Source organism: Acinetobacter sp. 102 (assembly GCF_037028485.1).
In the GTDB taxonomy this organism is placed as follows: domain Bacteria; phylum Pseudomonadota; class Gammaproteobacteria; order Pseudomonadales; family Moraxellaceae; genus Acinetobacter; species Acinetobacter higginsii.
Map to the genome: position 1 here is coordinate 57,672 of NZ_JAZEZK010000004.1, position 115,343 is coordinate 173,014.

At 39.4% G+C, this 115,343-nt stretch carries 104 protein-coding genes and 6 pseudogenes (2 of these 110 cut by a window edge); 77 read left to right on the forward strand and 33 right to left on the reverse strand.

What is annotated here, in order from left to right; genetic code table 11:
* The 5 genes from WA352_RS05140 to WA352_RS05160 form a co-directional block, all read left to right on the forward strand.
* Positions 1 to 4,722, forward strand: partial view of an ESPR-type extended signal peptide-containing protein gene (locus tag WA352_RS05140; protein ID WP_336141445.1) — the 3' portion only. It extends 2,493 nt beyond the left edge of the window; only the last 4,722 of its 7,215 coding nucleotides appear in the window; its start codon lies off the left edge, out of view; the stop codon is at positions 4,720 to 4,722.
* Positions 4,682 to 5,200 (forward strand): YadA-like family protein, encoded by a 519-nt coding sequence (locus WA352_RS05145; protein WP_050511468.1) that lies wholly within the window; start codon positions 4,682 to 4,684, stop codon positions 5,198 to 5,200. The genes WA352_RS05140 and WA352_RS05145 overlap by 41 nt, the downstream gene beginning before the upstream one ends.
* Positions 5,201 to 5,270: 70 nt before the next feature.
* On the forward strand, positions 5,271 to 5,660 hold the full coding sequence (locus WA352_RS05150; protein ID WP_005312102.1) for an outer membrane protein assembly factor BamE: 390 nt from the start codon (positions 5,271 to 5,273) through the stop codon (positions 5,658 to 5,660).
* Positions 5,661 to 5,852: 192 nt separating this feature from the next.
* Positions 5,853 to 6,578, forward strand: coding sequence for a helix-turn-helix domain-containing protein (locus WA352_RS05155; protein WP_033133783.1), 726 nt, complete (start codon positions 5,853 to 5,855; stop codon positions 6,576 to 6,578).
* 21 nt (positions 6,579 to 6,599) lie between these two features.
* On the forward strand, positions 6,600 to 7,484 hold the full coding sequence (locus WA352_RS05160) for a LysR family transcriptional regulator (protein ID WP_005312104.1): 885 nt from the start codon (positions 6,600 to 6,602) through the stop codon (positions 7,482 to 7,484).
* A gap of 17 nt (positions 7,485 to 7,501) precedes the next feature.
* Here WA352_RS05160 and WA352_RS05165 read toward each other — a convergent pair whose 3' ends face one another.
* Positions 7,502 to 8,413, reverse strand: a complete 912-nt coding sequence (locus WA352_RS05165) for a LysR substrate-binding domain-containing protein (protein WP_033133784.1) — start codon at positions 8,411 to 8,413, stop codon at positions 7,502 to 7,504.
* Between the two features lie 157 nt (positions 8,414 to 8,570).
* Here WA352_RS05165 and WA352_RS05170 point away from each other — a divergent pair, with 157 nt between their 5' ends.
* The 3 genes from WA352_RS05170 to WA352_RS05180 are packed head-to-tail and all read left to right on the forward strand — an operon-like array spanning position 8,571 to position 10,867.
* Positions 8,571 to 9,581 (forward strand): aldo/keto reductase, encoded by a 1,011-nt coding sequence (locus WA352_RS05170; protein ID WP_005205364.1) that lies wholly within the window; start codon positions 8,571 to 8,573, stop codon positions 9,579 to 9,581.
* A gap of 42 nt (positions 9,582 to 9,623) precedes the next feature.
* On the forward strand, positions 9,624 to 10,418 hold the full coding sequence (locus WA352_RS05175) for an SDR family NAD(P)-dependent oxidoreductase (protein ID WP_033133785.1): 795 nt from the start codon (positions 9,624 to 9,626) through the stop codon (positions 10,416 to 10,418).
* A gap of 38 nt (positions 10,419 to 10,456) precedes the next feature.
* Positions 10,457 to 10,867 carry an SRPBCC family protein gene (locus WA352_RS05180; RefSeq protein ID WP_033133786.1) on the forward strand — a complete coding sequence of 137 codons (411 nt, stop codon included), beginning with the start codon at positions 10,457 to 10,459 and terminating at the stop codon, positions 10,865 to 10,867.
* 123 nt (positions 10,868 to 10,990) lie between these two features.
* Here WA352_RS05180 and WA352_RS05185 read toward each other — a convergent pair whose 3' ends face one another.
* Complete coding sequence (locus WA352_RS05185; protein WP_336141447.1) at positions 10,991 to 11,374, reverse strand: carboxymuconolactone decarboxylase family protein; 384 nt, start codon at positions 11,372 to 11,374, stop codon at positions 10,991 to 10,993.
* Positions 11,375 to 11,862: 488 nt separating this feature from the next.
* Here WA352_RS05185 and WA352_RS05190 point away from each other — a divergent pair, with 488 nt between their 5' ends.
* Entirely contained in the window at positions 11,863 to 12,687 is an 825-nt protein-coding gene (locus WA352_RS05190; protein ID WP_033133788.1) for a hypothetical protein, read from the forward strand.
* Between the two features lie 23 nt (positions 12,688 to 12,710).
* Here WA352_RS05190 and WA352_RS05195 read toward each other — a convergent pair whose 3' ends face one another.
* Positions 12,711 to 13,064, reverse strand: coding sequence for a transposase (locus WA352_RS05195; protein ID WP_033133789.1), 354 nt, complete (start codon positions 13,062 to 13,064; stop codon positions 12,711 to 12,713).
* A gap of 421 nt (positions 13,065 to 13,485) precedes the next feature.
* On the opposite strand from WA352_RS05195, the gene WA352_RS05200 reads away from it, so the two are divergent.
* The 5 genes and pseudogenes from WA352_RS05200 (at position 13,486) to WA352_RS05215 (ending at position 20,023) form a co-directional block, all read left to right on the forward strand.
* The gene (locus WA352_RS05200; RefSeq protein ID WP_033133790.1) at positions 13,486 to 15,219 is read left to right on the forward strand and encodes a YadA-like family protein; all 1,734 of its coding nucleotides are present in this window, start codon (positions 13,486 to 13,488) and stop codon (positions 15,217 to 15,219) included.
* Positions 15,220 to 15,275: 56 nt separating this feature from the next.
* The gene (locus tag WA352_RS05205) at positions 15,276 to 17,129 is read left to right on the forward strand and encodes a YadA-like family protein (protein ID WP_033133791.1); all 1,854 of its coding nucleotides are present in this window, start codon (positions 15,276 to 15,278) and stop codon (positions 17,127 to 17,129) included.
* Between the two features lie 298 nt (positions 17,130 to 17,427).
* Complete coding sequence (locus WA352_RS05210) at positions 17,428 to 18,300, forward strand: hypothetical protein (protein WP_033133792.1); 873 nt, start codon at positions 17,428 to 17,430, stop codon at positions 18,298 to 18,300.
* Positions 18,301 to 18,534: 234 nt separating this feature from the next.
* Positions 18,535 to 18,603, forward strand: a pseudogene (locus WA352_RS21830) (hypothetical protein); the annotation flags it as partial.
* Positions 18,604 to 18,823: 220 nt separating this feature from the next.
* Positions 18,824 to 20,023: a tyrosine-type recombinase/integrase gene (locus tag WA352_RS05215; protein ID WP_004890115.1), complete on the forward strand. Its 1,200-nt coding sequence runs from the start codon at positions 18,824 to 18,826 to the stop codon at positions 20,021 to 20,023.
* Here the strand turns inward: WA352_RS05215 and WA352_RS05220 are convergent.
* On the reverse strand, positions 20,016 to 20,237 hold the full coding sequence (locus WA352_RS05220) for a hypothetical protein (RefSeq protein WP_005206861.1): 222 nt from the start codon (positions 20,235 to 20,237) through the stop codon (positions 20,016 to 20,018). The two genes, WA352_RS05215 and WA352_RS05220, sit on opposite strands and share 8 nt — an antisense overlap.
* 214 nt (positions 20,238 to 20,451) lie before the next feature.
* On the opposite strand from WA352_RS05220, the gene WA352_RS05225 reads away from it, so the two are divergent.
* From WA352_RS05225 to WA352_RS05245, 5 genes and pseudogenes are all read left to right on the forward strand, one after another.
* A complete protein-coding gene (locus WA352_RS05225; RefSeq protein ID WP_033133793.1) occupies positions 20,452 to 21,348 on the forward strand; it encodes a hypothetical protein in 897 nt (298 codons plus the stop codon).
* Positions 21,349 to 21,671: 323 nt separating this feature from the next.
* Positions 21,672 to 24,116 carry a hypothetical protein gene (locus WA352_RS05230; RefSeq protein WP_033133794.1) on the forward strand — a complete coding sequence of 815 codons (2,445 nt, stop codon included), beginning with the start codon at positions 21,672 to 21,674 and terminating at the stop codon, positions 24,114 to 24,116.
* A gap of 383 nt (positions 24,117 to 24,499) precedes the next feature.
* Complete coding sequence (locus WA352_RS05235; protein ID WP_033133795.1) at positions 24,500 to 25,444, forward strand: YagK/YfjJ domain-containing protein; 945 nt, start codon at positions 24,500 to 24,502, stop codon at positions 25,442 to 25,444.
* A gap of 299 nt (positions 25,445 to 25,743) precedes the next feature.
* Positions 25,744 to 25,926 (forward strand): annotated as a pseudogene (locus tag WA352_RS05240) (DUF6508 domain-containing protein); the annotation flags it as partial.
* A gap of 33 nt (positions 25,927 to 25,959) precedes the next feature.
* A complete protein-coding gene (locus WA352_RS05245) occupies positions 25,960 to 26,763 on the forward strand; it encodes a GIY-YIG nuclease family protein (RefSeq protein ID WP_032811740.1) in 804 nt (267 codons plus the stop codon).
* 83 nt (positions 26,764 to 26,846) lie between these two features.
* On the opposite strand, the gene WA352_RS05250 is transcribed toward WA352_RS05245, so the two are convergent.
* The 8 genes from WA352_RS05250 to WA352_RS05285 form a co-directional block, all read right to left on the reverse strand.
* A complete protein-coding gene (locus tag WA352_RS05250) occupies positions 26,847 to 27,515 on the reverse strand; it encodes a hypothetical protein (protein WP_005206876.1) in 669 nt (222 codons plus the stop codon).
* Between the two features lie 12 nt (positions 27,516 to 27,527).
* Positions 27,528 to 27,755: a hypothetical protein gene (locus WA352_RS05255; RefSeq protein WP_336141454.1), complete on the reverse strand. Its 228-nt coding sequence runs from the start codon at positions 27,753 to 27,755 to the stop codon at positions 27,528 to 27,530.
* Entirely contained in the window at positions 27,756 to 27,884 is a 129-nt protein-coding gene (locus tag WA352_RS05260; protein WP_005206880.1) for a hypothetical protein, read from the reverse strand.
* A gap of 2 nt (positions 27,885 to 27,886) precedes the next feature.
* A complete protein-coding gene (locus tag WA352_RS05265) occupies positions 27,887 to 28,141 on the reverse strand; it encodes a hypothetical protein (RefSeq protein WP_017402032.1) in 255 nt (84 codons plus the stop codon).
* Between the two features lie 556 nt (positions 28,142 to 28,697).
* Positions 28,698 to 29,159 carry a hypothetical protein gene (locus WA352_RS05270; protein WP_005206884.1) on the reverse strand — a complete coding sequence of 154 codons (462 nt, stop codon included), beginning with the start codon at positions 29,157 to 29,159 and terminating at the stop codon, positions 28,698 to 28,700.
* A 186-nt stretch (positions 29,160 to 29,345) separates the two neighbouring features.
* A complete protein-coding gene (locus tag WA352_RS05275) occupies positions 29,346 to 31,550 on the reverse strand; it encodes an ankyrin repeat domain-containing protein (protein WP_016653071.1) in 2,205 nt (734 codons plus the stop codon).
* A gap of 1 nt (position 31,551) precedes the next feature.
* Positions 31,552 to 31,770 carry a hypothetical protein gene (locus WA352_RS05280; RefSeq protein WP_225761790.1) on the reverse strand — a complete coding sequence of 73 codons (219 nt, stop codon included), beginning with the start codon at positions 31,768 to 31,770 and terminating at the stop codon, positions 31,552 to 31,554.
* A complete protein-coding gene (locus WA352_RS05285) occupies positions 31,754 to 31,906 on the reverse strand; it encodes a hypothetical protein (protein ID WP_005206888.1) in 153 nt (50 codons plus the stop codon). Before WA352_RS05285 ends, WA352_RS05280 begins: the two co-directional genes overlap by 17 nt.
* Before the next feature lie 244 nt (positions 31,907 to 32,150).
* Between WA352_RS05285 and WA352_RS05290 the strand changes: the two genes are divergently transcribed.
* The 10 genes and pseudogenes from WA352_RS05290 to WA352_RS05340 all read left to right on the forward strand — a co-directional run.
* A complete protein-coding gene (locus WA352_RS05290) occupies positions 32,151 to 32,438 on the forward strand; it encodes a hypothetical protein (RefSeq protein ID WP_081400810.1) in 288 nt (95 codons plus the stop codon).
* 59 nt (positions 32,439 to 32,497) lie between these two features.
* Positions 32,498 to 33,541 (forward strand): DUF932 domain-containing protein, encoded by a 1,044-nt coding sequence (locus tag WA352_RS05295; protein WP_005206890.1) that lies wholly within the window; start codon positions 32,498 to 32,500, stop codon positions 33,539 to 33,541.
* Between the two features lie 177 nt (positions 33,542 to 33,718).
* A complete protein-coding gene (locus WA352_RS05300; protein WP_005206891.1) occupies positions 33,719 to 34,759 on the forward strand; it encodes a YqaJ viral recombinase family nuclease in 1,041 nt (346 codons plus the stop codon).
* Positions 34,760 to 34,941: 182 nt separating this feature from the next.
* On the forward strand, positions 34,942 to 35,844 hold the full coding sequence (locus WA352_RS05305) for a recombination directionality factor (protein ID WP_005206892.1): 903 nt from the start codon (positions 34,942 to 34,944) through the stop codon (positions 35,842 to 35,844).
* A 187-nt stretch (positions 35,845 to 36,031) separates the two neighbouring features.
* Entirely contained in the window at positions 36,032 to 37,585 is a 1,554-nt protein-coding gene (locus tag WA352_RS05310) for a type I restriction-modification system subunit M (RefSeq protein ID WP_005206893.1), read from the forward strand.
* Positions 37,582 to 38,963: pseudogene (locus WA352_RS21835) on the forward strand (restriction endonuclease subunit S). Before WA352_RS05310 ends, WA352_RS21835 begins: the two are co-directional and overlap by 4 nt.
* An 18-nt stretch (positions 38,964 to 38,981) precedes the next feature.
* Positions 38,982 to 39,542: a hypothetical protein gene (locus WA352_RS05325; protein WP_005206896.1), complete on the forward strand. Its 561-nt coding sequence runs from the start codon at positions 38,982 to 38,984 to the stop codon at positions 39,540 to 39,542.
* Between the two features lie 60 nt (positions 39,543 to 39,602).
* Positions 39,603 to 42,701 carry an HsdR family type I site-specific deoxyribonuclease gene (locus WA352_RS05330; RefSeq protein ID WP_005312113.1) on the forward strand — a complete coding sequence of 1,033 codons (3,099 nt, stop codon included), beginning with the start codon at positions 39,603 to 39,605 and terminating at the stop codon, positions 42,699 to 42,701.
* 1 nt (position 42,702) lies between these two features.
* Positions 42,703 to 43,731, forward strand: a complete 1,029-nt coding sequence (locus tag WA352_RS05335; RefSeq protein WP_005312115.1) for a Fic family protein — start codon at positions 42,703 to 42,705, stop codon at positions 43,729 to 43,731.
* A gap of 25 nt (positions 43,732 to 43,756) precedes the next feature.
* Positions 43,757 to 44,059: pseudogene (locus tag WA352_RS05340) on the forward strand (recombination directionality factor); the annotation flags it as partial.
* Here the strand turns inward: WA352_RS05340 and WA352_RS05345 are convergent.
* The 3 genes from WA352_RS05345 to WA352_RS05355 all read right to left on the reverse strand — a co-directional run bounded on the left by WA352_RS05345 (position 44,049) and on the right by WA352_RS05355 (position 46,165).
* A complete protein-coding gene (locus WA352_RS05345; protein WP_005206902.1) occupies positions 44,049 to 44,333 on the reverse strand; it encodes a putative quinol monooxygenase in 285 nt (94 codons plus the stop codon). The pseudogene WA352_RS05340 and the gene WA352_RS05345 overlap by 11 nt on opposite strands.
* A 20-nt stretch (positions 44,334 to 44,353) precedes the next feature.
* Positions 44,354 to 45,352: a zinc-binding alcohol dehydrogenase family protein gene (locus WA352_RS05350; RefSeq protein ID WP_005206904.1), complete on the reverse strand. Its 999-nt coding sequence runs from the start codon at positions 45,350 to 45,352 to the stop codon at positions 44,354 to 44,356.
* A gap of 72 nt (positions 45,353 to 45,424) precedes the next feature.
* Positions 45,425 to 46,165, reverse strand: coding sequence for an SDR family oxidoreductase (locus WA352_RS05355; protein WP_005228682.1), 741 nt, complete (start codon positions 46,163 to 46,165; stop codon positions 45,425 to 45,427).
* Positions 46,166 to 46,300: 135 nt separating this feature from the next.
* Here WA352_RS05355 and WA352_RS05360 point away from each other — a divergent pair, with 135 nt between their 5' ends.
* A complete protein-coding gene (locus tag WA352_RS05360) occupies positions 46,301 to 47,200 on the forward strand; it encodes a LysR family transcriptional regulator (protein WP_005206908.1) in 900 nt (299 codons plus the stop codon).
* 50 nt (positions 47,201 to 47,250) lie between these two features.
* Here WA352_RS05360 and WA352_RS05365 read toward each other — a convergent pair whose 3' ends face one another.
* The gene (locus WA352_RS05365; protein WP_005312118.1) at positions 47,251 to 48,267 is read right to left on the reverse strand and encodes a zinc-dependent alcohol dehydrogenase family protein; all 1,017 of its coding nucleotides are present in this window, start codon (positions 48,265 to 48,267) and stop codon (positions 47,251 to 47,253) included.
* Positions 48,257 to 49,252 (reverse strand): zinc-dependent alcohol dehydrogenase family protein, encoded by a 996-nt coding sequence (locus tag WA352_RS05370; protein WP_005206914.1) that lies wholly within the window; start codon positions 49,250 to 49,252, stop codon positions 48,257 to 48,259. The genes WA352_RS05365 and WA352_RS05370 overlap by 11 nt, the downstream gene beginning before the upstream one ends.
* A 467-nt stretch (positions 49,253 to 49,719) precedes the next feature.
* Between WA352_RS05370 and WA352_RS05375 the strand changes: the two genes are divergently transcribed.
* From WA352_RS05375 to WA352_RS05410, 7 genes are all read left to right on the forward strand, one after another.
* Positions 49,720 to 49,995, forward strand: coding sequence for a metal/formaldehyde-sensitive transcriptional repressor (locus WA352_RS05375; RefSeq protein WP_001133624.1), 276 nt, complete (start codon positions 49,720 to 49,722; stop codon positions 49,993 to 49,995).
* A gap of 21 nt (positions 49,996 to 50,016) precedes the next feature.
* Positions 50,017 to 51,129 carry an S-(hydroxymethyl)glutathione dehydrogenase/class III alcohol dehydrogenase gene (locus WA352_RS05380; protein ID WP_000842149.1) on the forward strand — a complete coding sequence of 371 codons (1,113 nt, stop codon included), beginning with the start codon at positions 50,017 to 50,019 and terminating at the stop codon, positions 51,127 to 51,129.
* A 228-nt stretch (positions 51,130 to 51,357) separates the two neighbouring features.
* Positions 51,358 to 52,188 carry an S-formylglutathione hydrolase gene (gene fghA, locus WA352_RS05385; RefSeq protein ID WP_005312120.1) on the forward strand — a complete coding sequence of 277 codons (831 nt, stop codon included), beginning with the start codon at positions 51,358 to 51,360 and terminating at the stop codon, positions 52,186 to 52,188.
* Positions 52,189 to 52,427: 239 nt separating this feature from the next.
* The gene (locus WA352_RS05390; RefSeq protein WP_000920558.1) at positions 52,428 to 52,730 is read left to right on the forward strand and encodes a putative quinol monooxygenase; all 303 of its coding nucleotides are present in this window, start codon (positions 52,428 to 52,430) and stop codon (positions 52,728 to 52,730) included.
* 598 nt (positions 52,731 to 53,328) lie between these two features.
* Positions 53,329 to 54,486, forward strand: a complete 1,158-nt coding sequence (locus tag WA352_RS05400) for an iron-containing alcohol dehydrogenase (RefSeq protein ID WP_005206919.1) — start codon at positions 53,329 to 53,331, stop codon at positions 54,484 to 54,486.
* Between the two features lie 85 nt (positions 54,487 to 54,571).
* Positions 54,572 to 55,249: a type 1 glutamine amidotransferase domain-containing protein gene (locus WA352_RS05405; RefSeq protein WP_005206921.1), complete on the forward strand. Its 678-nt coding sequence runs from the start codon at positions 54,572 to 54,574 to the stop codon at positions 55,247 to 55,249.
* 202 nt (positions 55,250 to 55,451) lie between these two features.
* A complete protein-coding gene (locus WA352_RS05410) occupies positions 55,452 to 56,579 on the forward strand; it encodes an alkene reductase (RefSeq protein ID WP_005206923.1) in 1,128 nt (375 codons plus the stop codon).
* An 83-nt stretch (positions 56,580 to 56,662) separates the two neighbouring features.
* Here WA352_RS05410 and WA352_RS05415 read toward each other — a convergent pair whose 3' ends face one another.
* Together WA352_RS05415 and WA352_RS05420 are read right to left on the reverse strand one after the other, a co-directional pair.
* Positions 56,663 to 56,893 (reverse strand): hypothetical protein, encoded by a 231-nt coding sequence (locus tag WA352_RS05415; protein ID WP_005206927.1) that lies wholly within the window; start codon positions 56,891 to 56,893, stop codon positions 56,663 to 56,665.
* Positions 56,894 to 56,997: 104 nt separating this feature from the next.
* Positions 56,998 to 57,606 (reverse strand): TetR/AcrR family transcriptional regulator, encoded by a 609-nt coding sequence (locus tag WA352_RS05420; RefSeq protein ID WP_005093648.1) that lies wholly within the window; start codon positions 57,604 to 57,606, stop codon positions 56,998 to 57,000.
* Between the two features lie 143 nt (positions 57,607 to 57,749).
* On the opposite strand from WA352_RS05420, the gene WA352_RS05425 reads away from it, so the two are divergent.
* Together WA352_RS05425 and WA352_RS05430 are read left to right on the forward strand one after the other, a co-directional pair.
* On the forward strand, positions 57,750 to 58,769 hold the full coding sequence (locus WA352_RS05425) for an NADP-dependent oxidoreductase (protein ID WP_005206929.1): 1,020 nt from the start codon (positions 57,750 to 57,752) through the stop codon (positions 58,767 to 58,769).
* A gap of 16 nt (positions 58,770 to 58,785) precedes the next feature.
* Positions 58,786 to 59,424 carry a glutathione S-transferase family protein gene (locus tag WA352_RS05430; protein WP_005206931.1) on the forward strand — a complete coding sequence of 213 codons (639 nt, stop codon included), beginning with the start codon at positions 58,786 to 58,788 and terminating at the stop codon, positions 59,422 to 59,424.
* Between the two features lie 412 nt (positions 59,425 to 59,836).
* Here the strand turns inward: WA352_RS05430 and WA352_RS05435 are convergent.
* Positions 59,837 to 60,016, reverse strand: a pseudogene (locus WA352_RS05435) (hypothetical protein); the annotation flags it as partial.
* Here WA352_RS05435 and WA352_RS05440 point away from each other — a divergent pair.
* The 9 genes and pseudogenes from WA352_RS05440 to WA352_RS05480 form a co-directional block, all read left to right on the forward strand.
* Positions 60,002 to 60,175 (forward strand): annotated as a pseudogene (locus tag WA352_RS05440) (DDE-type integrase/transposase/recombinase); the annotation flags it as partial. The pseudogenes WA352_RS05435 and WA352_RS05440 sit on opposite strands and share 15 nt — an antisense overlap.
* 296 nt (positions 60,176 to 60,471) lie before the next feature.
* Complete coding sequence (locus tag WA352_RS05445) at positions 60,472 to 62,061, forward strand: peptide chain release factor 3 (RefSeq protein WP_005312123.1); 1,590 nt, start codon at positions 60,472 to 60,474, stop codon at positions 62,059 to 62,061.
* A gap of 69 nt (positions 62,062 to 62,130) precedes the next feature.
* A complete protein-coding gene (locus WA352_RS05450) occupies positions 62,131 to 62,958 on the forward strand; it encodes a hypothetical protein (RefSeq protein ID WP_033133799.1) in 828 nt (275 codons plus the stop codon).
* A gap of 119 nt (positions 62,959 to 63,077) precedes the next feature.
* Entirely contained in the window at positions 63,078 to 63,992 is a 915-nt protein-coding gene (locus WA352_RS05455) for an RsiV family protein (protein WP_033133800.1), read from the forward strand.
* Positions 63,992 to 64,807, forward strand: a complete 816-nt coding sequence (locus tag WA352_RS05460; protein WP_033133801.1) for a TatD family hydrolase — start codon at positions 63,992 to 63,994, stop codon at positions 64,805 to 64,807. The genes WA352_RS05455 and WA352_RS05460 overlap by 1 nt, the downstream gene beginning before the upstream one ends.
* Positions 64,808 to 64,933: 126 nt before the next feature.
* Positions 64,934 to 67,690 carry an aconitate hydratase AcnA gene (acnA, locus tag WA352_RS05465; protein ID WP_033133802.1) on the forward strand — a complete coding sequence of 919 codons (2,757 nt, stop codon included), beginning with the start codon at positions 64,934 to 64,936 and terminating at the stop codon, positions 67,688 to 67,690.
* Positions 67,691 to 67,800: 110 nt separating this feature from the next.
* Positions 67,801 to 68,988, forward strand: coding sequence for an MFS transporter (locus WA352_RS05470; protein ID WP_033133803.1), 1,188 nt, complete (start codon positions 67,801 to 67,803; stop codon positions 68,986 to 68,988).
* A gap of 61 nt (positions 68,989 to 69,049) precedes the next feature.
* Positions 69,050 to 69,820 (forward strand): tRNA threonylcarbamoyladenosine dehydratase, encoded by a 771-nt coding sequence (locus tag WA352_RS05475; RefSeq protein ID WP_033133804.1) that lies wholly within the window; start codon positions 69,050 to 69,052, stop codon positions 69,818 to 69,820.
* Positions 69,821 to 69,919: 99 nt separating this feature from the next.
* A complete protein-coding gene (locus WA352_RS05480; RefSeq protein WP_005312136.1) occupies positions 69,920 to 71,026 on the forward strand; it encodes a DUF695 domain-containing protein in 1,107 nt (368 codons plus the stop codon).
* Positions 71,027 to 71,192: 166 nt separating this feature from the next.
* Here the strand turns inward: WA352_RS05480 and WA352_RS05485 are convergent, their stop codons facing one another.
* On the reverse strand, positions 71,193 to 71,672 hold the full coding sequence (locus WA352_RS05485) for a CHAP domain-containing protein (RefSeq protein ID WP_005184842.1): 480 nt from the start codon (positions 71,670 to 71,672) through the stop codon (positions 71,193 to 71,195).
* A 670-nt stretch (positions 71,673 to 72,342) separates the two neighbouring features.
* Here WA352_RS05485 and WA352_RS05490 point away from each other — a divergent pair.
* On the forward strand, positions 72,343 to 72,822 hold the full coding sequence (locus WA352_RS05490) for a copper resistance protein NlpE N-terminal domain-containing protein (RefSeq protein ID WP_033133805.1): 480 nt from the start codon (positions 72,343 to 72,345) through the stop codon (positions 72,820 to 72,822).
* A gap of 268 nt (positions 72,823 to 73,090) precedes the next feature.
* Here WA352_RS05490 and dusA read toward each other — a convergent pair whose 3' ends face one another.
* Entirely contained in the window at positions 73,091 to 74,107 is a 1,017-nt protein-coding gene (gene dusA / locus WA352_RS05495) for a tRNA dihydrouridine(20/20a) synthase DusA (protein WP_336141481.1), read from the reverse strand.
* A 133-nt stretch (positions 74,108 to 74,240) separates the two neighbouring features.
* On the opposite strand from dusA, the gene WA352_RS05500 reads away from it, so the two are divergent.
* The gene (locus WA352_RS05500; RefSeq protein WP_075316188.1) at positions 74,241 to 75,389 is read left to right on the forward strand and encodes a tyrosine-type recombinase/integrase; all 1,149 of its coding nucleotides are present in this window, start codon (positions 74,241 to 74,243) and stop codon (positions 75,387 to 75,389) included.
* Here the strand turns inward: WA352_RS05500 and WA352_RS05505 are convergent.
* The 5 genes from WA352_RS05505 to WA352_RS05525 form a co-directional block, all read right to left on the reverse strand.
* Positions 75,373 to 75,645 carry a pyocin activator PrtN family protein gene (locus tag WA352_RS05505; protein WP_075316187.1) on the reverse strand — a complete coding sequence of 91 codons (273 nt, stop codon included), beginning with the start codon at positions 75,643 to 75,645 and terminating at the stop codon, positions 75,373 to 75,375. The genes WA352_RS05500 and WA352_RS05505 overlap by 17 nt on opposite strands.
* A gap of 16 nt (positions 75,646 to 75,661) precedes the next feature.
* Positions 75,662 to 76,621 (reverse strand): hypothetical protein, encoded by a 960-nt coding sequence (locus WA352_RS05510; protein WP_075316186.1) that lies wholly within the window; start codon positions 76,619 to 76,621, stop codon positions 75,662 to 75,664.
* Position 76,622: 1 nt separating this feature from the next.
* Positions 76,623 to 77,342 carry an inovirus-type Gp2 protein gene (locus tag WA352_RS05515; RefSeq protein WP_151769074.1) on the reverse strand — a complete coding sequence of 240 codons (720 nt, stop codon included), beginning with the start codon at positions 77,340 to 77,342 and terminating at the stop codon, positions 76,623 to 76,625.
* 268 nt (positions 77,343 to 77,610) lie between these two features.
* Positions 77,611 to 77,934: a hypothetical protein gene (locus tag WA352_RS05520; protein WP_075316184.1), complete on the reverse strand. Its 324-nt coding sequence runs from the start codon at positions 77,932 to 77,934 to the stop codon at positions 77,611 to 77,613.
* 427 nt (positions 77,935 to 78,361) lie between these two features.
* Entirely contained in the window at positions 78,362 to 79,603 is a 1,242-nt protein-coding gene (locus WA352_RS05525; protein ID WP_075316181.1) for a hypothetical protein, read from the reverse strand.
* A gap of 817 nt (positions 79,604 to 80,420) precedes the next feature.
* On the opposite strand from WA352_RS05525, the gene WA352_RS05530 reads away from it, so the two are divergent.
* The 6 genes from WA352_RS05530 to WA352_RS05555 all read left to right on the forward strand — a co-directional run bounded on the left by WA352_RS05530 (position 80,421) and on the right by WA352_RS05555 (position 85,990).
* Entirely contained in the window at positions 80,421 to 81,587 is a 1,167-nt protein-coding gene (locus tag WA352_RS05530) for a hypothetical protein (protein ID WP_075316180.1), read from the forward strand.
* Between the two features lie 165 nt (positions 81,588 to 81,752).
* Positions 81,753 to 82,130, forward strand: a complete 378-nt coding sequence (locus tag WA352_RS05535) for a hypothetical protein (protein WP_005147529.1) — start codon at positions 81,753 to 81,755, stop codon at positions 82,128 to 82,130.
* A 101-nt stretch (positions 82,131 to 82,231) separates the two neighbouring features.
* Complete coding sequence (locus WA352_RS05540; protein WP_119055355.1) at positions 82,232 to 82,531, forward strand: hypothetical protein; 300 nt, start codon at positions 82,232 to 82,234, stop codon at positions 82,529 to 82,531.
* 54 nt (positions 82,532 to 82,585) lie between these two features.
* Positions 82,586 to 83,647: a DUF932 domain-containing protein gene (locus WA352_RS05545; protein WP_336141486.1), complete on the forward strand. Its 1,062-nt coding sequence runs from the start codon at positions 82,586 to 82,588 to the stop codon at positions 83,645 to 83,647.
* 175 nt (positions 83,648 to 83,822) lie between these two features.
* A complete protein-coding gene (locus WA352_RS05550) occupies positions 83,823 to 84,950 on the forward strand; it encodes a YqaJ viral recombinase family nuclease (protein WP_075316177.1) in 1,128 nt (375 codons plus the stop codon).
* 143 nt (positions 84,951 to 85,093) lie between these two features.
* Entirely contained in the window at positions 85,094 to 85,990 is an 897-nt protein-coding gene (locus tag WA352_RS05555; protein ID WP_075316176.1) for a recombination directionality factor, read from the forward strand.
* A gap of 105 nt (positions 85,991 to 86,095) precedes the next feature.
* On the opposite strand, the gene WA352_RS05560 is transcribed toward WA352_RS05555, so the two are convergent.
* The 3 genes from WA352_RS05560 to WA352_RS05570 all read right to left on the reverse strand — a co-directional run bounded on the left by WA352_RS05560 (position 86,096) and on the right by WA352_RS05570 (position 87,712).
* Positions 86,096 to 86,368, reverse strand: a complete 273-nt coding sequence (locus tag WA352_RS05560) for a hypothetical protein (RefSeq protein WP_075316175.1) — start codon at positions 86,366 to 86,368, stop codon at positions 86,096 to 86,098.
* Between the two features lie 14 nt (positions 86,369 to 86,382).
* A complete protein-coding gene (locus tag WA352_RS05565; protein WP_075316174.1) occupies positions 86,383 to 87,264 on the reverse strand; it encodes a copper resistance D family protein in 882 nt (293 codons plus the stop codon).
* A 67-nt stretch (positions 87,265 to 87,331) separates the two neighbouring features.
* The gene (locus WA352_RS05570; protein WP_004823034.1) at positions 87,332 to 87,712 is read right to left on the reverse strand and encodes a copper resistance CopC family protein; all 381 of its coding nucleotides are present in this window, start codon (positions 87,710 to 87,712) and stop codon (positions 87,332 to 87,334) included.
* Between the two features lie 280 nt (positions 87,713 to 87,992).
* Between WA352_RS05570 and WA352_RS05575 the strand changes: the two genes are divergently transcribed.
* Entirely contained in the window at positions 87,993 to 90,353 is a 2,361-nt protein-coding gene (locus WA352_RS05575; protein ID WP_151765960.1) for a heavy metal translocating P-type ATPase, read from the forward strand.
* A 78-nt stretch (positions 90,354 to 90,431) separates the two neighbouring features.
* Here WA352_RS05575 and WA352_RS05580 read toward each other — a convergent pair whose 3' ends face one another.
* Entirely contained in the window at positions 90,432 to 91,808 is a 1,377-nt protein-coding gene (locus tag WA352_RS05580) for a heavy metal sensor histidine kinase (protein WP_119054920.1), read from the reverse strand.
* On the reverse strand, positions 91,798 to 92,481 hold the full coding sequence (locus WA352_RS05585) for a heavy metal response regulator transcription factor (protein ID WP_119054922.1): 684 nt from the start codon (positions 92,479 to 92,481) through the stop codon (positions 91,798 to 91,800). The genes WA352_RS05580 and WA352_RS05585 overlap by 11 nt, the downstream gene beginning before the upstream one ends.
* Positions 92,482 to 92,631: 150 nt before the next feature.
* Between WA352_RS05585 and WA352_RS05590 the strand changes: the two genes are divergently transcribed.
* From WA352_RS05590 to WA352_RS05600, 3 genes are all read left to right on the forward strand, one after another.
* On the forward strand, positions 92,632 to 92,982 hold the full coding sequence (locus tag WA352_RS05590) for a hypothetical protein (protein WP_002058521.1): 351 nt from the start codon (positions 92,632 to 92,634) through the stop codon (positions 92,980 to 92,982).
* Between the two features lie 88 nt (positions 92,983 to 93,070).
* Positions 93,071 to 95,020: a multicopper oxidase domain-containing protein gene (locus WA352_RS05595; protein ID WP_127472501.1), complete on the forward strand. Its 1,950-nt coding sequence runs from the start codon at positions 93,071 to 93,073 to the stop codon at positions 95,018 to 95,020.
* On the forward strand, positions 95,007 to 95,900 hold the full coding sequence (locus tag WA352_RS05600) for a copper resistance protein B (protein WP_125318919.1): 894 nt from the start codon (positions 95,007 to 95,009) through the stop codon (positions 95,898 to 95,900). Before WA352_RS05595 ends, WA352_RS05600 begins: the two co-directional genes overlap by 14 nt.
* 49 nt (positions 95,901 to 95,949) lie before the next feature.
* On the opposite strand, the gene cadR is transcribed toward WA352_RS05600, so the two are convergent.
* Positions 95,950 to 96,354, reverse strand: coding sequence for a Cd(II)/Pb(II)-responsive transcriptional regulator (gene cadR, locus WA352_RS05605; RefSeq protein WP_004699715.1), 405 nt, complete (start codon positions 96,352 to 96,354; stop codon positions 95,950 to 95,952).
* Between the two features lie 84 nt (positions 96,355 to 96,438).
* On the opposite strand from cadR, the gene WA352_RS05610 reads away from it, so the two are divergent.
* The 17 genes from WA352_RS05610 to WA352_RS05690 all read left to right on the forward strand — a co-directional run.
* Positions 96,439 to 97,734: a cation transporter gene (locus WA352_RS05610; RefSeq protein ID WP_127472504.1), complete on the forward strand. Its 1,296-nt coding sequence runs from the start codon at positions 96,439 to 96,441 to the stop codon at positions 97,732 to 97,734.
* A gap of 10 nt (positions 97,735 to 97,744) precedes the next feature.
* A complete protein-coding gene (locus WA352_RS05615; protein ID WP_004722330.1) occupies positions 97,745 to 98,002 on the forward strand; it encodes a FeoA family protein in 258 nt (85 codons plus the stop codon).
* Positions 97,992 to 99,821: a ferrous iron transporter B gene (gene feoB / locus WA352_RS05620; RefSeq protein WP_127472502.1), complete on the forward strand. Its 1,830-nt coding sequence runs from the start codon at positions 97,992 to 97,994 to the stop codon at positions 99,819 to 99,821. The genes WA352_RS05615 and feoB overlap by 11 nt, the downstream gene beginning before the upstream one ends.
* Positions 99,822 to 99,946: 125 nt before the next feature.
* The gene (locus tag WA352_RS05625) at positions 99,947 to 100,351 is read left to right on the forward strand and encodes a hypothetical protein (protein WP_004699723.1); all 405 of its coding nucleotides are present in this window, start codon (positions 99,947 to 99,949) and stop codon (positions 100,349 to 100,351) included.
* A gap of 80 nt (positions 100,352 to 100,431) precedes the next feature.
* Complete coding sequence (locus WA352_RS05630; RefSeq protein ID WP_004699724.1) at positions 100,432 to 101,736, forward strand: TolC family protein; 1,305 nt, start codon at positions 100,432 to 100,434, stop codon at positions 101,734 to 101,736.
* Positions 101,736 to 103,226: an efflux RND transporter periplasmic adaptor subunit gene (locus WA352_RS05635; RefSeq protein ID WP_004699726.1), complete on the forward strand. Its 1,491-nt coding sequence runs from the start codon at positions 101,736 to 101,738 to the stop codon at positions 103,224 to 103,226. The genes WA352_RS05630 and WA352_RS05635 overlap by 1 nt, the downstream gene beginning before the upstream one ends.
* Positions 103,227 to 103,240: 14 nt before the next feature.
* Positions 103,241 to 106,375, forward strand: coding sequence for an efflux RND transporter permease subunit (locus WA352_RS05640; RefSeq protein WP_004699728.1), 3,135 nt, complete (start codon positions 103,241 to 103,243; stop codon positions 106,373 to 106,375).
* A gap of 33 nt (positions 106,376 to 106,408) precedes the next feature.
* Complete coding sequence (locus WA352_RS05645; protein ID WP_004699729.1) at positions 106,409 to 106,771, forward strand: copper-binding protein; 363 nt, start codon at positions 106,409 to 106,411, stop codon at positions 106,769 to 106,771.
* Positions 106,772 to 106,917: 146 nt separating this feature from the next.
* Positions 106,918 to 107,352, forward strand: coding sequence for an arsenate reductase (glutaredoxin) (gene arsC / locus WA352_RS05650; protein WP_004699732.1), 435 nt, complete (start codon positions 106,918 to 106,920; stop codon positions 107,350 to 107,352).
* A gap of 59 nt (positions 107,353 to 107,411) precedes the next feature.
* Entirely contained in the window at positions 107,412 to 107,732 is a 321-nt protein-coding gene (locus tag WA352_RS05655; protein ID WP_005206992.1) for a metalloregulator ArsR/SmtB family transcription factor, read from the forward strand.
* A 6-nt stretch (positions 107,733 to 107,738) separates the two neighbouring features.
* Entirely contained in the window at positions 107,739 to 108,212 is a 474-nt protein-coding gene (locus WA352_RS05660; protein WP_005206993.1) for an arsenate reductase ArsC, read from the forward strand.
* A gap of 7 nt (positions 108,213 to 108,219) precedes the next feature.
* Positions 108,220 to 109,263, forward strand: a complete 1,044-nt coding sequence (gene arsB, locus WA352_RS05665) for an ACR3 family arsenite efflux transporter (RefSeq protein WP_005206994.1) — start codon at positions 108,220 to 108,222, stop codon at positions 109,261 to 109,263.
* A 5-nt stretch (positions 109,264 to 109,268) separates the two neighbouring features.
* Positions 109,269 to 109,973, forward strand: coding sequence for an arsenical resistance protein ArsH (gene arsH / locus WA352_RS05670; protein ID WP_000174605.1), 705 nt, complete (start codon positions 109,269 to 109,271; stop codon positions 109,971 to 109,973).
* Positions 109,974 to 109,990: 17 nt separating this feature from the next.
* Complete coding sequence (gene trxB, locus WA352_RS05675) at positions 109,991 to 110,944, forward strand: thioredoxin-disulfide reductase (RefSeq protein WP_119055347.1); 954 nt, start codon at positions 109,991 to 109,993, stop codon at positions 110,942 to 110,944.
* A gap of 101 nt (positions 110,945 to 111,045) precedes the next feature.
* A complete protein-coding gene (locus WA352_RS05680; RefSeq protein WP_151716547.1) occupies positions 111,046 to 112,113 on the forward strand; it encodes an ArsO family NAD(P)H-dependent flavin-containing monooxygenase in 1,068 nt (355 codons plus the stop codon).
* Positions 112,114 to 112,189: 76 nt separating this feature from the next.
* Positions 112,190 to 113,365: an MFS transporter gene (locus tag WA352_RS05685; RefSeq protein ID WP_119055238.1), complete on the forward strand. Its 1,176-nt coding sequence runs from the start codon at positions 112,190 to 112,192 to the stop codon at positions 113,363 to 113,365.
* Between the two features lie 158 nt (positions 113,366 to 113,523).
* A protein-coding gene (locus WA352_RS05690; RefSeq protein WP_127472503.1) for an ATP-dependent nuclease crosses the window boundary here: on the forward strand, positions 113,524 to 115,343 show its 5' portion. It continues 289 nt past the right edge of the window; only the first 1,820 of its 2,109 coding nucleotides appear in the window; it begins with the start codon at positions 113,524 to 113,526; the stop codon falls past the right edge of the window.

The following is a 115,343-nucleotide window of genomic DNA, read 5'->3' on the forward strand; positions in this document are numbered from 1 at the left end:
GCAGGCGATACCTTAATCAATGATAATGGTGTGACCATTGCGAATGGCCCAAGTATCACCAAGTCAGGCATCAATGCTGCAGGTAATCCAATTAGCAATGTTGGTGCAGGTGTTAAGGACACTGATGCAGTCAACAAAGGTCAATTAGACAAAGCCGCTGCTGCAGCCAAAACCGAAGTCACCCAAGGTAAGAACATCACCGTTTCTAAAACCACAGGAGCAGATGGACAAGATATCTATAACGTGGCAACGGCTGATAATGTTGACTTTAGCAATGTGACTGTTGGTGGTGCTAATGGTGTGAACATTGATGGCACCACAGGCAAGATCAGTGGTGTAACTGCGGGCGAAGTCAGTGCAACTTCCGATGAAGCCATTAATGGTAGCCAATTGGCAGGAACAGCCAAGAGCGTATCCGATGCTTTAGGTGGTGGCTCAGTGGTTAATCCAGATGGCACCGTCAGCGCACCAAGCTATACCGTGAATGGTGTAGAAAGCAACAACGTTGGCGCAGCGATTTCAGAACTGGACAAAGGCTGGAATCTGCAAAGTAATGGCACTAACGGAACACCAATCAAAGCAGGTGATACGGTTGATATCGGTACGGTTGCAGGCGAAGAAAATCTGACGGTGACCAAAGATGGTAACAATATCAAATATGGTCTAAACCGTGATCTGAAGGTAGACAGCGTTCGTGCGGGCGATACCTTAATCAATGACAATGGTGTGACCATTGCGAATGGCCCAAGTATCACCAAGTCAGGCATCAATGCTGCGGGTAATCCAATTAGCAATGTTGGTGCAGGTGTTGACGACACTGATGCAGTCAACAAAGGGCAGTTAGACAAGGCGGCCGCGGCAGCGAAAACTGAAGTCACTCAAGGTAAGAACATCACCATTTCTAAAACCACAGGAGCAGATGGACAAGATATCTATAACGTTGCAACGGCAGATAATGTTGACTTTAACAATGTCACAGTAGGTGGTGCTAATGGTGTGAGCATTGATGGTACAACAGGCAAGATTAGTGGTGTAACTGCGGGCGAAGTCAGTACAACCTCGGATGAAGCGATTAATGGTAGCCAGTTGGCAGGTACAGCGAAAAGTGTATCGGATGCTTTAGGTGGCGGTTCAACCGTAAACCCTGATGGTACCGTGACTGCGCCAAGCTATACCGTGAATGGCAATAATGTCACTAATGTTGGTGCAGCCATTTCTGAACTAGACAAAGGTTGGAACCTACAAACAAATGGTGCCAATGCAGGTGCAGTCAAAGCAGGCGATACAGTTGATATTGGTACAGTTGCAGGTGAAGAAAATCTGACGGTGACCAAAGATGGTAACAATATCAAATATGGCCTAAACCGTGATCTGAAGGTAGACAGCGTTCGTGCGGGCGATACCTTAATCAATGACAATGGTGTGACCATTGTGAATGGCCCAAGTATTACCAAGTCTGGTATCAATGCTGCAGGTAATCCAATTAGCAATGTCGGTGCAGGTGTTGACGATACTGATGCAGTCAACAAAGGTCAGTTAGACAAAGCCGCTGCTGCATCGAAAACTGAAGTCACTCAAGGTAAGAACATCACCGTGACTAAAACCACGGGATTAGATGGACAAGACATCTATAACGTTGCAACGGCTGACAATGTTGACTTTAACAATGTCACAGTAGGTGGTGCTAATGGTGTGAGCATTGATGGCACTACAGGCAAGATCAGTGGTGTAACTGCGGGCGAAGTCAGCGCGACTTCGGATGAAGCGATTAATGGTAGCCAGTTAGCAGGCACAGCGAAGAGCGTATCGGACGCTTTAGGTGGCGGTTCAACCGTAAACCCTGATGGCACCGTGACTGCACCAAGCTATACCGTGAATGGCAATAATGTCAGCAATGTTGGTGCAGCCATTTCAGAACTAGACAAAGGCTGGAATCTACAAAGTAACGGGGCCAAAGCGGGTGCAGTAAAAGCAGGTGACACGGTTGATATCGGTACAGTTGCAGGCGAAGAAAATCTGACGGTGACCAAAGATGGTAACAATATCAAATATGGCCTAAACCGTGATCTGAAGGTAGACAGCGTTCGTGCGGGCGATACCTTAATCAATGACAATGGTGTGACCATTGCGAATGGCCCAAGTATTACCAAGTCAGGTATCAATGCAGCGGGTAACCCAATTAGCAATGTCGGTGCAGGTGTTGACGACACTGATGCAGTCAACAAGGGTCAATTAGACAAAGCCGCTGCTGCATCGAAAACTGAAGTCACCCAAGGTAAGAACATTACTGTTTCTAAAACCAAGGGAGCAGATGGACAAGACATCTATAACGTTGCAACGGCTGACGATGTCTCATTTGATTCTGTTCAAGTGGGTGATGTGAACATTGATGGCACTACAGGAAAAATCAGTGGCGTTGCAGATGGCACGATTGCCGCAGGTTCTAAAGATGCTGTGAATGGTAGTCAACTGAATGACAGCGTTGCGTCTACAGGCGATATCTTGGGTGGTGGTGTGACCAATGAAGGCGGTAAGTTGAATGGTCCATTTACGGTGAGTGGTAAAGGCTACGATACGGTTGCCGATGCGATTCAAGGCGAAGCAGCGGCAGCGAAAACTGAGGTTGAAGCGGGCAAGAACATGACCGTTGAAAGCCGTACAGGTGCAGATGGACAAACCATCTATGAAGTAGCGACCGCAGACGATGTGTTATTTGATTCAGTACAAGTCGGTGATGTCAACATTGATGGAACCACAGGTAAGATCAGTGGCGTTGCAGATGGCACAGTTGCAGCAGGCTCTAAAGATGCAGTCAATGGTGGTCAACTGAATGATAGCGTTGCCTCTACAGGCGATATCTTAGGCGGTGGTGTGACCAATGAAGGCGGTAAGCTGAATGGTCCATTTACAGTGAATGGTAAAGGCTACGATACGGTTGCCGATGCGATTCAAGGTGAAGCTGCAGCTGCGAAAACCGAGGTGACAGAAGGTAAGAACGTCACGGTGACTAAAACCACAGGTGCTGATGGTCAAGATATCTACAACGTTGCGACTAAAGATGATGTGTCATTTGATTCGGTGCAAGTAGGTGACGTCAATATTGATGGCACGACAGGCAAGATCAGTGGCGTTACAGACGGCACGATTGCAGCAGGCTCTAAAGATGCGGTCAATGGTGGGCAACTGCATGGTGTTGCAGACAGTGTTCGTAACTCAATTGGTGGCGAAACAACGCTGAATCCTGATGGTTCAATCACAACTGCCAACGTGGGGAACACAGGTCAAAACAATATCCATGATGCGATTGACTCAGTTCGTGGTCAGGCCGTTGCAGCGAAAACCGAAGTTGAAGCGGGCAAGAACATGACTGTTGAAAGCCGCACAGGTGCAGATGGGCAAACCATCTACGAAGTTGCGACAGCGGATGATGTGTCATTTGATTCGGTGCAAGTGGGTGATGTCAACATTGATGGTGCAACAGGCAAAATCAGTGGTGTAGCAGATGGCACGATTGCAGCAGGTTCAAAAGATGCAATTAATGGTGGTCAGCTCAATGACAGCCTCACGTCTACAGGCGATATCTTGGGTGGTGGCGTGACCAATGAAGGCGGTAAGCTGAATGGTCCATTTACCGTGAGTGGTAAAGGCTACGATACCGTTGCCGATGCGATTCAAGGTGAAGCTGCAGCTGCGAAAACCGAGGTGACAGAAGGTAAGAACGTCACGGTGACTAAAACCACAGGTGCCGATGGTCAAGACATCTACAACGTTGCGACCAAAGATGATGTGTCATTTGATTCGGTACAAGTGGGTGACGTCAATATTGATGGCACGACAGGCAAGATCAGTGGTGTAGCCGATGGCACGATTGCAGCGGGTTCTAAAGATGCGGTCAATGGTGGTCAAATCCATGGTATTGCAGACAGTGTTAAAAACTCAATTGGTGGTGAAACGACGCTGAATCCAGATGGTTCAATTACTACGGGCAATGTAGGGAACACAGGTCAAAACAATATCCATGATGCGATTGACTCGGTTCGTGGTCAGGCAGTTGCAGCCAAAACCACGGTCACCGAAGGCGACAATATGGTGGTGACGCAAACCAAGAACGCTGATGGCAGTACCAACTATGAAGTTGCCACAGCACGTGATGTAGACTTTGATTCAGTCCAAGTCGGTGACGTCAATATTGATGCAGCAACAGGCAAGATCAGTGGTGTTGCAGATGGCACGATTGCAGCAGGTTCTAAAGATGCTGTGAATGGTGGCCAGCTGAATGACAGCATTGCTTCTACAGGCGATATCTTGGGCGGTGGTGTGACCAATGAAGGCGGTAAGCTGAATGGTCCATTTACAGTGAGTGGTAAAGGCTACGATACAGTTGCCGATGCGATCCAAGGAGAAGCAGCAGCCTCTAAAACCGAAGTGACAGAAGGCAAGAATGTTACTGTGACTAAAACCACAGGTGCTGATGGGCAAGACATCTACAATGTAGCGACCAAAGATGATGTGTCTTTTGATTCAGTACAAGTGGGTGACGTCAATATTGATGCAGCAACAGGCAAGATCAGCGGTGTAGCCGATGGCACGATTGCAGCAGGCTCAAAAGATGCAATCAATGGTGGTCAGCTCAATGACAGCATTGCCTCTACAGGCGATATCTTGGGTGGTGGCGTGACCAATGAAGGCGGTAATTGCAGCAGATTCAAAAGATGCAATTAACGGTAGCCAATTGCATAAATCTTATGAAAATGTAGCCAAGGCCTTAGGTGGCGGAGCGGGTTATGATCCAAGTGCAGGTTGGACAGCACCGAGTTACGAGGTTGCGGGTGGAAAACATGACAATGTCGGTGATGCACTCAATGCACTTAACAATGCCGATCAGGCATTAGGTGATCGAATCACAAACCTTGGCGATCAAATGCAACAGGCCTTCTACGACACCAATCAACGGATTGACGATGTCAAAAAAATGGCCAATGCAGGGGTCGCAGCAGCAATGGCACTGGAAACCGCGCCGTATATTTCAGGTAAATATACCTATGCCGTTGGGGCTGCTTACCATGGTGGTGAAAATGCCGTGGGTCTAACACTGCGTAAGACCGCAGATAACGGCCGATGGTCACTCACAACTGGTGTTGCAGCAGCTTCTCAGGGCGATCCAAGCTTCCGAGTCGGTCTAAGCGGTGTATTTGACTGATTATTTATTTAACTTTGGGAGAGCCGTTTAGGGTTCTGCCTGACTTAAACAATAATAAGTGAGAATCGAGATGAAAAAGATGAAAGCCTTAATGATGATTAGCTTATTGGGTGCTGTATTGCCGAGCCAAGCACATAGCAAAACAGATGCCATGCATGCACAGGATGTTACTTTTCCGGAAGTCGATAAAAGTTATCTGAAATTGGTTAAACGTTATGAAATGAATGACGTTGCGCGTTTAGGTGTGGGAATGAATAAAGATCAGCTTCGCCACATTTTAGGAAATCCACATTTCAATGAAGGATTGATGCTAGTCAAAACGTGGAACTATGTATTAGATATTCGCGTACCCAATACACAGGACTACAAACGTTGCCAGTTACGTATTGATTTTGATCAGAAATATAAAGTAGAGCGTTTATCATGGAAAGGAGATGAGTGTCAGAACACTATCGTTTAAAGATAAGAGACAATCATGTGATTATTTATTTGTAACTAGCAAGTTTAGATCAAAAATTAAATTAAACAAACAGGAGAAGAAAGACCTGTTTGTTTAATTTTCCTAAAATGATTATTTATAGGATATAAAGTGTCAAAAAAATAAGACCAAGGTTTGATAAGCTCTTAAGAGTTGAAATATGAGATGGAGAATATGTTTCATACTTTTTCACATTGTGAAAAAAATATAAGACTGCATATTATTGAAGTCGGAAATAAAGATCTAAAGCATGCAGTAATTTTTTTTCTCTTGGAGATAGATAAGTTTTTTTCTTTAATTAATAGTTTGTCTTTGGATCATTTTCGCATTGTTTTAATTTATCGCTGTGAAATATTAAATCAGAATTTTATTGGGCAAGACCTGTTAGATGGGTTTAAATGTTTAACAGATCGTTTAGTTGTTGAGAATACTCACTTTATATTTGAACCAGACTTGGATGATTCCTATAAATATGCCTTATATACCAGTGATTTATTTGACTCAGTTACGATTTGCAAAAAGTTCGATGAACTATGTATGCAGGCTTTCTTTGCATCTTGTCCACTTAAAAGTGAGGATAAGATAGATTTTATTGGTAGAGTGAATATTCAAATCAGCAATATTTTATCGGAAGGAGAACCTTATCTTATTAAAGTAGCAAAAAAAATGAGATTAACACCGCGGGTGTTATCTAAAAGAATAAGAAGTGAAGGCGAAGAATTTAAATTATTAGTTAAACAAAAAAGACATGAAAAAGCCTTGTTTTTATTAAAAAATGAAAATGTGAGTTTGTCTGATATCGCATATACATTGGGTTATACGGAGCACAGTGCTTTTACACGCGCATTTAGAGGATGGACTGGATGTTCGCCTTGCCAGTTTAGAAAGTATTTAAAGTAATTCGATCTGAGGTATAAAGTTTTGGATATTAGGGATTTAAAAACTTTTATATATGTAGCTGATCATCAGTCTATTACCGTCGCTTCCGAGAAATTAGGCGTCAATCAGTCGACGGTGACAAAACGCATTTTTAATATGGAAGAGATTGTTAAAGGTGTTTTGTTCAATCGAGGTACACGACCATTACAATTAACCCAGTTAGGAAAAAAGGTTTATTTTAAAAGTTGCTTTATATTGCGACAGTTTGAGTCACTCAAAAATTTTCATACTGAAAGTAGTGAAATTATTAAAAAAAATATAAAGATTGGTATTGCACAAGTATTGATTGATGATCTGTTGGACTTAGTCATGAGTGAATCCAACAAAATTAATCCATATTACGACATTGATATTTATAGCGGATGGGGGAGTGGTCTTATTCAGCAAGTTCATGCGGGTGAAATTGATTTAGCGGTGTTGATGCTACCACCTACCCTGAGCTTAGCTGCTTCAGTTTCTTTTGTTGACGTTGGTACGCTTCCCTTAGTTATCGTTGCTCGAAAAGGAGACTGTTATAAATATAATAGTTTAGAAAAATGTAGTAAGCGTGGATGGGTACTCCACCCTGAAAATTGCTGTTTTAGAGAAAGCTTAGCCAAACTTTTATATGAAAGAAAGTTAGGTTTTTATATCAATAAAGAAATTTATGGAGTTGAGTTGCAATTACAAAGTATTTTGAATGGTGATGGCTTCGGTATTTATCCAAAAGCTTTATTTGATAAATTTATAGTTAATCATGATGGGTTGGAGATCATTGAATTAAATGATTTCTCTCTCGATTTGCATGTAGGTGTAGTCAAATCCCAACATATTGATCATGAGGAAGCAAATGCTTTTATCGAGATCGTGAAAAATCATTATTTTTAGCAAAGCTACCATTAATGTTAATGTTCTTCTTCAGGAACAATGAATTTTTCGGTCAGCATTTGGCGGAAATAAACCACCAATGGACGTAAATTAGCTTTATGCCAAACTGCCCAAAGTTGAGTGTTGTAGGACATCCATGGGAGTTCACGAAGTACCACACCATCAGGAACGTGATTTCTCAAGCTGTGCTGAATTAAGGTGAGTCCTAAACCTGCTGCAACTAGACCTAAAGCAGTTAAAGGTGCCCCCGCTTCAAGTTTAATGTCTGGGGTAAAGCCAGCTTTGGCACAAGCACTAATAAAGTCATCACGTGAATGGGCATCTTCTTCATGAATGACAGAAATCCATGCAATACCATCAAGGTCACTTGCTTCCAGCTCAGTTTTATTTACTAACGGATGCTGTTCGGGTAAAGCAAGCAACATGCGATCATCTAAAACTTGGGTATAGCATAAATCTACATCAAGTTGGTCAGGTGGGTAATTAACCATCGCAATATCCAAACTACGTTGCTTTAATCCTTCAAACTGAGTTGAGCTGGTTTGATTATAGAGTGCAATATGTATATCAGGTCGAGAATCACGTAATGATTTCAAGGTATTTGACAGCACACCGGCATACATCGCATTTTCAATATAACCAATGCACAAACCCCCATCTTCACCACAACCTAAACGCCGCCCCAAGGATTCTAAGCGCTTGGCATGTGCTAATAGCGCACGAGCTTCATCCAAGAAAATTTGTCCATCAGAAGTTAAACGAATACGCTGCTGATTTCGTTCAAATAGCATAAGCCCAAGCTTTTCTTCTAACTGAGAAATCTGACGGCTCAGTGGGGACTGGGAGATGTACAAGCGCTCAGCAGCACGGCCAACGTGTTCTTCTTCGGCAACCACCACAAAATACTTCAATTGGCGTAAATCAATCATGTAAGACCTTAAGGGACTCAAGTTAGTCGAATTATGTCCTATCATGTCAGAAGTGATCAAGTTATATTTTCCTCATCGCAAAGGCAGTCCGAAAAACTGCCACAGTTATTCGCTTAAGAACACTGTTCGAGAGCATAGATAAATTGAGGAAAATATCATGGCAATTAAACACTTACTTCCAGGAAAAATCGGGTTCGGTGGTGCACCACTAGGTAACATGTTCCGTAATATTCCTGAAGAAGAAGCTCAAGCAACAGTTCACGCCGCTTGGGACTTAGGTGTACGTTATTTTGATACCGCACCACTTTATGGTTCAGGTCTTTCAGAAATTCGTATGGGTGAAGCGCTATCTCAATACTCACGTGATGACTATGTACTGAGTACCAAGGTCGGCCGCATCATGTTGGATGAAGAAGAAGATACGGCATCACGTGACTTAGGCGATAAAGGTGGGATTTTTGAACATGGTTTAAAAAATAAAATCCTGAATGATTATTCAGCCGATGCAACTTACCGTTCAATTGAAGATAGCTTGAAGCGCTTAAAAACAGACCGTATTGATATTGTCTGGATTCATGATATCGCTCAAGACTTCTATGGTGATAGCTGGCTAGAACAATTCAACATTGCTCGTACTGGTGCTTTCCGAGTTCTAACCCGTTTACGCGAAGAAGGCGTCATCAAAGCATGGGGTTTAGGTGTTAACCGTGTTGAACCATGTGAATTGACTCTGGATTTAGCTGAAGCGCAACCGGATGCATTCTTATTGGCAGGTCGTTATAGCTTGCTTGACCATGATCGTGCCTTACAACGTTTGATGCCAGAAGCATTTCACCAAAATGTAGATATTGTGGTTGGTGGTCCTTATAGCTCAGGTGTGTTGGCGGGTGGTGAACATTTTGAATATCAAAAAGCTTCATCAGAAATTTTGGATAAAGTTGCCAAGATTAACCAGATTGCACAACGTTATGGTGTAGATGTTAAAGCTGCTGCACTCCAGTTCTCTTTGGCAAACCCGGCTGTTGCTGCTGTGATTCCAGGTTCAAGCCGTCCAGGACGTATGGCAGAAGATTTAGCTGCGTTAGATCTACTTATTCCTGCTGCATTCTGGGATGAAATGCGTCGCCAAGGCCTTGTATCTGAATTTGCACCTTTACCTATCCGTTAATTTATCAAGGAGGGCGATAGCCCTCCACAGCGAGTCTTTATCATGAAATTAGATCTTCAAAATAAGGTCGCCGTAGTAAGTGGTTCAACTTCAGGGATTGGTCTAGGTATTGCCAAAGGTCTAGCTTCTGCGGGTGCTACGGTGGTTATTGTTGGCCGTAAACAAGCTGGTGTAGATGAAGCAATTGCACATATTCGTCAAAGTATTCCAGAGGCAAGTCTACGCGGAGTTGAAGCTGACTTGACCACTGAACAGGGCGCAGCCGTCTTATTTGCAGCTGCACCTCAGGCCGACATCGTAGTAAATAATCTGGGAATCTTTAATGATATTGATTTCTTTGAGGTGCCTGATGATGAGTGGATGCGCTTTTACCAAGTCAATGTCTTGTCTGGTGTACGCCTAGCCCGACATTATGCTTCATCAATGGTGAAGCAAGGTTGGGGCAGAATCATCTTTATTTCATCTGAGTCTGGTGTAGCCATACCGGGTGACATGATTAATTACGGTGTGACTAAAAGTGCCAATCTAGCAGTTTCACATGGCCTGGCTAAGCGTTTAGCAGGTACGGGAGTAACTGTAAATGCCATTTTGCCTGGGCCAACTTTTACTGATGGTCTAGAAAATATGCTGGCGGATGCCGCAGAAAAGGCAGGGCGTAGTACACGTGAACAAGCTGATGAGTTTGTTAAACAGTCTCGTCCAAGTTCAATTATTCAACGTGCAGCGGAAGTGGATGAAGTCGCCAACATGGTGGTCTATATCGCCTCACCACTTTCCTCTGCAACCTCGGGTGCCGCGTTACGCGTTGATGGCGGTGTGGTCGATACACTTGTTTAAGTTAACTAACTAATTTACTGAATATACGGAGAAAACTCATGGCTCATGCTGTAGCTACTTTAGAAATCCCTGCTTCACCCGAACAAGTTTGGCAACTAATAGGTGGTTTTGACAGCTTACCAGACTGGCTTCCATTTGTTGCAAAAAGCGAATTAAGCGAAGGCGCTCGTGTTCGTAGCTTGATTTTGGCAGATGGCGGCAACGTGGTTGAGCGTTTAGAAGCTTTTGATCAGCAACAACGTACTTATAGTTACTCAATTATCAAGGCACCATTCCCGATCGTTGATTATCTGTCTACGATTACCGTGTTGGAAACAGATAAACCGAATGTTTCAATTGTGGAATGGAAAGGGCGTTTTACCCCTGTAAATGTCAGTGATGAAGAGGTGATTTCATTATTTACTGGGATCTATGTAGATGGCTTGAAAGATTTAAGCAATAATTTTTAAATTTCAAGTTATTGTTTAAATGAATGAGTCCAAAGCATGTCTTCTATGCTTTGGACTTTTTTCAAGAATGAAATTCTTACCAACGATGAGGTCTTTTTAATCGTGATTCTATTTAGTCACAGCTTATTGCATCTGATATTCATTGATAACTTCTAGCGCTGCTCGGAAAGCCTCCTGTGTTGCAGGTGCGCCACAATATGGCAAGCTATGCAATAACACTTCTTGGATTTCCTCAACCGTTGCGCCATTGTTCAATGCACCACGAATATGCCCTTTCAGCTCGGTTGGACTTTTCAGTGCCGTTAAGAAAGCGATGGTTACAAGAGAGCGATATTTACGCGGTAAAACACCTTCACGTTGCCATGTTGAACCCCAAGCATGTTCATTGATCCAGTCTTGTAATGCTTGCGTAAAAGGTACGGTATTATCCTGTGCGCGTTTGACAAAGGATTCGCCCATCACTTCAGTACGAACTTTTAATCCATTTTCATAATCTTGTTGTGACATATTTTTACTCTTTTGGCGGTGAGAAAAGATGAGATAGTTTCTTAAATTGTCCACATAGTAACTAAATAATGACCTAAGCTAAAGCCGTTGATTCTGATATTGAAATTTTGAATTAAGCGCTTACATGTTGCAGTGATGAGATTGGTATCCAGCATATTTTTGCTTTAGAAGATATCAATACACCGTGCTCATAATGGAAATGGATCACAAGGCAGCTTCAATGTTATTGGATATTCTATGCTGGATGATTTTTGATCTTGTTTCTGTGTTGAAGGTAACTGTAAATTATTTTTCTGTAATTATAATCTTCTGATAAATAAATATAAGTTTTTATGTATTTTACTACCGAGTAAAAAGTTGAAAAATTTTTTTAAAAAAAAGGCTACAATTTTGATCCTCTATATTGATGAATTCAGCTAGAATAAAAATACGGATCAATCTCATTTGTAACGATAAGTCTGTCTGTCGTGCTTAATATTGGAGTTTACATGGGGAAAGACGCATTGGTTCTAACCGTTTCAGAAGACATGTTGTTGTCTCACGATACTGAAACGACACTAGAGCATGTTGTCAGTATTATGCCTCAGTTGATTCATTGGCTGATTAAGTCTGGGATTGGTTATAGCGAATTTAGTATTGCATTAAAAGCACTGTTTTATAATGAAGCGATCAAAGAATTAGATGCAATCAAGCAAAAGAAAACAGATTCTGCCATTAGTTTATTATCTGGGTTAAATCGCCGTGATGTGCGTAGCTTTTGCCAGACGCATGGTGAATATGCTCCAGTAGATCAATTCAACTTACAATTACCCATCAGCGTGCCTGCACGTGTTGTCGGAATGTGGCTTAACCAGAAGCTGCCTTTGAAAATTCCATTTCAGGGTGAGGAAAATAGTTTTGAAAGTATCGTCAAACAAATTTCTTCAGAAAAACATCCGAAATCTATTTTATTGGAATTAAAGCGTTTAGGGATTGTTGCTGAAGAACATGATCAGGTCATTCTACAAAATTCAAGTTTTACACCAAATCCGCAAGCTGATGAAAGTAAACAATTATTTACGCAGAATATTTCAGATCATCTTGCTGCAGGTATTGGTAATTTAACCAAGAATAAAAACTTTCTTGAGCAGGCAATTTTTGCGGACGAATTAACGCAAGAATCTGTTGAGAAATTAAATCAATTGAGTGTTGATTTATGGAATATGATGTCCAAGGCAATCGTCTCAGCTGCGATAGACCATTGTAAGAATGATGAACAGTCTTCGGATGCAAATAAGAGATTCCGCCTTGGAATTTATCAGTACGATGAATAAAAATAGATCAAATAGAATGTTCTTTATTGCTTCTTCTCTTTTTTAATACAGCCTATTTTTTTCAGTCCTCTCCAGAGGACTGAATAGGAAATCTTATAACCAAATCTTTGTTCAAAAGGGTCAATCAGATCACGAATCTGATTAAACTTTGTCGTTCTTACAAACTCCTCAAAACTCTTCATATCCTTGATCGAAAAGGGACGCCCGTGGCGAATCGCAGGTAAGGGAGTTAATGCCTGCGTTTTTTCTTCAAGCATGATCCATTTATCTAAAGTTGATCTTGCAATATCAAATTGTTTACAGATATTGGACTTATGCTCTGTTTGGCGATAAGCAGCCATCACTTTTTCACGAAGATCTAATGAATATGCTCGCATGAATCTATCGAAAGCTCCTTTACTATTTTATGGGACCTTGAGTCGGTGTACTTAGAAAGAGGTATTCATGTCGGCTAGCGTAGTAAAGATCATTGTGCTGAGAAATTTACCATTAAAAATAAAATATGTACATATTGAACATATTTTTTATAAAAATTTTATTTCACTCTTCTTTAAAGCATCTTAATTAATTTATTTTATTTATTTAAATCATAGTTTTGTGTTGATTTTCTCACTAATTTTAATAAATTGGTCAACTCTTGCGCATCTCTGTAGTCTATGTTAGCTTTTTAAATATGTGCATATTACACATATAAATTGATTTTATTGAATTGCTTTGCTTAACTGTGAGTTTAAATAAAATCTTTATTAAAATTTAAACTTATCAATAAGATAGATATTATTTAGAAGGGAACGTGTAATGAAAAAAACTTTTCAATTATCGGTAATAGCAGCTTCATTATTGGCCGCGAATGTCTACGCAGCCCAAACAAACATCGGGACAGGAAATACGGCGACTGGACCAGATACAACGGTTGTCGGTACAAATAATGCGGCGGCGAATACAACTGTAGTGGGTACAGACAATACTGGAACAGGTAATGAAGGTTTCACTGGTGGTACAGGAAACACAGTAAACGGACATTGGTCCGCTGTTATCGGAAATGGCAACAGTACAACTGGCATTCGCTCTACTGTACTCGGAAGTGGCAACACCACAGATAAAGACTATGCTACGGCAGTCGGTAGTGATCTTACTGTAAATGGACAAGCCTCACAGGCGGTTGGAAATAAAATCACCATTGCAGATAATAATGCTACGGCAGTCGGTGGCAATATTGATGTCAAAGGCAATCAGGCTAGTGCATTTGGTGACTCTGTCATTGTTGATGGTGAAGGTGCGACTGCCCTAGGCTCGACATCACAAGCGATTGGAAAAAAAGCCACTGCTTTAGGCTATGGGGCACAAGCGACCGCAGAAAATGCCATTGCAACAGGTAGTGGTGCAGCAGCGAGCGGTATTAATTCGATTGCGATTGGTAATGCCACAGAAGCCAGTGCTGAAGGGGCGATTGCACTAGGGAATGGTGCAAAAGCAACGGCAATGGGTGCAGTCGCTATCGGTGCAAATACGGTCAATAATGAAGCAAATACCGTTGCACTTGGGAATCGTCGAATGACTTGGATGGCTGATGGTATTGGCGATAATGATGCTGTAAACGTTCAACAGTTAAAATCAGAGCTTGCCAAAATTAATAATGCGCCAGCACAAGCAGACTTAGATGCGATTAATACCAAGATCGATACTGAAAAAGCTGACCGTATCGCAGGTGATACGCTTTTAGATGGCAAAATTGCACAAGAAGCAGCGGACCGTACTACAGCAGTGAACAATGAAAAAGCAGCTCGTATTGCAGGTGATGATGCTTTACAAGTGAAGATTGATAATGAAGCAACCTTACGTGCCGATGCGGATAGCGTAGAGAAAAATGCCCGTATTGCAGGGGATGCAGCCGAAAAAGCAGAACGTACAGCAGCGATTAATACTGAAAGAGATGCCCGTATCTTAGCAATCAATAATGAAGCAACTCTACGTGCCAATGCAGATGCACAAGAAACAGCAGACCGTATTGCAGGGGATACTGCTGAGAAAAATGCTCGTATTGCAGCGATTAATAATGAAGCAACCTTACGTGCGAATGCAGATGCAACTGAAAAAGCAGCTCGTATTGCAGGGGATGCAGCCGAAAAAGCAGAACGTATTGCAGCGATTAATACTGAGAAAACTGAACGTATTGCAGGTGATGCGGCATTGGGTAATCGTATTGATGTCGAAACGGCAACCCGTGTCACAGAAGTCAAACGCCTAGATGGTCGTGTGGATCAGTTAAATACACGTTTAGATCATGTTGAAACTACAGCAAACCGTGGTATTGCCATTTCATTGGCCGCTTCACAAGCAATTCCAAGCCTTCAACCAGGTCAAGTTGCCGTGTTTGGTGGTGTTGGTTATTACGAGGGGGAAGCAGCAGGTGCATTGGGTGCTGTGACTTCATTTAGTGACCGTTTCTCAGGCAGTGGTGCATTTGGGGTTGCTGATGGTGGAAAAGTGGGTGGTCGTGCTGGCGTAGCGTATGTCATCGGAGGGAACTAAGTCGTACTTGGTGATACAGACTGGGTGAGATTTAGTCATAATAAAAGGATGATGTAATGAAAAAAACTTTTCAATTATCAATAATAGCTGCTGCCTTGATGGTAAGCCATACTTATGCAGCACCCGTATGGGAAGGGCCAACAGGAACAGGCTCTGGTTTGAGTAATGCAATGGGTGGGCAAACGAATTATGCCAATGTTCCATCTACAGCCAACGGTATTATCTTGGGTCAACTCAATGACGTAGATAACACCAGTATTGGGATTGGTTATAACAGTAATGCCATGGGGCAAAATAGTTTTGCTGCGGGTACAAACAATGAAGCTACAGGTGATTCTTCTATCGCCATAAGTGCTGAGGCCCATGCCAGAGGTGAGAGCAGTATTGCAGTAGGTTCATGGATCAATGCAAATGATACTAATAGTACAGCTGTTGGCACGGGAATTAATGTAAACAAAGCAAATAGCGTTGCTGTAGGTAATAGCCAGAATGTCTATGATGAAAATGCGACTGCGGTTGGTGGGCATAGTGAAGTCCGTGGTAACCAATCGAGTTCTTTGGGTGATTGGGCATGGGCTAGTGGTGGTAATGGAGCAACTGCGGTTGGTAGCCAAACATGGGCAAATGCTGAAAATGCAACCACAATTGGTTATAACGCAGAGACAGGTGGTCAAAATGCGGTACGTATGGGGGCTGAATCTGCGGGTTCTGGCTTAAATTCTGTGGTGATTGGCAGTCATGCGACAGGGAATGTTGAGAATGCCGTGCAGTTGGGTTCGGGCAGTGGCGGCGCAGTTGGTGCGACAGCAGGTGTTCCCGGAACTTCGATTGCAGATGATAAAAACTCTGTTGCGATTGGGTATGGCTCTGATACACAAGGCCAAGGCGCAAGTGGTGAGAATACGGTCAGTGTTGGCGGTTTATTAGGTGGTGCGATTCGCCGTATTACCCAAGTGGCGGATGGGGTAGACAATCTGGATGCGATTAACGTCTCACAGCTTAACCGTGAAATCGCTAAAATTGGCGCAGGCGCACAACTGATAGATCATGCAGATACTTTGCTGACGACTGAAAAAACTGAACGTATCGCAGGCGATAAAGATTTAGCCAATAAACTTGCGGTCGAGGTTGTAGCACGTCAGAAAGCAGTTGATGATGAAGCTAAAGAACGTGCTAATGCGGATATTGCCCTTTCAACAGCAATTGGCAATGAAGCAAAACTTCGTGCAGCAGCAGATGATGCCGAAAAAGATGCACGTATTGCAGGTGATGCAGCGACCAAAGCAGAGCGTATTGCAGTCGTGAATGCTGAACGAGATGCACGTATCGCAGCCGTTGACAATGAAGCAAAACTTCGTGTAGCAGCAGATGCGGCAGAAAAACAAGCTCGTATTGCAGGGGATGCAGCAGAGAGAGATGCTCGGATCATCGCGATTGACAATGAAGCCGTACTTCGTGCCAATGCAGATGCACAAGAAACGGTAGATCGTATTGCAGGCGATGTAACTACCAAAGCTGAACGTATCACAGCAGTCAATGCTGAACGAGATGCACGTATTGCTGGTGATACCGCATTAGGTCAACGTATTGATGCAGAAGCAGCAGCGCGTACAGCAGAAGTCAACCGTCTGGATGGTCGTATCAATCAAGCAACTCGTCGTTTGGATGATATTGAGAAAAGTGCTTATCGTGGTGTAGCGATTGCATTAGCTGCGCAACAAGCAGTTCCGAATATTCGCTCTGGTCAAGTTGCATTGTTTGCGGGTGTGGGGCATTTCGAGGGTGAAACTGCGGGCTCTGTTGGTTTGGTCACTTCATTTTTTGCAAATCGTGTTTCACTGAGTGGTTCTGTTGGCTATGCGGGTGGAAATGAGGTCGGTAGTCGTATTGGTCTGAGCTATGCCTTCTAACTGATCACTATAGATAACATGGTAGACGAATAAAAATAATAAAGTAAAGAGAAGCTAAGTTTTATTGATTGGCAAAACTTCAACTTAGATTCTCTTGAACAGATGTTCCTCTTGGGTTGTTCTTTATCAGCATGAAGACAGCCCCTTTTTTTATGAAAATCACTTAAATAATAGAGGTTTGGCGTAATTAAAATGTATTATCTATTTGGGTATCTGTTAAAATATCAGTGCGACAAGAAAACAGATAATAGGATGTTATTTGTCAAATATTGATAATAAATTTTAATGAGAAAATTTTATGGGACACCTAAATTTAAAACCTTCCTTTATCTTGGTTGGGGTTTTGATTTTAACTGGCTGCAAAGATGAAAATGGTAATTTTAGTGTAGGGGTGAGTCTGGGGGGGACTGGAACTGGGGCAGGAGGTGTTTCTGTTGGAACCGAGAGTCCTGTACCCAAACCTCAATCAGATGTTAAACCCGATCGTATGGAAGAAGATGCAGAATATGCGGTTGCCTATCCAAATCCCATTACACAGAATTGTGGTGGTGTGGAAAGGACGATTCAATTTGTGCGTCATTATGCTCCATTTCCCCCTATGGTGATGGGCGATAGAATGGATCTCTTAAGTATTCATAATGATTTAAGAGTGAGATATAAAATACAAGTTGTGGTTAAAAATAAGACATCAGCCCCAATTTATGAATATATCAATAGTTGCGAAGCTGCTTTTCAATTAACGGGTAGCAAAACATCGAAAAAGACGCAAACCGATTATTGCTTAAATGATGAGACGGTGAATACCTATCAACCGAATGAGTCTAGAACCTATTATTATTCATTTAATTTACCCAACATTTTACAAAATTGGACGGCAAGCTATCAGGCACAATATGCTAAACAATTGTATCCAACAAATTATGATGATGAAAATGTAAGTACACGGACACAGTGTGCAGCCTTAAGTACAATTTTGTTATTAGATGAATATCCCTCAACCAGAGATGGTGCTCCACCTAGTTCAAATCATGGAGCTGAGAATGGTTCGGATTCAGGGCAGACAGAAACAGCATCATCTGAGCCACCGATTTTTGGAGGGTTTGATTTGGGAGAGGAAACGGATACAGAGTCTCCCTTATTTGGGGGCTTTGGTTTAGGGGATGAGCTCTAAACGCATTGAGATAAAAAACCATCTGAGGATGGTTTTTTATTGAGTAGCTTAATGAGAGCTAAAGTTGTGGGGATTAATAGGTGAGGCGTCAAGGAAAATGAAGACATATCAACAATCGAAAAATATATTTTAGAAATCTGCTACAATTGCGCCAATTTTAAATTCTTTCGTACGCCATCTGTTCTTGCCATCATTTGCAGATACACATGGGTGCACAAATTGTAGATTTTTAGCATGTTTAAAGATGAATTAGCGGCACAAGTTGCCCAACGTCGCACCTTTGCGATCATTTCCCACCCAAATATTTGATATCTATTCAAGCCCATTCAACCTATTTCAAATATGATAATAAAAGCATTGTAAGTACTGTAAAAATATAAAAATATTGATATTCTTTATCTTGTATATCTTTCAACCCCATTCAATAGATTTCAAGTCTAGTCAGTATGTTTGTGTACATATGTGTGTACACACTTTCTAGAATTTTCTATTTGAAAAAAAATATGTACACAGGTGGAGTAAAATGCCTTTAACAGATACGTGGCTTAAGAAGAATCTAGATCGTGAACGTTCAGCTATACATACAGAGTCTGATCAAGATGGATTGAGCGTTCGTGTATCGCAAAAAGGAAAACTCACTTTTCAGATGCGTTTTCGATATAACGATAAGCAAGCTCGTTTAGACTTGGGAACCTACCCAAATATGAGCCTTAAAGAGGCTCGTATTGAATTGCAGAAAATGAAAGCAATTTTAGAAAAGGGACATGACCCACGTATTCATAAAAAAGTAGAGCTTCACAAGATCACAGAGGCTATAACTTTTGAAGCGTTATTTCGCGAGTGGCATGCGAAATATAGTATTCCTAATAAAAAGAATGCAGATCAATATTTGAGATCATTTGAACTTTATGTTTTCCCAAAGTTAGGTAGCATACCTGCTGAGCAAATCACATTACATATGTGGTTAGATTTACTAGAAGAGCAATTTAAACAGTCGCCATCGATAACTGATCGCATTCTTACTAATACAAAGCAGTGTTTGGATTGGGGGATTAATCGAAAATTAATTGAGCAAAATCCCATAAGACATATCACTGGAAAGCGTGACTTGAATATTAAGAAAAATAAAACTGTTCGAGTATTACAAGATGATGAGTTGTCTTTAATTTTTAAAATTTGTGATGAGTCTAGAACATCATTAAGGAATGTTTTATTTCTCAAGTTATGTTTGTTTTATGGTAATCGATATAGTGAGTTGAGGCTTGCACGGAAATCAGATTTTGATTTTAGTAAAAATACATGGACAGTACCGTATGAAAATCATAAGACAGGAGAAAGTAAAGGGGACATTGTTCGACCTATTATTGATGAGATCAAACCGTGGCTTCAGTCTGCAATGGATTTGAGTAATTCTGAATACATTTTCCCACATGAAAATGGCAAAGAGCCAATGGGGCGTAGTGGGCCAACAGATACCCCTTATAACTTCATGCAATTTGCAAGGAAGAATTATAAAATTGAAATGGATCATTGGTCTATGCATGATTTACGGCGTACAGCAAGGACAAATTTCAGTGCGTTTACAAGTAGGGATGTTGCGGAACTGATGGTTGGTCATGTGATGCCTGGGGAACAGGGGACATATGACTATTATGATTATCAAAAAGAGATGTCGAAGGCTTATAAAAAATGGTGGAAAAAATTAAGTAATCTGTCTAGCTAGACAGATTACTCATTTGGTTATTATTGAAATATTTGATTAGCCATTCGTTAAACGTTTCTTCATCCCAAAGGCTAGTAGAGCCAGCGCATTTCTTAATAGGTTGAGGCATTGGTTGCTCGAACATTTTTTGATTAGGTTGTTGGTAACGCCATAAAGTCGATGTAGAGCAATTTTTGAGTTTGTGGCGAATTTCTTTAGATGTTAAGTAGCCCATATCTTTGATCCTTTTGTGATTATCGCAATTAGATAAAAGAACTAATTTTTTAACCTTAAATATTGGCTGGAAATCAACCTATAATATTAAAACTATTAGTTCAGTTCATTGATGGGATAACTATAAAATTTAGAAAATGTTTAAAATAGAGCAGTACGCATATCTAGAAATATAGTAGTATTATGCTATACAATTATCTGTATTTTAATAAATTATGATTGATAAAAAAATATCAAGCTTAGAGCAGCTTGAGCAAAATATATGGTTAAACTTTTGTTACTACTATCAGTGTGAATTGGATGATGAGTTAATAGCAACGGAGAATCAATCATATATTGATCAAAAAGAAAAAATCATAAAAAGAATGCAGCAGAATGATTTTTCAGTTAATGAGGAGAGAATTTCTTTTGCTGAAATGATGGGAAGTGATTTGAATATTCCCTTCAAACCATCTCAGCTCGCTGAACTTTTAATACAGATTAGTCAGTTAAGAGCTGATGTGGGCATATTACCTACCAAAATATTTCAAAGACAATATTCAGATGTTTTAATTGCCTATGTGCAAATGCTTGGCGGATTGGAGTTTATTAAGAACCATATACTTGCCAAAAGTGCAAAGGCAATCATTGCAGTCAAAGCTCGTTACGACAAGCATTTATATCCAAGACGTGAAATTATATATCGCATTTTACGGGAGCAAGTGGCACGTCGCGGTACATGGAAGAACTTGAATCAGGCAGTTAATTTTATTCTTAATGATTTACTCAAAGCCTTCAAGGTCTATGACATTCAGTGGCTTAAGGAGGAGCTTGCAGAGAAGCAAAAAATGCTCGGGTTGCTTGAGCAGGAGTGGCAGTCAGCTAAACAAGCCTCTGCTGATTCTAGGGGTGTGCGAAGAAAGCCAGCATCAATAATTAAAAAAATAGAAAAATTAAAACTGGAACTGAAAAGCATCAATCAAATTCTCAAGTCAAAATATCCTTCTAGAGAGATGGAAAAATTCGGCTATAAAATGCCTTACAGTGGTGGCTACATTGCCGAAACTATTATTCATGAATTGAGAACTCAGCCTGAGATATTGCGAGAAATTCTTCATAAAGATATTTGCTGATATTTTTTATAGTTTAGCTACCTTTGATTTGGATGGTTTCGCCCAGCATATCCACCACACATTTTGTTATGTATGTGTATTTGTAGGAATGTGATTTTTAGTGAATTGAGTCTAAAAGATATTTTTAGTTTTAAGGCAGAAGTAGAAACTTTTGTTTTTTTTTGTGGCTTCTATTCATTAAATAATAAAATTGAAAATCACTTTATTGAAAACAATACAAAGGATTGTTGTCTATAGAATATGAAATAATGTTTTATAGATATTTTTTTTTAACTTTCCTATGCGCTATAATTTAAATAATACATGTAATAATACATTTTAAGATGATGAAAGAATCAAGATATATAGGCATTTTAGACGATTTTAGTCTGAATAATTCAAAAATTAATGTTACAGATATATTTCATATTTTGAAATTTAAAAAATTAAAAATGATAGTTTCTTATGGAGACGATGCGAGTGGTTTTGATCATACTCAACAGCTGATTGATGAGTTGGAAAAGTTGCAGTATTTGTGGTGTTTGGTTGAGCAAAACTCTTCTTTGACTCTGGATCGGTTTAAGTACAATTTAATGCACAGTACGGCAACGAATTGGTTGCTTAAAAGACAAGAAATTGAACGGTTTAGTTGTGATCAGAATTTAAGGTTTTTCCCATATCTTAAAATAGGCGATGGACTTTATTTAGTTTGGAATATGCTGAATTTTCTGAAACAATCGTCATCAAATTTAAATCATCATCTGTACTTGTATCCACATTTAAACGGAAATGCGAATACAGTGTTGCCATCAGGTGTAGGTAATGGAAAACATCTTCAGCCTCATTTGTATTTTGATGTTTTGTTTAGGTTGAAACAGTATTTAAGTACAACCAACTATCAGCCAAATTATGTAATTCCTGACTTGGTACATCAAGTCACGAGTGAGCAACTTCTTGATACCCTATTGGAAAGATATCAATCACTTTATTGCCTGTCTCTAAATATTCAGATTCCGTTCAAGTTCAGTGGAATGGATGACTATCATTCGTTTATTCAAGATCGATTGATACGAATCCCACAGTTACAGCAGATGATGCAGGGGATTGCAGGATTATTCTTTATGATGACCAAGGTGGAACACGATCTTGTATCAGGATTAAATCTCAACGTTTTATTGATATTGAACAATAAAAAAGAACAAGTAGCAGCCAAGATAATTAAAAGACTTGAATCTGAGTTTAAAAAGATTCTAATTGATCGAGCTTTTCATATTCATCATTGGGGGGAGCAACTTGCTCAAGAGTTGAAAAAAAATGCAATCGATGGGGAGATCAAGTTAACGGATGAACGAAAAGTAAAAGATTTTAAATATTGGATTCTGAATTTTTTTCAGCATGTGGATGGTGTCATTCAGTTTCTATATACCCCCAATAACCAAATTTACCCGATCAATCAAGTTTGGTATTCCTCTGAACTTTTAGATGAACGTAATTTTCCTGTCGATCTAACGATGATGGCGCGAAAATCTTTTCAGGATTTAGTGCAATATGAGGATGATAAAATATGGGCGATCCGCCATCTACCTATCATCGCAAAAAATAGATTGAAGATTTCACAAATTTTCAATCGTGAGCTAGTACTTGAGTTAAGCGATTTTCCAGATTTTATAGAACTCATTCAGAATATTGAAATATTTATGGCGACAGTAATGGATACCACAGTTGGTGCATTTGATCTGCCTATTAGAATGGGGAATGTTGAGTTGAGTGCTGAAGAAATTGAGCATTCAATCACGCGTATAGGTCATCAACTGTTATGGATACTCAGTCATTTGCCTGACTTGCAACTGTTGATAATAAGCCCTTACTTGTATCGGCTAAATATTAATGTGCAGTTCTTTTTAATGAATATAAATCTTTGGCAGGTTGAGCAACAATTAGCTGCGAAAACCAGCAAACAAGGTGCCGAACGATTCAATGCATTGGTCAAGCAGCTTCGATTGGATTATCACTCGAATATCAGACAGTCTAAGTTAGATGTTAAAATCTGGAAACAAGTGCAGCATTCAGGAGCAGTGGATTTAGACGAAACTACAATTGAAAACAATGAAACGATCGCTGAAGTCATTGAATATGTAGACTATGTCCAAGCAGTAGGTGTTAGTGATGAGGATATTTCTACAAATGATCATATTGAAGCGAGTTATAAAAAGTGTGGACTGAGGTTGAATAGTTTGCAGAAATATTTAAAAAGCTTGCTTAAAAAGGAATGTATTTTTTATCGAGTTCGCTTTGGTTTGGAGTCAAATGAGGCTGAAGTCAATCAGCAGATTTTCTCAAAAAATATCACTGAAATGTTTTTACGTAATCGTAGTAGGGAACCAATATCCAGTATGACAGGCTATTTTGGAGCATGGCGTGAATATGCTGGACAGTATGCTTATCTTGATCTGATTTTGGTTTTTGATGCGAGAAAGTACGAGGAACTAAAAGGTAAGGATGATTTGTTTGGGGAAATGTGGAAAAACCAAATGAATACTGTTCAACAGGATGGATTTAAAACATTATTCGATACGGTTCCTTTGATGCCATCAGTTCCTGAGTTGAATCAGCAATCATTGTTACTTGAAATTGGTGACCAATCTAGACGAAAGCAGGTCTTTGAAGTATTGGTAAATTACTACAGCTTCCTTGAGCTGTATGAGCGACAAGCGACTGTCCGAGTCCCTAAAGTTTTAGTAAAAGGCAGTGTGATTAAATCTAAAGTTAAAACCAAATCTAAGGCGTAACTTTAGCCTAAGCTAATTTCGATATATTGGTGATCAGCATCTTGTGGATCAATGATTTTACCTAAACAACAGCTCAGAAGGCTTAACAGGTATCTTATATTATTAACTATAAGTAATATATTAATAATATAAACAATAGTTTATCCAGTAAGTGAGTGTAGTGATTTACTCAGTACAGTATAGTCCATACTTTAATGGGCTATAGACAACGTATCAATATCACAATGCTAAAGACATTGTGAATTATCCCTATAGTATGTTCCAAAGTCTTTAAGCATATTCAGTAGAGCAGGATGACCACAACATCCTGCTACAGAATCCTGATCAGTAAAATTTTACATCTCTCACTTACATATGAACCTTATGTTTCAGTGAGAACCTAAATGTACCAAAATGTTCAATATGATCAGCTTTACCATGAAGCAGAAGTGCTGGCAGGAGTAGATCATTTCATTCAAGAAGTATGCTTAGGTAGTTATGATCTATATCATCAAAACCTAATGATAGACCTACAAAAATTAGTTCAGTCATTTAAGCCAATCTATAACGCTCATTTATTCTATTGCAATACAGTACTGATATTCATTGAGATTGTGAAGACAGTTGATTACACACTGAGCCAAATGCCACAGGCAGATTATGAATCTATTAAGTATTTTGATGAAATGACTGTATGGCATATTCTGACTTATATTCAATCATTATCAGGTTGTATAAAACAGCAACTAATTGAACATCAACAACGTGAATTGAAGAATCAACAAAGCCTTTTTGATTATGCATCCACACTCATTCATCATTATGCGAGAACGTTAGTTGTTCGGGTGGATCTATCTATTAAGAAAGAATATCAAGCCTTATACAACATTCAGGCATTTAACCAAGCCTTAGAAGTCTTGCGTCGGCGTATCGCAGATCAGGATTCTTGCTTTAGTGGTTTGCAAGGTTATGCTTGGGCATTGGAGCATGGGGTAAGCAAAGGCTACCATTGTCATCTCCTGCTTATGTACGATGGAAATATACATCAAGAAGGTTTTATGATGGGGCAGTGGGTCGGTGAGTGCTGGAAGCAGATTACTCATGGATATGGTTATATTTTTAACTGTAACCATCCCGACTATATGGCGATCTATGAAGCGATGGGGACATTAGGGATTGGTATGATTCATCGTCATGATGAAAATAAACTTAATAATTTTCTGAATTACGTTGTCCCTTATCTGGTGAATGCTGAAAAAGAGCAACAACATCCAAGGGTCAAGGATACGTCAAATATGCGTAGTTTTGGTAAAGGTGTGATCGATTCGAAAAACCGAAGAGGTTTATAAATATTGAATTTTTAATAGAGAACACATCTAATGTATTGTGTTCTCTATATTGTGTAATCTAGATACTAATGAGCGACGCAATATGACGTTTAGGATTGATGAAGATTAATTTTTGGACAGATAAAACTATATTTTTATTGTAAATTATTGGTTTAAATTTACTATATTTTTAATAAAAATTTATGAACTTAAATCATTCACTTTTAGAAATTATTCCGAGTTTAGAGAATTTAAAGTTACATCCTGACTTGGCTATAAATGATATTGAAGATAATCTGATTAAAGCTATGGCTAATGAGATGGTTTTGAATTATCAGGAAGTATTGTCGGTATATGCCGATATAGATGAGAACATAATTCTTCAGTTTGATAAAAATACGACACTAGCCTTCTTAACAGCAGTCATTCGCATGGAGCGTTTTGTAGAAGGTACGCTTCCTCATACTATTCGCTCAGGCCTAGTTTTAAAAGCAATAGAGCATCTGTCTATTTTAGCTGAGGCTCATCATAAGGTCATGCTCAATGATCTTTTGCAAATTCAAGATTTAGATAATACAAAAATTAGACTGAATGTCATGTTTGGTGGAAATTGGAACCCGATTGAAGTATTTAAAAATGGGAATATTGACGAAATTCTTAAAGGGCACTATTGGAATTATAATTCCAAGAAATCTTATAGAGAAGGCCAGTTCACTATTGGGCTCATCAGAATAAAACCAAATGAAGACTTATGGCTATTGGTTCATGTCGGAAGAGTGACTAAGGATCTTAATAAATTTAATGATGTTGGATATGAGTTTGAGGCTTTGGAACAATACCGTAAGTTCTTTGGTCGCTTAGTTGTGAAATATAAAAATTCATCTCAAACCTTAATTCGTTGGGCAAATACAATTATTGATGAATGCGAAGTACATCAACTTCTTCCCGATATTTTTGACAATGATATTTTCCCAGGATATGAAAATGTAAATATATCATGGCAGGAGTTAACACGAGTTATTGAAAAAGAATCATGGAAGACAGCTTTGCAAAATCAAAAAGCAGTATATTTGATTACGGATACATCTAATGGGAAACAATATGTTGGATCTGCATATGCTGAAAATATGTTGTTAAATCGATGGCAGAATTATGTGAAAAGTCGACATGGTGGGAATGTTCAGCTTAAACAACTTTCGAAAGAGCATATTGAAAACCATTTTAGATATTCAATTCTCGATATTTTTAAATCGACAACGGATGACAAAGTCATATTGAGTAGAGAAAGTTGGTGGAAAGATACTTTAATGACAAGAAAGTTTGGCTATAACTCGAATTAAACCAGCTCAGAATTTTTATTCTGAGATGAAATTGAAAAGCTCGGCAAGCTGCCGAGCTTTTCAATATGTACGATTCAATATTATTAAAATGTAATATTGAAATTACCTTGATCTGTAATGATTTCAGCTTCAAGGACTTGATCACCCTTACATTTCAGTAAATATTTCACTGTACCGCTATAATTTAAAGTCACAGGCATTTTGCTATAAAAATCACCTGTACTAAAGCCACAGCGACCACGGTTAATCTTTAAACCTTGTAAGGTAAACGGCTGTTCATTGGTTGATTGGATTTCAAGGAAGTAATCTATTGCACCAGGCACATTGAATGCAGATTGAGACTCCTGAGCGGTAATACGACCACGGGCACTGATTGAGGCAACATCATCAATAGCAGCCTCTTCCTCGTCAAGCGGGATATCGGCAACTTCCTGTGTATCGGTTGGATCAAGCTCAGACTCCATCATAGCTTTTAGCATATCAGGGTAGGTCTGCCACTTATCCAAGTAAGACTGCGCTTCCTTCTCATATGCAGGTAAATATAAATGACCTGAATCAACAATCGCTCGCATATCATTCAATCTGGCTTTGACTGCTTCCTCGGTATAGGGTGCATAAATAGATTCAGGCTTGGTATGCTTTGCAACAGCACTGGCAGACTCACCCGAAGTATCAGTCTTTGCAGATTGATTACCTTGACTACATGCCATCAATAGGGAACACAGGGCAATGGTGGAAAGTAAAGATTTCATGATTGCACTCCCTTATATTTTTGGACGAATAACAACGAACCAGATAAATAACAGGGTCAGAATACCCCCTACAATTTTACCAACAACAGGAAACATCACCGCAGGCCAAACAAAGCCCTGTCCAATATTGTAGGCAAAAGACTTGTAGTTATACTGCCCCCAAAAGTGTTGATAGACTGCAAAGAAAAAGCCGATTACTAGATAGATGCTAATCAGACCTGTTTTAATATTTGAATTCATTTACTTTCCCCCAGTTGCAAATTTTGCCAATGCAATAAAAATTCCCATCACGATCATGAAACCAATGAAGGGTAGACCCAGTACACAAATCACAGCTATGACGCAGATAATGCCTGCAAGTGTTCGCATAGCTACTCCTTCATGCACTGATAGGACACATTGATCATATCTGTCTGGAAAGATTCAGTTTGCTGTAAGGTATAGATATTTTCTTTCAGTCCATCCTCACCATATTTGTTTTCAAGTTTGTCGTAGATACATGAACAGGTACTGCCATCAATGCCTCCTGTTTTACAACCACTGATAAACTGACGTTCTGTTTTACTGGCACAGCCTGCTGTCATCATGACTAGTGAGATGAGTGCAAGCGAAGTTAGCATTTTCATCGATTCCCCGAATTTTTTATTGTGTTATCAATTTTGCTCAACTCACTGAATCATGGGTGAGACAAAGCTTTCTAAGGCTAAATCGCTTTTAGATTAGTTCAATCAGCAAAATTTTATGGGTGCTATTAGGGTAACAAGGAAATTGAAAATCGTTTTAGGGAAAACAATAAAGATAAAAAATGCTTAGTCATGGGTATGACTCCTTTGGCTAGAAAGAAGTTTCACCGCATTACTGCTAAATAATGGTGGCGAAACGAAAAGGGGTTAGCAGACTGATAGCCAAAGGATCAGCACACCCGAAGGTGTCCCCCTCCCGTTCCGCCGCAGAGGGGGCACGCAGGGTCGCCCACCAAAAAGATAAACTTTTTAGTGTGCTTTGGCTGAACGGTCTGCTAAAACCGACTGACGATGTAGGTCAGCAATGGAATGATAAATTTAAGGTCTCGCTGAGTCAATCAAGCTGTAGTGAAAAAGAAATTAAAATCAAAGATCGATGATATGGATTGTTGCAAATGTCCAACAGTGCTAGGCATTTTGATTGAATACAGATCAAGTTCTATTGTTCTTTGTCAGGTAGGCTAGAAGTAAACGCTTCTGGAGGAATTGGTACTTTACGGGCTTTGAAGATTCTTTCGGATTCAGGCGTTTGTTGTATTTGATCTTTCATCCACTCTTGAGAAAAAGTGGGCTGATCACTTAATTTTTTTATCGTTTCAGGGTGAAGTGGAATTTTCGCTATTTGTGGTGGAAATATGCCTAATTTATTTAACTCAGTTTCATAATAGTTTTTTAGATCAAGTGCATTGTGTAATTGTTTTTTTAATTCAGTAATTTCATTTTGCAGTGTGATTAGACCAATATTTTTAGGTTGGATACTTTCTAGAACTTGTAATGCTTCTTCTTCATTGAGCACACCTTTCTCAATTCTTCCAAGTTTACCTGAGCGAGTCGCATGTCTAATTTGATGTTCGGTAAATCCATATTTTTCACAAAATTCGGCAATTCTAATTTGGGTCATAATTCTTAAGTCATTGGTGATTTTTGGATTTATCTTACTGATTTTATTTTGATAATCAACTTGTGAGATACTGTATTTAATAAATTTTTAAATGTGTGTAAAGAAATGTGGGATTATTCGGTAAATATCTAGAAAAAATCTTACTGACATACAGTAAGATTTTAACAGTGATATAAGTTGGTTCTATTAATGAATCAGTTGTTTGCACTGTGTTGATTTAAAGTGATTTATAATGTCTGTCGGAAAGACCAACTGACCATTACGTGGGTTAACATAAGAACCATTCATATCCGCCTTACACTGCTCTAACATATATTGAGCAATTTCATACTCATCACTTTCTAAAGCGAGCATAAATGGTGTGTAGCCTGAAATAGGTAACTTGGCTGGCTGATTCACATTTGCACCAGCATTAAGTAGGATAAATACGATTTTGTTAAGCTGTTCAACAGATGCTTTGGATTTCATTGCTTCAAACACTTCTTTACCAATCATCCTGCCCGTAGGCGTATCCAGATTTTTCAAAACATCATTTAACTTGAGTTTTCCTGCTGAATGTTGATATAAGCTGTACTTGCTTTGCTCGGGATGTAATAAGGTTCGCTGAATCATGTCCTCAAAATGAAATGATCTTTTTACACAGTGAAGCATTTTTAAAGCGAGGTGTAATGGAGTGTGGTGATCAATATCCGCAAGTAAGTTGACATTTGTACCCATATCCACCAGTGTTTTTACTAAATTAACATCCCCAAGTTGAATGGCAAGGTGCAATGCGCTTAAACGTATTTTTGTTGAGACTGCATTTAATGTTACAGGTAAAAACGTATGCTTTAATAGTATAGCTAATATTTGCTGCTGTTCATCAGATAACTCCATAATATGATCATATAAGCACATCGTGAGCGAAGAATCATAGCTAGAACTTAATTTATTTATATCTGCGCCAGCATCAAGTAATGCTTTCACAGTTTTAACATCACGTAATTGAATAGCATATAAAAGTTGAGGCATTTTCACTGTTTTTTGTTCATCAATTTTGATGACCTTATTCGGCTGGCTTAGATCAATTCTTATCTTGTTTTTCAAAGTCAAAAACTTTTGATTTGGTAGATCATTTAAAAAAGAACATTCATCTCTAATGAATAACTGTTTATCAAAAATATCACATACTTTAGTTTTTAAAGCCTTTAGTTCCCATGGTTCAAACACATTTTCCAATTTAAACTTTTGCGGAAGGTTGTCGAAATCTAAATCAACTTTAGAGAAACGTAAATGATAGCGAATGGCGATATTGGCGAATTTTCTGATTGAATGATTGTCAGGCGAGTTTTGTAATGAACAAGCCGTCAAAGCCTCAGTTAAAATTTGCTCAAGATTACGTCCATCATATTGAATGCAACTTTCTACGCATTTCGTATAGGGTTGAATTGCATCTTCAAGTTTCCCAGTAAATAAGTAGTAACGAGCCTTAGCCCAATAACCACTAAAGCGAAGGCTTTCAAACTCTGGATATTGATCAATGGTCTCCATAAATAAGTTGATATTTGTGAGACTAAATTCCAGTTGATTGGATTGATTCTGAATACGCTTATATAGGAGGGATAGAGTACCTTCTGCATTATCTGTATATTTATCTAAAATGATATTTTCTTTTGGAAGTTTCAACAAAGATGAAAAAATAAACTCATTCAATGACAAATGCATATATGCCGATTCATTTTCTGAGTTAAGCATTTGCTGAATAAAAGGCGCAAACTCTTGATCTGAAATGTCTTTCTCTGTTATGCCATTTTTATAAAGACTATCTAAAGCTCTAGCAGTTAAAAGAGCGGAGAGAACATCTGCTTGATTAGTGAAATGTACATGACTTTTAACAATAAGGTGTAAGTTTTGCGGATCAGGTAACTCCTCTAAATTTCCCCATACTCTGAATCGATCTTGTAGCTCTTTATCGAGTTTTTTTACGTTAAAACTTTGTTTTAAAAGTTCACATAAAAAATGAGATTTTTGGTTTTTGGCTACGAGGCCAAGTGAAACTAAATGTTGCTTTAGAATAGGAATAAATTTTACTGAGATCATCAGATTCAAGAAATCATTTGTGGTCTTTTGCTGAGCATCACCATTCAAGCTAAATAGTAATTGAAAATCATAAAATTCCTGCATTGCTTTTCTAAATGCATGAATCATTTTACTTTGAATTTTTGCTGAAAAATATTTGGTACTAAAAAGTGCTTTGATAAAGCTCTCTTCAAAATAATGCGGATAGTGAATATTATTCGTATATTCATCTATTTGCTTTGCTAGACCTGTATGATTCTTTAAGCCAAAATGGTTGGTGATTTCTCTGAGCAGTACCGCGCCTGTGGGAAATACTAATGATGGTGTTTGCATGTTAATTTCTTCTTAAAAATCGGTTTATATCGTGTTTAAATTGTTGAAAGCTTCTAAAATCACTTGGCGTAGATGGAATGGCTAACTTCCTATTGTTAATCATTAAAAAATTATGCTTTTTCCCTTTAGATAAATAGATAGATTCTTGCCTTAAAAGTTTAACAATGAATTGATGAATGTCTTTGTTGTTTGAAAACTTCATATCAATCATCATCGTCATAAAAATCATCATCTTGCTCAGCTTGACATGAAGAGCATAGTTCACCGTTCACGATAGAATTATAATATTCACCTTCTGGTAAAGCATCGCCATAGAGTGTTGTGTAACATTCTGCACATTGATATAAATTAGCCATGATTATCTCCTTTACAGCATGGAGGTAATATAAAATTTGTTAAATAAAATCACAGCAAAGCTGTTGGCGGAAAAATATCAAAAAAATGCAAATAGCGAAGTAGACTGAATAACATTCTAAATTATTTCAAATACATAACATCCTAATGAGAATCATGAAGCTTTTTCGAGCCATTCATGAATATATGAAAACAAAGCCTGCCACCCCGCAGGTTTTTTTATGCCCAAAATTAAGGAGTAGAGCTATGAGCTTGAGCTGTCCCTTTTGCCATTCAACGAATGTGATGTTGGTTGAAGCAAGTACGCAACAATCCAATACAACCTTATCTAGTCTGGTTACCCCAACCACATTGGGAGTATTAGGAACAACAGTCGCAAAGACATTCAATCTACCACCAATTATTGGTGGAATCGCAGGAACGGTTTTGGGAAGTGTATTGAATTCATTCACAGAATCAAGCACACCATCACAGCAAAATTTATGCTTCTGCCATAACTGCTACCAAAAGTTTCCAACACATCTTCTGTACTAAAGATTGATTCGTATCAACACAGATTCAAATTTCAATTTCAAATTAAAAGGAATAAAACGATGTCACATCAAATTGAACAAATGGCGTATGTCGGAGAAACCCCTTGGCATGGGCTCGGCAACCAACTCACCCAAAACCAACCGATAGAAGTCTGGGCACAACAAGCAGGCATGGACTGGCGCATTGAATCCTCCAATGTCAGTTATATGGCTCAAAATGAACGAGGGCAAAGTATCATCATGCCCTATGAAGAACAACGAGTCCTTTATCGTTCTGATACCCATGCTCCACTGTCAGTCGTCAGTCAACGCTTTCAGGAAGTTCAACCCAGAGAGATTTTAGAATTTTATCGCAACCTCACTGAGCAATCAGGCTTTGAGCTTGAAACCGCAGGTGTATTGAAAGGTGGAAAGAAATTCTGGGCATTGGCACGTACTGGACAAACCTCTATGTTAAAGGGTAAAGATGTCAGTAATGGCTATATGCTTTTAGCAACCGCATGTGATGGAACCCTTGCCACCACCGCACAATTTACCTCGATCCGTGTGGTCTGTAACAACACTTTATCCATTGCCTTAAAAGGACAAAATAGCAGTGCAGGTGTGGTCAAAGTTCCACACAGTACTAAATTTGATGCAGATAAGGTCAAACAGCAATTGGGTATTTCAGTACGTGCATGGGATGAACACATGTATGAAATGAAGCAACTGACACAGCGTAAGGTTAGTCAGATGGAAGCCTCTGCTTATTTTGATGCAGTATTCAATAACAACACCATGAACAACGTATTAGATCAGGAGGACAACATCATTCAGTTCTACCGTGATGTAGCCTTGCAAGCCCAAGCCAATAGCAAGGAAAAATCTGAACCGAATGCCAAATCGATGAGTAAAGCGATGGAGATGTTTAACGGTCAGGGGCGTGGTGCAGAGCTGAGCTCTTCCAAAGGAACAGCCTATGGATTACTGTGTTCCATCACAGAATTTATTGACCATGAACGCAGAGCTATGAGTACTGATCACCGTCTCGATTCAGCTTGGTTTGGTGCTGGTGCATCGATCAAACAACGAGGATTGGAGCAGGCACTCAATATGCTTGCATAGTGAGACAAATACATTTTTCAGTCATGGAAATTTAGACCTATATTCTTATTTTAAAACGGAATATTAAATTTTAAGAATAATCAAACCATAGCTTCGGCTGTGGTTTTTTTATGCCCGAAATTTGTCATTTCGATCAAAACGACTTCATAACGCTCAATTAAAAATCAGGAATTCAACATGAATACAGCAATATTAAATCCTTCCATTCAACAAGCAAGTACACCTTTTATTGCCCCAAAATTGTTTACAGCCAAACGCCTAGTGAATACCAAAAATATGACACAGGCAGAATGGCTTGAAGTAAGACGCAAGGGAATCGGCAGTAGTGACTGTGCATCCGCATGTGGGCTGAATCCCTATATGTCGATGCTTGAACTGTGGATGATCAAAACAGGGCGAGTTAAACAATCCATCGAAGATGAAAGTTCAGGACATGCACCTTTATATTGGGGCAAGCAACTTGAACCTTTGGTCGCTGAATACTACAGCATGCACACCAACAACAAAGTCCGTCGTATCAATGCTGTACTGCAACATCCCGAAGCGGATAAGCATTTCATGCTAGCTAATTTGGATTACTCCGTGGTGGGCAGTGATGAAGTACAAATTTTAGAATGTAAAACCGCAGGAGAATATGGTGCCAAACTTTGGCGAGATGGTGTGCCTTTATATGTCCTGTGTCAGGTACAACATCAATTGGCGGTGACAGGTAAAAAAGCAGCACATATTTGCGTACTGATCTGTGGGCATGAAACTCGTATTTTCAAAGTGACACGCTCGGAATCAGTGATTGAGCATATCGTCAATGCTGAACGCTACTTTTGGGAATGTGTGGAAAATGATACACCACCTGATGTGGATGCCAGTGAATCGGCAGCCAAAGCCATACAGCAGCTCTATCCACAACATATTCCGTTGACTGTTGAAGACTTGAGTCATAACGAACAAGCCAATCAATTGTTTGCTCAACTGATTCAAGAAAAGCATCACATTGAAAAACATCAAAACAATTTTGATGAAACTAAGCATCAAATTCAGATGTTGATGAGGGATGCTGAACGAGCAACCTTTGTCAGTGGTTCAGTGACATGGAAGAAATCCAAAGATTCAATCAGTTTAGACAGCAAAGCCTTACTCAAATTTCACCCAGAAATGCTTGAGCAGTTTCCGCAAAGCAAAACAGGTACACGACGTTTTCAGATCTACACAGATGACTGAATTCATCGCATCGATATTTCTAATCTTCCAAAAAGCGCAAAAAACCACCCCGATCCACCGACTCCCGAAGGAGCGGTGGACTAATAATGGCGGTCTTTGCATTTCATCTGATCTTTAAATGGTTTTGTATTTGTTTACATAACAAAGGGTCAGCAGTAAAAAAATATTAGGAGTTACAAACCATGATTAAAGGTTTAGCGATTACACCACCGGCTCTGGGACGTATCAGTATTGGCCGTATGGTAGAAAAGAATGGCAAACGTCTACCTGAAAAAGATGATCAGTTCACCATTACTTCCCAGATTCAAAGTAAAGAGAGTGGCTGGATAAAACATCCATTAGATGAACAACTTCGGGCGCAGGCACCCAATCAAAAACTTAGAACCATTCCAGTTAGAATGATCTTTAATGATCCTGATTTAAACTTACGTGCGGAGTACAGCCTATTCGATCGGCAGACCGGTCGACCTGTTTGTGTAGGTAATGGTGAAACCTGCCAACGTTTAACCAATCAAGGGGTCGAGCAACATCCCTGTCCATCACCTGATTTATGTCCATTGGCTCAAGGAGGGAATTGCAAGCCTTATGGACGTTTGCATGTGAATTTGGATGACTCGGATGAGTTTGGAACATTTATCTTTAGAACCACAGGCTTTAACAGTATTCGGACTTTGGCAGCACGCTTGAGTTACTACAGTGCAGCTTCAGGAGGCTTACTGTCGTGCCTACCATTGCAACTCACTTTAAGAGGGAAAAGTACCACACAAAGCTATCGCCAGCCGGTGTACTACGTGGATCTAACTTTACGAGAGGGTATTAGCCTGAATGATGCCATTACTCAAGCCAAGCAAATTGATGAACAGAGCAAGCAGGCAGGGTTTTATCAGGAGGCACTGGATCATATTGCCAGACGAGGTTTTGCCAATGCACGGTTTGAGATGGATATACAAGAAGGGTTAGACGTGCTGGAGGAGTACTTTCCTGAACAAGAGCAGAACCTGACGGTAGAGCAACAAGGTTCACCTGAAGGGTTTGTGCAGGATATTCAGCAGGGGTTGCAGCAGAGTGTGAGGGTGGTGAATTAAGATGGTTGAATTACAGAATTGATAAACTTGGGAGCTTCGGCTCCCTTTATTTTTTATATCTGCCTGATGCTAAATGAATGAGTGGGTAATCAGGTCTAATTGTTGATTTATCTTGTATTTGAATATTAACTTATAGGTTAATATTCGTTTTAACTTTGATTCTTATTTTTTTTTACAGGATTTGTAAATGACCAGTACCCAACAACGCGCAGCACTGCAACGCCAAATCTGGCAGATAGCCAACGATGTCCGTGGCGCAGTTGATGGCTGGGACTTCAAGCAATATGTTTTAGGTACGCTATTTTATCGTTTTATTAGTGAAAATTTTGCCAGTTATATCGAAGGCGGTGACGACAGCATTAAATATGCTGAACTTTCTGACCAAGTTATTACTACAGATATCAAAGACGATGCGATTAAAACCAAGGGTTACTTCATCTACCCAAGTCAATTGTTCGGCAATATTGCTAAAAATGCGAATAATAACGAGAGTTTGAATACTGACTTAGCTGCTATCTTTGCTGCTATAGAAAGTTCTGCCAATGGCTACCCGTCGGAGCAGGACATTAAAGGCCTATTTGCTGACTTTGACACAACCAGTAACCGTTTGGGTAATACTGTCAAAGATAAAAATATCCGCTTGGCTGCTGTGCTCAAGGGCGTAGCAGGGTTACATTTTGGGGATTTTCAAGGCAGTCATATCGACCTGTTTGGTGATGCTTACGAGTTTCTGATTTCTAACTATGCAGCCAATGCAGGAAAATCAGGAGGAGAATTTTTTACTCCGCAGCATGTGTCAAAGTTGATTGCCCAGCTTGCCATGCACAAACAAACCAGCGTCAATAAAATTTATGATCCTGCTTGTGGTTCGGGTTCTTTACTTTTACAAGCCAAAAAACATTTTGATGCTCACATTATAGAAGACGGTTTTTTTGGACAAGAGCTCAATCATACGACCTACAACCTTGCGCGTATGAATATGTTCTTGCACAACATTAACTACGACAAGTTTAATATCCAGTTAGGCGATACGTTAAGAGAACCTCACTTTGGCGATGACAAACCTTTTGATGCGATTGTGTCTAACCCACCGTATTCGGTGAAATGGATTGGTTCGGATGACCCCACTTTAATCAATGATGAACGCTTTGCCCCAGCAGGCGTACTTGCTCCCAAATCTAAAGCCGATTTTGCCTTTGTGCTTCATACCTTAAGTTATTTATCTGCTAAGGGTCGAGCGGCCATTGTGTGCTTCCCTGGTATTTTTTACCGAGGTGGTGCTGAGCAGAAAATTCGCCAATATTTGGTAGATAATAACTATGTAGAAACGGTCATTTCGCTTGCATCGAACTTGTTTTATGGCACCACCATTGCTGTCACCATTCTGGTTCTATCCAAACATAAAACAGACACTACAACCCAGTTTATAGATGCTGGTGGGTTATTCAAAAAAGAAACCAATACCAATACTCTGACAAATGAACACATTGAACAGATCATGCAGGTGTTTGACAGCAAGGCCAATTTAGACCATTTTGCCCAGTCTGTACCTTTAGAGGCGATTCAATCCAACGATTATAATCTGTCCGTGAGTAGCTATGTTGAAGCCAAAGACACGCGTGAAAAGGTGGATATTTTTCAGCTTAATGCCGAGTTAAAAACCACTGTGACTAAAATTGATCAACTTCGTAAAGAGATTGATGCGATAGTGGCAGAGATTGAAGGGGAAGACGTGGTATGAGTAATACAGATTTTATGCAAAAGCTACTTGATGGCGCACAGGTTGAATGGAAAGCAGTTTCAGAAATATTTCATTTAAAAAATGGCTATACACCATCGACATCAAAAAAAGAATTTTGGGAAAATGGTTCTGTTCCGTGGTTTAGGATGGATGACATCCGCGAGAATGGTCAAATCCTTGGAGACTCATTACAAAAAATCTCGGAAAGTGCTGTAAAAGGGGGGAAATTATTTCCTGCCAATTCCATCATAATTTCAACATCGGCCACGATTGGTGAACATGCATTAATTACTGTTCCATATTTGGCAAATCAAAGGTTTACCAATTTAAGTTTGAAAGATAGCTATGTAAAAGTTTTTGATATGAAGTTTATTTTTTATTATTGTTTTTTATTGGCAGATTGGTGTAAAAAAAATACAACGATGTCAAGTTTTGCCTCTGTAGATATGGATGGTTTTAGAAAATTTCAAATCCCCATTCCAAGCCCAGAGAATCCTAAAAAATCCCTTGAAATTCAAGCCGAAATTGTACGAATTTTGGATGCATTTACTGCTATGACTGCGGAGCTGACTGCGGAGCTTAAACTGAGAAATCAACAATATCAATATTTTAGAGATAAATTATTGACATTTGATATGAGCGAAGCACAATCGCCTTCGGACGAGAGCGGACGAGAGCGGACGAGAGCGGACGAGAGCGGACGAGAGCGGACGAGAGCGGACGAGAGCGGACGAGAGCGGACGAGAGCGGACGGCGGATAGAGGCTAAATGGATGACGTTGAGAGATGTTGGTACTTGGTACGGTGGGGGAACTCCATCTAAAAGCCATAGTGATTATTGGGAAAATGGAACTATCCCATGGGTTTCGCCTAAAGATATGGGGCGACCAATTGTTGATTCAGCTCAGGACTATATTACCGAAGATGCGATTGAAAACTCTTCGACAAAGTTAGTACCAGCAAACTCAATTGCAATAGTTGTTCGCTCAAGTATTTTAGATAAATTACTGCCAAGTGCACTAATTCCTGTACCTGTTGCACTTAATCAAGACATGAAAGCTGTAATACCACACAACCATATTATGCCTAGTTACCTTGCACATATGATTAGATCAAGAGGGGAGGATATTTTGCGGGCAGCTAGGAAAACAGGCGGATCTGTAGCATCTATTGAAAGTAGTAAACTCTTTTCTTTTTATGTTCCAATTCCTCACCTTGATGAGCAAAAGCGAATTGTCACTATTTTAGATAAATTCGATACTTTAACCAGTTCAATTACTGAAGGTTTACCACGTGAAATTGAGCTACGCCAAAAACAGTATGAGTATTACCGTGATTTGCTATTAAGTTTTCCTCAGTCATCTATCCCATCACATTGATATTTGTGGAGCACCAACATGGAAAAAATTGGTCAAGTCAAACAACTCATTCGCGAAGTTAACCGTTTGCACCGTGATTTTTCCAAGGATTATTTTGAACATGGCAAAATTGAGAAAATTAACCTCTCTAAAACCATTCGGCACGTGCCTGCTGCACATATTTATAAATACCGTTTAACCTTACACGAAAGCATTAATGACTACTTGATGACCGCAGATATAGACATCAAATATTTTTACCGAGTAAAAACCCGTGAAAGTATTGATGACAAAATACAGCGCTATTCTGCTCGTGAAGACCAATATCCTGTAAACAATTGGCTTAATGATATTTTTGGTGCACGTATTATTTTAACGACTGAAGAAATTGAGAGCGTGATGGATTTGCTGGATGACTGGCAAGATGAACTAAACCTTAAAAACTGGTATTTGCGGGATAAAGAAGGCTATCGTGGTTTGCATATCTACTTTAAAAACAGAAGTAATTTTTATTTCCCTTGGGAATTGCAAATTTGGAATCATGAAGATATTCAAAGCAATATTGAAAATCACGAAAAATTTAAACGCAATTTTATCTAAAAAATTCTAAAAATCACTTTGGACCTATCTTCTCGGTCAAAAATCAATGGAATCAAAACCATGACTAATTATAAGCCTATTGCCGAAACTAACAATTTTATTGTCTTAGATAAATATTGCAAAGAATGGCAAGCGGTTGACAGCTACCAAAGTGAAGGGGATTTAGAGCGCGAATTCATTCAGGACTTGGTCAATCAAGGCTATGAATATTTGCCCATTTTAAACAATGCTAAAGCTTTGTTGGCAAATGTACGTGAGCAACTTCAAGCATTGAATAACGTACAGTTTTCTGATGGCGAATGGTTACGCTTTGTTGAAATCTATTTGGATAGACCGAGTGACAGTGTTGTTGATAAAACCCGCAAGATTCATGACGACTATATTCATGATTTTGTCTTTGATGATGGGCATATTCAAAACATCTACCTTTTAGATAAGAAGAACGTTGCTCGTAATAAAGTGCAGGTGATTAAGCAGTTTGAGCAAAAAGGCAGCCATGCAAACCGTTACGATGTCACCATTTTAGTAAATGGCTTGCCTTTGGTGCAGGTCGAACTAAAAAAACGTGGCATCGCCATCCGTGAAGCTTTTAATCAGGTACACCGTTACAGCAAAGAAAGTTTTAATAGCGAAAATTCCCTCTATAAATATTTACAGCTGTTTGTGATTTCTAATGGGACTGATAGTCGTTATTTTGCCAATACGACGACACGTAATAAAAATAGTTTCGACTTCACTATGAACTGGGCCAAGGCCGATAATAGCCTAATCAAAGATCTGAAGGACTTCACGGCTACTTTTTTCCAAAAAAATACTTTGCTGAATGTGCTGCTGCATTACTCTGTTTTCGATATCAGCGATACCTTGTTGGTGATGCGTCCTTACCAGATTGCGGCTACCGAGCGCATTTTGTGGAAAGTCCAAAGTTCGTATCAAGCCAAAAACTGGAACAATACCGAAAGTGGCGGTTTTATTTGGCACACTACAGGTTCTGGCAAAACCTTGACCAGTTTTAAAGCAGCACGTTTAGCAACTGAGCTGGATTTTATTGACAAGGTTTTTTTTGTGGTAGATCGCAAAGACCTTGATTATCAGACCATGAAAGAATACCAGCGCTTTTCGCCCGATAGCGTCAATGGTTCAGACAGTACCGCAGGTTTAAAACGGAACTTGGATAAAGATGATAATAAAATTATTGTCACCACCATCCAAAAACTCAATAACCTGATTAAAAGTGAAGGTGACTTGCCCATTTATAACAAGCAAGTAGTATTTATTTTTGATGAATGTCATCGCAGCCAGTTTGGTGAAGCTCAGAAAAACCTGAAGAAGAAGTTTAAAAAGTACTATCAGTTTGGCTTTACGGGTACGCCTATTTTTCCACAAAACGCCCTTAGTGCTGAAACTACAGCCAGCGTATTTGGCCGTGAGTTGCATTCTTATGTCATCACCGATGCGATTCGTGATGAGAAAGTGCTGAAATTTAAAGTGGACTACAATGATGTACGTCCACAGTTTAAAATCATCGAAACCGAACAGGATGAGAAAAAACTCAGTGCAGCGGAAAACAAACAAGCCTTATTGCATCCCGACCGCATCCGTGAAATTAGCCAGTACATCCTGAATAATTTCCGCCAGAAAACGCACCGCTTACAAGCGGGTAGCAAGGGCTTTAATGCCATGTTTGCCGTCAGTAGTGTAGAAGCTGCCAAGCTGTATTATGAGTCACTCAACAACCTGCAAAAAAACAGTGACAAGCCTTTAAAGATTGCCACTATTTTTTCCTTTGCAGCCAATGAGGAGCAAGATGCCGTAGGTGATATTCAGGATGAAAGTTTTGATATTTCAGCCATGAACAGTAGTGCAAAAGAGTTTTTAAACGCCGCAATTGCGGACTACAATAAATTGTTTAAAACCAATTTTAGTGTTGATAGTAAGGGTTTTCAAAATTATTACCGTGATCTTGCCAAGCAAGTCAAAGCCAAAGAAATAGATTTGCTGATTGTGGTAGGGATGTTCCTGACAGGATTCGATGCCCCTACGCTTAACACTTTATTTGTAGATAAAAATCTACGTTATCATGGGTTGATGCAGGCCTATTCGCGTACCAATCGTATTTATGATGCCACCAAAACGTTCGGCAATATTGTTACTTTTCGAGACCTAGAGCAAGCGACCATTGATGCGATTACTTTATTTGGTGATAAAAACACTAAGAATGTGGTGCTAGAAAAAAGTTATAAGGAATACATGGAAGGCTTTACCGATGTGGTGACTGGTGATGCACGGCGCGGTTTTGTGGATATTGTGAAAGAATTAGAACAACGCTTTCCTAACCCCGATGAAATTTTTAAAGAATCAGATAAAAAAGCCTTTACGAAATTATTTGGCGAATACTTGCGTGTAGAAAATGTGTTGCAAAACTACGATGAATACGCCAGCCTAAAGGCTTTGCAGAATGTTGATGCGAATGACCTTGTGGCAGTTGAAGTATTCAAGACCCAACATTACTTAAGCGATGAGGATCTGTCAGCCTTGCAAACCATTCAGATGCCAGCTGAACGAAAAATCCAAGATTACCGTTCCACTTATAATGATATTCGTGATTGGTTACGTCGGGAAAAATTGGCTGAACAAAAAGAAAAATCGACCATTGATTGGGATGATGTAGTTTTTGAAGTAGACTTGCTGAAATCACAAGAAATCAATCTGGATTACATTCTAGAGCTGATTTTTGAGAACAATAAAAAGGTGAAAGATAAGGCAACGTTAGTTGAGGATGTGCGCCGAGTGATCCGTGCTAACCTAGGCAACCGTGCCAAAGAAAGTCTACTGGTCGATTTTATTAATCAAACAGACTTAGATCAGATTGGTGATAAGGCTAGCGTGATTGATACTTTCTTCACCTTTGCTCAAGCAGAACAACAGCGTGAAGTACAAGAACTGATTGGCGCCGAGAACCTGAATGAGGATGCAGCGAGACGTTATATTGCGACCTCGCTGAAACGGGAATTTGCCAGTGATAATGGCACTGAGCTCAATGCTATTCTGCCTAAAATGAGTCCATTAAACCCACAATACTTAACCAAAAAGCAGAGCATTTTTCAAAAAATTGCAGCGTTCGTTGAAAAGTTTAAAGGGGTAGGGGGAAAAATTTAGTATGAAATACCAACCGCCTTATACCATCACCTCAAAAATCATTCATCTGATTGCTCAGATCAGTGAGAATATAGGGCGTTTGACTGTTTTAGAGGAAATTCAGGACAGCTTAAAACTCAGAAAAGCCAATCGTATCCGTACTATTCAAGGTTCACTTGCGATAGAAGGGAATACGTTAAGTACAGAACAAATCACGGCGATTCTAAATGGTAAGACTGTGATTGCACCTCCGAAAGAAGTTCAGGAAGTGCGCAATGCCATTAAAGCCTATGAAGCATTTCAACAATGGCAGCCAAGCCAAGAAGTAGACTTATTACAAGCACATCAAATTTTAATGACAGGCTTGATTGATGAAATCGGTCAATATCGTCATGGTGGTGTGGGCGTAATGTCAGGTGATCGAGTGGTACATATGGCTCCACCTGCCAATCAAGTTCCACGTTTAATGGCTGATTTACTAGAATGGTTAAATGATAGAGAAATACATCCACTAATCCAAAGTTCAGTATTTCATTATGAGTTTGAATTTATCCATCCATTTGCAGATGGTAATGGCCGAATGGGTAGACTATGGCAAACATTGATCCTGAGTGGGTGGAATTCAATCTTTGCCAATATCCCAGTTGAAAGTCTGATCTATCAAAATCAAAAAGCTTATTACGAAGCATTGCAAGCAAGTACAGATCGTACTGATTCAGCACCATTTATTGAATTCATTTTGCAGATGATTTTAGATGCAATCCTTGACTCTACACAAAGCGATCAAGACACCGCTCAAGCTAGCGATCATGTTACCGCTCAAGCTGGCATACATGTCCATAAAGAACTCAGTGATCAAGTACAGCGTTTAATTTCAGCATTAGGGCAAGATGATTATACCTTGGCTGAGTTGATGCAATTTGTGGGTTTAACGCATCGAGCAACGTTCCAAAAGAATTACTTGAATCCAGCAATAGAAGCAAATTTGATTGAACGTACCATTCCTGATAAACCGAAAAGTCCGAAGCAAAAATATAGATTAAAAAGATAACAATACTTTCAATTATGGATAAATCCCCTATGGGTGCTTGCATATGAATTTGGATGACTCAGATGAATTTGGGACCTTCATCTTTAGAACCCCTGGCTTTAATAGTATTCGAACCTTGGCTACACGATTGAGTTACTACAGTGCAGCTTCAGGAGGCTTACTGTCGTGCCTACCATTGCAACTCACTTTAAGAGACAAAAGCACCACACAAAGCTATCGCCAACCTGTGTATTACGTGGATCTAACTTTACGGGAGGGTATTGGCCTGAATGATACCAGTACTCAGGCCAAGCAAATTGATGAAAAGAGCAAGAAGGCTATATTTTTTTGATTTCTACAATATCACTTGATTCAATGAGCGATTGGATATTACCAAATAAACTTTGAATATAATCAGACGCTATATGGATATCTAAATCCTCCCTGCTACGCCATTCTTCTAAGAAGAAATATCTACTCGAGTCATTTTCGCTAATATAAAGCTCATATTTCAAGCATCCTTCTTCTTGAAGCGTAGGCTCTATTACACTTTGTAAAAGCGCTTCTAACCTCTCTTTTTGATCTGATTTTGCCTTAAAGTTCGCAATTACTGAAATAGTCATTATTTCACCTTTAATTTGTTTTAGAAGTTTTCTAGTACAATTTTGCCTTTTGACTTGCCTGATTCAAGTAACTTATGCGCCTTCTCCAAGTGTGAAGCGTTAATTTTGCCTAGATTTTGGTTGAGGGTACTTCTAATTTTTTGCTGGTCAACTAATTGGGCAACCTGTTGCAACAGATCACCTTGCTTTTCAATATCATCGGTTTCATACATTGAACGAGTGAACATCAACTCCCAATGGATAGAAATAGATTTAGTCTTAAACGGCATAATATCAAATGTTTGTGGATCATCGATCAATCCAAGCTTGCCTTGTGGTGCAATCAGAGAAACTATTTGCTTGATATATGTTTCTGTATGATTTGTAGAGAATACGTATTTTGGTTTTGCAATGCCTAGTGTCTCAATTTGTGCATTTAAATCTTTGCTATGATCAATGACATGGTCGGCACCAAGTGATTCCACCCAAGATTTCGTTTCTTCACGCGAAGCAGTTGCTATAACCGTCAGATTTGTTTTTGCTTTTAGGAGTTGGATAGCGATTGATCCTACACCGCCTGCACCACCAATAATTAAAATACTGCCAACTTCTGTTTCTGAAATTTGAAACCGATCAAAAAGCATTTCCCATGCCGTTATTGCAGTTAATGGCAATGCTGCTGCTTCTGCATTAGATACTGTAATTGGTTTAAGACTGATAATTCGTTCATCGACTGCTTGAAACTCAGCATTACTACCATCTCGGGTTAAATCGCCAGCATACCAAACAGAATCTCCTACTTTAAACGAGGTAACTTTTGAGCCAACTTCGATAATTTCCCCAACGGCATCCCAACCTAAAATACGATTATTTGCTTCAGACGAATTTTTTCTCACTTTGGTATCAACTGGATTCACAGAGATTGCCTGAACTTTTACCAGTACATCACGCTCCTTAAGCGTAGGCTTTGCTTTTTCAATATCTACCAATGAATTTTTAAAATCATCATGGTTATTTATAACATACGATACGGCTTTCATAGATTTGTCCTTAAATTTAAAAAATATAGTAAAAATAGGAGCGAAGTGCTCCCATTTTATGTTATTCAATAATTAAAACTCTTGGCTCGTTGGGCGCAAAACAATTTCATTAATATCTACATCCGCAGGCTGTTCAATTGCATAAGCAATTGCTCGAGCGACTGAGTCAGCTGGTATGGCTTGTTTGTAGAAATCAGTAACAAACTCTGAGCTTTCTTTATGAGAAGAACCAAATTTTAGTTCTGACTCAACTGCACCAGGCTCAATAGTAGTCGTTCTAATGGTTCCCCCAACTTCATGACGAAGTCCTTCTGAGATGGCTCTTACAGCAAACTTAGTACCGCTATAAACAGTACCTCCTGGACTAAATACTTTTATCCCTGCAACAGATGCGAGATTAATAAAGTGTCCAAAGTTTTGTTTTTGGAAAACAGGTAGGGTAGCTGCTATACCATAAAGAACACCTTTAATATTAATGTCGATCATACGATCCCATTCATCAACTTTTAGCTCACTTAATGGTGCAATAGACATTAATCCAGCATTGTTTACCAATACATCGATTTGACCAAATGCGCTTAATGCCTTTTCAATAAGTGCTTGTACTTCATGTGGTTTGGTTATATCCATACCAATAAATTCAGCTTGACCACCTTCAGCACGAATGTCGTGAACAATAGCCTCTAATTTTTCATTACGTCTAGCACCAAGTACAACCTTTGCACCTTTTTTAGCAAGTAAGCGAGCAGTAGCTTCACCTAAACCACTACTTGCACCTGTGATAACAATAACTTTATTTTCTATATTATTCATACAAGTAACCTTCAACCTATCTGTCAATCATATTTGCTGGATTAAGTATTACAGCCTTGTTAGGTATAATAAATGAATAATATTATCTTTCAGAATTCCTATTTACGGAATAATTACCAGAACACAGGATTGGACATGCAGAACAAATTGGAAATGATACGTATCTTTTGTGTCGCAGCAGAGTCTCGAAATTTTAAAGAGGCAGCAACTCAGCTGGGTATTTCCCCACAGGTAGTGACACGGGCAATAAAAGAGCTAGAAGAGCAGCGCGGAGAGATTCTGTTCTACAGGAGTACTCGACAAATTAAAATTACCGCTGATGGTGAGCGTTTGGCAAAGCAAGCACGTTTTGCGGTGGGATCCATTGATGCTTTGCTTGTAAAAGACACCAAGGAAAAACGAGATGAAATGCGTGGGACTGTCCGTCTTACTGTGTCGTCTGTGTTAGGGCGTAAATTGGTAGTACCTGCACTAGCAGAATTTGCCACACGTTATCCAGATATTGTCGTGGATTGTGTGCTAACAGATTCACACTCGGATGTGATCGATGAGCGGATAGATATCGGGATCAGATTTGGATTTTTGCCGGACAATCGATATGTAGCAAGGGAATTGGCGAAAGTGAACTTTTATTCTGTGGGTACGCCAGAGTTAATTGATAAGGTTGGAATGCCTAAAAAAATTATTGACCTTGATAAATACCCTCTAACAGCACTAGTCGATCATAAAACAGGGCGTTACTGGCCATGGACATTCACCGAAAGTCGAAACTTTACGCCATCAAATCCCCGTTTTATTACAGATGATCTAGAAGCTGAATTTCAAGCGATTCTCGCTGGAGTCGGATTCGGACACATGCCTGGATTTCTAGTTTTGCCGTGGCTTAGGAGTGGTAAGCTCATTCAGATACTTCATGAGGAAACCTCTCCCGTTTGGCGCCTGTATTTATATCGTCCACAGCGGGGCCCGACACCTTTGCGAATCAGAGCATTGTTTGATTACTTAACGGAAGTGCTGGGCCATATAGAAACCTGAATCAGATGGAACTAACCTTTTTTCTAGAAAGTAGAAATCAGATAAGACCATCATGTATTTAGAGTAACAACAATTTTTCCTATTTGCTGATTTGATTCAAGATAGCGCTGAGCATCATGCATGTCCTCAAAGTCAAAGCAACAGTCGATCACTGGACGAAGATATCCTGCACCTATACTGCTAAGAATAAATCGTCTGGCTTGCTCCCTTAGAACAGGGTCATGGAGAACCTCAAGGAACAAAAAACCTCGCATGGTTAAGCTCTTGCGTAATGCAACTTTAAGGGGAAATGGTGTGATCTCCGGGCTAAGTGCACCATGCATAACCATAGTTCCTCCTATAGACATCGCTTTTGCAATCTGTTCAATATGTGGCCCTCCTACAGCATCGAAGGCGACATCAAGATATTCTCCACCCAAACGTGAAACAAGCGCCTCATACAAATCTGGTTCATCTTCACTGGCTATAACATTTTTAACACCGAGATCCAGTAAACGTTGCTTTTTCTCTATCGTTTGTGTACTTGCAATGACCTTAGCACCCGCTGCTTCAGCTATCTGTATCGCAGCTAGTCCTACACTACTTGAAGCTGCTGTGATCAAGATCGTTTTTCCTTTCGAAACTCCACCAGCATGGATTACACCACCCCAAGCCGTCAAATACTGCATCCAGATTGAAGAAGCTTCTTCCCAACTTAAACTATCGGGTTTGTGAACTAAAAAAGTTTCTGGAATCAGAAGCTTGTCCGCATATGTCCCATATTTGGCTAGATTGTCAGTCGGAAGAATCGATACTGCATCTCCTGGAGAAAATTGGCGTACACCTTCACCTATCGCCAGAACTATGCCTGCTCCCTCATATCCCAGACGAGAAGGGAATACTGCCTTTTGAATATAAGTACCACGCCGAAACATTACATCAGCCCGGTTGAGTCCGATCGTTTTCATCTGGATTAGAACTTCTCCTGCGGCTGGTAAAGCCACAGGAAGTGTTTCTAATGTCAGAACATCTGGATCTCCAATAGAATTGAAGCGCCAAGTCTTGGCCTGAAGTGCATTAAATGACATCAATCACGACCTTAATATTGGCAGAGCGATCTTGAACAGCATCATGAGCCTCAATCGCTTGGTCTAGAGTAAAATGACGAGGATCAACAATAGGACGCAGTTTACCTTCCTCAACGAGACGAGTCGCGATCTTAAGGATATCACCATGATGAGCACGGCGATTGCCTGTTAACATCGGCATTAGGACGAATACGCCAGACACTGTGGCACAACGTAGAGATGAACTCGCTAAATTATGATTACCAAATGCAGCACAGCTGGTAATGTGGCCATAGTGAGTTGTCATGGAAAGTGAAGCTTCGAGTACTGGACCACCCACAGTGTCGTAAACAATGTTAAAACCTTGACCCTCAGGGCTTGCAGCAATAATGTCATCGGAAGATGCTGTTGTGTAATCGAGAGGTGTTGCACCGAGTTCTGAAATCAGTGATTGATCAGCTGTACGACCAGTCGCCCAAACATTTGCATCAAGTGCTTTTGCAAGCTGAACCACCATATAACCAACGCCACCAGCACCACCCTGAACCAGTACAGTTTGCCCTGGTTGGACCTTCGCATTATCCACTAAACCTTCCCAAGCGGTGAGGAACGTCAATGGTAGTACTGCTGCCTCGCGCATAGAGATATTGCGTGGCTTTAATGCGATCAGATCAGCATCTGCTACAACATATTCTGCTAAAGATCCTTGAAGACCACGAACGCCACCTATCAGACCGTAAACTTCATCTCCGACGTTGAAGTGGGTGACACCTTCACCAACAGCAGTTACAACCCCAGCCATATCTGTTCCTAACACGGCAGGAAGTTCTGGCATAGCATATGGTGCTTCACCAAGACGAATTTTATAATCAATAGGGTTTACACCACTAGCATGAATACGTACTAGAACTTGCCCAGCCTCTGGTTGAGGTATAGGGAGTTCTACACGTGTAAATTCATGATCGCCAAAATTTTCTAGGATAAGAGCATTCATCATCTTATTCATAGTTGTTCCTTATTCTTAACTGGGGGATGATATGCACAGTACCAAAGTAAATTAATCCAATAAATGATATTTATAGGATTTAATAATTCCTAAATAATGAATAATAAATATCATCCGCTCACTAAAAATATTCTAGTACAGTCTGTAAAGGCAGTTTAATCTAAACTGTCGGTAGTATTTTCAAGGCTTGAAACGTTTAAAATATCTACAAAGTGGCTAAAATTTGAAACATAATTCTAAAAGGTCACAGCATTACAAAGAACATGAGCCAAAATAAAAAATGGGAGCTAAAAGTCCCATTTTTTTGTGACTTTCGCATAAGCTCTATGATGTTAATTTAAAAAAAACTAAAAACAGGGATAGAAAATTTTCGCTAAAGAGCTTTTTGATTTTCGATTTATAAAAAATATTGCTTTTTTTATACTATGGGGTACTATAGTATAAAAGCTAGCAAATAAGGAGGTCTGATGCCTAATCAGGTTGAAGACAAAAAAAAGATTCTTCTACGCGTCAGAAAGATCAAAGGTCAGACGCAAGCGATTGAAAAAGCGTTAGAAGACAATGTGGAATGTGGTGCAATTCTGCAACAAATATGCTCTGTGCGTGGTGCTATTAATGGTTTAATGAATGAGATGTTAGAGGTTCATTTAAAGGACACTTTAGTATCAGGTGAAACCACAGAACAACAACGAAAAGAAGAATTGGCTGAAATCGCTAAGATTCTAAAATCATATTTAAAATAGATCTGTATAAGGAATTATTCCATGAAGTCACGTGCTGCCGTTGCGTTTGGTCCTGGTCAACCTCTTCAAATTGTTGAAGTTGATGTTGCACCACCGAAGAAAGGTGAAGTATTAATCAAGATCTCCCATACCGGTGTGTGTCATACCGACGCATTTACTTTATCTGGCGATGATCCTGAAGGTGTTTTTCCGGCTATTCTCGGTCATGAGGGTGCTGGTGTTGTCGTTGAGGTTGGTGAAGGCGTAACTAGCGTCAAACCAGGTGATCATGTCATTCCACTTTACACCGCTGAATGTGGCGAGTGCGTATTCTGTAAATCTGGAAAATCGAACTTGTGTATTTCCGTTCGCGAAACTCAAGGTAGAGGCGTAATGCCAGATGGTACCACTCGTTTTTCCTACAATGGTCAACCGATTTACCACTATATGGGCTGCTCAACGTTCAGTGAATACACGGTAGTGGCAGAAGTATCATTGGCTAAAATCAATCCTGAAGCCAATCACGAACATGTCTGCTTACTGGGTTGTGGTGTAACAACAGGTATCGGTGCAGTACACAACACGGCTAAAGTACAAGAAGGTGATAGTGTTGCGGTCTTTGGTTTAGGTGGTATTGGTTTGGCAGTCGTACAAGCCGCACGTCAAGCTAAAGCAGGACGTATTATTGTGGTTGACATGAATCCAGATAAATTTGCGCTGGCAAAAGAGTTTGGTGCAACGGACTTCTTGAACCCTAAAGATTACGACAAACCAATCCAGCAAGTCATTGTCGAAATGACTGGCTGGGGTGTAGATCATTCATTTGAGTGTATTGGTAACGTGAATGTGATGCGTGCAGCCCTTGAAAGTGCACACCGTGGCTGGGGACAATCCGTAATTATTGGTGTAGCTGGCGCAGGTCAGGAAATCTCTACCCGTCCATTCCAACTGGTTACTGGTCGTAAATGGCTAGGTTCTGCCTTTGGTGGCGTAAAAGGTCGTACGCAACTTCCAGGAATGGTTGAAGATGCCATGAAAGGTAAAATTCAATTAGAACCATTTGTGACACATACGATGGGCTTGGATCAGATCAATGAAGCCTTTGATCTAATGCATGAAGGTAAGTCAATTCGTACTGTAATTCATTACGAATAATTGCGTCAGACCTTATAGTTTTCCATGCATGTGCATCATGAATGACATGCATGGAATCCTCTAAAACGGCACATTATCTGTAAAACCGATCTATCTGTGTAGGCATCGTGTATAGGTTCAATAAACCTGCCTACATTTTAAATCTTTATCACTATTCTCTGTGGAGAATGTGAGACTCTTTGTTTACTCGATTTCTCATGAAGTCTTGCTCAACATAGGTAATTGATTATGGAAATAATTGAGAAACATGCTTCTTTTGGTGGATCGCAAGAAGTGTATCGCCATCAGTCAACAGCATTAAACTGTTCAATGAAATTCTCAATATATCTGCCACCTCATGACAAAGATGAGCGGTTGCCAGTTTTATATTGGTTATCAGGGCTGACTTGCAACGAACAGAACTTTATTACTAAAGCCGGAGCACAAAAGTATGCGGCTGAACATAAAGTCATTATTGTTGCACCAGATACCAGCCCACGTGGAGAGGATGTACCAGATCATGCAGATTATGATTTAGGCCAAGGCGCAGGATTCTATGTGAATGCAACACAAGCACCCTGGTCACAGCATTTCAAAATGTATGATTATATTGTGGAAGAACTCAGAAATCTGATTGACCTGAATTTTCCGACCAATCAAGTCCAAAGCATTATGGGTCATAGCATGGGTGGTCATGGTGCATTAGTAATTGGGTTAAAAAACCCTGAGCTGTATAAAAGTATTTCTGCTTTTGCACCAATTGTTGCACCTAGCCAAGTACCTTGGGGGAAAAAGGCTTTTACACACTACCTAGGTGAAACCGAAACTTTATGGAAAAGCTATGATGCGATTGAATTAATCAAAAACGCTGAAGTTCATTTACCTATTTTAGTCGACCAGGGAACAGCTGATGATTTTCTTGAAGAACAGTTAAGACCTAATCTTCTTAGTAATATTTGTTTGGAACAAGAATATCCTCTTACACTTAACCTAAGAGAAGGGTATGACCATAGCTATTACTTCATTGCGAGCTTTATAGAGAAACATATAGAGTTTCACAGCAAATTCCTAGCTAAATAACTTTCATAGATATGAGGATGTACATGTTGTTCTTGAATGCTTCTTGAGCAATATTTTTTGATTCAAATGTTAATGATATTAACTTGAATAAATTCATAGCATTATGTCGAAATAAACACCCAGATTTTGGCTCAGCTATGGAAAATTGTTTTTAACTTTTGTACAACAAAACTTTCTGACATGCATACATTAGCAATGTCAGAATGAGTTTTAATTTTAATCAATAGTGGAGTTTAGTCATGCTTAAAACAGCTTTATATGTCCGTCTTGAAGCTAAACCGGGTAAAGAAGACGAAGTGGAAGCTTTCCTTAAAGCCGGTTTACCTATTGTAATGGAAGAACCTGCGACAGTTGCGTGGTTTGGCCTACGTCTTGGACCTACAACATTTGGTATTTTTGATGCATTTCCTGATGAGGCGGGTCGCCAAGCACATTTATCTGGCAAGGTTGCAGCTGCGTTGATGGCTCAGGCCGAAGAGCTATTTTCAGAGCCACCGTCTATTGAAAAAGTAGATGTTTTGGCAAGTAAACTACCAGCTTAAACCGACGCTTAAATGTATAAATGTGCTGCCTGAAATTTTGAATGAAAGGCAGCACTTCAACCCTGTGAGGTTTGTCAGAGGCTTTTTATTCAAGTTGGGCTACTTTATTTAATGGCTTAATCTCATCATTTACATGGGTCAATATCCAAAACAGGGTAAATAAACGAATGCACCGATATACATGCTTTATATTGAACCAATATATCTAATTTACTGTCGCATTTGTACATCTCTTAAACCATGCCAATCTGCTTTTAAAATATTTAATTATTGCTATTTTGTATGAGCCATTCACTGCTTTAGCGAATGCGTTCACGACCATATCAGTAGTCATACGTGATGATACCTTCCATCCAACTATCGCTCGTGAAAATACATCAATAATAAAAGTGATATAGAACAAGCCTGAATTTGTTTAACCATCACACAAGTCGGCAAGCTGAGATATTTTTTATAAAAATAGACGACTGGTCTATTTTTATGTATAGTTAGCACATGGTGCAGTCAAAAGCCGCAATGTTGTCCAATTTTTTAAAGTTTATTTGATGAATAACGGTGGTTTTTCAAATCAATTAGCTGATCATCCTAGGATAAAAATATGCTGAATTTTAACTTTTATAATCCGACCCGCATTATTTTTGGTGGCGATACAATAGCTAAAATCAATGACTATGTGCCTACAGAAGCAAAAGTATTAATGTTGTTTGGTGGTGAAAGTGCACGTAAGAATGGTACTTTAGCTGAAGTGCGTGAAGCATTAGGTGCAAGAGAAATTCATGAATTTGGCGGAATTGAGCCGAATCCGAGTTATGAAACCCTCATGAAAGCTGTAGAGCTGATTCGAGAACAAAATATTGATTTCTTGATGGCTGTCGGTGGTGGATCGGTAATTGATGGTACTAAATTTATTGCAGCAGCAGTCAATTATACAGGGGATACATGGGAGATTTTAGAAACCCATGGTACTAAAATTACTCAAGCTTTGCCCTTTGCGAGTGTACTCACCCTTCCAGCAACTGGTTCAGAAATGAATAGCGGTGGGGTAGTCACCAGAAAATCGACCCAAGCCAAATTGTCATTTAGCAGCCCCTATGTTTTTCCGCAATTTTCCGTACTCGATCCGAATAAAACTTTTAGTTTGCCGACGCGCCAGTTAGCAAATGGCGTGGTTGATGCATTTATTCATGTCATGGAACAGTACTTAACTTACCCTGTCAATGCACAAGTACAAGATCGTTTTGCCGAAGGTCTATTGCAAACTCTGATTGAGATTGGGCCGAAAATCTTGGAAGATTCAGCAGATTATGACACGCGTGCGAATTTGATGTGGGCTGCTAGCATGGCACTGAATGGGCTAATTGGAGCTGGTGTACCACAAGATTGGTCAACCCATTTGATTGGGCATGAGCTCACGGCTTTACATGGTATTGATCATGCTCGTACCTTGGCCATTGTGTTGCCGGCCAATCTACAAGTGCGTCGTCAAGAGAAGCGAGAAAAATTACTACAGTATGCAGCTCGAGTCTGGCAGATTGTCGAAGGTGATGAAGAACAACGTATTGATACTGCTATTGCTCGTACTCGAGCCTTCTTTGAGCAACTTGGATTGCCGACTCGTCTTAGCGATTATGGACTGGGGGAGACGGATATTGAGATCATCATTACGCAACTTAAATCACACAATCTTACACAGCTAGGCGAACATAAAACTGTTTCATTAGAGATCAGTCGCCAAATTCTCGAGACGAGTATCTAAATAAGCGTATCTGTCATGGTCACGCTACACGACAAGTGATCATGCAACAATGCTCCTCAATCCTGAAAAATATCGGAGAAATAACATGAAAATTTTAATCGTTTTAACCTCACATGATCAACTTGGCAATACGGGTAAGAAAACAGGTTTCTGGCTAGAAGAACTTGCTGCACCGTATTACACCTTTATTGACTCTGGTGCTGAAGTTACGCTGGCGTCGCCTCAAGGTGGGCAGCCACCACTAGATCCTAAAAGTAATTTGGCAGAAGCACAAACTGAAACCACTCATCGTTTTGAAGCAGATCCAACTGCAATGCAAGCATTGGCACAGACGCATAAACTTAGCGAAATCTCTGTAGCTGATTATGATGCAGTGTTTTATCCAGGCGGGCATGGCCCATTGTGGGATTTAGCAGAAGATCCGATTTCAATTTCTGTGATTGAACAGGCGATTCAGTCTGGCAAACCTGTTGCAGCAGTGTGTCATGCCCCGGGTGTTCTTCGTCATGTGAAAGCGAGTAATGGAGCGCCTTTAGTGAGCGGTAAATTAGTGACTGGTTTCACCAATACTGAGGAGGCCGCTGTAGGTTTGACTGAAATTGTACCATTTTTAGTTGAAGACATGCTTAAAGAAAACGGTGGTCATTATTCTAAAGTAGATGATTGGCAAGTATATGTTCAAGTTGATGGCTTGCTGGTTACTGGACAAAATCCAGCATCTTCTGCTGCAACTGCCTCAGCATTACTTCAATTGTTGAAATAAAGAGTAGCTGGTGTCTGTTGTGGTGCTTAGCAGTGAATAAACTTCTGACGCTGAGCAACTGACGCAATAAGCAAAATAACCCTCCCTTAATGGTGAAGGGCCTGAGTGAATAGCTTTCCTTCCTTTAATTTTCTATATACAGGAAGGAAGGGTATTTTTTTAATTTAGATCAATTTAGTCATGATTACTTGGATACAATGAAATGAAAGCCAGCAAACTTTTTCAAAACTTAAACTTAGGCCCTTATGTTTTGCAAAACCGTATTGTATTGCCACCATTAACGCGGTCGCGCAGTACTCAGCCAGGGAATATTCCAAATGAATTGATGGCAACCTATTATCAACAGCGTACCGGGGCAGGATTTATGGTCACCGAAGGTACGCAAATCGAGCCACGTGGTCAAGGCTATGCTTGGACTCCCGGTATTTACAGTCCTGAACAGATTGCTGGATGGCGTAAAGTGACGGAAGCAGTGCATGCTAAAGGAGGCATTATTTTTGCACAACTTTGGCATGTTGGGCGTGTTTCACATACATCTTTGCAACCCAATCATGCATCACCGGTCGCGCCTTCGGCTATTGGGGCTGATAGTAATGTTAAAGTCTTTATTGAGACCGGGCCCAATGCGGGGGCCTTGGCTGATCCTTCCATGCCACGTGCTTTAAGCAATGCAGAGGTTAAAGAATTAGTGCAACTCTATGCTCAAGCAGCACGCAATGCCTTGGCTGCTGGTTTTGATGGGGTTGAAATTCATTGTGCAAATGGTTATTTGGTAAATCAATTTATCTCTGCACATAGTAACCACCGTGAAGATGAATATGGGGGATCACTAAACAATCGTTTGCGTTTTTTACGTGAAGTAGTACAGGCAGTTGCTGAGGTGGTTGGTGCAGATCGTTTAGGAGTGCGTTTTGCCCCGCTATTTGAAAGTACAGAGGAAGATCGTGTTTACATGGGGTTGGTTGAAGATGATCCACATGTGACTTATATTGAAGCCATAAAAATACTTGAAGAAGTTGGGATTGCCTATTTATCGATTGCAGAAGCTGATTGGGATAATGCACCAGAACTTCCTCATGATTTTCGTAAAGATGTCAGAGACACTTTCAGTGGTCGGATTATTTATGCAGGTCGATATACGGCAGAAAGAGGGACTCGAATTTTAGAGGCAGGGCTGGCCGATTTAATTGCATTTGGACGCCCATTTATTGCGAATCCAGATTTACCCGATCGCATCGCCAATGGCTGGCCATTGAATGCAGTAGATGCAAGCACTATGTATGGTGGGACGGAAAAAGGCTATATTGATTATCCAGCTTACGCAGATTAATATTGACTTAATGAGTTATTTTGCCAACCTTTGTGGTTGGCAAAATAACGACTTAGGATTGCTGTTGCCAGCACAATTTCTTCTTAAAACAGGCTCTTAAAATTTTTTAGCTGTGTAATGAGCCAACCTGCCAGTGGGAAAGAAATCAGTTGCGTTACTGGCACTAATACTATGACTTCAATCAACACCATCATCGGGAAACTTTGATGCTGAGTAATTGGCTTTAATAAAGTGAGTACCAGTAATAGTGTGGGATATAAGCCTAAATATCCGACTAAAATACGAGTCATGAGGGCTTTAGAAGGAGAATTCATTGTGCGCTATACTCATGGATTGTAAATTGATCTAATAGCAACACATTAATAAGTAATTATTGGGCTGCTGTCATTAATTATGTAATTGATATTTAATCTAATTTTTATGAATCTTCACTTTTTAATAGAAATTTAGTTGCTCTCAGAGCTTGATGTAATGGTGTTTTATCTTTTTGCAACTTACTCAGTAATGCTGCACCTAACCACATTTGGTAAAGTACTTGTGCCAACGTCGAGGCCTCAGTATCTGCTTGGATAGACTGATCCTGTTTTCCCAAATCAATTAAACCAGCAATACGTTCGATTACATCATCGACGCCAGCGGACATAATGGAGCGCATATCTTCAGATAGATCGGCAACTTCTGCGGCAAGTTTCACAATTAAACAGCTATCCGCCCAACCACACTGTGTTTCAGGATCTTCTATCCATAAATTAAAATACTCAATCAGCTTTTGATAAGGGGATTTATCGCTACGCCATACATCATTTAAACGGACTTGGTAATTGTCTACATAATGCTGTACCAATTCACATCCGAAAGCTTCCTTGGATTGGAAATAATGATAAAACGAGCCTTTGGGGATCTCACAGCTCTGTAAAATTTCCTGTAATCCTACACCGGTAAAACCTTTATGCAAAATCAGGTCTGAACTAGTGTTAAGAATGTGTAAGCGTTTCGCTTCAGACTTTTTAATAGGATTAGGCTTCATATTAATTATTTACTCTATTGTAAAAAATAGACCAGTCGTATTGTTTTTTAGTATAACTCATCTACAATGGTTGTAAAGAAATTTTAATCATAATTTTTGATTGTGAAGAGAAATACTTCTAAATAAAACATGGAGTTATATTTGTGAAAACAGTTATTAATCAACGCATCGTTTTAGCTAAACGGCCAGTGGGTGAGCCAAAACACAGCGATTTTCGTATTGAGCAAATTGAGCTCAATGAACTTAAACAAGGCGAGATATTGTTAAAGACCATTTACTTGTCACTCGATCCTTATATGCGTGGTCGCATGAGTGATGCTCCTTCATATGCAGCACCGGTTGAAATTGGCGAAGTGATGGTCGGTGGAACAGTCAGTCAAGTGGTGGCCTCTAAAAACCCAAAATTTAAAGAAGGCGAGTGGGTTCTTTCCGGAAATGGCTGGCAGAGCTACGCAATTTCTAATGGGTCTGCCTGTCAAAGCTTAGGTATGCAACCTGAACATCCATCTTGGGCATTGGGTATTTTGGGAATGCCAGGATTTACTGCTTATATGGGGTTGTTGGACATTGGCCAGCCTAAAGCTGGTGAAACTTTGGTCGTTGCAGCTGCAACAGGACCTGTTGGTGCTACGGTTGGACAGATTGGCAAACTTAAAGGTTGTCGCGTGGTTGGCGTCGCAGGTGGGGCTGAAAAATGTCGTTATGCAGTAGAAGAACTCGGCTTCAATGCTTGTATCAATCATCATGATGAAAATTTTGCAGAACAATTACAACAAGCAGCTCCCAACGGTATTGATATTTATTATGAGAATGTGGGGGGTAAAGTGTTTGATGCTGTATGGCCATTGCTTAACTCTGCGGCACGTGTACCGGTGTGTGGTGTGGTTTCCCAGTATAACGCTACCGAGCAAGCACAAGGGCCAGACCGTTTACCGGGCTTTATTTCTACCCTTTTAAAAAAACGTATTCGCATGCAAGGCTTTATTATTTTTGATGATTATGGCAGTCAGTATCCGGAATTCTATCAGCAAATGTCTGAATGGTTGAAAGACGGAAAAATCAAATATAAAGAGCATATGGTGCAAGGTTTAGATAACACGATCAATGCTTTCAATGGTATGTTGAAAGGCGAAAACTTTGGCAAAGTCGTTGTAAAAATTTAAAAAAATAGGAATTATCATGATTACACTACATCATTTAGATCAATCACGTTCTTTTCGCATTTTGTGGTTACTTGAAGAAATCAAGCAGCCTTATGAGCTGAAACGCTATTATCGTGACTCAAACACGCATTTGGCCCCTGACTCTTTAAAAACCATCCATCCTTTAGGGAAATCTCCAGTATTGGAATGGGATGGCAAAGTTATTGCAGAGTCAGGCGCAATCGTTGAGTTATTAATTCAGAAACTTGCGCCGCATTTAGGACCTGATATGGATGAACCTACCTATGTCGATTATCTACAGTGGATTCATTTCTCAGAAAGCTCTGCCATGCTGCCATTTTTATTAAAAACGTTTAATGCGATTGAAACCAAGCAGGGTACGAAGTTGGTATTTCTAGAAAATTATACCCAAGTTGAGTTCGATAAAGTATTTAGCTATTTAAATGAATATTTAAAAGATAAAGAGTTTCTAGTGGCAGACCGTTTAACCGGTGCTGACTTTATGATGGGCTTTGGACTACATGCTTTAGTTTATCATATGGGACAAGGTGAAAATTATCCCCATATCCAACGTTATGTAGCAGGTTTAAGCCAACTACCTAGCTGGCAAGCCGCAGTACAAATTGAACAAAATGGTGTGAAAAGTCAAAAATAGCAAGATTGATTTTTAAGGCAATTGAGAAAAAGAATCGTGATTGTCAAGTACAGCTAGTTATAAAATAAGCTGACACATATTTAAGTAAACGCCTAATGAATTTCATCGGGCGTTCTCTATTTTAAAGATAAGGAATTACCATTATTTAAGACAAGTTGCGCCTGTTCTTCCACTGTAAATTCCTATCAAAAGAGCTTGAATATCGTGACGGTTACGTTGAAAGATATAATCAACTTTTGAAAGAAAGAAACGTGGCTAACGCACAGCAAGATTAAATTATTCCTCGGGGTCTTAAACAAGTAAACTACATCATTTTACTAACATAAACACATATACGTAAAAATCAGGCCCCGTTTAACTGGCAATAGTTTTTGAACTCTTGTATAAAAGCTTAAAAGAATCTAGCAAGTCTTTATTTAATGTTAATATTCATCCAGTATTGAGGTTTTTTATCTTTTCTTGCCTGTGATCTAGGTTGTAATACTCTAATTTCATACTCACCTGAAGCAGGTAAAATATAAATACCATTATCATCAAGCTCTGGAGAATATTCTCCAAGATTGATGGAGTCTTTTAATTGATTACCCCTGCTCTCAGCATGGCTGTTGGCAATCATAAACCATCTCGAAAATTAATCGTTCACTCGGACAGAGGAAGCCAATATTGCAGCCATGAATATCGCAATATGATTGAAAAATATGGATTTCAGGCTTCGATGAGTAAAAAAGGCGATTGCTACAATAATGCACCAAATCAAATGGCAGAGGACTTTTACAAGTTGCCTGCCTAGAATCTCCTAAGTAAGAGTGTCCTGTTAATCCAGCAAACATCAATTCCCGATAAGCCGAAAAGTCCGAAGCAAAGAGATAAATTGAGTTTATAAAACTAGGTGTTTCCCCCCCCAAAAAAAAAGCCACTGGATTTCCACCTATGCCTATACAACTCTAAATCTGCTACAATTACGCCAATTTTGAATTCCCACTTTTTCAGTTTTAGTACATATTTAGAAATGTGTACATAACTGTGTACATATTGTAGATTTTTCTTATGTTTAAAGATGAATTAGCTAGAGAAGTAAAGGCTCGTAGAACCTTTGCCATCATTTCCCACCCCGATGCGGGTAAGACCACCATGACAGAAAAACTGTTGTTATGGGGTAAGGCGATTCAAGTTGCTGGTATGGTAAAAAGCCGTAAGTCTGATCGTTCTGCAACGTCGGACTGGATGGAAATGGAAAAAGAACGCGGTATCTCGATTACCACATCGGTGATGCAGTTCCCTTATAAAAAGCACACCATTAACTTACTTGATACACCGGGGCATGAAGACTTCTCAGAAGATACTTACCGTACCTTGACCGCAGTGGACTCTGCGTTGATGGTGATCGATGGTGCAAAAGGTGTCGAAGAACGTACCATTAAATTGATGGAAGTGTGTCGTATGCGCGACACACCAATCATTTCATTTGTGAACAAAATGGACCGTGAGATTCGCGAGCCTTTAGAGTTGCTCGATGAAATTGAAAATGTCCTGAATATTCGCTGTGTGCCGATTACATGGCCTTTAGGTATGGGGCGTGATTTTGCGGGTGTTTACAATCTGCTTGAAAACAAACTGTATGTCTATAAAGCAGGTTTTGGCTCAACCATTACCGATATTGAAGTGCGTGATGGCTATGACCATGCCGATATTCGTGAAAAAGTCGGTGAGTTGGCGTGGGCTTCCTTTGAAGAATCACTTGAATTGGTGCAAATGGCAAATGAACCATTAGACCGTGAGTTATTCCTACAAGGTAAACAAACTCCTGTATTGTTTGGTACGGCATTGGGTAACTTTGCGGTTGACCATGTCTTGGATACCTTTATTAATTGGGCGCCAGAGCCGAAGGCACATCCAACGCAAGAACGTATTGTGGATGCCAATGAAGAAGGCTTCACAGGCTTCGTGTTTAAGATTCAGGCCAATATGGACCCGAAACACCGTGACCGTATTGCCTTTATGCGTATTTGCTCAGGTAAATATGAAAAAGGCTTGAAAATGAATCATGTGCGTATTGGTAAAGATGTCCGTATCAGTGATGCATTGACTTTCCTTGCGGGCGAGCGTGAGCATTTGGAAGAAGCTTGGCCGGGCGATATTATTGGTTTACATAACCACGGTACCATTCAGATTGGTGATACCTTTACCAGCGGTGAAAATCTTCATTTCACAGGGATTCCACACTTCGCACCTGAAATGTTCCGTCGTGTTCGCTTAAAAGATCCATTGAAATCGAAGCAATTGCAAAAAGGTTTGAAAGAATTATCTGAAGAGGGTGCAACTCAGGTCTTCATGCCACAAATCAGTAATGATCTGATTGTCGGTGCGGTCGGTGTGTTACAGTTTGATGTGGTTGCTTATCGTTTAAAAGAAGAATATAAAGTGGACTGTATTTATGAGCCTGTCAGTGTACATACGGTTCGTTGGGTGCATTGTGATGACGAAAAGATTCTGAATGAGTTTAAGAAAAAAGCGCATGATCAACTTTCAGTTGATGGCGGTGGCCACTTAACTTATCTTGCACCAAGTCGCGTAAACTTGCAGTTGATGCAAGAACGCTGGCCAGATATTCAGTTCCGTAACACACGAGAACACTAAACTGCACAAAAACAGCTTCTAATTAGAGGCTGTTTTTAATTGAACGAACTAAAAATAAAGGATGATGCAATGAACACTTTAAAACCACTTTTAGCTGTCAGTATGATGATTGGCATGATGGCTTTAACGGCATGTGATCATCCGAATAAAAATGAAAGTACTGCAGAGCAGACCAAAGAACAGGCTGCGTCATCAGTCGAAAAAGCCGAAGTTCTCCCTTATTTAAATATGAAAGAAGCCAAGGCAGATTATGCTTTGCCATTTTGTGAAAAGAAAAATTGTATTGATGTCGACATTCAAACCATTAAAACACAGGATGATTGGCTGAATGCGTGGATTGCGAAAAATCAGGCCAACGTGATTCAACAGCAGATTGAGTTAAATAAGAATCTAACCTTGCAACAAGCGATTAATGCCTATGTAAAAAAGTCGGATGAATGGCAGGATAAATATTCTAAAAATAAGGCTTATGAACTGCATTTAAATACCCGAATTGCTTCACAGCGAAATCAATATGTATTGTTGCAAGTTGGGGTAAATGCGCAGCAAGAGGATATTGCGGTGAAAGATCGTTTCTATTTCTTTGTCGCAGATCGCAAGCTACAAAAAAGTGTCAGCGTCTTAGACGTGATTCAAAAGAATCAGCAAAATGCATTAAACGAAATTATTCAGACGCATTACCAACAATGGATTGAGAAGCAATCTTCAGAAGTGAAAAAGCAGCTGCCGAAAAAATTGTATTGGGGGCAGGCAGATTGGTTCTTTGATGGTGAGGGCATTGGATTACATTATCGTGCCAACGAAATTAGTAAGGATGCACCACAACTGGATATCTATCTCAGCACTGAACAAAGTAAACAGATGCTACAAGCTGAAATTTATCAGCAAATGTTCTAATCAGATAGAGTACAAGATTTTTGAGATTCGTATAGAAATTGCATGCACTGCTAGCGGTTTTGTATGAAGTTCGATAGCATTTAAAAATCTTGTGTAATAACAATGCTGATAGGTTTTAAATGAAAACAATTGCTAAATTTAGCGTGCTTGCTTGTGCAATTTTACTTGCTGCTTGCCAGCCGAAATCAGAACCTAAAGAATCACAGGATAAACCGACAGATCCGCCAGCGGCACAGCAAACTGCCGAGCCGATTTTGCGTGGTGAAACAGTGAAGCTACAGGTGACTTTACCTGAATGTAAAGGTAATACCTGCCCCGATTTTACCGTTGAACGATTACAAAGTAATTTCCCCTTTATTGACCAGTTACTGGATCAGCAGATTCTCGATCAATTGAGTAAAATGCTCGATGTCGTTGATGCCGATGCTTCAGCAGCATCTGCACCAAAAACGACTGAGCAAAAAACAGGTTTAGATGCTCAGGCACAAGCTTATGCCAATGCCTTTGTTAAAATTGACGAAGAGTTAAAAGCGCTCAGTAGTAGTCATCAGATCAGCTTGATGATTAAGCCAAAGATTTTACAACCGAAAGGAACATTGGCAACCGTAGTGTTGAATAGCAGTAGTTATTTGGGTGGGGCACATGGCTCGACTTCACAACGCTATTACAACTTTGATTTAACCACTCAAAAACAGGTGCAGCTACACGACTTATTGTTGCCGAAGCAAAAAGCGAGTTTAGACAAATTGGCACATGAGGCGTTTAAAACATGGATTGTCGATTCCAAACTTGCAACAGATCCGAAGGAGTATGAACAGGCTTGGCCTTTCCAAGTCACCGATAATTTCTTATTGGGTGAACAGGGTTTAATTCTGCAATATGGCGAATATGAGATTGGTCCTTATGTCGTCGGTTTACCGCGATTAGTGATTCCATTTAGTGAGTTACAAGGCGTGTTAAAACCTGAATATTTACCAAAAATTGATACGCCAGCAGCATCTACCCCCGCTGCAAGTACGCCAAGTCAAAGTTAATGCAACTGTTCGATACCCATACCCATTTTGATGTTGCCGATTTTGATCATGATCGGCAACATCTGGCTGAACAAGCAAAACAGGTTGGGGTCGATGCTTTGGTGTTAATCGGTTTTGTTGAATCCCGATTCGATGAGCTGATCCACACCCATCAACAATTACACGCTTGGGATAAGGTGCCGACTTCTTATCTGGCACCTGGCTTGCATCCTTTTTATATCGAACAACATCAGCCAGAACATTTACAGCGACTTGAGCAAGTCTTACAGCAGCATGACTGTGTGGCTGTAGGTGAAATCGGTTTAGATACTTTTTTAAAACAACATAAACAGCCTGAACTATTTGCCAAGCAACAACATTATTTTATTGAGCAATTGGCATTGGCAACACAGTATCAAAAGCCTGTGCTATTGCATATCCGTAAGGCACATGCAGAAACCCTTGCCATTTTAAAAACACAAAAATTCAAATTGGGTGGCATTGCCCATGCGTTTAGTGGTGGTGTCGAAGAAGCCAAAGCCTTGGTTAAACTGGGCTTTAAAATTGGGGTGACAGGACAAATCACCAATCCAAATGCTAAAAAGCTGCATCAAGTGGTACAAGCGATAGGCAGTGAAAACTTGGTGATTGAAACCGATTGTCCAGATATGACGCCGTTGTGTTGCCAAACTTCGACCGAGCATCGTACCCGTAATACCCCAGTCAATTTACCTTATGTTCTAGAAAGTTTGGCTCAGACCCTTGGCCTGCCTGAGTTGCAGCTGGCTGCACAAGTATGGCAAAACTCATTGGCTGCGTTGCGACTTAAATTTTAAGAGAATAAGCAAATAATCTCGTTAAAAATAAGATACTAAAAGGGAACACATACTTTTCTAAACAGGGGTACATTAAAAGAACAATTTGATAATAAACAAATCAGCCAATACTGGGAGGGTAACCTTATGGCCAGATATAGCAAAATCAATAGTTTCAATGCATTACAAACACTCACCGTCGGTTCGACATCTTATCAAATCTATAGTTTAGCGCGAGCAGCTGAAACACTTGGCAATATTGATAAATTGCCAAAGTCTTTAAAGGTTTTGCTAGAAAATTTACTCCGTTTCGAAGATCAAAAAAGTGTAAAAGTGGAGCATATTCAGGCCTTGGTTGATTGGCAGAAAACCAAAAGTTCTGATCAGGAAATTCAATATCGCCCTGCACGGGTGTTAATGCAGGATTTCACTGGTGTTCCAGCAGTGGTCGATCTGGCTGCGATGCGTGCCGCAATGTCTCAAGCAGGCGGTGATCCTAACCTGATCAATCCTTTGTCACCCGTTGATCTGGTCATTGACCATTCGGTGATGGTTGATCATTTTGCTGATGAAAATGCCTTTGCCGAGAACGTTGAAATTGAAATGCAACGCAATGGTGAGCGTTATCAATTCCTACGTTGGGGACAATCTGCATTTAATAATTTTAGTGTGGTGCCACCCGGTACAGGGATTTGCCACCAAGTCAATTTAGAATACTTAGCGCAAGCGGTCTGGTTAGGTGATGATGAAGGTCAGGTTTTTGCTTTTCCAGATACCTTAGTTGGAACAGATTCACATACCACCATGATCAATGGCCTTGGTGTACTTGGTTGGGGTGTGGGCGGGATTGAAGCCGAAGCAGCGATGCTTGGGCAACCTGTATCCATGTTGATTCCAGAAGTGATCGGATTCAAACTCACAGGCAAATTGAATGAAGGCATTACTGCGACCGATTTGGTTCTGACCATTACCCAAATGCTGCGTCAAAAAGGCGTGGTGGGTAAATTCGTTGAGTTTTATGGTGATGGTTTGGCTGATTTACCATTGGCTGACCGTGCGACCATTGCCAATATGGCACCTGAATATGGAGCAACCTGTGGTTTCTTCCCGATTGATGATGTGACATTGGGATATTTAGCCTTAACTGGCCGCAAACAAGAACGTATAGATTTAGTCGAAGCCTATAGTAAACAACAAGGATTGTGGCGTCATGCAGGCGATGAACCTGTATTTACCGATACCTTGAGTCTGGATATGAGTACCGTACAAGCCAGTCTGGCTGGGCCAAAACGTCCACAAGATCGGGTTTTGTTGGGTGATGTTCCGAAAACATTTAATGCATTGATGGAGCTGAATTTAAAACCTGCGAAAGAAGCCAAAGAACGTTTAGAGAATGAAGGCGGCGGAGGTACTGCTGTTGAAGCCAAGAAAGCGAATTTAGCGCATGAAGAACCTGCTTGTACCATTGATGGAAAATCGTATCCATTGAAGGATGGTGATGTGGTGATTTCAGCAATCACCTCATGTACCAACACCTCCAATCCAAGTGTGATGTTAGCTGCGGGGCTATTGGCTAAAAAAGCAATTGAAAAAGGTCTGCAACGCAAACCATGGGTGAAAAGCTCGCTGGCTCCGGGCTCTAAAGTGGTCACTGATTATTTAGCGGCTGCAGGTGTAACACCATACTTGGATGAGTTGGGTTATAACTTGGTTGGTTATGGTTGTACCACCTGTATCGGTAACTCTGGGCCTTTACCTGAACCGATTGAAGAAGCAATTCAGTGCCATGATTTAAATGTTGCTTCGGTGCTTTCAGGTAACCGTAACTTTGAGGGACGTGTTCATCCATTGGTAAAAACCAACTGGTTGGCGTCTCCACCTTTGGTCGTGGCTTATGGTTTAGCGGGGAATATCCGTACTGATTTAACCACCCAACCAATTGGACAAGGCAAAGATGGACAAGATGTTTATTTGAAAGACATTTGGCCAAGTCAGTTTGAAATTGATCAAGTACTGCAAAAAGTGAATACCGACATGTTCCATAAAGAATATGCAGCAGTATTTGATGGTGATGCAACTTGGCAGGCGATTCAGATTCCACAAAGCCAAACTTATGCGTGGCAAGATAATTCGACTTATATTCGCCATCCACCATTTTTTGAGGAAATTAACCAGCCTCCGAAAGCCATTAGCAATATTGAACAGGCACGCATCTTGGCGGTATTGGGCGACTCAGTCACCACTGATCATATCTCTCCTGCAGGGAATATCAAGAAAGACAGCCCTGCAGGACGTTATTTACAGCAGCAGGGAGTTGAACCGAAAGATTTCAACTCTTATGGTTCTCGACGTGGTAATCATGAAGTGATGATGCGTGGGACTTTTGCCAATATCCGAATCAAGAATGAAATGCTGGGTGGTGAAGAAGGTGGTAATACCATTTTTATTCCAACGGGTGAAAAGCAGGCCATCTATGATGCATCCATGCTGTACCAGCAACAGAAAACACCGTTGGTGATTATTGCAGGTAAGGAGTATGGAACGGGTTCGTCACGAGACTGGGCTGCAAAAGGGACCAATCTCTTAGGCGTTAAAGCGGTTATTGCTGAAAGTTTTGAACGGATTCACCGCTCTAATTTGGTCGGTATGGGCGTATTGCCATTACAGTTTGTGGATGGGCAAACACGTCAATCCTTGAACCTCACTGGCCGTGAAGTACTGTCGATTCATGGATTATCTGATGATATCCAACCACATCAAACTTTGGATATTCAGGTACAACGAGAAGATGGCAGTCAAGACCAATTCAAAGTGTTATGTCGTATTGATACCTTGAATGAGGTGGAATATTTTAAAGCAGGTGGTATCTTGCATTATGTATTACGAAATCTGATTGCTGCATAACGAAACACACTCTTAAATCAAAGATGAAAGCTGGTCTTTCATCTTTTTTTGTTTGAATTTCAAGCATTCAGCGTTAAGGTAGTCAAGCCCGATTAAATTGGATAAAGGCTTTGAATCAGTTACCTCGCTATGTTTATTATCTCTTGGTTGCACAGGCCTTTAACTTAATTGCTGCGGTGTTGTCTGTTACCGTGGCTGCAATTGTGGGGTTAAAGTTAGCGCCAACTCAGGCTTTGGCTACAGTTCCGTATGGTTTGCAGTTTTTAGCGATGTTACTGACCACTTTTATTTTTTCTTTTCTAATGAAAAAGCTTGGGCGGCATTTGGTTTTCCAGTTTGGTTGCATCTGTCTTTTCTCTGCTGGTGTTCTCGGTTATTTGGCTCTACAGCAGCAACAGTTTTATTTATTATGCCTGAGCCATTTTTCACTAGGTTTATTTATCTCAACTGCGAATTTTTATCGCTTTGCTGCTTCTGATCGTTTGGCCACTGATTTAATTCCAAAAGCCACCGCGATGGTGATTTCGGGTGGGGTGATCGCAGCAATTATTGCACCGATGTTGGCAATTCAGTTTCAACAGGTAGCAGGCTTACCCGATTTCACTGCGATCTATTTCATCTTTAGTGTCTTGGCCTTATTGCTCTCTCCGACTTTGTATCTATGGAACAAAAAATTCCAACGCCAGCAAACACAGCAGGTGCTAATTGAACCAACCCAGCGTAGCAAACTGCCAAGCACGTTGATTATCGCTGCGGTGATCAGCGGTGCATTTGCCTACTATATTATGAATGTCATGATGATTATGTCCTCTTTGCATCTCAAGGAACATCACTCATTTCATTATGCTTCGATCTCGATTCAGTTACATGTATTGGCGATGTTTATCCCATCTTTCTTTGTGTCAAAGCTGATACAACGCTGGGGAACGCATACCACGATTTATGTTGGTTTTGCTTTGTTGATGTTATCGTCTTTAATTCCAATGTTTGGACAGGTCGGCATCTATATTAATGCTGCCTTGATCGTGCTGGGCGTGGGCTGGAATTTTGCTTATTCAGGTGCATCAACCTTGTTAGCGGGTCTTAACGAGCAGCAAAAACATCGTGTCCAAGGCATCAATGAAACTGGAATTGCTTTGTTTGCGACCTTAGGGGCATTTTTACCTGCACCGATTTTGAGTAGCCTCGGATGGATCAATGCAAACCTGTTGGCTTTGTGCATGAGCCTGATCGTTTTTATCTTGTTGGTGATTTTAATTCGTCGAGATCAACCATCAAGTAAAGTTTCACTGGGCTAACCTAAAACCAGTTAAACACGGTAAAATAGTGCTTTGACTGCAAAGATAGACCACGACTGTGATGACCGATGTTCCTGTAAATGATGAATATGAGCGCCGTTTTGCGGGTGTCGCCAAAATTTATGGAGAAACTGCCTTTTCGCATTATGAACACAGTCATGTCATGGTGATTGGAATTGGTGGCGTCGGCAGTTGGGCTGTTGAGGCACTGGCGCGGACAGGGATTGGTGAACTGACCTTAGTCGATATGGATGTGGTGGCCGCATCGAATATTAACCGTCAATTGCCAGCGATGAGTTCAACATTGGGGCAAGAAAAAATCGAAGTGATGGCGGAGCGTTGTCGTCAAATTAATCCACGTATGAAAGTAAACGTGATTGATGATTATCTGACGCCTGAAAATGTCAAAGAGATTCTAAATCCAGTGCCAAGCATTGTTCTGGATTGCATTGATGACGTCAAAGCTAAACTTGCCTTGATGCTACATTGTCGTTTTAACAAAATCCCATTGATTGTTTCGGGTGGTGCAGGTGGCAAACTCGATCCACTGAAGATTCGTGTCGCAGATTTATCCAAGACCGAACAAGACCCAATGTTAGCGAAGCTGCGTACTCAACTGCGTTCCATGGGAATTTGTAAAAAACCAAAAGAGAAATTCGGCATTACTTGCGTGTATTCGATCGATAATCCATTTTCAAGCGCAGATGTTTGCCCAAGTGCGGGTCTACGCTGTGGCGGATATGGTTCGGCGGTGGTGGTGACTTCAAGCTTTGCCATGGTCGCAGTGGCTGAAGTCTTGAAAAAGCTGGATCGTATGCAGATTAGCAAATAGTTGTTGAGGGTGATCAGCCCTTATTTAACAGGCATTTAACAACCACGGCAATTGAGCTAAATTGATTAGTGATAGATAAAAAAGTAGAGAATAATCAACATGAGTGTAAAAAATACTTTAGTCAATACAGAACAGCTTATATCAAACAATCAAAATAGTTATGCAGAGTTTTGGCAATGGTTTCAGAAGCATCAGCATGAGTTTTATCAAATATTAAATGCAAAGAATCAAGACGCAATCCAAGAAGGTTTTTTTGATAAATTATGGACTGAATTAGTGAATGTTCATGATGGAATTTTTTTCCTAGCAGGAATGGCCGATGAACACACAGCTGAACTGATATTGACACCAGATGGGGTGATTCGAAATATTATCTTTGTAGAAGAACTTATTGCCGCAGCACCTGAAATTACAGGGTGGAAATTTACAGCCCTTAAACCCGCTAGTGAAATCCATCAGACCTGTATTGGCATGCATGACTATGAATTTAGTCAAGACACCTTATCTTTTTATTTAAAAGACCACCCTGAATGTCCAGATGAAATAGATCTCTTTGTGGTTCATGATGAATATAATGAAGCGCAAAAAAGTGAATTTTTACAAGGAGTTTATATTTTCTTAGACAATTACTTAGGAGAATATGATTCGGTAACCAAACTCGATCAAGTTTCAGTACAATCCAGACAAGATGCTGAAAAAGAATTAATGCCGATTGCAAATTTAAAGAAAATTTTAACCTTAAAGAACAGTGAAATTTCTCGTTTTGATAAAGTGACTCGCTCAAATACAGATGAGGATGAATATATAAGTTTAGAAGGGGAGACCCATGAGGGTTTGCCACTTATTGCGACGTTGAATAGTACATTATTAGCGTGGGATAAAAAAGCATCGCATCCTTGGTTGATGATTATTGAAATACCTTATGATGGTGAAAATTTTAACGGTATGCCACCATCAAATGAATATGAGTTGCTTGAAAGTATTGAGCAGACATTAGTGGCTGAGTTAAAAGATGTAGAAGGGTATTTAAATATCGGTCGAGAAACTGGCAATAATTTAAGAACGATATACTTTGCTTGTAAAGATTTTAGAAAACCATCCAAGATAATTGACCAAATTATTCAAAATAATAGAGATAATTTTGAAATTGATGTTAGTTTTTTCAAAGATAAATATTGGCGTTGTCTGAATAAATTTGGGAGATAAAAAGCGTCATCAATTGAATGCTAAGGTAAATAGATCATTGCTATCTAACTGCTATTACTCAAATTCATGCAAATAGTATTTTTATGATGACTAGAGGAACTATGTCCATAGCGATTGAGCTACTTGGGTATATAAGTTTGGTGAGTTCATAATGACTCACCATAGGTTAAGCCTGCGGATACTGTGGTGCTAAGCGGTAATAGCTATACGTCACATTCGGATCTTTATAGACATCATAGCTAGTTTGCTTATAGTCAGACACCCATTGTGAACCGGTAAAGCCTGCAATGTGCCCATAGCGATGCTTTTTAGTGCGGTGGATAATGTAAATATCACCAGGTTGTGGGTTGTTAAATTCAGGATTAATTTTCTGATAACCAATTTGCTGTAAGGTGCGTCCCCAGTCTGATGCTGCAACAGGGTGCTGTACAATTTTAGCACCTGCTGACTGTAAAGCGATTCTGACAAATTTGGCACATTGCGATGAGCTACGATAAGACGCTCTTTTAGCCAACTTTTGAGAGAATTTACTGACATCAATGGCTGGCTCTGATGGAGCCTTCGGCATTTCTCGATAAGGAATAACCACCTGTTGCGAAGGTGGGTGAATCATACTGTGATCAACTGAAGGTACATCATAAATCATTGTGAATCTCTACCGCATTTTCAAAACAACTGAACGTGTGCCAGAATTTATTACGGCGCCCATAGTAAGCGATAAATCTTAAAAAAACTGAAATGTAACGTAATAATATAACATTTGAGCTGTTATACAGATCACTTAGCTAAATTGCTATTTAAGAATCTTTTTCATTATCAGTAAGTTGTTGGTTGATTAGTTTAGATAAAATGATTTGTAAGATTATATTTCATTTTTGATTAAAAAATAGACATATTGGCGTGGGTATTAGATCTGCTTTGATGCATAGTTTTTATATAAGTTTATGTTTAATATCATGATATTTAGTAAATTGTTTGAGGTGATCTGTCCTGCGAAATCTTCTGATTTTCATCAGCATAGTGCAATGAATTCAGCCATATATCAAAGATTTTGTTTTGAATAGCTGAGTGTTTAAAATATTCAGTTCAATATTGCGATGCTTGATGGTGAATACTTTAATATCAATCACCTTCTTCTGAATAAAAAACAGAGCCATTTCCTAAGACTGCTTTTTGCATAAAATCTAAAAATATTCCTTTGACTGACATCAGTATTGCAGTACTTGCCATGGCACCATTCCTGAACGTATAGTGATGCGCCGCGTTATGTTGAAGCTGCGCAGAATGTTAAATATTGAGTTTGAGGGAAATCGTATATGAAAAGGACATTACTGACTTCCTTTGTTTTTGCCAGTATCAGTTTGGGATGTTCACAGTCTAATGAGGCAAAAAATCAAAGCAATACGCAAGCACGAACGTCAGATATACACTCAAATAAGCAACATTTCGTCAATCATCCTGAGCTTAAGGCATGGGTCGGGCATTATTCTGGTGTCGTTCCATGTGCGACTTGCGTAACCAGTTGTGATGGCTGTTTGGGTACAGGAATTGATCTTAAAATCAACGCAGATCAAACCTTTGTCTTGGAACAAAGCAATAATAATGATAATAGCCCAGCTAAAATTTATGCAGGACAATTTAAGTTTCTGGATAATGATCAATTAAAGATTCAGCTACAAGGTGTTCCCACCCGAAATATGATTATGTTAGGTGATGAACTGACTGAAATCATTGATACAAAAACACAGCTGCCTTTTGATTCTTATGAAGAGTTCCAGTTAGCTAAAAAAGCTTAACTTTGGTTATATTCTTATTGAAAGTGCATCGGTCATGCTGAGCCGTGACACATTTTTAAAGATCGACAAATCCTGCCCTCAAGGGACATCAATTTTGGTTGCTTCTGGAAGATGTAATTGCGAAATTACGCTTGAGCATAACCATGAGTTTAAGTGGTTAAGCTCAAGTGATTGGTGAGACTTTTAGCTTATCGCAAGCTTAGTGGTAGTGGAACATAGCGGATTGCGCCATGTTCCGAAGCCGAAAAGTGATGTTTAGTAGATTAGATTAGTTCTGATGCTCTTTTAAATAATCTTCAGTGCGTTGCATCGCAGCCTGAATATTTTGAATGGCCTGTTCAATATCAGCGATGGTTTTGGCATTACCGCCACTCAGCGCTTGACGCCATTTACGTGCGCCTGGCAAGTTTTGAAATAAGCCCAGAATATGACGCGTGATAATTGAAAGCGGTGCACCCTCAGCAACACGCTGATGAATATAAGGCATCATTTGCTGCATGATCTCAAAACGATCAGGTGCTTCCAGATTCCAGAGTTGGCCCATCTCTGCCAATAAATACGGATTGTGATAAGCCTCACGACCAATCATCACCCCATCAACATGCTGTAAATGTTGCTGTGTTTCTTCAAAGGTTTTAATCCCGCCGTTAATCTCAATGGTAAGGTGCGGACGTTCTTGTTTAAGACGATAGACATCTTCATAGCGCAAGGGTGGAACTTCACGGTTCTCTTTTGGAGATAAACCCTGCAAGATAGCAATACGCGCATGTACGATAAAATGGGTACAGCCTGTTGCTGCTACCGTATCGACAAAATGTAGCATTTCTTCATAGGAGTGCATGTCATCAATCCCGATACGATGTTTTACCGTCACCGGAATTGAAACAGCTTTTTGCATACTGTGAATACATTCAGCCACCAGATTGGGTTCAGCCATGAGACATGCACCAATCTTATTATTCTGCACACGGTCACTTGGGCAACCTACATTTAAATTGACTTCGTTATAACCCCAGTCTTCAGCCATTTTGGTACAGGTGGCTAAATCTTGTGGATTTGAGCCGCCGAGTTGTAACACAATTGGATGTTCTTGTTGGTTGAAGTCTAAATGACGGTTTGCTCCACCATAGATAATCGCACCCGTGGTCACCATCTCTGTATAGAGAACCACATTTGGATTAAATAAGCGTGCAAAAAAACGGTAATCCTTTGTTGTCCAATCCATCATCGGTGCTACGCTGATTCTTGGATTACTAATGGCTTCAAGGCTTTTGTTAATAGTCATTTAAAATCATACCTTTAAATATAGTATTTGAATCTGCGTAAACGCATGGTAACACCTGTGAACGTAGGTTTTCCTGTTTGCATTTACACCAAATTTTACACCATAATGGGAAAAATAGTTCATGGTGTAAATGATGGGGTCTGTTACAGCTAGAAAAGGGGCAGATGGTAGTGTGAGTTACCGTGCCGCTATCCGTATTAATCGAAAGGGATATCCTGTCTATTCTGAAAGCAAAACGTTCCATTCAAAGAAAATGGCGGAAAACTGGCTTAAGAAAAGAGAAGTTGAGATTCAAGAAAATCCAGACATTTTGTTAGGTAAAGAACAGCTTATAGACCTAACCTTGGCAGATGCCATTGATAAATATTTGGAAGAAGTCGGGAGCGAGTACGGAAGGACGAAACGCTATTCTCTACTCTTAATTAAGAAATTTCCGATAGCGCGCAATATTATCACAAAAATAAAATCAGTACATTTGGCTGATCATGTTGCATTAAGAAAAGCTGGGATTCCTCACTTGGATTTAGACCCAATTGCAACAAGTACACAGCAACATGAACTGCTTCATATTCGTGGTGTCTTAGCTCATGCCGCTGTGATGTGGGACATGGATATTGATTTAAATAGTTTTGATAAAGCCACCGCGCAGCTAAGAAAAACACGTCAAATCTCTTCTAGTAAGAAGAGGGATAGGTTGCCAACCAATGCGGAATTAAAAGCTTTAACAGAGTATTTTGTCGAGCGCTGGAAAATTAATAGGTATGGGACGAAGTACCCGATGCATTTAGTTATCTGGTTTGCCATCTTTTCTTGTAGACGTGAAGCAGAATTAACCCGTTTAAGTTTAGATGATTATGATCAGCATCATTCATCTTGGAAAGTTCATGATTTGAAAAATCCTAATGGCTCAAAAGGAAACCACAAGACATTCGATGTCTTAGAACCCTGCAAAACGATGATTGACCGTTTAATGGATCATGAGGTTCGTAGCAGAATGCTTAAATTAGGTCACAATGAAAATTTACTCTTACCTCTGAATGCCAAGAGTCTGGGTAAAGAGTTTAGAGAGGCTTGCAAAATGCTAGAGATTGAAGATCTGCGCTTTCATGATTTAAGACATGAAGGATGTACTAGACTTGCAGAACAAAGCTTTACGATTCCTGAAATTCAAAAAGTAAGTTTGCATGATTCTTGGAGTAGCCTCCAACGATATGTTTCGGTAAAGGCTAGAAGAAATGTAATGCAGTTGGAGGAGGTGCTACGCCTCATTGACGAAACGTAGCAAAATCTTTTGAAGTTTCTAAATACTGCTTATCTAAAATATCAGCTAAGTCATTAACGTGTACCAAAAATGGTGCACGTTTACTTTTATCTATTTTGAACACAGGGAAAGGAAACTCACAGTTATTTGCCTTTCTTAGTGCCTCAGCCTTACTCAAATGCGGATAATAGTCTTTGACTATAGTCATCAAGTCGATTGTCATAGAGCGATATTTCATAAACAGGTAATCAACTGTATTTAGCTGAAATGCTCCCATTTAAACCACCTTTCATCTATAGAGTTTTGACTTTCGTATGCAAAACACTAAATGTCGGCTCTACACTCCCAATCCTGTATAGAGCATCAGTTCCTGTAAGGTAGATTCTGAATTGCCTTATCTGCTCTTTGAATGACTGAGTTTTTTTGTGAAAAAGGTTACTCTGCATATAGCCATTCAACAGCGATGGGTCATAGAAGATTTGGTAACCGTGAGTTTGTTCAACAGATAGTTTTATTTTTTCAAAAAAACTTAAGTCTGTCAGGTGTGCAGGACTGTCCAAGAAATCACGTTTGAACAGAATGATGAATCGTAATTTCATCTGTCTATTGGGTAATGGTTCTTTTTTCAAAAGAACCGCCAGTAATTGCTCACTATCCAGATTATTGATGAAGCCAGTTTTTACATCCTCAATAAATTGATCTAATTGAGAACAATGCAGGTGAGATGAATCCATTACGGATATGAACTCATAGAATGCGAACCCATTTGATTCTTTCTGGACTGCTTTTAGGGCATCGCTAAGCTCTTGATCACTCAACTTATGAGCATCATCCCAACCTTCTTTTAACTCTTTAAAATGATGAGTTAGCAGAATATCTTGAAATTCACGAATGAAATTAGAGCCTCTTATAGGATCAGTTTTCCAAGAATGCTGTTGATCAATTAACCCATGTCGCTTTGCTAATCCAATTCCGAGATTTAGTTGGGGGTGTAGCATTACTTTCATGACACCATTCACCCATGGTAAATGATGTACCCATTGTATTGACTTTATTAGTTTATCTACATTTTCAGGTAAAGTTTGAGGGGGCAAACGGTACGCTGGGAACACAGGTTGACTGGGCAAACGAACTTTCGATAATTCGTTAATAACTTGTCCGATCTCAACTGGGCTTGGGTGTGGTTGAGTGATTCTAGCAATTTTGCTCATATACGCTGAATGTAGCAGCGGAGCATCATTTTTCTTAAACATATTATTTACCTCCGCTTTTTTTATTTACGGAAGACTTGTCGTCTTGTGATTGTGATGTTTTGCGTGGTCGGCCAGCGTTGCTAATTTTTTTTGGCTTCTGGCTTTTTTGCATTGATCTATATTCAGATGAATCCAGTGTTCTGAATATAAATGCTTGATCTGCTTTACACAGGTATTGAATACATTCGTCTAAAACTATACGTTTTTCACTGTCGAGGTGGTTAATCATACCGATACCTAATCTTTTATATTTGTGTTTTGCCATATGGCAGTTGTAGGTGCAGCCATTACCGTGCGTGAGCGTTTTCCAGTACTCTGTAATCTCATGTGCGTAGTAGCCATCTTTTTGGCATTCATTGCCCGAAAGTATCAGTATGGCGTGAGCATGAAACCCTTTCTTGATACCGTGTTCAAATTTGAATATGTAAGCCTTGATCTTACTCAAAATTAAATTGTGTCTACGGTTGTTCAAAAACTGTTTCAGTAACTCTTTTAGCAACACAAGTTTGTCTAGAGAGTGAAACTCATGTTTAAGGTCATCAATGTGATACTTGGCTTTTATGATCTCATCTGGAATCTTGAATCCAAAATCAATGCGTAATACCAAGAGCTTTGACCATCGTTCAAAGCAGGCATCTATCAGTTTTCGACATCCCTTTAATTGAGTAGCACTCTTTTGGGTACGTTTTTGAATAGCGAGTTTGACTTTCTCACTCTTCATGCGCTCACGTATCAGTTGAAAGAAACGATTCAATAAGTCAGTTCTCGTTTGAAGATACATCAGACTTTGCGGATGATTTTCAAATAGTCCGAGCAACTTAAGATCGCTGTCTAACAGGTCTAATGCCTCATAGAAGCATGAGATTTCTTCACCTACCTGAAAGTCTTCAAGTTCCTTTCTGCTAATTCCTGTAAGTTCATCAAATACAGGGATGAAAGAGCGAAACCAGTCAGGGTAGGAAAAGATCCCATTAAACGCATCAACTGACTCAACGGTCGCTGCTAATCTGTTTTGCTTTACAGCACTCCCAGACCAGAGATGTGATGTTCAGCATTACCTTAATACGAAACTCACGATATAAAACCGTGGCATCGAGTGCGGATGATGGTGACAACTCATAGGTCGAGTCCGTGATGAGTGAGAAAATGACAGCCTCATCAAGTTGTCGATACTTTTGTGGCCTGGGATGATTATCACTACGGAACTTTTCAACATACTCTTGAGTCGTAATTGGGCCTACGTGTAATTGATTGGACTTCGTTTTGCCACCTTTAGTAAAACGGATTGGTGCTATTTTTCTCTTACTGCTCATGAACACACCTTTTCCTGTTTCCAGACAATGGATGTATTAGACCCTCTAAGATGAAGAGTGATGCCTCGTATCATATTGAGTGTTGTAGAAATAGTACTGAACAAGGATGTTGGTACTAATCTTGATTTTGTATAAACTATTGTAAATAATAGTATTATCCTAAATTTTTCTAGATGTGATTGGGCTAAAAACCTCCCTTGTGGAAGGTGTTTTTGCTGTGAATTGGGATTGATTCGGATGTACATAATTACCAACTTTTAATCAATATGAATTGAAGAAATTTTTGTGTCACCCAAACTGCTAATCGCACCTGACAGGTGCATTAGCTTGGGCTTGCTCTAAATATAAATTTTTCATTTCAATTTAAAGCTGGCGATCAGGTAGAGGTGCTTTTTATTAAGTTATTTATTTTTAATGATTTTTAATTCTATATTTTTATTTTATTATTTTTTTTAATGAGTTTGACGAGGTATGGTACGAAATTTTCCATTTTTAAGTTTGTAGTCCGATTGTGCTCTTGCTCTAGATTCCTAATAATTTTATCAAATTTCTCATAATTAGCTTGCCATAGTTCATTAGCAGCTTGAGTCGTATTCTTAATCTCATCTTTGAATTGATATGATTCAATTAGTTCCATGACTCGATTATCTAAAGTTTCATAAAAATTCTTAATTTTTTTAGTACCTTGCTGACTAAAATCTGCACTATCGAGTCTTCTTAAAAGTTTTGTGTTATTTAATAAGCTATGCTTCGTACAGATTGGTGCGGTCTTACTGATCTTTCTAGCTTTGGCTTTGTACTTGTCAAGTAAACCAAAATCGATTGCCTTATTAATTGTTATGTCTAAAGCTTCATATGACGTTTTATATAATTCTTCACTGATTGTTGGAAGTTCTTCTATGTAGGAGCGAAGTGTTTTATGACTGTTATCAGTACACAATTGCTCTATATCGGGTATCAAATACTCTAATGTGGATATAGGTTGGTCAATAAGTTCATTTATTTCTAGCTTTTCAACTTCAGATATTAGTTCCTCATATTGCGTGTGTAATTGATAGTTTTCTGTTGCAACGATTAACCCATGAAGAATATATAAATAATTTTTTGAATTCTCATAATCATTAGTGAGTCTGGTTTCTATCAGTTTTATAGCCTCTTCAATTGTCAGTTTAAATCTGATATTTGGTCCTAAAAAGAATTTTATTACAGCACCATAGATAAGAATAAGAGCGCTCAACAATTGAAGAGTCTTATCTTTGAAATGGAAGAATCCCCCATATTGAAGAATATGGGCATCAGCAAGGTTGCAGTGAAAAATATCTTTAAGTATGTATTCTGGTAAAATTTGCCCATGAGTTAAATAGAATTTTGTTGGATAATCAAACTCATGTAGTTCAACCTCAAATCCTATTTTTATTTTTCTTATATCTTTTGGGAGAACCCCTTTTTTTAAGTGCCTTTTTAGTTGAATAAGCTTATTTAGCTTGCCTTCAGTAAGAAATGCTTGTGAAGAAGCTATTTTACTTAAGGTATAAATAATAGCATTGCTAGCGGTATTAAAGTGTTTCCGAAGCTGTTTTTTATTGGGTACAGGAAGAGCCTCAAGAACAGAAAGATCAATCAGATTTGGTAATTGTTTATCATTTTTTTTTGTTCCTGAATTTGACATGATTTTTCCTTAAAAGCTTGTACAAGTTATCTTTAATTATTAAATTTTATAATATTTTTCTGCTTTATGAAACTTGAATATAGAGATGGTTTTTGGTGTGGAAAAATAGCAGAAGATATGTGGTCTACAATAAAAATTTATGCAGAATTGAGCAGTATTTGGCGTTGAAAATCTAACCCATAACCTGAGTGGTAATTTCTGTATACGAATTCAACATCAATCCGTTCGCTCAACTTTGTCTGCTTGACGACAGGCAGAGTGGGGGCTATCCTTTTGATGCTGGCCTACATTGCCAGTCGGTTTTAGCAGACCGTTTTACCCAAAGCACACGAAAAAGTTTTTCTTTTTTGTGGGCGACCTTGCGTGTCCCCTCTGCGGCGGAACGGGAGGGGACATCCTCGGATGTGCTGATCTTTTTGGGTATCAGTCTGCTAACCCCTTTTCGTTTCGCCACCATTATTTAGCAGTGATGTGGTGAAACTTCTTTATACCCAAAGGAGTCGCCCATGCGTCTACAAATTCTTAATTTCCTGTTCTTCTCTATCCCCCAGTGCTGTGTGTGGCTTTGTCTTCACTAGACCAATAACAGCATACATAAAACAATAATTTTATCTGGGGTAAACAAATGAAGGATGTCCATCCTCTGTTTGTCTGTGTGCTCGGATCATTTTTACTGATCGGCCGTGGAAAGTTCATTTCCTTATGAATATTCACGCCTGAATAAAACACAGTACTCCAATAAAGAATCAAACAAGGATTGGCGCGATAGCCTTACAGATGGCGAGCGTTCATTCAAAATAAAAGAGAATGATTCACCATGACAACGAAACTAAAGTATCTACCTCTATGTATTTTGTTGGTTAGCTTGGCGGCATGTTCAAGTAAAGATAAGCACGAGAACAATCAAGCAGTAGAAAGTCAAACTCAAGAAGATACAGTGAGCCTTGATGCAATCAATGAAAAATCAGACATTATTGTTGCCAAAGACAAATTGAGCGCAGACCAAAGTTGGCAGCAAGCAGAATCCCAAGTGCTTTTTCCTGATCCTAAAATCTTTTATCCCAAGCAAAGGGAATCACTGGATTTCTCAGAAACTCCGAATGTGGTCAACGATTTTTCATTTCTGAAAGACTACGAACGAGTCAAAAGCTTACTTAATCTAAATCGAGATCAGATTTTTGTGATTGGAGATAAAGATCGAGATACAGAGGAAAATAATGTATTACTCGATTTGAGCACTGATGAATATTTTAAATATGCCAATAATCTAGCCATCAACTATGTACGCTATTTAAAGTCACCAAACATTCAGCCTAAGCAGGAATTTGAAAAAACGCAGGACTATGAAAATCGAGTCAAACAGGCTCAACAAGACGCTGAGAATAATGCAATTGATTATGACGTGGATCTTTTACAGAAAGCGCTGAACCGAAGTGTAGAAGATATTAGCCTTGCACTATCTAATCGTGCTTATCACTATGATCCTGATACAGAACAATTGTCTCTAGATTTAGAACAAGAAGATAAAAATGGCAGTTCAATCGTGGTCTCTAAAATCCTGCTTAAAGTCCAGCCTGAATTAGCCAAATTGATTGTTGAAAATCTCACATTACTCAAGATGGGCTATGTTTTTAACTTTCATGACAATAAATTGAATTTTGAAGGCGTATTTTTCTACTTCAATCAAATCAGCAAGGCCAATAGAAGTGGTGACCCCGTAGAAATGAGGGCGAACATTACTCCCGTATTTAAACCAATTGAATTTAAGCAAAAAAGTGTCATGCATGCAGTGCCAGCCAGTCCTGAAATCCCTGAAAAGTTAGAGGCTACACCGTTTAAGGATGTACTTAAGGCTCCACTTTGGAATTTCAAATTTGGATTAGAGAACTATCTCTCACCTGAAGATTTGATCAAGAAATATCAGAAACAACAGGAACAAGAACAAGCTGTATCTGAACCTGTGCAGGAAAGCAGTGCTTTATAAGGATGACAGTATGCTCAACTACAGATTGGCATGAGCATTCTCTCAAAATAAAGAAATTTCAAATACATATTACCTCTATGAAGCATGAGCACCAAGCCACTACACCTAGATGTGTGGCGCTGCTCAACATCAAATCAAGGTAAATCCAATAAAGGAAATATTGTTGTGAATATACTTAAAAAATTAATGCTGTCTGCTGTTATCACACTACCGTTAACCTTATCAGGCTGTGGTACATCAGGCTTCAATCCCGATCGCATGGAAGTCAATCTCAATACGGAATATAGCGAAGGAGGTTTATATAATCGAACCTATGTGATTTTAACCCTCCGTTCACTGGACTCTGAACCGATTACCTTAAATAAGGTTGATGTGAACAACGGACGCTGTAGTTATACAGGTCGATACAATGATCCGATCAAGCTACCTGCCTATTTCCAGATTGGGCAATCTTTACAGCTTTATTTGAGATGTTCCTACGATGCTGTGGTGAAGGTCGATATTGAGACTGATCAAGGCTCAGCAAGTTATAGCTTTAAATAACAAACCGAAAGCACACTTATGAACCATGCCCAAGAGGCATGGTTTTTTTATGCCTGAATCAAAAATTTTAAGCATTCATATCTACTTACAGGACTTTCGTGATGAGCACCGTACATTGTCCTTATTGCCATTCTGAACAGGTGATTCTCAAAGAATCCCAGCCGAATGGTCCGCAGTATTTTGAAAAGATCCTAGACGCATTTTCACCGCCTGCAATGGCAGCACTGGGTATCAAACTGGCAAAAGAAGCAGGTATTCCCCCTTATATCGGTGGGCTGATTGGAGTAGTGGTCGGTGGAACATTAGTTATGGTCAGCCAGCATTATTTCTATCGACATTATAAATCTGCTTTGCATTACCGCTGTCTGCAATGCGGACAAGATTTTGCTGTAGCTGCTTAAGCTTCATTCAATTTTATTTTTAAACAACTTCACTTTTATAGAGGAATTATTTCTATGGCACATTTAGTTGAAGGCATGGCATTTGTAGGACAAACCCCTTGGCATGGCTTGGGCAATCAACTCACTCCAAACCAACCGATTGAGGTCTGGGCGAAACAGGCAGGCATGGACTGGAGGATTGAATCCTCCGATGTCAGTTATATGGCTGAAAACCACAAACAACAAAAACTGATCTTGCCTTATCAAGAGCAAAGAGTCCTGTACCGTTCAGACACGCATGAACCTTTATCTGTTGTGAGTCAACGCTTTCAAGAAGTACAACCCATGGAAATCCTACACTTCTACAAAGACTTGACTGAACAATCGGGCTTTGAGCTGGAAACTGCTGGGGTGCTTAAAGGTGGCAAGAAATTCTGGGCATTGGCTAAGACAGGACAAACATCTGCCTTAAAAGGAAAGGATGTGAGTAATGGCTATATTCTATTAGCTACAGCTTGTGATGGCACACTTGCCACCACGGCTCAATTCACTTCTATTCGAGTGGTGTGTAACAACACTTTGGCGATTGCTCTACGTGGTCAACAGGGCAATTCAGGTGTGGTTAAAGTGCCGCATAGCACCAAGTTCGATGCCGAAAAAGTCAAACAGCAACTGGGTATTTCAGTTCGTGCATGGGATGAACACATGTATGAAATGAAGCAACTGAGTCAGCGTAAGGTGACTCAACAGGAAGCGGCAGCCTACTTCGATGCGGTATTTAACAACACTAACTTGAGTGCGGTGGAACAGGATGAAAGCATTATTCAGTTCTACCGCAATGCTGCTATGCCAAATCAAGGCATACCAGTAACAACCTCAAACAAAGCAGACAATAAAACTGAACCGAATGGACGTGCCATGTCGAAAGTCATGACCATGTTTAACGGACATGGGCGTGGGGCCGAACTCAGTTCAGCCAAAGACACAGCTTATGGTTTACTGTGCGCCATTACTGAATTCATAGACCATGAACGTCGAGCGATGAGTATGGATCATCGGCTCGATTCCGCTTGGTTTGGGGCAGGGGCAGCAATCAAGCAACGAGGTTTGGAACAGGCCCTCCGAATGGTGGCTTAGATTAGACATTCTAAAACTTCGAATCTATTAAGTTTGATTTAAGTCACCTCTATTAGCCTAAGCATAACGTAACACCGTACAAGCACAGCAACACCTTTAGCCGCACCCTCAGATGCGGCTTTTTTTATGCCCAAAATTCAGCTTTTACGATTTCACTCATACAGGAATAATTGCAATGAATAGCAATACTCAAATTCAGAACACGATAAATCATCCACCCTTACAACCTTATGTACCCAACTTAAATCAGTCTACTCAACAGATTGAGGTGGGAACTCGTCACAAACGTGACCGACCAAACAAACAGCCACGAAAGACCAAAGCACTTACAGCAAAGCGTCTTGCCAATACCAAGCAGATGAACTACCAGCAATGGCAGGAGGTCAGAAAACAGGGTATTGGCAGTAGTGATGCAGCAACCGCATGTGGACTGAATCCCTATATGTCGATGCTGGAACTGTGGATGATTAAGACAGGTCGGATGCAACAAAATATTGAGGATGAAAGTGCAGGCTATGCACCGTTGTACTGGGGAAAAAAGCTAGAACCGTTGGTGGCGGAATATTACAACATGCACACTAACAACAAGGTACGTCGGGTCAATGCAGTACTGCAACATCCTGATGAAGACAAACACTTCATGCTTGCCAATCTGGACTATGCCGTGGTGGGTAATGGCGAAGTTCAAATATTAGAGTGTAAAACTGTTGGAGAATATGGCTCAAAACTATGGCGAGATGGCGTACCACTGTATGTCCTCTGCCAAGTCCAACATCAACTTGCAGTGACAGGCAAACAGGCAGCGCATATTTGTGCACTAATCTGTGGGCATGAAACCAAAATCTATAAGGTGACGCGTAATGAAACTGTGATTCAGCACATCATCAATGCCGAACGACACTTCTGGCAATGTGTCGAAACTGGCATTCCACCAAGTGTTGATGCTTCCGATTCCGCTGCCAAAGCTCTACAGCAACTCTATCCAGAACAGATCCCCTTAACAGTGGAAGACCTGACCCAAAATGAACAAGCCAACTATCTATTTAACCAATTGCTTGAGGAGAGACATAAGGTTGAACAACACCAACAGTATTTTGATGAGCTAAAACATCAGTTGCAAATGATGATGAAAGATGCAGAACGAGCAGTATTTACAGGTGGTTCAGTCACTTGGAAGAAATCACAAGACTCAATCAGTCTAGACAGTAAATCGCTTCTTAAACAGCATCCTGAATATCTCCAGCAGTTTCCACAAACCAAAGCTGGAACAAGACGCTTTCAGATTTATCCCAATGGTGGATAAGGCTGATACCCTAAATAACCCATTTCAATTTAACCACACTCAAATCCGATCCCATGCCCCAAACAGGTATGGGATTTTTTATGCCCAAAATTTATCTACCCAGATTGAAACACCATTTCAACATCTATATAGAGGACATCACCATGATTAAAGGTTTAGCAATTACACCACCTGTACTCGGTCGTATCAGCATTGGTAAGATTGTCGAAAAGAATGGAAAACGTACCCCAGAAAAGGATGACCAGTTTACTATTACCAGTCAAATTCAAGGAAAGGATGGGTGGATCAAGCATCCCTTGGATGAACAGCTCCGTGCCAAGGCACAAAACCAAAAACTAAGAACCATACCTGTACGGATGATCTTTAACGATCCTGAACTCAACTTAAGGGCAGAGTACAGCCTGTTTGACCGCCAGACTGGACGCTTAATCTGTTCAGGCAATGGCGAAACCTGTCAGCGACCTGGACAAAACGGCATTGAACAACATCCATGTCTATCACCTGATCTGTGTCCACTGGCACAAGGAGGACTGTGTAAACCCTATGGCAGACTCTACGTCAACTTAGATGAATCAGATGAGTTTGGGTGTTTTATCTTTAGAACCACTGGCTTTAACAGTATTCGAACTTTGGCAGCACGACTACGTTATTACAGTGCTGCATCAGGTGACCTGCTTTCATGTCTGCCATTGCAACTGACCTTGAGAGGTAAGAGTACAACACAAAGCTATCGTACTCCGATCTACTATGTGGATCTAACTTTACGTGATGGTACAAACCTGAAAGATGCGATTAGTTCAGCCAAGCAGATAGATGAACAAAGCAAGGAAGCAGGGTTTTATCAAGAAGCGTTGGAGCATGTGGCACGGCAAGGTTACGGCAATGCACGATTTGAGGTGGGTGGTGAAGAAGGTTTGGATATTGTTGAGGAGTTTTATTCGGATGAAACGAATCCAGAGCAGTATCAGAAGTCCCATGATTTAGCGAATGTTCAGGATATTCAGAGAGGATTGCAGGGGAGTGTGCAGGCTTTGAATTAAATACTGTTGGAGGCTTTTAGCCTCCAACAGTATTATTGTTACATATTTTTTTATTCAGAAAACTAGAACCACTTATTGAATTAATAAATATTACCTAAGTGTCGTTTATTTGGAGGATGGCAGTGCGCTAGGCTCTTGTAACATTAATCCATTTATAACTTTTTGTTGTCTACTATCCTCATTACGCAGTTGTTTATCTTTGGAATGATGGTCATCTTTATTCCCATCAGCTTTGGTATCGCCATGGTTATGATCAGTAATATTACGTAACTCAGTATCATCTAAGGAGCGAATCGTTTTTGAAGTACTAGGTTCAGCCCAAGATATCGTATTAAAAAACATGAGAAATAATAAATTGTACTTCATCCATGAAGTCATAGCGTGATCCTTTTTTACTCAATACCGACTACAGTGGTGATATAACCAGTGGCTAAAAGAATTGATAGGCCTAATGACATTTCAAATATAATGGCATAGCCCAATTGTTTCGCAAATTTCGGGTCTTGTAAGCGAGGTGTGAAATACCATTTGTTAAAGGCTGCTAACAATAAAATACTTAGGACAAATAAAATTTTAATAATAAATCCATGCCCATAAGCTGTATTCATTAGAGTATTAAAATCTTTAAAGAGTAATAAAGCAATACTAAGACCACAAGCGATGAGTATTCCTACAATAAAAGCTGCTATTTGTCCAAATAGATGCATACGTTCTTTAAGTGGTAAGCCATTAATTTTTTTGCTTGTTTTCCATAATGGATAAAGCGATCCCATCCATAAGGACATTACAAGTACATGTATTGATAATAAAGCTTGAGCGAATAAGGGTAAATTCGTGACGTGTCCGAGTTGTGAAAAACTTAAAACGATTGGTATGAGCAGTATGGTAAAGATTGCTCCTTCAGTTTTGGAAATATCAATCGTCCCTTTGCTAAGTTTGACTATCATAAATAGGAGTAAAAGTGCAAAACTGATTGATCGAATGATATAGACATGTCCAGTAGGAGTATTGACTAGTATATTTATATAGTTGTTATCCCACATACCTGAAAGGCCAGTGTTGGCAAAACTTCCTATAAGAATGAAGAAGCCGAGAACACTTGAAAAAAGGCCTAAACCTGTACCAATAGTTATGTATTTTAGAATAGTCTCCTTGATTTCAACATAACGTCCAAGTAAGAAATAGCAGAAAGCACCGCCAATAACAAATGCAATCCCTAAATATAAAATGACTTTAACCAACCATGTTGCATATATCCAAGTCTCAGGAATCATATTTTTCTCCCTTTATTATAGCAACATGCCAGCAAGCTGCTGGCATGTTGACTATTTTCACTCATTGTTATTTTGCCGATTTAATAGTGAAATTATATTCACCATTCATGTTATGACCATCGGTACCCATTGTGGTCCAAACCACCGTATATTTTCCTTTTTTTAGTTTAGGAACCACTACGTCAAATGATTTTTTCATATCATGAGTTACTTGGTAGTTCAAAGGGATGTCCTTACGTTGGGCATCAAGTAACTTAACGTTCATTAGCATGACTTCTTCACCAAAATTGAGTGTTATGTTTTTTGGTTGACTTGCTACAGAAGCATTGATCGCAGGAATTGCACTTTCAAGTTTCACGTGTGCAAATGCACTTGAAGCAGCAACAATTAGTGTTGCACCTACGAGAGTGTTACGTAGAGCTGACATTTTATTTTGGAAAATTTTCATTACTTCATCCTCTTTAAACTAATCTTGGGCTCAGTAATGACCGAATGAAATGCATCAATTGGTTGCTTGGTCATCACCTTTCTCATGCTTATTATTAAAGGATGAGAGAAACATCACGATGACTTCAAAATTACATTTTTGTCATTTTAAAAATTAAAAAACCACAAATGATACACTGACTTTAAAGAAAACAATGACCACTAATAAACTAATAAGAGGGAGTCTATTTCCATCTTAATGAAATTATTAATTTAAAAAATTAAATATGAAGGAGGTTTTTATGGACCATCACCATCATGAAAACAAAGTACTCAATAACAGACTTACTGACCCTGTCTGTGGTATGGCCGTTACAGAAGCATCCAACTTTTCTGAAGAAGTTAAAAATAGAACTTTTTACTTTTGTAGTGAAAAATGCCACATAAAGTTTAAAAGTGATCCCCATTTTTATATTACTAAAGTTGAGAATTCAGTTACGTTAAAAGAACTACAAAAGAGGGATGGTGAGGATGCAGATGAAGTTAATCAACCTGTTAATGTCTTCACTATATACACTTGTCCAATGCATCCTGAAATTAGACAGAACCATGCGGGAAATTGTCCGATCTGTGGTATGTCGTTAGAGCCTTTACTTCCTGACTTAGATGACGCTGATGAAAACCCAGAACTCAAGAATTTTAAGCATAGATTTTGGTGGACCTTACCGCTAACCATTATTGTGGTTTTCTTAGCAATGTTTGGACATCAGTTGAATTGGTTTGAAATGAAGGTGCAAAGCTGGATTGAACTGGTACTGACTTTACCAATTGTTCTGTGGGCAGGAATGCCATTTTTTGTGAGATGTTGGCAGTCAGTTCTGAATCAGAGTCCAAATATGTGGACCTTGATTGGAATTGGTACAGGAGCTGCTTTTATATACAGCCTTGTTGGAACAATAGCACCTCAAGTATTTCCAGACTCATTTGTATCTATGGGGCGTGTTGCTGTGTATTTTGAGGCGACCGCAGCGATTATTTCTCTCACATTGTTAGGTCAAGTGCTAGAGTTAAAAGCACGTTCCCAAACTTCAGCGGCAATTAAATCCCTACTTGGGCTAGCACCTAAAACAGCAAGAAAAATCAGTGTTGATGGTATAGAAGAAGATATTCCGCTATCTCATGTACACGTAGGCGATTTATTACGGATACGCCCGGGTGAAAAGGTTCCTGTTGATGGAATCATTATAGAAGGTTCAAGCTCTGTAGATGAGTCTATGTTAACTGGTGAACCTGTGCCTATTACAAAACGTGTGGGTGATCAAGTCATTGGTGCAACAATGAACATGAATGGTTCATTGGTGATGCGATCAGAAAAAGTTGGATCATCAACCGTACTTTCTCAAATCGTGCAAATGGTTGCTCAGGCTCAACGTTCAAAAGCACCTATGCAGCGGATGGCGGATCATGTTGCAGGACGATTTGTTATGGGGGTTATAGGTATTGCTGTTCTAACTTTTTTGGGGTGGGGGCTATTCGGACCTGAACCTAGTTGGGTTTATGGATTAATCAATGCAGTAGCTGTTTTAATCATCGCATGCCCATGTGCTTTGGGATTAGCTACGCCAATGTCAATTATGGTAGCAACAGGGCGAGGTGCATCAAATGGAGTACTTTTTCGAGACGCTGCCGCAATAGAGAATCTACGTAAAATTGATACATTGATTATTGATAAAACAGGAACTTTGACAGAAGGACAACCATCATTCAATAAAGTAGTAGCCACTTCAGGATATGAAAAGAATGAAGTCCTCCGTTTAGCTGCGAGTTTAGATCAGGGCAGTGAGCATCCTTTAGCAAATGCAATTGTACGTGCCGCCCGTGAGCTAAATCTTACTTTAAGTAAACCTACTTCATTTGAATCAGGTTCAGGTATTGGTGTTAATGGAGAGATAAACGGACAAAAATTAGCTCTAGGTAATACGGCACTGATGAAGCAATTAGGGATATCTGTTAACACTCTTATTCCACAAGCAGAGGTATTAAGAGCTGAAGGTGCCAGTGTTATGTATTTGGCAGCCGATGGAAAACTGCTAGGTCTTCTGGCAGTTTCAGATCCAATCAAAGCAAGCACTCCAGAGGCCCTTTTATCGTTGGAAGACTCAGGTTTAAGAATCATCATGGCAACAGGTGATGGGCTAACAACAGCAAAATCAGTTGGGGCTAAGTTAGGAATTAGTGAGGTTTATGGTGAGGTTAAACCTGCTGATAAATTAGATTTGGTCACAAAATTGCAAAAAGAAGGGAGAATTGTTGCTATGGCTGGTGATGGAATTAATGATGCACCAGCCTTGGCTCAAGCTGATATTGGAATCGCAATGGGCACGGGTACTGATGTAGCAATGAATAGTGCCCAAGTTACATTAGTAAAAGGTGACTTACGTGGTATTGAAATTGCTCGTTCTTTATCAGAGGCAACTGTTAAAAATATGAAACAAAACTTGATGTTTGCTTTCCTCTATAATGGATTAGGTATCCCTTTGGCTGCTGGCGTACTGTATCCATTTACTGGTTGGTTACTCTCACCTATGATTGCTGCATTAGCAATGAGCCTAAGCTCAGCATCTGTAATTGGTAATGCCTTACGATTACGCCATCAAAAATAATCACGACTTACCACTCATTAGCGTAAGTTAATGAGTGGTAAGCATCATTAGAATGAGTGCTTAATAACCGAGATATCACTAATTTTTAAAGATAATTTTAAAAGAAATATGTCCCTCGTTATAAGTCGCTTGAATGGAAGCTCCATGCACATCAAGAATAGATTTGGTAATTGCTAAACCAAGGCCAGTACCTTCTTCAACTCTCTGTCTAGATACATCTGTTCGATAAAAACGATCGAATAACCGATTAAGTTGTTCTGATGATAGTGGGGAGCTTTCATTTTCAATGATGAATGTTGTTGTATCAAAGTTTTGTTGGCATGTGATTTTGATGACCGAATCTGATTTGCCATATTTAATTGCATTCGATAACAAGTTACTTAAAGCGCGGCGTAGCATTAAAGGATCACCTTTTATACTACCTGAACCACACTGTTCGAGTGACATTCCCTTTTCAGCAGCGATAGCATCATAAAAATCAAATAATGCTGAAACTTCTTTAACTAAATTAACTTGTTGTAGGTTAGGTAAATGTAGACCATGTTCTGCTTTTGCCAAAAATAGCATATCAGAGACCATGCGAGCTAAATGCTCAAACTCTTCTAAATTTGAAAATAGAACTTCCTGATAAGTATTAATATCTCGACTACGTGATAAACATACTTGAGTTTGGGTCATCAAATTGTTAATAGGTGTTCTTATTTCATGAGCAAGATCAGATGAAAAATCTGAAAGTTTTTCTACAGCGGCTTCTAGCCGATCCAACATGTCATTAAAAGCGACAGCCAGTGATTTAAGTTCGGTTGGAGTATTTGCTACTTCTAAACGTTCAGAAAGATGTTGAGCTGAGATACCCTCTGCTACTTTTGCCATTTGTTGTACTGGACGTAGTCCTCGCCATGCTGCGAACCATCCTAAGAACATTAAACAAATTGTACCCACAAATCCAATGTATAAAAGTTGACGTCTAAAGTCATTTAAGAAATGTAGATGCTCAGAGGTATCGATTCCAACGATAATTTGAGCTGATATAAACGAGTCATTATGATCAAAAGTCTTTTTATAAATTAAGCCACGATAAGTCTTATTTTTAATTTCCCATTCAAGCCATGGATCTTGTTTTGATTTGTTGAGTGCTCGGGGATGAATTAGTGATGGTGCTGAGCTAAAAATAATTTGACCCGTTGGACGTTCAATTTGGACAATCAGGTCGTGATGTCCAATCAAGGCATCTTTTAAATATAAATTCAATTCTTGAGAATTAGAAGGATTCTGTTCTAATAGATTCTCTATAAGTTGAATTTTACCTTCTAATTGAGTTCGGTCTTGAGCTTCGAAATGATGCATTACGAGTTGATGAATGACCAATCCCATAATCATTAAGATCGTAATTGTAGAGAGAGAAAAGATGATTGCAATACGAAAGCTGATTGCATTAAACAATTTACGAGTCATCTTCAACCTCTAAAACATAGCCCATACCCCGTATGTTCTGGATTAGCTTAGGGGTGAAGTTGCTGTCAATTTTATTTCTTAATCGTTTAATAGCAACTTCTACTACATTGGTATCACTATCAAAATTCATATCCCAAATTTGAGAAGCTATGAGTGCGCGTGGTAAAATTTCACCACGTCTACGCATAAATAATTCCATAAGAGCAAACTCTTTGGCTGTAAGATCAATCCGTTGCCCAGCGCGAGTGACGCGGCGTTTACGAAGATCAAGTTCAAGATCAGCAATTGTAATAAGGTTACTATCTTCTTTTTGTTGTCCCCGTCGGAGTAAGCTTTTAATTCGTGCTAATAACTCAGCAAAAGCAAAAGGCTTGACTAGATAATCATCAGCACCTAAATCCAAGCCTTTCACACGATCTTCAATTTGATCACGTGCTGAAAGAAAAAGAATAGGCATAGTTTTGCCACTTTTTCGGATATCATAAATGATATCCCAACCATCTAGCTTTGGAAGCATCACATCTAAAATGATGAGGTCATATTCTTCGGAAAGCGCTTGATGTTTACCAGATAATCCATCCGTTACCCAATCCGTTATATACCCAGCTTCAGATAGACCTTGTTTAAGGTAGTCACCGGTTTTTTGTTCATCTTCAACTAGTAAGATTCTCATTGATAAAAATCCCATATCACTCATTAAGAACATAATAACGTTATAAATACGTGATTCGTTGTAGATTACAAAAATGTCATTTTCATGTCACATAGATGTTCAGTGGTAGCCTTTAAGGTATTTGTATAAAGTTAATTTTTGGAGCAAAACATGAAAACTCTATTCCGTCGTAGCTTAACTACACTTATGTGTATTGGAACTTTAATTGCAGGAACTCAGTCTTGGGCAGCCGATGCTAAACAGGGAACCACTGTAGTCACTGAAACTAAAGCGGACTCAAAAATGTCAGAGAAATGCCAAAAACCTTGTAATATGAAGAATGATGAGAAAACCCAACAGGATCATAGTCAGCATGAGCATGGCAATATGGCTGATATGTCTCAGATGGATCACTCTAAGATGATGAATATGGATCAGTCTAAAATGGGTAATATGGATCATTCAAATATGATGAACATGGACCACTCAAAGATGAACATGTCAAATACATCAAATAAATAACAAATACGATAAATGAAAGATTGGGGAGATTAAAGCGAATAATTGGTTTGCTTGAGCTCCCCATCTTTATATTAGATAGGTGAAATAAATGTCTAAAAAATTAAGTCATGTCCTTTTAATAGGAGTTGGTTTATTTTCATCAACTTGGGTAATGGCGGCAGTTAAAGAATATGATTTAACAATCGCTGAACAAACTGTAAATATCACAGGAAAACCAGTTGAGAGAATTACTGTAAATGGTAAATTCGTTGCACCACTTCTTGAATTTGAAGAAGGTGATGAGGCCGTTATCCGTGTTCACAATAAGTTAAAAAATCAGGACTCTTCAATCCATTGGCATGGCTTATTATTACCTGGAATTATGGATGGTGTACCTGGATTTAACAAATTTAATGGCATTGCCCCTAATAAAACTTATGAATATAAGTTTAAAGTCCGCCAAAATGGTACTTATTGGTATCATTCACATAGTAAAGGACAAGAACAAGACGGTTTATATGGTGCTTTTGTTATTTATCCTAAAGATAAAACTCCACTAACAGCTGCTGAAAAAACCGATAAAGATTACGTTGTTTTGCTTTCTGATTTTCATAATTCGACAAGTGATCAAATTATGAAAAATCTTAAAAAAGAAGCAGACTACTATCAGAACCGCCGCGAAACAGTATTCGATGTATTAAAACAAGTTAAACGTGATGGGCTAAAAGCGACTTGGCAAGACCGTTCTATGTGGAATCAGATGCGAATGCTGAAAACAGATATGTCCGATGTGACTGGTTATACATTTTTAATGAATGGCAAGACACCTCAGCAAAATTGGACGGGTAACTTCAAAGCTGGTGAAAAAGTTCGCCTTCGTTTTATTAATGCTTCCGCTATGTCATTCTTTGATGTACGCATTCCAAACCTAAAAATGACTGTAGTCAGTGCTGATGGTCAACCTGTAAAGCCCGTTCCTGTAGATGAGTTCCGTATTGGTACTGCTGAAACTTATGATGTCATTGTGGAACCAAAACAAGCACATTACCAAATTGAAGCTGAATCTATTGATCGTACTGGTTTTTCGGTTGGAACCTTACATGATGAAAATACCTTACCTGTAAAACAAATTGAGATGCCTAAACCTCGTCCTCGCTCTTTATTGACTATGGAAGATATGGGGATGGATCATGACATGTCTTCAATGCAAGGTATGAATCATGATATGTCTTCTATGAAAGGTATGAATCATGATATGTCTTCTATGAAAGGTATGGATCATGATATGTCTTCTATGAAAGGCATGAATCACGATATGTCTTCTATGAAAGGTATGGATCATGATATGTCTTCAATGAAAGATATGAATCATGATATGTCTTCTATGAAAGGCATGAATCACGATATGTCTTCTATGAAAGGCATGAATCACGATATGTCTTCTATGAAAGGTATGAATCATGATATGCCGATGAATAGCGCTACTGTTAAGTCGGCTTCAGACAAGAATGATAATACCGTATTTGGATGGGCAAATGCTTCAACACCCGTTGGTCAAAAAGCACTCCAGTATAGTGATTTACAATCTTTAAACCCTCAACCAGATACTCGTGCCCCTGAACGTGAAATGGAAATCCGTCTTGGTGGGAATATGGAGCGCTACATTTGGACAATTAATGGTAAGAAGTTTAATGAAACAGAACCATTCAAAGTGAAATATGGGGAACGTATACGCTTGAAATTTGTGAATGACAGTATGATGGCTCACCCAATGCACTTGCACGGTATGTTTATGCAGCTTGAAAATGGTCAAGATCCAAGTAATATGCCAAATAAACACACGATCATTGTGCCACCGGGGAAAACAGTTACAACTTTACTTACTGCTGATGAATTAGGTGAATGGGCTATCCACTGCCATTTGTTATATCACATGGCAGCTGGAATGATGAACAAACTCATTGTGGCAAATGTAGATAGCAATGATGTTGATTCAAAAAGTATCGTTGCCCAACCCCATGCAAATGATAAGGGAGTGAATCAACATGCAAACCACTAAAAAACTTTTTTCAAAAACACTTTTATCAGTTGCTTTAATTGGTTTAGCAGGTATGGCATTTGCGAATGATAATTCGACTGAAAATCTAAATAAGAGTACTTCAAGTATGAATGTGCTTTTAAGAGAATCAGGCGGATTAGGTTATGTTGAACGCAATGTTGCTCAAAAAACTTCAAAAGACAAAGGAATTGAAACTTTAACTCTTAGCCAAAATCATGATAAACATCTGAACGAGCATGGTGGGCAGATTTACCAAACAACTAAATTTTCCAATGAGTGGATAGTTGATAAAGATGGTAAAGGCAGTTTAGGTTCGAGTTTCGAAACATTGATTGGAACAGATGAAAATCGAATGTTTGTTGAAGCCAATCTGAATAAAGCAGAGAGTAATGATCCCAATTATGATGTATCAGCTCTTTACAGTAGAAATGTTGCACCATTTTGGGATGTTCAAGCTGGGGTAAGGTATAGTGAGGACAAAAATAACCGTAATAGTAATCGCATTGATGGCGTTATTGGATTATTAGGTCTTGCTCCTTATTTCTTTGAGACAAAAGCTTACCTTTATGGTGGTGAAAATAATTTTTGGGGAGCCAGTTTTGAGTTTGATCGAGATTTATTACTCACTCAAAAGCTAATTACTCAGCCATATATTGCAGCAGATATTGTGCTTAATGATAATTCTGATTTTGCTGCAAAGTCAGGTTTGTCTGAGTTAAAGACAGGTATAAAAACTCGTTACGAGATTAATAAGCGTATCAGACCATTTGTTGATGTCGCTTATCAATATGAAAAAGGGCAGAAATTAACAACTTTTCAAGAAGCTACAGATTCTGAAAAGGGGTGGTTATACGGGGCAGGTATTGAATTAGTTTTCTAAATATTTTATTAAGAATGAATAATGGTGATATTCCATTATTCATTCTTAATTATTTTAAACTTACGGATAACCCTTCAAGTACTTTACAAGAGTTAATTTCCAAAAAACCAGAGCATTTACTTCTTAAATCAGAAAGTTGTTGCTTAAGCTGAATCTGTTTTTGGATATTCTGCTCTAATTGATGAATATGTTTATCAACTAAGATGTTAATAGAACTACAGTTTCCACAAGGTTTGTCTTTGTATGCTAATAAAATTTTTATTTCGTCCAAGCTCATATTCAAAGTTCGGCAATTAAGAATAAATAGAAGTCGCTCTAAGTGGTCTTTGTTATAAAGTCGATAATTAGCTTCCGAACGATTAGGGGCTAGTAATAAAGCTTCTTTTTCATAAAACCGTATTGTAACAACAGGGCAACCGGATAGCTGAGATAATTCACCAATTTTTAAGTTCATTTCAAGTCACCTGATCTATTGACTCTATAGTAGCTATAGGGATTTTAATATGCAATACGTGAAGATATGACTATAGGCACATCAATGAGTGGTTGCGGTTGTAATCAAGAAAGTTCTTGTGAAGACACTAAGCAAAAACAAAATGAATCAAAAACAGATTCTTGTAAAATTAAAGATTTAGCTACAGAAGAAAGCAAAAGTTCTTGTTGCGATAATGAGGTACAGCAAGAACCTACCCCTGATGAAAAAGATTCCTGCGGTAGTAACCAGCCGTGCTCTAAGCCGTCGAATTCATGCTGTGGCCCAGATACTATAAATTTACCAGAGCAAGTTCGTGGCAATGAAAGTATAGTGGCTTTCATCAGTGACTATAGCATCCCGAAAATGGATTGTTCCGCAGAGGAACAAATGGTTCGGATGACTTTATCTTCATTGATAGATGTTAAGAGCTTGGTTTTTGATTTGCCGAACCGAAACCTAAAAGTTCTGCATAATGGTGAAAGTAATGAAATCACTACAAAACTTGAAGTTCTTGGATTTGGGGCAAAATTAAATAAAACTGAAGTTTATGAAAATAAAGAACAAGCACAAGAAGCTAGTACTTTTCTGATTCCGAAGATGGATTGTTCGGCAGAAGAGCAAATGGTAAGAATGGCACTTTCTCCCTTGCATGAAGTTAAAGGTTTATCTTTTGATTTGGCGCAAAGACAGTTAGTTGTTTTCCATACCAATGGGATTAATGAAATTACCACAAAACTTGAAGCCCTTGGCTTTGGTGCAAAGCTTGTGGAAACGGTAAAAGCTACGGGGGAATTGCCTGAAGCACCTGATCCAACTAAGCAGGCGAAAGTACTAAAATTATTATTAGCGATCAATGGTGTTCTTTTTTTTATTGAATTCATAAGTGGCATTATCGCCGAATCTACAGGTCTTATTGCCGACTCTCTTGATATGTTTGCTGATGCTGCTGTTTATGGTATAGCACTTTATGTAGTAGGAAAAGCAGCTAAGTACCAAGTAAAAGCAGCTCATTTCGCTGGTTGGATTCAATTGTCATTAGCTCTTGTTGTTATTGTTGATGTGATTAGGCGCTTTATTCTAGGTAGTGAGCCTGAATCTAGCATAATGATTATTATTGCTTTCTGTGCACTTATTGCAAATGTTGCCTGTCTCTATTTATTGACAGGCCACAAAAATGGAGGTGCCCATATGAAAGCAAGTTGGATATTCACCGCAAATGATGTAATCGTTAATATGGGAGTCATTTTTGCCGGTGTACTTGTGACATGGACTAGCTCAGCTTACCCTGATTTGATTATTGGTATCCTCGTTTCATTGTTCGTGCTTAACGGCGCTAGAAAAATTTTGGCGTTGAAATAAGGTGCAGACAATGAATTTATTTCAAGTAAAGCAAGACCAAATTGTAAAAATCATTGATCTTAAAAAGGGTGATCAGTATCAAGATAAAAATGATCCTGTTCTAGAGCGTTTAGAACTGCTGGGCTTTAGAGTAGGTGAATCCTTACAAGTACTTGCAAAAGGGCTTTTTGGTGGTGACCCCGTATTGGTTCAAATTGAAACCTCACGTTTCGCATTAAGAAAAAATGAAGCAGAACGAATTTTTGTAGAGATTACCAATGAACACTAAAAATATTGCACTCGTTGGTAATCCCAATTGCGGTAAAACATCACTTTTTAACACCCTCACAGGGACTCGTCAAAAAGTTGCTAATTATGCTGGGGTAACGGTAGAACGGAAAGAGGGTTTTTTTAAATTACCTTCTGGCGATACTGTACGAGTACTGGATTTACCTGGGACTTACAGTTTAAAGCCAAGTAGTTTAGATGAAGAAGTAACTAGAGCAGTCTGTTTTGGCGAGTTAAAAGGTGAAGTTATACCTGATATTTTTGTATGTGTTGTGGATGCTACGAATCTTCATCTTCATTTAAGTCTTGTACTTGAAGTCAGAGCTTTAAACAGACCAATGTTACTTGTTCTTAACATGATGGATGAGGTTAGAAAACGTGGTATCTCGATTGACACATCAAAATTATCTCAGCTCTTAGGTATTCCTGTTGTTGAATCGATAGCTGTAAAGACAAAAGGGATTCAGGGTTTATTAACGCAGTTAGACCAAAAAAATTTGTTTATTTCCCCTTATCATTCTGATCTAAATCATTTCGACCAAATCAAAGATATTACAAAACAGGTCATATTGAAGAATGATAATGGTGATAAACGAACGGCTTTCTTAGACAAAATATTCTTACATCCATTTTTTGGATTATTAATATTGACCTTTACCATGTTTGTAATGTTTCAGGCTGTTTTCATTTGGGCTCAACCATTAATTTCCTTTGTTGAGGATTCGATTTCATGGTTTGGTGGGGCGATAGGACCTCTGATCACTCATCCACTTTTAAGAAGTTTGGTCGTTGATGGTGTAATTGCAGGTGCTGGTAGTGTACTCGCGTACATGCCTCAAATTCTGATCTTATTTTTCTTTATTTTAATTTTAGAAGAATCGGGATACTTACCTAGAGCTGCTTTTTTGTTAGATAAGCTGATGTCTAAAGCTGGTTTAAGTGGGCGTTCATTTATTCCACTACTTTCGAGCTTTGCTTGTGCAATTCCCGGAGTCATGGCGACTAGAAGTATTAGCTCTGAAAGAGATCGTTTAGCAACGATTATGATTGCACCTTTAATGACTTGTTCTGCACGATTACCTGTATATGCTTTGCTGATCGCTGCATTCATTCCAAATAAGTTGGTTTATGGTTGGCTCAGTTTACAAGGTCTAGTTCTGTTCGGGCTTTACATGTCAGGAATCGTATCCGCTTTATTGGTTTCTTTATTCCTGAAATTAGTCAGAAAAGATAAAACTGAAAGTATTTTCATTTTTGAATTACCTACATACCGTATTCCAGATGTTCGAAATGTAGCTTTGGGGCTTTATGATAGAGCAACTATATTCTTAAAAAGAGTTGGTGGAATTATTGTCGCACTTTCTATTTTATTATGGTTCTTGGTAACGTTCCCTTTACCACCTGATAATCCAACAATGCCACCAATCAATTATAGTATTGCTGGACAGTTAGGGCATCTAATCCATCCAATATTTGCTCCGATTGGATTTACTTGGGAAATTTGTATTGCTTTGATTCCTGCAATGGCAGCTCGTGAAGTGATTATTGCTGCGTTAGGGGTGATCTATGCAATGTCTGGTGATGAAGATGCAGTTACCCAGACTTTATTATCTCAAATATCTGGTCCGGATGGATGGGGGCTAGCGACAGGTATGTCATTGTTAGTTTGGTTTATCTTTGCCCCGCATTGTTTAGCAACACTAGCGACCATTCGAAGAGAAACAGGGAGTTGGAAACAACCAGTCGTAATGGCTGTTTATCTCTTTTCATTGGCTTATTTATTTTCCTTTATAACTTATCAAGTTATAAGTCGGTTTTAATTTAGAAGGCGGTTGTTGATATAAACCAACAACCGCTGTTTAAAGAATTAGTTTAATTAATTATAGGATTGTTATTTACAGGATAATCTGTAAAACTAAAAAGGTTAAATTTTGGTCTTGATGTTATGCACTTGTTAAGGACATGCTTATCGCTGTTTTTATCTTTTGCTATCCTAATTGTAGGATCGGCAGCAGCTGCTGCATCTGTACATAGCCCATGTTTAATGTCATCTCAAGATACACAATCCATGCAAATGATGAATTCTGAAGATCATGAAAAAGCAAGTGCTATGCACATGGATTGTATGAAAGCTGAGGTAAAGATTAAGAAGCAATTACATGATCCATCATGTATGTCTAAGCAAGATTGTATTATGTCATTTTCTAAAATTGCATATACATCTACAGCGCTGGATGTTTTGCAGTCGATGATTTTTTTACCTGCGGAACAGTCTACTTTTTCTCCATTAAATCAAAATTTCATCTCATCTGATCTTTCCAATTTATGGAAACCCCCACGCTTTAACTAATTTGATGATTCTTCATCATTCATAGAGTTTTCTATGGGTGTTCTGCACGTGCGCGTGTACATCATTTTAGAGCTAAAAATATGAACTTTAATAAAGGAAAGCTGTCCCTAAAATGGGGTGGATGCTCGATTGCGACGATCTGTTTTTTCTTGAGTTATGGACATGCTTATGCCCAGCCACTGACTTTGGATACAGCATTGAAGCTTGCTGAGCGATATGCGCCTGCTCTAAGAGCTAATAGTGCTCAGATTGAAGGTGCTGAGAATATAGTTTCAGCTTCAGGTATTTTGCCCAATCCTAAACTATTTGTGGGTCTCGATAATTACCCTGTATCAGGTGATGCTGCATGGTCTGTCACACAAGAGGGGATGACGATGCAAAAGATTGGCATCATGCAAGATTTTCCAAATCGTGCCAAAAGATTAGCTGAAGTTGAATTAGCAAAAGCTGAATTGGGTTCAGCAAATGCTCAAACAGAAATTCTGCGAATTGAGTTACGTCAAAAAGTAGCATCGGCATGGCTTAAACGTTTTTATCTTGAGCGTAAACTGGCGTTATATGATGACCTTCTTTCAGAAAATGGATTGCTATCCCAGATTACACAAACACAGGTTGCGTCTGGTCGAACCATGGTTGCTAATACAATTTCCCCTAGGCTGGACAAAACTATTTTGCTTGATCAAAAAGATGATTTGCTTCGAGATATAAATAAGGCAAAACTAGAATTACACCGATTAATCAGTGAGGATTCTAGTGGTACAACTGAAATAGAAAGTTTGCCTACCCAAGAACCTATAATTAATTTTGATACATCACGTTTATATCATCATCTGCATCAACACCCTGAACTAAAAGCATTCCAAGCAGAAAAGCAAACTGTTGAAGCAAAGCTTAAGCAAGCCCAAGCCCTTCAAAAACCAGATTGGGGTATTGAGCTTGCCTATCAGCATCGTGCTCCTGAATTTGGAGATATGATTGGTGTACAACTGACAACAGAACTACCAATATTTTCAAAAAAACGTAGTGGTCCGCTCATTCAGGCAGCATTAGCTGAACAAAATCGGATTACAGCAGATCAGGAGATAAAATACCGCGACCATCTCACCATGTTAGATGAGGGGCTATCGGATTTAAAAGCTCTTGAAAGACAAATCCAACGTACCGTTCAAAGTACACTTCCTTTGGCTAAAGAAAAAGTAACTTTACAGTTAGCAAGTTATCAGGCTGGTAAAGCCAATTTGTCAGATGTCATTGAGACACGACAAGCATTACTAAATCAGCGATTACGTCTCATCGATTTACAACAACAGCAAGCAATTATCAAAGCCCAGCTCTATTTTTCTTTTGTAGAACCCACCTTAAACCATGCTGAGGAGTCAAGATAATGTTAAAAAATAAATTGGCATTTGTAATTGCTGGCTTGATTGTGGGCAGCTTGGGAGTCGGTAGTGGGATTGGATATTGGTATGCGCATCAAAATGATGAAAAGCAAACTGTAAGTGATCAGGCAACTGCTAAAGTGTTGTACTGGTACGATCCAATGAAACCAGAACAGCATTTTGATAAGCCAGGGAAATCCCCTTTTATGGATATGCAGTTAGTCCCTAAGTATGCGGATGAAAGTACTTCTGGAATAACTGAAAGTGCAGGAGTAAAGATTGATCCAGCTCTTCAACAAAATCTAGCCATTCGTTATGCCACAGTCGAACAGGCTGTAATGGGCAATACCTTGTTAACCAATGGCATATTACAAGCGAATGAACGACAGGTAGCAATTCTGCAAACACGAGCAAGTGGTTTTGTTCAGCGTGTTTATGGCCATGCAGTCGGGGATATAGTGACTCAAGGGAGTCCGATTGCTGATATTTCAATCCCTGAGTGGACTGGGGAACAGACTGAGTTTTTGGCAGTACTTAAAATAGGAGACCGTTCTCTTATTCAAGCAAGTCGACAACGCCTACAGCTTCTGGGCATCCCACCAAATGTGATCCATCAAGTCGAACGGACACATCAAGTACAGTCTAATATGACTTTGAGTGCTCCTTTGAGTGGATTCATTGACTCACTAGAAGTTCGTAGTGGAATGGCTTTAGCTATGGGGCAAACACTTGCCACCATTAAAGGCGTGAATCCAATTTGGTTAGAAGCAGCAGTGCCTGAAACGCAAATTGCTGGGATAAAGCGAGGAGATAAAATCGAAGCAACTTTTGCTGCGTACCCTCAAAAAGTGTCTGGCAAAGTCATTGATATTTTACCGACATTAGATACTACAAGCAGAACCATAAAAGTTCGTATTGAGTTACCCAATAGAGAGGGGCAACTCAAGCCCGGAATGTTTGCTTCTGTCAAATTTTCCAACAATCCTCAAAGCAGTTTAGTTGTGCCAGAGCAAGCTGTTATACGTACAGGTACTCGTAATATTATTATTGTCGCACATGAAAAAGGGCGTTTCGAACCTGTTGTTGTACAGTTAGGACAGAGTGACGGAAATAAAATAGCAATTCTACAGGGTTTGAACGCTGGTCAGAAAATCGTGATTTCGGGACAATTCCTAATTGATTCTGAGGCCAATTTACAGGGTGTACTGGATAAGCTGAACACTGGACAATCGATTACATCATCTCAAGTGACTAAGGCATCAATATACCAAGGCATTGGTAAAGTGGAAAAAGTTACAGCTCAAGACATTACCATTTCACATCATGCAATTGCTGAATTGGGGTGGGGGGCTATGACCATGAGCTTTAAACAACCAGTACAACCATTTACCCAAATTCAGCAAGGCGAGCAGGTCAGTTTTCGTTTTACACGTGTTGGGGATGCTTATGTTATTTCTGACATTTCCAAGATGTCTATGACATCTATGCAGAACTAAACGGGAGAACCATTATGATCGCCCGTATTATTCGTTTTTCAATTACAAATCGAGTATTTGTCTTATTAGCTGCTGTAGTTCTTGCCGTTTGGGGAACTTGGGCTGTCAAGAATACTCCGGTTGATGCTTTGCCAGATCTGTCTGATGTACAAGTGATTGTGCGAACTAATTTTCCCGGTCAAGCACCACAAATTGTTGAAAATCAGGTGACTTATCCTTTAACAACGACCATGTTATCAGTACCCGGTGTTAAAGCTGTTCGGGGCTATTCTTTTTTTGGTGATTCGTTTGTTTATGTCATTTTTGATGAACATACTGATCTTTATTGGGCACGTTCTCGTGTATTGGAATATCTCAATCAAATACAAGAAAGAATGCCTGCAAATGCAAAATCTTCATTAGGACCAGATGCTACAGGTGTTGGTTGGATCTACGAATATGCTTTGGTTGATCCAACAGGGCAACATGATCTCTCACAACTGCGAAGCATACAAGATTGGTTTTTGAAGTATGAACTGAAGACAGTACCAAATGTGGCTGAGGTCGCCACAATTGGGGGGATGGTTAAACAATATCAAGTTGTTTTAGACCCAACCAAAATGGCAGCATTCGGTATAACTCAGCGAAGCATAATTGAAGCAATTCAAAAGGCAAATCAGGAAACTGGCGGTTCAGTCCTAGAAATGGCTGAAACTGAATATATGGTGAGAGCTTCAGGTTATTTAAAAACATTAGAAGATTTTCGGCAGATTCCGTTACGTACAAACGATTTAGGTGTTCCAATCACTCTTGGAGATGTTGCAACGATTCAACTCGGTCCTGAAATGCGTCGTGGAATTACTGAACTCAATGGACAAGGGGAAACTGTTGGAGGTGTTGTGATTTTACGTGCTGGTAAAAATGCACGTGAAACCATTACTGCTGTAAAAGAAAAACTTGCTGAATTACAACAAAGTCTACCGAAAGGTGTACAAGTTGTTTCTGTGTATGACCGCAGTCAATTGATTGATCGGGCGGTAGAGAATCTCAGCCATAAATTAATTGAAGAGTTTATTGTAGTGGCTTTGGTTTGTGGGCTATTCCTCTGGCATTTACGTTCAGCAATGGTTGCGATTGTTTCTTTGCCTTTGGGAATCTTGTCAGCCTTTTTATTGATGTATTATCAGGGACTAAATGCCAATATCATGTCATTGGGTGGGATTGCAATCGCGATTGGTGCTATGGTTGATGCATCTGTGGTTATGGTCGAAAATGCACATAAGCATATCGAAGCTTGGCAACATGAACATCCTGATCGAGTTTTAGAAATACAAGAGCGTTGGGACATCATTACACGTTCTGCCAGTGAGGTTGGGCCTGCTTTATTTTTCTGTTTACTCATCATTACTTTATCCTTTATTCCCATTTTTACTTTGCAAGCACAAGAAGGACGATTGTTCTCTCCATTGGCATTTACTAAAACTTATGCCATGGCTGCTGCTGCGGGGCTATCTATTACATTGATTCCAGTTTTGATGGGATACTGGATTCGCGGGAAGTTACCATCTGAACAACGGAATCCATTAAACCGTTTTCTCATCAAAATATACCGTCCTATGTTAGATAAAGTCTTAGCTTATCCAAAGACAACGTTATTAGGTGCGTTACTCATTTTTCTTATCAGTCTTTTTCCTTTAACGCAATTAGGTGGAGAGTTCCTGCCTAATATGGATGAAGGTGATTTACTGTATATGCCTTCAGCTTTACCGGGATTGTCCGCAGCAAAAGCTTCTGAATTACTTCAACAGACTGATCGAATGATTAAAACTGTTCCAGAGGTTGCCACTGTATTTGGTAAAGCTGGGCGAGCAGAGTCGGCTACAGATCCTGCACCTTTAGAAATGTTTGAAACCACGATTCAGTTTAAACCACGATCTGAATGGCGTTCAGGTATGACACCAGATAAGTTGATAAAAGAACTGGATAAAGCTGTTCAAGTACCGGGTTTAACAAATATCTGGGTGCCGCCTATTCGTAACAGAATTGATATGTTGGCGACCGGGGTTAAAAGCCCAATCGGGATCAAGATTTCAGCAAATGATTTGCAAGATATTGATCGGGTAGCACAACAAATTGAACAGGTTGCCAAAAAAGTGCCCGGTGTTAGCTCAGCTTTAGCTGAACGACTCACTGGTGGGCGATATGTTGATATCGATATTAATCGAATGGAAGCTGCACGCTATGGTCTCAATATCACCGATGTACAGCAAATTGTGTCATCAGCAATTGGTGGGGAAAATATTGGTGAAACTGTTGAAGGGTTAGCAAGGTATCCTATTAATGTACGTTATCCGCGAGAAATTCGAGATTCACTTGAGGCATTAAGAAATTTACCAATTCTGACTGAATCAGGTCAGCAAATTGTTTTGAGTAGTGTTGCCAACATTCAAATCACAGATGGTCCTCCGATGTTAAAAAGTGAGAATGCTCGTCCAAGTGGTTGGGTCTATGTTGATGTACAAGGACGTGATTTAGCCTCCGTTGTTCGGGATTTGAAACAGTCTATTGACCAACAAGTGAAACGCTCTGCGGGTATGAGTATTAGTTATTCAGGTCAATTTGAATTTATGGAAAGAGCAAATGCTCGCCTAAAGGTAGTAATACCAATCACTTTGATGATCATTTTTCTATTGCTGTATCTGATTTTTAGACAAGTACAAGATGCTGCTCTGATTATGCTGACTCTACCATTCGCTTTAATTGGTGGTATTTGGGCAATGTATTTCAGTGGTTATAATTTCTCAATTGCCATTGCAGTAGGCTTTATTGCACTTGCCGGTGTTGCCGCAGAGTTTGGAGTGGTCATGTTGTTTTATTTAAAGCAGGCGATAGAACATGCTCAACAAAATTTATCATCTTTAACTGAGCAGCAACTCAATGATGCCCTTCGTACAGGGGCAGTACTACGGGTTCGCCCTAAAGCGATGACTGTAGCTGTCATTCTGGCGGGTTTGATTCCTATCCTTTTAGGAACTGGAACGGGCTCTGAATTGATGAGTCGTATTGCTTTACCTATGGTTGGGGGCATGATTTCAGCTCCACTTTTATCAATGTTTGTTATTCCCGCTGCATATCAGCTTTTAATCAAAAGAAAACTATCAAAATCTTGATAGTTTTCTTATTTCGTTCAAAGAGGTTTTATTATGTTTAAATTTATTAAAATTGTCGCTCTTGTTGCCACTGTTACTGCGTTAAGTGCATGTAGTAAAAATGAGGCGTCAGAGCAAAAGAAAGCGGAAGCGCCTATGGAGCAGATGAGTAAAGAATCATCTACAGCAACGACAACTCAAGCAGTTGGAGTGATTACGGCTATTGATACGAAAGAAAATATTTTGACACTCGATCATGAGGCAATTCCTGCGATTAAATGGCCTGCGATGACCATGGGCTTTAAAGTTGCTGATCCTGCATTATTGAATGGGCTTGCAGTAGGGCAAAAAGTTGATTTTGAATTAAAGGCTGAGGGAGAAACATACACAGTCGTAGCTGCTAAGTTAAAAAAATAGGATGATTTAGTAGATAGAATTTTGATAGTAATGAGGTTCTTTTCAAAAGAGCCTTATTCTCTAATAAAAAACAAAACATATGGTATTGCATATATATGGTAATTCGAATATAAAGATATTATAAATTATCAAAAGAGCTCAATTCGATGACAACTTCATCAACTGTGACGATTTATCACAACCCAGCTTGTGGGACATCTCGCAACACTTTGGCTTTGATCCGTAATACAGGGATTGAGCCAACTGTGATTGAATATCTCATTACACCACCTAGTCATGACGAATTAGTTAAATTGATTCAGGATGCAAAATTAACAGTAAGAGAGGCCATTCGCCAGAATGTAGATCCTTATCGGGATTTAGACCTTGATCGTAGTGATTTGAGTGATGAGCAGTTACTTAGTTTTATGCTTGATCATCCAATATTGATTAATCGACCATTTGTTGTTACTGAATTAGGCACTCGCTTAAGCCGTCCTTCTGAAGTTGTCTTAGATATTCTACCATTACCTCAGAAGGGTGCCTTTACGAAAGAGGATGGTGAAAAAGTGATTGATGAAAATGGTCAACGAGTGAATTAAAAATTTTACTTTTTGTATGTGATTATCCGCATATCCAAATAAGTGAATGGGAGTTAAGAATGGACCAAGTTAATTTTTTTAAATGCTTATCAGATGAAACTCGACTAAATATCGTGACTTTAGTCGCTGAGAATAAAGAATTATGTGTTTGTGATTTGACTGAAAAGTTGCAACTGAGTCAGCCAAAGATTTCTAGGCATTTAGCGTTATTGCGTTCTTCTGGTCTCTTACAGGACAGGAGACAAAGCCAATGGGTGTATTACAGCATTAATCCGCAATTACCAATGTGGTGCCATGACGTTCTGAATCTTTTGGTAAGCAGTCAAACCATAGCGAATAAAGCTTCCCAAAATATCCAAATAAATAGTTATTGTGAGTAACAGAGTATGAAATTTCTTTTTTTGTGTACTGGAAATAGTTGCCGTAGCATCCTGTCAGAAGTTCTTTTTAACAGCCGCGCGCCTGAAGGGTGGATAGCTTACAGTGCAGGTAGTAAGCCATCAGGGCAAGTACATCCATTGACCATAGAAACTTTAGAGAATCTTGGTCTTTCAACAGATGGTTTGTGGAGCAAAACCATTGATGACTGTGAACAATATCAACCTGACGTGGTGATTACTGTTTGCGATTCAGCAGCTCAGGAAGCGTGTCCACTATATTTGGGTGGAGCGATCAAGGCCCATTGGGGCTTGGCTGATCCTTCACATTTAGATTTGCCGAAAGAAGAAAAATTAAAAGCATTCCAAGTTACTGTTGATCATATCAACCGCCGCTTAGACGCTTTATTGGCAATAGATACAACTCATATGTCTCGCCCAGATTTGATTGCAGCAATCAATCAAATTTCGCATATTGAATGAGAACATCATGGCTCAACAAAGATTATCCTTTCTAGATCGTAACCTCACTCTATGGATTTTTATCGCCATGGCATTGGGGATTGCGATAGGTGTGTTCTTTCCGCAAGCCTCCGTCGCTTTGGATAAAATGAGTATTGATTCTGTCAATATTCCAATAGCGATTGGTTTGATTCTGATGATGTATCCACCGTTAGCCAAAGTGGATTATGCAGCGCTACCACAAGTGTTTAAAGATAAAAAAACTTTAACTTTGTCACTGGTACAGAACTGGGTGATTGCACCAGTACTGATGTTTGCATTAGCCATTATTTTTTTGCATAGCTATCCAGAGTACATGACAGGCTTGATCTTGATCGGTTTAGCTCGCTGTATTGCGATGGTTTTGGTGTGGAATGGTTTAGCCTGTGGTGATAACCAATATGTAGCTGCATTGGTGGCATTCAATAGTATTTTCCAGATTTTGTTTTTTAGTACCTATGCTTGGTTATTTCTGACTTTCTTACCGCCATATTTTGGTGTTGCAGGGCAAGTGATCAATGTCGATTTCTGGACGATTACCCATGCGGTATTAGTGTATTTGGGAATTCCATTTTTCCTTGGCTTTATTACACGATTCACTCTAGTGAAAGCTAAAGGTCTTGATTGGTATCAAAATGTCTTTTTACCTAAGATCAGTCCACTGAGTTTGTTGGCTTTATTATTCACGATTGTGGCGATGTTTAGCCTCAAAGGGAACGATGTAGTGAGCTTGCCACTAGATGTCTTACGTATTGCCATTCCATTGACGATTTACTTTATCGTGATGTTCTTCATTAGCTTCTTTATGAGCAAATGGATGGGGAATGACTACCCTAAAACAACAGCAATTTCATTTACTGCTGCTGGGAATAACTTTGAGTTAGCGCTGGCTGTAGCGATTGCAACCTTTGGTTTAGCTTCACCTGTGGCATTTACCACAGTGATTGGTCCGTTGGTTGAAGTGCCTGTATTGATTGCTTTAGTTAGCGTGTCTTTATGGCTCAGAAAAAAGTTTTTTAAAGAAGAGGTGTAATTTCTATGACTCTCCCGAATGTAGATATGAATCTTTTGGATCAACCTACTTTAGAAAAAGTACAAGCTAAAGAGCTGGATCATCCACCACGTATTTTGCTGCTGTATGGCTCTAACCGCGAACGTTCATACAGCCGATTGGCGGTGATGGAAGCAGGGCGTATCTTGGAGCAGTTTGGTGCTGAAGTAAAAATTTTTCATCCGAAAGGTTTGCCCTTACCTGAAGATGCGGACACTGAGCATCCAAAGGTGAAAGAGTTACATGATTTACTCGCTTGGGCAGAAGGGATGGTGTGGTGCTCACCTGAACGTCATGGCTCAATGAGTTCGATTTTTAAATCACAAATTGACTGGATACCATTGGCAGGTGGTGCAATTCGAGCAACGCAAGGAAAAACTTTGGCATTGATGCAGGTTAGTGGCGGTTCGCAGTCCTTTAACAGCTTAAACCAGATGCGTATTTTAGGCCGTTGGATGCGCATGATCACCATTCCTAACCAATCATCTATTCCAAAAGCTTTTTTAGAGTTTGAAGAAGATGGAAGGATGAAACCTTCATCCTTCTATGATCGAATTGTCGATGTAATGGAAGAACTATATAAGTTCACCTTGCTCACTCGTGGACAAAGTCAGTACCTCACAGATCGTTATTCAGAGCGAAAAGAGTCGGCAGAAGAATTATCTAAGCGTGTCAATCAACGTAGCTTATAAACTTTAGGTGATTAGAAATGCAAAAGAGACATTCTAAATTAGTGATCTTAGGTTCAGGACCTGCGGGTTATAGTGCTGCTGTATATGCAGCACGCGCAAACTTAAAACCCACATTAATTGCGGGTATACAACTTGGTGGTCAATTAACAACGACCACTGAGGTAGATAACTGGCCGGGTGACTCAGAAGGTTTAACTGGTCCTGTACTTATGGAGCGGATGCAAGTCCATGCTGAACGCTTTGGCACAGAGATTGTGTATGACCACATCAATGAAGTTGATTTAAGTGTCCGTCCATTTGTGCTTAAAGGCGACATGGAAGAATTTACTTGTGATGCACTGATTATTGCTACAGGTGCGACAGCACAATACTTGGGTCTTGAATCAGAAGCTAAATTCATGGGTCAAGGTGTCAGTGCTTGTGCGACTTGTGATGGTTTCTTCTATAAGAACCAAAAAGTTATGGTCGTGGGTGGTGGTAACACCGCAGTTGAAGAAGCGCTTTATCTTTCTAATATTGCTGAACATGTCACCTTAGTTCATCGTAGAGAGAGTTTGCGTTCAGAGAAAATTCTACAAGATCATCTTTTTGCCAAAGAAAAAGAAGGCAGAATTAGTATTCTTTGGAACAATCAAGTTGATGAAGTCTTAGGTGATAATACTGGTGTTACTTCAGTTCGCTTGAAGTCAACTTTGGACGGAAGCACACAAGACGTTGAAGTTCAGGGCTTATTTGTTGCTATTGGTCACAAACCGAATACAGGTATGTTTGACGGTCAACTTAACCTACGTGATGGCTACATTCAAGTACAAAGTGGCACTTCAGGTAATGCAACAGCAACCTCTGTGGCAGGTGTGTTTGCTGCGGGTGACGTTGCTGATAGCATTTATCGTCAAGCAATTACCTCGGCAGGCTCAGGCTGTATGGCAGCTTTGGATGCCGAAAAGTATCTTGATCAATTGAGCAATTGAAAGACTCATTTAAACGTTTGAAAATTATATGAAATACGCCCAGTCTGTTGCAGACTGGGCGTTAAATTTTGATTATGACAATAAATAATAGGAGAGATGCTTTGACTCAATTACAAGCTGAAGTCGATGTAGTCATTATTGGTGGTGGTCAGGCAGCACTTGCTACAGCTTATTTCCTCAAACGTAAGAAAATTCCATTTATTATTTTAGATGATCAATCTCAGGCGGGTGGTGCATGGTCACATGCTTGGGAATCGCTTCGTCTTTTTTCTCCAAATACTTGGAGCTCGTTGTCAGGCTGGATGATGCCAACAACTGAACAAACCTACCCAACGCGAAATGAAGTGATTGACTACTTGTCGGCATATGAGCAACGCTATCAATTTACGATTATTCGACCTGTTCATGTCGATCATATCGAACAAAAAGCTGGTTACTTAGATGTTTATGCTGGTGATCAATATTGGCGAGCAAAAGTGGTGATCAGTGCTACGGGGACATGGAGTCAGCCTTATATTCCGCATTATGAAGGACATGAACGATTTGAAGGATTACAAACGCATTCAGCACATTATGTAAATGCAGAGCCTTTTATTAATAAAAAAGTGATCGTAGTTGGTGGTGGTAACTCAGGGGCACAAATTCTTGCCGAAGTCTCAAAAGTTGCCGATACCACTTGGGTCACAGTAACACCACCTCAATTTTTATCTGATGATGTTGATGGGCGTGTTTTATTTCTTCGGGCAACTGAACGTTTAAAAGCCCAACAGGAAGGTCGTGTGATTGATCAGCCTGTTGGTGGTCTAGGTGATATTGTCATGATTGACAGTGTAAAAGAGGCACGCGAACGTGGCGTATTGCATAGCCGAGAACCTTTTACTGCATTTGAAGAGAATTCGGTTATATGGGCTGATGGTTCAACACAAGCTGTAGATGCTGTGATTTGGTGTACAGGGTTTAAAGCTTCATTGAATCACTTAAGAAGTCTTGATGTAGTAGAACCTGATCAGACAGTTGCTGTGAAAGATGGACGCTCAATAAAAGTAAATAACCTTTGGTTGGTTGGCTATGGGGAATGGACAGGCATGGCATCTGCAACATTAATTGGGGTTTCTAGAACAGCAAGAGCAACGGTAGATGAAATAGATGCTTATTTGGCTAATGTTTAAGAGCTATGCATTTTAAGGCAGTGTATAGATAGGTTTGCATTGCCCCTCAATACTTTATGGATATTTCTTTATTGTGATGCTACTTCATTCAAAAAAATACAAACTCATTGCTGTCATGGGCTTCACGCAGATTCTTGCGTGGAGCTCCACTTTTTATTTACCCGCAGTACTAGCTAATCTTATTGCCAAAGACACAGGATGGTCTCTAACTTTAGTGATTGCTGGGTTGTCTTGGGGATTTATAGTTACAGGTATTTGTTCTCCAAAAGTTGGGCGGTTTATCGAGCAATTTGGTGGAAGAAAAGCACTGTCTATTGGTTCAATATTCTTTGCTGTCGGGCTGATATGTTTAGGGCTTTCTACTCATCTACTTATTTATTATTTTGCGTGGACAATGCTCGGTATTGGTATGGCATTTGGCCTGTATGATGCCGCATTTTCAACATTGGGTCGATTACTTGGTAAAGATGCAAAAACGGCGATTGTTGGTGTGACATTATTAGGCGGTTTAGCCAGTACCATCGGTTGGGCGCTAATTGTATTTTTAGAAGGCTTATACGGTTGGAGAATCAGTTGTTTTATTCTGGCATTGTTTCATCTTCTTCTAGGTCTACCGTTGCATTACTTTTTACTTCCTAGAGAAGAGCAAGGCACGGAAACTCATGGTAAAGAGCTCAATAACCAAACCACGGGACACAAAGAAGATAATCGGCTATTTATGTTGGTGGCCGCTATTTTGACAGTACAATCTTTTGTAGTGGCGACAATTTCAGTCCATCTATTATCGATGCTAAAAACAATTGGCTTTAGTTTATCAACAGCCCTTGCGATTGGGATGATGATTGGTCCCGCGCAGATCTTAGCGAGATTGCTGGAGTTTTCTTTGTTTAGAAACATACATCCTAGTTGGTCGAGTCGTTTGGGTGTATTGATTAGCTTCTTTGGTCTCTTTTTTTTGTTCGCGGATGGATATGTCTTAGCTTTGCTTGGTGCAGCTTTATACGGCGCAGGGAATGGTATTCTTACAATTATTCGAGGCACATTACCTCTAGCACTATTTGGGCAGGAGGGGTATGCAATTAGAATGGGTCTATTGGGGCGGCCTATCATGATTGCTTTGGCTTTCGGACCTCTCATCTCTGCGTTTATTCTTGAAAAGTGGGGAATCAATATCTTATTAATAATTTTAACTGCTTTAGTTTTTATCACCTTGCTTGGTACGCTGAAATTACCTATCCATCAACAAGACTAAATAGAGCAAGTTTATTTTTTTGAATCTAATTCTAGAGATTATAATATTTTATACTTTAGTTGTATTTTCTGTTTTTAAATAAATAATAGTATCTTAGCTATTAGGTTAAACTCTTAGCGAAAGCTTTTAAAGCTTACAATAAATAATTGGGGGTAATAATGCTCATTGAAAAAATTAAAGTAGAAGGTTTTAGGCTTCTTGAGAGCGTTGAATTCGGATTAGAAGAGAATTCAACTGTAATTGTTGGGCGTAATAATAGTGGAAAGACATCTTTTACCAGTATTTTTGATTGTTTTTGTGGTGAGTCTGGAGCACGATTTCGGCTAGAGGATTTTTCAGTTTTATCACGAGAGAAATTTCTAAAAGCCAAAGAATTAAGAGAGGAAGGGGGAAGTCCAGAAAAGATACTAGAAGCACTTCCTCGAATCTCACTTACGCTTACATTTCGATATAATAAATTTTCGCCTGATTTAGGCTCTCTATCCCCTTTTGTTATTGATTTAGATGAAGATTCTACAACAGCTATTGTTCGAATTGAGTATCGCCCTATTTTGAAAAATATGCATTTACTATTCGACCTTACTCCATCTTCAGCAACAGTTGAACCTCGTACACATTTTTATAAAAATTTGAAGAGTAATTTGTCTAAGGCTTATGGGGTTCATGTAAGTGCAATTGATCCTACTGATAGTACAAATATAAGAGATTTTGATGGGACATCTGCGTTAACAGCGTTGTTGCAATGTAACTTTGTTTTGGCTCAAAGGAATCTTGATAAAACAAAATTAGGAGATGCTGATGTAATAGGTAAACTACTGAGTGAGTTATTTAAAACAGCTACAGCACCGTCTGCGGCCGAGGCTGATCAAGATTTAGCTATAAGATTAAAGCAATCTGTTGAAAGTATTGAGCATAATGTCCAACTTGACTTTGATGGCATGCTTAAAGAATTACTGCCAGTTATGAACGTAATGGGATTTCCAAGTCTTAATGATACTGAGATAAGACCAGAGACATCATTAAACGTGGAATCATTATTATCAGGACATACTAAGGTCGTTTATAGCGGAGTTGATGGAGTCCATTTACCAGAAGGGTATAATGGTCTAGGGACTCGTAATTTGATTTACATGTTGCTACAGCTAGCAAGTTACCACAAAATTTACAGATCCAAATCAATTAGACCGGCTACTCATTTAATATTTATTGAAGAACCAGAAGCTCATTTACATCCTCAAATGCAGGAAGTTTTTATTAATCAATTAAATGTGGCTGTTAAGAAATTATCTGATAGTTATTCTAACGAAGATAAATGGAATATCCAGTTCATTATCACTACACACTCTCCACATGTTGCCAATGCAGCAACATTTGATGCTGTTAGATATTTTTATAATGAAAGGGATAAAGTAGAAAACATACGCCATACAAAGGTTAAAGATTTTAAGAAAGGCTTGAGTAGTGTTTCGGATACAGATCAAAAATTTCTGCATCAATATATGACCTTAACGAAGTGTGATCTTTACTTTGCTGATAAAGCTATTTTAGTTGAAGGAACAACAGAACGTTTGTTAATGCCAAGGTTATGCCAATTAGTCGATGAAACTCTTGATGAATCACAAAAACTGGCCAGACAATATGTTACTTGTGTTGAAGTAGGGGGAGCATATGCTCATATTTTTTATCCACTTCTTGACTTCCTCGAGTTGAAAACTTTGGTAATCACTGATCTAGACTCAACAAAAAAAGAGATGATAACTAAGAATGGAAAACAGGTAGAAGCATGGGTGAAATGTCCTGTAGCTGATGGTGAGAATATATCAAATGCTGCTATTAAAAATTGGTTTTATCCTAAAGACGTTGATGATACTGGTAAGGTTAAGAAAAAGGCAGAAAGTGATGATAGTCAAATTTCCCCTTCAGTCTTGATTGCTAAGACAGCTGAAGAGAAACAAGTTAAATTTCGTAGAATTGCATA

What these genes read in the sequence shown, in the direction of transcription:
- WA352_RS05145 (WP_050511468.1), top strand. Translation starts at nt 4,682, where the DNA reads ATGAAGGCGGTAATTGCAGCAGATTCAAAAGATGCAATTAACGGTAGC.
- WA352_RS05150 (WP_005312102.1), top strand. Translation starts at nt 5,271, where the DNA reads ATGAAAAAGATGAAAGCCTTAATGATGATTAGCTTATTGGGTGCTGTA.
- WA352_RS05155 (WP_033133783.1), top strand. Translation starts at nt 5,853, where the DNA reads ATGTTTCATACTTTTTCACATTGTGAAAAAAATATAAGACTGCATATT.
- WA352_RS05165 (WP_033133784.1), bottom strand. Translation starts at nt 8,413, where the DNA reads ATGATTGATTTACGCCAATTGAAGTATTTTGTGGTGGTTGCCGAAGAA.
- WA352_RS05170 (WP_005205364.1), top strand. Translation starts at nt 8,571, where the DNA reads ATGGCAATTAAACACTTACTTCCAGGAAAAATCGGGTTCGGTGGTGCA.
- WA352_RS05175 (WP_033133785.1), top strand. Translation starts at nt 9,624, where the DNA reads ATGAAATTAGATCTTCAAAATAAGGTCGCCGTAGTAAGTGGTTCAACT.
- WA352_RS05180 (WP_033133786.1), top strand. Translation starts at nt 10,457, where the DNA reads ATGGCTCATGCTGTAGCTACTTTAGAAATCCCTGCTTCACCCGAACAA.
- WA352_RS05185 (WP_336141447.1), bottom strand. Translation starts at nt 11,374, where the DNA reads ATGTCACAACAAGATTATGAAAATGGATTAAAAGTTCGTACTGAAGTG.
- WA352_RS05190 (WP_033133788.1), top strand. Translation starts at nt 11,863, where the DNA reads ATGGGGAAAGACGCATTGGTTCTAACCGTTTCAGAAGACATGTTGTTG.
- WA352_RS05195 (WP_033133789.1), bottom strand. Translation starts at nt 13,064, where the DNA reads ATGCGAGCATATTCATTAGATCTTCGTGAAAAAGTGATGGCTGCTTAT.
- WA352_RS05200 (WP_033133790.1), top strand. Translation starts at nt 13,486, where the DNA reads ATGAAAAAAACTTTTCAATTATCGGTAATAGCAGCTTCATTATTGGCC.
- WA352_RS05205 (WP_033133791.1), top strand. Translation starts at nt 15,276, where the DNA reads ATGAAAAAAACTTTTCAATTATCAATAATAGCTGCTGCCTTGATGGTA.
- WA352_RS05210 (WP_033133792.1), top strand. Translation starts at nt 17,428, where the DNA reads ATGGGACACCTAAATTTAAAACCTTCCTTTATCTTGGTTGGGGTTTTG.
- WA352_RS05215 (WP_004890115.1), top strand. Translation starts at nt 18,824, where the DNA reads ATGCCTTTAACAGATACGTGGCTTAAGAAGAATCTAGATCGTGAACGT.
- WA352_RS05220 (WP_005206861.1), bottom strand. Translation starts at nt 20,237, where the DNA reads ATGGGCTACTTAACATCTAAAGAAATTCGCCACAAACTCAAAAATTGC.
- WA352_RS05225 (WP_033133793.1), top strand. Translation starts at nt 20,452, where the DNA reads ATGATTGATAAAAAAATATCAAGCTTAGAGCAGCTTGAGCAAAATATA.
- WA352_RS05230 (WP_033133794.1), top strand. Translation starts at nt 21,672, where the DNA reads ATGATGAAAGAATCAAGATATATAGGCATTTTAGACGATTTTAGTCTG.
- WA352_RS05235 (WP_033133795.1), top strand. Translation starts at nt 24,500, where the DNA reads ATGTACCAAAATGTTCAATATGATCAGCTTTACCATGAAGCAGAAGTG.
- WA352_RS05245 (WP_032811740.1), top strand. Translation starts at nt 25,960, where the DNA reads ATGCTCAATGATCTTTTGCAAATTCAAGATTTAGATAATACAAAAATT.
- WA352_RS05250 (WP_005206876.1), bottom strand. Translation starts at nt 27,515, where the DNA reads ATGAAATCTTTACTTTCCACCATTGCCCTGTGTTCCCTATTGATGGCA.
- WA352_RS05255 (WP_336141454.1), bottom strand. Translation starts at nt 27,755, where the DNA reads ATGAATTCAAATATTAAAACAGGTCTGATTAGCATCTATCTAGTAATC.
- WA352_RS05260 (WP_005206880.1), bottom strand. Translation starts at nt 27,884, where the DNA reads ATGCGAACACTTGCAGGCATTATCTGCGTCATAGCTGTGATTTGTGTA.
- WA352_RS05265 (WP_017402032.1), bottom strand. Translation starts at nt 28,141, where the DNA reads ATGAAAATGCTAACTTCGCTTGCACTCATCTCACTAGTCATGATGACA.
- WA352_RS05270 (WP_005206884.1), bottom strand. Translation starts at nt 29,159, where the DNA reads ATGACCCAAATTAGAATTGCCGAATTTTGTGAAAAATATGGATTTACC.
- WA352_RS05275 (WP_016653071.1), bottom strand. Translation starts at nt 31,550, where the DNA reads ATGCAAACACCATCATTAGTATTTCCCACAGGCGCGGTACTGCTCAGA.
- WA352_RS05280 (WP_225761790.1), bottom strand. Translation starts at nt 31,770, where the DNA reads ATGACGATGATGATTGATATGAAGTTTTCAAACAACAAAGACATTCAT.
- WA352_RS05285 (WP_005206888.1), bottom strand. Translation starts at nt 31,906, where the DNA reads ATGGCTAATTTATATCAATGTGCAGAATGTTACACAACACTCTATGGC.
- WA352_RS05290 (WP_081400810.1), top strand. Translation starts at nt 32,151, where the DNA reads ATGAGCTTGAGCTGTCCCTTTTGCCATTCAACGAATGTGATGTTGGTT.
- WA352_RS05295 (WP_005206890.1), top strand. Translation starts at nt 32,498, where the DNA reads ATGTCACATCAAATTGAACAAATGGCGTATGTCGGAGAAACCCCTTGG.
- WA352_RS05300 (WP_005206891.1), top strand. Translation starts at nt 33,719, where the DNA reads ATGAATACAGCAATATTAAATCCTTCCATTCAACAAGCAAGTACACCT.
- WA352_RS05305 (WP_005206892.1), top strand. Translation starts at nt 34,942, where the DNA reads ATGATTAAAGGTTTAGCGATTACACCACCGGCTCTGGGACGTATCAGT.
- WA352_RS05310 (WP_005206893.1), top strand. Translation starts at nt 36,032, where the DNA reads ATGACCAGTACCCAACAACGCGCAGCACTGCAACGCCAAATCTGGCAG.
- WA352_RS05325 (WP_005206896.1), top strand. Translation starts at nt 38,982, where the DNA reads ATGGAAAAAATTGGTCAAGTCAAACAACTCATTCGCGAAGTTAACCGT.
- WA352_RS05330 (WP_005312113.1), top strand. Translation starts at nt 39,603, where the DNA reads ATGACTAATTATAAGCCTATTGCCGAAACTAACAATTTTATTGTCTTA.
- WA352_RS05335 (WP_005312115.1), top strand. Translation starts at nt 42,703, where the DNA reads ATGAAATACCAACCGCCTTATACCATCACCTCAAAAATCATTCATCTG.
- WA352_RS05345 (WP_005206902.1), bottom strand. Translation starts at nt 44,333, where the DNA reads ATGACTATTTCAGTAATTGCGAACTTTAAGGCAAAATCAGATCAAAAA.
- WA352_RS05350 (WP_005206904.1), bottom strand. Translation starts at nt 45,352, where the DNA reads ATGAAAGCCGTATCGTATGTTATAAATAACCATGATGATTTTAAAAAT.
- WA352_RS05355 (WP_005228682.1), bottom strand. Translation starts at nt 46,165, where the DNA reads ATGAATAATATAGAAAATAAAGTTATTGTTATCACAGGTGCAAGTAGT.
- WA352_RS05360 (WP_005206908.1), top strand. Translation starts at nt 46,301, where the DNA reads ATGCAGAACAAATTGGAAATGATACGTATCTTTTGTGTCGCAGCAGAG.
- WA352_RS05365 (WP_005312118.1), bottom strand. Translation starts at nt 48,267, where the DNA reads ATGTCATTTAATGCACTTCAGGCCAAGACTTGGCGCTTCAATTCTATT.
- WA352_RS05370 (WP_005206914.1), bottom strand. Translation starts at nt 49,252, where the DNA reads ATGAATAAGATGATGAATGCTCTTATCCTAGAAAATTTTGGCGATCAT.
- WA352_RS05375 (WP_001133624.1), top strand. Translation starts at nt 49,720, where the DNA reads ATGCCTAATCAGGTTGAAGACAAAAAAAAGATTCTTCTACGCGTCAGA.
- WA352_RS05380 (WP_000842149.1), top strand. Translation starts at nt 50,017, where the DNA reads ATGAAGTCACGTGCTGCCGTTGCGTTTGGTCCTGGTCAACCTCTTCAA.
- fghA (WP_005312120.1), top strand. Translation starts at nt 51,358, where the DNA reads ATGGAAATAATTGAGAAACATGCTTCTTTTGGTGGATCGCAAGAAGTG.
- WA352_RS05390 (WP_000920558.1), top strand. Translation starts at nt 52,428, where the DNA reads ATGCTTAAAACAGCTTTATATGTCCGTCTTGAAGCTAAACCGGGTAAA.
- WA352_RS05400 (WP_005206919.1), top strand. Translation starts at nt 53,329, where the DNA reads ATGCTGAATTTTAACTTTTATAATCCGACCCGCATTATTTTTGGTGGC.
- WA352_RS05405 (WP_005206921.1), top strand. Translation starts at nt 54,572, where the DNA reads ATGAAAATTTTAATCGTTTTAACCTCACATGATCAACTTGGCAATACG.
- WA352_RS05410 (WP_005206923.1), top strand. Translation starts at nt 55,452, where the DNA reads ATGAAAGCCAGCAAACTTTTTCAAAACTTAAACTTAGGCCCTTATGTT.
- WA352_RS05415 (WP_005206927.1), bottom strand. Translation starts at nt 56,893, where the DNA reads ATGAATTCTCCTTCTAAAGCCCTCATGACTCGTATTTTAGTCGGATAT.
- WA352_RS05420 (WP_005093648.1), bottom strand. Translation starts at nt 57,606, where the DNA reads ATGAAGCCTAATCCTATTAAAAAGTCTGAAGCGAAACGCTTACACATT.
- WA352_RS05430 (WP_005206931.1), top strand. Translation starts at nt 58,786, where the DNA reads ATGATTACACTACATCATTTAGATCAATCACGTTCTTTTCGCATTTTG.
- WA352_RS05445 (WP_005312123.1), top strand. Translation starts at nt 60,472, where the DNA reads ATGTTTAAAGATGAATTAGCTAGAGAAGTAAAGGCTCGTAGAACCTTT.
- WA352_RS05450 (WP_033133799.1), top strand. Translation starts at nt 62,131, where the DNA reads ATGAACACTTTAAAACCACTTTTAGCTGTCAGTATGATGATTGGCATG.
- WA352_RS05455 (WP_033133800.1), top strand. Translation starts at nt 63,078, where the DNA reads ATGAAAACAATTGCTAAATTTAGCGTGCTTGCTTGTGCAATTTTACTT.
- WA352_RS05460 (WP_033133801.1), top strand. Translation starts at nt 63,992, where the DNA reads ATGCAACTGTTCGATACCCATACCCATTTTGATGTTGCCGATTTTGAT.
- acnA (WP_033133802.1), top strand. Translation starts at nt 64,934, where the DNA reads ATGGCCAGATATAGCAAAATCAATAGTTTCAATGCATTACAAACACTC.
- WA352_RS05475 (WP_033133804.1), top strand. Translation starts at nt 69,050, where the DNA reads ATGACCGATGTTCCTGTAAATGATGAATATGAGCGCCGTTTTGCGGGT.
- WA352_RS05480 (WP_005312136.1), top strand. Translation starts at nt 69,920, where the DNA reads ATGAGTGTAAAAAATACTTTAGTCAATACAGAACAGCTTATATCAAAC.
- WA352_RS05485 (WP_005184842.1), bottom strand. Translation starts at nt 71,672, where the DNA reads ATGATTTATGATGTACCTTCAGTTGATCACAGTATGATTCACCCACCT.
- WA352_RS05490 (WP_033133805.1), top strand. Translation starts at nt 72,343, where the DNA reads ATGAAAAGGACATTACTGACTTCCTTTGTTTTTGCCAGTATCAGTTTG.
- dusA (WP_336141481.1), bottom strand. Translation starts at nt 74,107, where the DNA reads ATGACTATTAACAAAAGCCTTGAAGCCATTAGTAATCCAAGAATCAGC.
- WA352_RS05500 (WP_075316188.1), top strand. Translation starts at nt 74,241, where the DNA reads ATGGGGTCTGTTACAGCTAGAAAAGGGGCAGATGGTAGTGTGAGTTAC.
- WA352_RS05505 (WP_075316187.1), bottom strand. Translation starts at nt 75,645, where the DNA reads ATGGGAGCATTTCAGCTAAATACAGTTGATTACCTGTTTATGAAATAT.
- WA352_RS05510 (WP_075316186.1), bottom strand. Translation starts at nt 76,621, where the DNA reads ATGTTTAAGAAAAATGATGCTCCGCTGCTACATTCAGCGTATATGAGC.
- WA352_RS05515 (WP_151769074.1), bottom strand. Translation starts at nt 77,342, where the DNA reads ATGAAGAGTGAGAAAGTCAAACTCGCTATTCAAAAACGTACCCAAAAG.
- WA352_RS05520 (WP_075316184.1), bottom strand. Translation starts at nt 77,934, where the DNA reads ATGAGCAGTAAGAGAAAAATAGCACCAATCCGTTTTACTAAAGGTGGC.
- WA352_RS05525 (WP_075316181.1), bottom strand. Translation starts at nt 79,603, where the DNA reads ATGTCAAATTCAGGAACAAAAAAAAATGATAAACAATTACCAAATCTG.
- WA352_RS05530 (WP_075316180.1), top strand. Translation starts at nt 80,421, where the DNA reads ATGACAACGAAACTAAAGTATCTACCTCTATGTATTTTGTTGGTTAGC.
- WA352_RS05540 (WP_119055355.1), top strand. Translation starts at nt 82,232, where the DNA reads ATGAGCACCGTACATTGTCCTTATTGCCATTCTGAACAGGTGATTCTC.
- WA352_RS05545 (WP_336141486.1), top strand. Translation starts at nt 82,586, where the DNA reads ATGGCACATTTAGTTGAAGGCATGGCATTTGTAGGACAAACCCCTTGG.
- WA352_RS05550 (WP_075316177.1), top strand. Translation starts at nt 83,823, where the DNA reads ATGAATAGCAATACTCAAATTCAGAACACGATAAATCATCCACCCTTA.
- WA352_RS05555 (WP_075316176.1), top strand. Translation starts at nt 85,094, where the DNA reads ATGATTAAAGGTTTAGCAATTACACCACCTGTACTCGGTCGTATCAGC.
- WA352_RS05560 (WP_075316175.1), bottom strand. Translation starts at nt 86,368, where the DNA reads ATGACTTCATGGATGAAGTACAATTTATTATTTCTCATGTTTTTTAAT.
- WA352_RS05565 (WP_075316174.1), bottom strand. Translation starts at nt 87,264, where the DNA reads ATGATTCCTGAGACTTGGATATATGCAACATGGTTGGTTAAAGTCATT.
- WA352_RS05570 (WP_004823034.1), bottom strand. Translation starts at nt 87,712, where the DNA reads ATGAAAATTTTCCAAAATAAAATGTCAGCTCTACGTAACACTCTCGTA.
- WA352_RS05575 (WP_151765960.1), top strand. Translation starts at nt 87,993, where the DNA reads ATGGACCATCACCATCATGAAAACAAAGTACTCAATAACAGACTTACT.
- WA352_RS05580 (WP_119054920.1), bottom strand. Translation starts at nt 91,808, where the DNA reads ATGACTCGTAAATTGTTTAATGCAATCAGCTTTCGTATTGCAATCATC.
- WA352_RS05585 (WP_119054922.1), bottom strand. Translation starts at nt 92,481, where the DNA reads ATGAGAATCTTACTAGTTGAAGATGAACAAAAAACCGGTGACTACCTT.
- WA352_RS05590 (WP_002058521.1), top strand. Translation starts at nt 92,632, where the DNA reads ATGAAAACTCTATTCCGTCGTAGCTTAACTACACTTATGTGTATTGGA.
- WA352_RS05595 (WP_127472501.1), top strand. Translation starts at nt 93,071, where the DNA reads ATGTCTAAAAAATTAAGTCATGTCCTTTTAATAGGAGTTGGTTTATTT.
- WA352_RS05600 (WP_125318919.1), top strand. Translation starts at nt 95,007, where the DNA reads ATGCAAACCACTAAAAAACTTTTTTCAAAAACACTTTTATCAGTTGCT.
- cadR (WP_004699715.1), bottom strand. Translation starts at nt 96,354, where the DNA reads ATGAACTTAAAAATTGGTGAATTATCTCAGCTATCCGGTTGCCCTGTT.
- WA352_RS05610 (WP_127472504.1), top strand. Translation starts at nt 96,439, where the DNA reads ATGAGTGGTTGCGGTTGTAATCAAGAAAGTTCTTGTGAAGACACTAAG.
- WA352_RS05615 (WP_004722330.1), top strand. Translation starts at nt 97,745, where the DNA reads ATGAATTTATTTCAAGTAAAGCAAGACCAAATTGTAAAAATCATTGAT.
- feoB (WP_127472502.1), top strand. Translation starts at nt 97,992, where the DNA reads ATGAACACTAAAAATATTGCACTCGTTGGTAATCCCAATTGCGGTAAA.
- WA352_RS05625 (WP_004699723.1), top strand. Translation starts at nt 99,947, where the DNA reads ATGCACTTGTTAAGGACATGCTTATCGCTGTTTTTATCTTTTGCTATC.
- WA352_RS05630 (WP_004699724.1), top strand. Translation starts at nt 100,432, where the DNA reads ATGAACTTTAATAAAGGAAAGCTGTCCCTAAAATGGGGTGGATGCTCG.
- WA352_RS05635 (WP_004699726.1), top strand. Translation starts at nt 101,736, where the DNA reads ATGTTAAAAAATAAATTGGCATTTGTAATTGCTGGCTTGATTGTGGGC.
- WA352_RS05640 (WP_004699728.1), top strand. Translation starts at nt 103,241, where the DNA reads ATGATCGCCCGTATTATTCGTTTTTCAATTACAAATCGAGTATTTGTC.
- WA352_RS05645 (WP_004699729.1), top strand. Translation starts at nt 106,409, where the DNA reads ATGTTTAAATTTATTAAAATTGTCGCTCTTGTTGCCACTGTTACTGCG.
- arsC (WP_004699732.1), top strand. Translation starts at nt 106,918, where the DNA reads ATGACAACTTCATCAACTGTGACGATTTATCACAACCCAGCTTGTGGG.
- WA352_RS05655 (WP_005206992.1), top strand. Translation starts at nt 107,412, where the DNA reads ATGGACCAAGTTAATTTTTTTAAATGCTTATCAGATGAAACTCGACTA.
- WA352_RS05660 (WP_005206993.1), top strand. Translation starts at nt 107,739, where the DNA reads ATGAAATTTCTTTTTTTGTGTACTGGAAATAGTTGCCGTAGCATCCTG.
- arsB (WP_005206994.1), top strand. Translation starts at nt 108,220, where the DNA reads ATGGCTCAACAAAGATTATCCTTTCTAGATCGTAACCTCACTCTATGG.
- arsH (WP_000174605.1), top strand. Translation starts at nt 109,269, where the DNA reads ATGACTCTCCCGAATGTAGATATGAATCTTTTGGATCAACCTACTTTA.
- trxB (WP_119055347.1), top strand. Translation starts at nt 109,991, where the DNA reads ATGCAAAAGAGACATTCTAAATTAGTGATCTTAGGTTCAGGACCTGCG.
- WA352_RS05685 (WP_119055238.1), top strand. Translation starts at nt 112,190, where the DNA reads ATGCTACTTCATTCAAAAAAATACAAACTCATTGCTGTCATGGGCTTC.